The following is a 111,409-nucleotide window of genomic DNA, read 5'->3' on the forward strand; positions in this document are numbered from 1 at the left end:
CGCCGCGGATCAGCGCGCGTTGCTCGTTCGAGCCGCGCTCCATCGCCACCAGAAGCGGCAGGGTCGGTTTGCCTTCGCGCAGGTCGTCGCCCACGTTCTTGCCGAGCTCGGCAGTGTGGCCCTCGTAGTCGAGCAGATCGTCGACCAGTTGGAACGCGGTGCCCAGTGCGCGCCCGTAGTCGGCGCAGGCCTCCTCGACCGCCGGTTCGGCCTTGGCCAGCACCGCGCCCAGGCGCGCACTGGCCTCGAACAGCTTGGCCGTCTTGAAGCGGATCACGCGCAGGTAGTCGGCCACCGCGATGTCGGGGTCGTGCATGTTCATCAACTGCAGAACCTCGCCCTCGGCGATCACGTTAGTCGCGTCGGCCAGCACCGCGAGCACGCGCATGCGGTCGACCGAGACCATCATCTGGAAGGCGCGCGAGTAGAGGAAGTCGCCGACCAGCACGCTGGCAGCGTTGCCGAAACGCGCGTTGGCGGTGTCGCGACCTCTGCGCAGCTGCGACTCATCGACGACGTCATCGTGCAGCAGCGTCGCCGTGTGGATGAACTCCACGGTCGCAGCCAGTTCGAAACGCTCGCGGCCGTGGAAGCCGAGCGCATTGGCGAACAGCAGCACGAGCATCGGCCGGATCCGCTTGCCGCCGGCACCGATGATGTAGTTGGAGATCTGGTCAATCAGCACCACTTCCGAGCGCAGCCGCTCCCGGATCAGCGCGTCCACCTCCGCCATCTCGGGCGCCATCAGCTCGACAGGGGAGAGGGCGGGGTCGGCGGCGGGCAGGACGGCAGGCACGGATGGAATCGAAAAGCGCGGGAGCCCGCGCGAACAGCCAGGATTATAGGGAGCGACCCCCAACGAGCGGCTGGCGTCCTGCGCGTGGGGGCCGCCTCGCCCGCTCTTGCTGCCGGCTCGTGCTACACTCTCAGGCTTCGCGTGTCGAGGTTGATTCGGGTATTCCCGTTGCAGCCTGGGTGCTCGAAGCGGCGTGGGGCACCAGCCCCACACGTTCTAAGTACGAAAGGGCTGATATGTACGCGGTCATAAAAACCGGTGGCAAGCAATACAAGGTTGCAGCCGGCGAGAAAATCAAAGTAGAACAGATTGCTGCGGACGTTGGCCAAGAGATCGTGATCGACCAGGTGCTCGCTGTCGGAGACGGCGCCGAGCTGAAGGTTGGCACGCCCTTGGTAGCCGGCGCCACCGTCACGGCCACGGTCGTGGCTCAAGGCAAGCATGACAAGGTGCGCATCTTCAAGATGCGTCGCCGCAAGCACTACCAGAAGCGCCAGGGTCACCGTCAGACCTACACCGAGCTGGAAATCAGCGCGGTCCAGGCCTGAGCCTTGATTCAACGCAACTGAGAAGGAGCTAGAGATGGCACAGAAAAAGGGCGGCGGTTCCACACGGAACGGCCGCGACTCCCAGCCGAAGATGCTCGGCGTCAAGGCCTTCGGCGGCCAGGCCGTGTCGGCCGGTTCGATCATCGTGCGCCAGCGCGGTACCCAGTTCCATGCCGGCACCAATGTCGGTACGGGCAAGGACCACACGCTGTTCGCGTTGACCGACGGCACCGTGTCCTTCGACGTCAAGGGTCCGCGCAATCGGCGCACCGTGATCATCACGGCCGCTTAAGCGCAGTTGCCTTGCATCCGAAGCCCCGGCTCGCCGGGGCTTCTTCATTTCCGGCCTCCGGATTGCCAGGGCTTCTTCGCTTCCGGCCTTCGCCGCTACCATTGCTCGCGCCATGAAATTCGTAGACGAAGCCACCATCGACGTGACCGCCGGCAACGGCGGCAACGGCTGCGCCAGCTTCAGGCGAGAGAAGTTCATCCCCTTCGGTGGACCCAACGGCGGCGATGGCGGACGCGGCGGCCATGTGTTCGTCGTGGCCGACCGCAACCTGAATACGCTGATCGACTTTCGCTACGCGCGTCGTCACGAGGCCAAGAGCGGCGAGCACGGCCGTGGCTCCGACCAGTACGGCGCGGCCGCCGACGACGTCACGCTGCGGGTGCCGGTCGGCACCATCATCCGCGACTTCGAGACCGGCGCGCTGATCGTCGAGATGCTGGTGCCGGGCGAGAAATTCATGCTCTGCAAGGGCGGCGACGGCGGCTTCGGCAACCTGCACTTCAAGACCAGCACCAATCGCGCGCCGCGCCAGAAGACGCCCGGTTGGCCCGGCGAGCAGAAGAAGCTCAAGCTCGAACTGCGGGTGCTGGCCGACGTCGGCCTGCTCGGCCAGCCCAATGCCGGCAAGTCGACGCTGATCACCGCGATCTCGAACGCGCGGCCCAAGATCGCCGACTATCCCTTCACCACGCTGCACCCGAATCTGGGCGTGGTGCGCGTCGGTCCGAGCCAGAGCTTCGTGGTGGCCGACATCCCGGGTCTGATCGAGGGTGCCGCAGAAGGCGCCGGCCTCGGCCACCAGTTCCTGCGCCACCTGCAGCGCACGCGGCTCTTGCTGCACATCGTCGACATCGCGCCCTTCGACGACGCGGTCGATCCGGTCGCGCAGGCCAAGGCGATCCTGCTCGAGCTCAAGAAGTACGACAAGGCGCTGTTCGACAAGCCGCGCTGGCTGGTGCTCAACAAGCTCGACGTGGTGCCCGAGGACGAGCGCGCCGCGCGCGTCAAGGACTTCGTCAAGCGCCTGCGCTGGAAGGGGCCGGTGTTCGAGATTTCGGCCCTGACCCGCGAGGGTTGCGAGCATCTGGTGCAGGCGATCTGGAAGCATGTGGAGTCCGAGCAGGTGCACGTGGCCGAGCCCGACGTGCGCTTCGAGGACGAGCCGACGAAGCCGCCTCAGCCCGAGTTCCAGCCGGCTGCCGACGATCCACGCTTTCGCTGAGCAGGCCCGCCGATGAACGAGGTCTTGCACGGCGCACGCCGCATCGTCGTCAAGGTCGGCTCGACCCTGGTCACCAATGAAGGCCGCGGCATCGACGTCGCCGCGATCGGCAACTGGTGCCGCCAGCTCGCCGCGCTGGCGCGCAACGGGCGCGAGGTCGTGATGGTTTCCAGCGGCGCGATCGCCGAGGGCATGAAGCGCCTGGGCTGGAGCGTTCGGCCGCGCGAACTGCACGAACTGCAGGCCGCGGCCGCGGTCGGCCAGATGGGCCTGGCCCAGATCTACGAAACGCAGCTGCGCGAGCAGGGCCTGGCCAGCGCGCAGGTGCTGCTCACCCACGCCGACCTCGCCGACCGCGAGCGCTACCTCAACGCGCGCTCGACGCTGCTGACGCTTCTGTCGCTCGGCGTGATCCCTGTGATCAACGAGAATGACACCGTCGTCAACGACGAGATCAAGTTCGGCGACAACGACACCCTCGGAGCGCTCGTCGCCAACCTGATCGAGGCCGACCTGCTGGTGATCCTGACCGACCAGCCGGGGCTCTATTCGGCCGACCCGCGCAAGGTGCCGGATGCCCGCTTCATCGACGAAGCGGTCGCGGGAACACCCGAGCTCGAGCAGATGGCCGGCGGCGCCGGGTCCAGCCTCGGCAAGGGCGGCATGATCACGAAGGTGCTGGCCGCCAGGCGCGCGGCGCAGGGCGGTGCCAGCACCGTGATCGCCTGGGGCCGCGAGCAGGACGTGCTGCTGCGACTGGCCAGCGGCGAACGCATCGGCACGCTGCTGGTGGCCGGCACCGCCAAGCTGGCCGCGCGCAAGCAATGGATGGTCGGCCACCTGCAGTTGCGCGGCGCGGTCACGATCGACGATGGCGCGGTCGCCAAGCTGCGCGATGCCGGCAAGAGCCTGCTGCCGATCGGCGTGGTCGAGGTCCAGGGCGAATTCGTGCGTGGCGACGTGGTCGCCGTGCGCGATGCCCGCGGCACCGAACTCGCGCGCGGTCTGGCCAACTACGCCGCCAGCGAGGCCCGCCTGATCGCGCGCAAACCCTCCTCGCAGATCGAGGGCCTGCTCGGCTACGCCAACGAGCCCGAGCTGATCCACCGCGACAACCTCGTGCTCACCGCGTGAAGAACCGGCTCGACGCGACAGCGGTCGCCGCGTTGCTGCTGTGCTGCCTGCTCTGGGGCCTGAACCAGGTCGCGATCAAGGCCGCGCTGCCGGAAGTACCGCCGCTGATCCAGCTCTCGCTGCGCAGCGTCGGCGCGGCGGTGCTACTGCTGACCTGGATGCGCATGCGCGGCATCCGTTTTTCGCTCGATGACGGCACGCTCTGGCCCGGGCTGCTGGCCGGGGCGCTGTTTGCCGTCGAGTTCGCCTGCATCTTCATCGGCCTGCAGCACACCACCGCGGCGCGCTCGACGGTGTTCATCAACACATCGCCGCTGATCGTGGCGGCGGTGCTGGCGGCCTTCGTGCCGGCCGAACGGCTGCGGCCGCGCCAGGTCGCCGGTCTGCTGATCGCCTTTGGCGCCGTCGCGCTGGCCTTTGCCGAAGGCTTCGGCGAGGGCGGCGCGCTGCTCGGCGATGCGCTGGCGCTTGCCGCCGCGGTGCTGTGGGGGCTGACCACGGTGACGATCCGCATGACGGTGCTGCGCCGCGCCCCGGCCGAGCTGACGCTGGCCTACCAACTGCTGGTGGCGGCGATCCTGGCGCCGCTGGCGGCCTGGGTCGTCGGCGAGCGCTGGCCCGCTGACTGGAGCGCGCTGGCCCTCGGCTCGGTCTTCTACCAGACCGTGATCGTCACCTTCGCCAGCTACCTGCTGTGGTTCTGGCTGCTGACGCGCTACCCGGCCACGCGCGTGCAGTCCTTCGCGTTCCTGACCCCGGTGTCGGGCCTGCTGTTCGCCGTGTTGCTGCTCGGCGAGCCACTCGGCTGGCGGCTGGTCCTGGCCCTGGTCGGCGTGATCGCCGGCATCACGCTGGTGAACCGACGCGCCAGCTGATCAGCCGGCCGGTGCCTCGGGCGAGGTGTCGCCCGCGGCGAACCCCGGCCGGAGCGGCTCGATCGGCTCCAACTCGTGCCGGTGCGGCCGCATGCCGCTGCGCAGGTAGCGGTTGTGCGGATGCCCGTGCGGCAGGTAGCGCGCCAGCTCGGTCAGCGCCATCTGGTAGACGTCGCGCTTGAACTCGATCACCACATCCAGCGGCACCCAGTATTCGTTCCAGCGCCAGGCGTCGAACTCCGGGTGGTCGGTAGCACGCAGGTTCATGTCGTTGTCGCGGCCGGTCAGCTGCAACAGGAACCAGATCTGCTTCTGGCCGCGGTAGTGGCCGCGCGCGTCGCGGCGGATGAAGTGGTCCGGCACCTCGTAGCGAAGCCAGTCGCGGGTGCGCGCGAGGATGCGCACATGCTCCGGATGCAGCCCGACTTCTTCGTGCAACTCGCGGAACATCGCCTGCTCGGGCGTCTCGCCGTACTTGATGCCACCCTGCGGAAACTGCCAGGAGTGGGTGCGAATGCGCTTGCCCCAGAAAACCTGGTTGCGCTGATTGAGCAGGACGATGCCGACGTTGGGGCGAAAGCCCTCTCGGTCGAGCATAATGAAACCTCGAATTCAGTGATTGAATTCATTATTGCAGCGGACCCTCGCCGCGCAACCCCGCGCAACCCCGAGGCCCCGACGGCATCATGCTGGTCGGCGCGATGCCGCTCGCAGCCCCACGCACCCGCCTGCGCCTCATGAAAGCCTCCCAGTTCCTCGTCTCGACCCTCAAGGAAGCACCCGCCGACGCCGAGGTCGCCAGCCACAAGCTGATGATGCGCGCCGGCATGATCAAGCGGCTCGGCGCCGGCATCTACAACTACATGCCGATGGGCCTGCGCGTGATCCGCAAGGTCGAAGCCATCATCCGCGAGGAGATGGTGCGCGCCGGCGCGATCGAGCTGCTGATGCCGGTGGTGCAGCCGGCCGAGCTTTGGCAGGAGTCGGGCCGCTTCCAGGCCTACGGTCCCGAACTGCTGCGCGTGAAGGACCGCCACGACCGCGACTTCATCATCCAGCCGACCAGCGAAGAGGTCGTCACCGACATCGCGCGCCAGGAACTGCGCAGCTACAAGCAGCTGCCGAAGAACTTCTTCCACATCCAGACCAAGTTCCGCGACGAACGCCGGCCGCGCTTCGGCATCATGCGCGGGCGCGAGTTCACGATGAAGGACGCCTACTCCTTCGACCGTGACAAGGCCGCCGCGCTGAAGAGCTACGACACGATGTACGCGGCCTACTGCCGCATCTTCGATCGCTTCGGCCTGCAGTACCGCGCGGTGGCGGCCGACACCGGCGCCATCGGCGGTGACGCCTCGCATGAATTCCAGGTCATCGCCGACACCGGCGAAGACGCGCTGGTGTACTGCCCGAGCAGCGACTACGCCGCCAACATCGAGCTGGCCGAGGCGCTGCCGCTGATCGCGCGGCGCGGCGCGCCCGCCCAGGCGATGGCGAAGACGCCGACCCCGGGCAAGAGCACCTGCGCCGACGTCGCCACCTTGCTCGGCCTGCCGCTGGCGCGCACCGTCAAGTCGCTGGTGCTCGCCACCGACGAGATCGGCGAGTCGGGCGACGTGCTCAAGACCACCGTCTGGCTGCTGCTGGTGCGCGGCGACCACGACCTCAACGAGATCAAGGCCGGCAAGGTCGAGGGGCTCAAGTCGGGCTTCCGCTTCGCGACCGGCGCCGAGATCGAGAGCCATTTCGGCTGCAAGCCGGGCTACCTGGGACCGATCGGTCTGAAGCTGCCGGTCAAGATCGTCGCCGACCGCACCGTCGCCAACATGAGCGACTTCGTCTGCGGCGCCAACGAGATCGACTTCCACTTCACCGGCGTCAACTGGGGCCGCGACCTGCCCGAGCCCGACCTGATCGAAGACATCCGCAACGTGGTCGAAGGCGACCCGAGCCCGGATGGCAAGGGCGTGCTCGCGATCCAGCGCGGCATCGAGGTCGGCCATGTGTTCTACCTCGGCACCAAGTACAGCGAGGCGATGAACGCCAACTACCTGGACGAGACCGGCAAGCCGCGGCTGATGGAGATGGGCTGCTACGGCATCGGCGTCACGCGCATCCTGGGCGCGGCGATCGAGCAGAACAACGACGCTCGCGGGATCATCTGGCCGGCCGCGATCGCGCCGTTCGCGGTGGTCATCTGCCCGATCGGCTACGACCGCAGCGCCGAGGTCAAGGCCAGTGCCGATGCGCTCTATGCCGAACTTCAGTCGCTCGGCATCGACGCGCTCCTCGACGACCGCGGCGAGCGCCCCGGCGCGATGTTCGCCGACTGGGAACTGATCGGCGTTCCGCAGCGAGTCGTGATCTCGGATCGCGGTCTCAAGGAAGGCCAGGTCGAGTTGCAGGGTCGGCGCGAGGCCGAGGCCGCCTCGGTGGCCCGTGCCGACGTGGTGGCCCGGCTCAGGGATCGGCTCGGCCTGTGAGCATGCTGGGCCGGCGCTCGCTGATCGTCGCCGGTGGCGCGGGGCTCGCGCTGGCCGGCTTGCCGCGCCTGGCACTGGCCGGCGGCCAGGTCGAGGAGCCGCTGGCCGACTCGGTGCGCGGTGCGCTGCGGATGGCGGTGGCCAACGGCGCACCGCCGCGGCCCGAGTTCGCGAGCACTGAAGAGCGCCTGGTCTACCTGCGCTGGCTGACGGCCAGCAGCGAGAAGCTCGCGCGCCGCAAGCCGGATTTCGACACCCGGCGCGAGTTCCTGAACACCCTCTGGTACGAGAGCAAGCGCGCCGGCCTCGAGCCCAACCTGGTGCTGGGACTGGTCCAGGTCGAGAGCGGCTTTCGCAAGTTCGCCATCAGCAGCGTCGGCGCACGCGGCTACATGCAGATCATGCCGTTCTGGAGCCGGCTGATCGGCGATGGCGATGCCAGCCGGCTGTTCCACATGCAGACCAACCTGCGCTTCGGCTGCGTGATCCTGCGCCACTACCTCGACCGCGAGCGCGGCGACCTGTTCCTCGCGCTCGGCCGCTACAACGGTAGCCGCGGCCGGGCGGAGTATCCGAACGCGGTGTTTGCGTCGCGCAAGCAGTGGGAGAGCGGCGCGCGCGCCTGAGCCGGCGTCAGCGCCACGCGTACTTCACGCCCAAGGTCCAGGTGCGCCCCAGCGGGCTCGCGTAGAGCGGGTCATAGCCGAGCTGGAAGTTTGCCCCCGAGTTGGTGAATGGCGGATCGCGGTCGAGCAGGTTCTGCACCCCGAGCGTGAGGGTCAGCGCCGGGGTCGGCGCGTAGCCCAACTGGGCATCCCAGTTGACGTACGAGCTGACGCGCCGGGTCGATCCGTCCGGCAGCGGTCTCTCATCGCGATAGCCGCGCCGGTAGCGCTGCGAGAGCGTGCCCTTCCAAGCTCCGAGGTCCAGCCCCATGCTCAGCACATGCTGCCAGCGCGGCACGACGCGGCCGATCAGGTCGATCACCTGGCCGGCGACGATCTCCTGCCGCGCCCGTCGCACATAGCTGCCGTCGAACTGCGCTGATGCGCGGCCGAGTGGCGTCGACACCGGCGCGCTGGCCAGATGCAGATCGGTGCCCTCCACGCGCCAGGTGCCCAGGTTCTGGTTGATCAGCAGGACCTGCTCGATCGGCCCCGGCAGCGCCGGGAACGCCGGGTCCACCGGACCGCGCACCACGTTGCTGCCCTCGTAGCCCGGGATGTTGTAGATCACGTCCTCCTCGGTGAGCGTGCCGATGATGTCGCTGATGCGGATCGACCAGATGTCGAGCGACGCCTGCCAGCCGGGTGAAGGCTCGAGGACGATGCCGAGGTTGGTCTGCGTGGAGCGCTGTGGCTGCAGCGCCGGATTGCCGCCGCCCACCACCCGCCACTCGGGCTGACAGTCGGCGGGCTGGCCAGTGACCGGGCAGCGCACCGGGTCGGTCACCGGCGGTTCGGCGAAAAAGTAGTCGTTGAGGCTGGAAGTCTGTTCGGTGTACAACTCGGGCAGCGACGGGGCGCGAAAACCCCGCCCCGCCGAGGCGCGCAGCAGGCCCCAGGCCGCCGGCTGCCAGCGCAGCGCCAGCTTCGGGCTGAAGTTGGAGCCGAAATCTGAGTAGTGGTCCAGCCGCGCCGCGGCCTGAAGCTCGAGGCCGGTCAACACCGGCGCTAGCAGTTCGGCATAGAGCGCCTGCACGTTGCGCGAGCCGCTCTTCTCGCCCGACGGCCCCCCGCTGCCGGCCACCTCGTCGGTAATGACCGGCCGGCGATCGGTGAGCGTCTCGCGGCGCGCCTCGACACCGGTGGCCAGCGCGAGCATGCCGCCCGGCAGCGCCAGCAGCTCGCCGCTGGCGCGCAGGTCAGCCTCGACGCTGCGGCCACGCGCTTCGCGCGCCAGCCCCGTCAGCTCGGTACCGGCCAGCAGCGCGTCGCCTTCGGGTCCCGAGGCGCCGAAGGGGTTGACGAGCCCGGTCGCCAGTGCGGCCGACAACCGGCCGGCATCAACGAAGCCGCTCGCGTAGTGCTCCTGCGCGCGGCTCTGCTTGAACGAGAGCGCGCCGTCGAAGTCCCAGCCACCGCGGCGGCCGCGCGCCCCGACCAGCGCCCGCAGATTTTCCGAGTCCACCTCGTTGGTGCGCGAGCCCAGCGGCAGCGTGCGGTAGGCCAGTGGCAGGTTGCCCTGGAGGCCGAGTTCGGTGGGGTAGTAGGGGCTGCTGGCCGGCAGGAAGAAGCGCGAGCCGGTGCCCGATAGGTTAGCTATCGCCGACGACGGCGACGAGACAAAGCGCACCTCGCTGTCGGACCACAGCAGTTCGGTGTAGAGCTCTGCGCCGGAGCCCAGCGCGACGCTGGCACTGGCCAGCAGGTTGGCCTGGCGCGATGGCGCCACGAGGTTGAGCGTTTTCACGAAGTCGAAGCCGCAGGTGTCGGCCACCCCATTGCCATCGCTGTCGAAGGGCACGGTCAGGCTGGTACAGCCCGGTGCGGCGGGGTTGACGAGCGTTTGCCCGCCGCCGGGGGTGAACTGGCGAATGTTGGCCGGCCATGAATTGCCACTCAGCTGCACCAGGCCGAGCTCTGGTCGGTTGCCTGTGCTGGCGAAGGGGCGGTCGATGGCGGCGAGCCCGCGGGTGCGCTGCAGGTCGACGATCGCGAACGCGTTGTAGCCATCGGCGCCCAGGTCCCCGCGCCCGAAGGCCAGCGTCGCGCGGCCGCGCTCTGCGCCGCCGGCCTCCGGTGCGCGCGCGCTGAGGCCCAGCTCGGCGCCGGAGAAGTCCTTGCGGGTGACGAAGTTGATGACGCCACCGATCGCATCGCTGCCATAGAGCGCCGAGGCGCCGTCCTTGAGCACCTCGACACGCTCGATCGCCGCGAGCGGGATCACGTGCAGGTCGACGCCGGGGCCGCTGATGCTGGTGAAGGCGTAGTTCGCCAGCCGCCGACCGTTGAGCAGCACCAGCGTCTCGCCGGTGCCCAGGCCGCGCAGCGAGGCGCTCGAGAGCCCCGGCGTGTCGGCTTCGCCGAGCCCGAGCGCCTCGGGGTGGCCGCCAGCGTTGGCCACGATGCGCTGCAGCAGTTCCTCGGCGTTCTGCGCGCCGCTGCGCTCGATCTGCTCGCGGCGGATGATCTGCACCGGCAGCGCGGTCTCGGCGTCGATGCGCGGCAGGCGCGAGCCAACCACCTCCACGCGCTCGAACTGGACCGGCTCCTGCGCGATGGCGCCGGTCGCGAGCAGGGCGAGGGCAAGCGGGTGGGGCCGCATCGCGTGGCCCTACATCTGGCGGAAGCGGTAGGCAAAGGGCTCGCTGACGGCGAGCGTCTCCTTGCGCTGCTTCAACTTCAACTCGAACTGGCCGCCGAGCTTGCGATGGGCCAGTGCGATCGCGTTGACGTTGACCACCACGCCGCGGTGCACGGGCCAGAACACCTCCGGGTCGAGCTCGTCCATCAACTCCTTGATCGATCTGCGGATCAGCGCCTCGGCGTCCGCCGTGACGACCAGCGTGTACTTGCTGTCGGCCTTGAAGTAGCAGACCTCGTCGGTGGTGATCAGGCGCACGTTCTGGCCGCTCGAGGCGTTGATCCAGCGCAGGAAGCCGCGCTTGGGCGCCTGCTCGCGCAGCACCTCGAGCAGGCCGTCCAGCTTGGCCGGAGCCGCATCGAGCCGCTCGCGCACCCGCGCAATGGCCGCGGCCAGGCGTGCCGCGCTGAAGGGCTTCATCACGTAGTCGACCGCACCCTGCTCGAAGGCCGCAACCGCATGCTGGTTGTAGGCGGTGACGAAAACGATGTGGCAGCGCCCGCTGGCAGCGCGCGCGACCTCCAGCCCCGAGAGCCCGGGCATCTCGATGTCGAGGAACATCACCTGCGGCTTGCAGCGGCCGAGCGCGTCGAGCGCCTCGACGCCGTCTTCGGCCTCGGCGACGATGCGCAGGCCCGGCCACAGCCTGGTCAGGCTGTCCTTCAACTCGCCGCGCAGGAGCGGTTCGTCCTCGGCGATGACGGCATCGGTCATGGTGCGTCTCCTTGCGGGTCATCGTCGGCGCTTGCGCGCAGAAGCGGCAGCTCGATCGCGGCCCGGCTGCCGGCCGGCTGCGCCGGCCCGGCTTCGAACCGGGCCTGTTCGCCATAGAGCACGCGCAACCGCTCGTCGATCTGCTCCAGCAGCGCCACACCGGCGATGCCGGCGCCAAAGGCATCGTTGCCCGACAGCAGTTCGATGTGCAGCCGCGCGCCGGAGGCAGTCACGCCGATGCGCAGCCGCGGCCCGTTGGTGCCCGGCCGTGCCACCGCGTGCTGCACCAGCGGCAGCAGCACCAGCGCCGGCAGGCGCGCGCCCTGCGCCGCGGGCGCGGCGTCGATCTCGAAGCGCAGGCCGGGCAGCGAGCGGCCCATGATGTCGAGCCAGGCGCGCACCAGCTTCAGTTCCTGCCCGAGTTCCGAGGTCGACTCGCGCAGGTGCGGCAGCGCGGCGCGCAGGTACTCGATCAGGTCCTCCAGCATCGCGCCGGCCGCGCGCGCGTCGCTGCGATACAGGCCGCGGATGTGCGCCAGCGTGCCGAACAGGAACATCGGCTCGACGCGCGCCTGCAGTGCCTGCAGCTGCGACTCGAGGGTGCGCCGGCCGGCGACGGCGCGGGCGCGCTCGGCCTCCTGCTGGCGTCGGCGCGCCGCCAGCGCGGTGCGGCGCGTGACGTGGACGAAGGTGGCCAGCCCGCCGACCAGGATGCCGATGGCCATCTGACACAAGCGATAAAACTCTGGGTGGTGGGCTGGAAGCACGACCTTGCTGCCCGGGAGCTCGAACGGCAAGCCCAGCGCCTCGCGCAACTCCCAGCCGAGCAACGCGCCGCCGATCGCCCCGAGCACCACCGCCATCGCATAGTTCGGCAGGCGCGGCGCGCCGCGGTCGACCGCCTCGTCGGCGATTACCACCGCGACCAGGATGACCAGGCCCATCACCGCGGTGGTAGTGAGAATGGCCACCTTGGCGGTCGGCGACGCGCCCAAGGCCCCCCCGAAGCCCAGGCCGCCGATGAATACGAGCGGGGCCAGCATCGGCAGGGCAAAGGCCAGCGTGCGCGGGCTCAACCGTCGCGCGACCGCGGCCGGGAAGTCCAGCGCGGTGGAGGCGTTCATGGTGGCGTGGTCCCGGCCAGCGCCGGCAGACGGATCGTCGCCAGCAGGCCGTGCGGCTCGCGCGCGGCGAGCGTGAACTCGGCCGCGCTGCCGAACATCGCGGCCAGGCGGGCGCGGATGTTGGCCAGCCCGGTGCCGCCGCCGGCGGTGTCGTCACCGAAGCCGCGCCCGGTATCGGCCACCTCTAGCCGCAGCTTTCCGCCCTCCAGACGCGCGCCGACCTCGACCCGTCCGCCCTCGCGCTGCGGCGCCAGGCCATGCTTGATCGAGTTCTCGACCAGGGTCAGCAGCATCATCGGCGGCACCTCGAACTGCCGCAGCGCGGGCGCGATGTCGACCGAGTAGGTCAGCCGCCGCCCCATGCGCACCTGCTGCAGCTCAAAATAGGCCTCGAGCAGCTCGGCCTCGCGCGCCAGCGTCGAGTGCTCGTCGCGCATCGACGGCAATGCGATCTGCAGGTAGTGCGTCAGGCGGTCGAGCATGCGCTCGCCGGCGGCGGCATCGGTCTCGTAGAGGCGCCGCACGTTGGCCAGCGTGTTGAACAGGAAATGCGGCTCGATCTGCGCCTCGAGCGTCTTGAGCCGCGCCTGCAGCGTCTGTTGCTCGAGTGTCGCGCGGTCGGCTTCGGCGGCGCGCATGGCCTCGAGGCTGCGCACTTGGGCGCGGTAGAACTCGCCCGCCGGCACCAGCAGCGCGGCGAGCAGGCCGTAGCGCAGGAACATGCCCCTGAATCCGTACGGCCAGAGCTCGTCGAGCGAATAGTCGTCGAATGCAACAAGGTAGAGGATGCGGCTCGCGGCCGCGGCGGCCGCGGCCAGCGCCACCGCCGCGACCAGCACCATGACGCGCCGCATGCCGGAGTCCGGTCCGAGGCGGCGCACCGGCTCGATGATCGCCAGCATCAGCAGCACGTGCATCAACTGGGCCCAAAAGTCACCCCAGGCCATGTCGGCCAACTCATGCAGCGGCGCTACTGCCTCGTCCAGGGAGGATTCCCGCAGGCGGCGGAACAGCACCCACAGGGCCACCACCGCCACCACGAAGCCCAAAGTCGGCGCCAGGTCGCGGGCGAGGGCGAGCGACCGCTGCCTGGATCTGGCGGCCCAGGAAGCCGCGCTTTCGGTGATGGTGGCGATGGTCATGCCGGGGCCTCCAGGGTTGGCGCCGCCAGCGGCTGCTCGCGCGGCAGGCTCAGGCGAACCATGCCGTCGGCCGCACCCTGCTCGACATCGAGCGTGGCCGCCTCGCCGTGGATCGCGCGCAGCCGATCATGGATCTGAGCGATCACCTGGCCGGCCTCAGCCGATGCGAAGGCAGGCCGACTCGCGCAAAGCTCCAGTACCAGCCTGCCGTCCGACGCAAAGGCACGCAAGCGCAGCACCCGCTGCTCGGCATTGCCGCCGCCGCCAACCGCGCACTGCACCAGCGGCAGCAGCACCAGCGCCGGCAGCGCCGCCGCGCGCACCGACGCGTCGACCTCCGACTCGAGCCGCCACGGCCGGTCGTCGCGGCCGACGATGTCGAGCCAGGCAGCGGCGAGCTTGAGCTCGCGCTCGACGACCGAGCTCGACTCGCGCAGATGCGGCAGCGCCGCCCTCAGGTAGTCGATCAGGTCGTCGATCATCCGGCTGGCCGCGGCGGTGTCGCGCAGGTACAGCCCACGAATGCGCTCGAGCGTGCCGAACAGGAACACCGGCTCGATCCGCGCCTGCAGCGCCTGCAGTTCCGATTCGAGCGTCACCCGCTGCGCCAATGCGCGCGCCTGTTCGGCGCGCTGCTGGCGCAGCCGGGCTCGTATCGCGTCGCGGCGGCTGACGTGGACGTAGGTCGCGAGGCCACCGACCAGGATGCCGATGACCATGATGTCGAGCCGGCGCGACAGACCGAAGAGGAACGACTCGACATCGATCTCCCCCCCACCGGAATACTCGAAACCGAGCGCGGCGCGCACATGCCACCCGAGCAGCCCGCCCGCCACCGCCGCCCCGACCACCGCGGCCGCATAGGTCCGCAAGCGCGGCCAGCCGCGGTCGACCGCCGCGTCGGCCGCGACGACGGCCACGCACATCAGAAGCGCCGCCACCGCGGTATGGACGAGGCGCGAAATCTTGGTCGGCAGCGGTGCGTACCAGATGATCTGGTTCAGGCCAAAGGTGGCGACGCCGACCAACACCGTCAGTAGCACCAGCGTCAGAATGAGCTTTCGCAGGTCGAAGCGCCGCCACGGCGCCTTGGCCAGGCCGGTTGGCGGCTGCAAGGCGGCATTCATGAAACGCTGACCGGCAGCTTGATGGTCGCCACCAGGCCGCGTGGCTCGCGGGCCTGCAGCGACAGTTCGCCGCGCGGGCCGAACATCGCGGCCAGCCGGGCCCGGATGTTGGCCAGCCCGGTGCCGCCGCCGGCCGTGTCGCCGCCGAAGCCGCGGCCGGTGTCGGCCACCTGCAGCCGCAATCGGGTGCCCTCCAGCCGGGCGCCGACCTCGATCCGGCCACCCTCGCGCATCGGTGCCAGACCATGCTTGATCGCGTTCTCGACCAGCGTCAGCAGCATCATCGGCGGCACTGCGATCGCGCCGAGTGCGGCCGGAACATTGATGCTGAAGTCGAGCCGGCGCCCCATGCGCACGCGCTGCAACTCAAGGTAGGCCTCGATCATCCGCGCCTCGCGGTCGAGCGTCGGCGACTCGTCGCGCATCGACGGCAGCGCGAAGCGCAGGTAGTCGATCAGACGCGCCAGCATGGCGTCACCGGCGGTCGGGTCGGTGTCGTAGAGCCGGCGCACATTGGCCAGCGTGTTGAACAGGAAGTGCGGCTCGATCTGGGCCTCGAGCGTGCGCAGCCGCGCCTGCAGCGACGCGCGCTCGAGCGATTCGCGGTCGGCCTCGGCGGCGCGCATCGCTTCGAGGCTGCGGAGCTGCCGTCGGTGGTACTCCGCCACCACCAGCAGCATCAGGGCCGGCACGGCAAAGCGGATCGCCGTCTGGCTCCAGAGCGGCCAGAACTCCGGGCGCTCTATACCACCTTCGTGCAGCAGAAAGACACATCGCGCAAGTGCCGCCAGTGCGGCCGCGATGGCCAATGCGGCGCCCAGCGCCAGCCAGCGCCTTCGGCCCTCATCAGGACCCAGCCGCCGTGCCGTCTGGACGATCGCCAGCATCGGCAGCGCGAAGTGAATGTGGGACAACAGGTCGCCCCACCAGCCGATCAGGAACTCGTGGCCATCGAACGTGGGCTGGAAGCCGATCCTCGCGGTCGAACGGAACAGCGCCAACATGCCGACCACCGCGACGACCACGAGCAGCGCGCGCAACTCCTCGCGCGCGATCTGCTGCCAGCGCCCGGTTTGCCATGCATCCCTGCTGTTGGATCTGCCGTCGACCATGCCGGCCTCCACGCTGCGCACGATCATGCTGAGTCGGGATGCGCTGTCAACGCCGCGACCGTGCGTTCGCCGCGTAGTTCTTCGCCCCCGCACAGCGCATTGATGAAGATGAACCGCGGCCAGCGACCGCGGCGGGCCGGCGGGCGTCGACCTGGGAGGGAGCCTAGGGAGCGCGTCGGTCGCGGGCGAGGCGCGTGCGACGAGTGGGGGAAAATCGAGTGCGAGTGCCGCCGACGGAGTGACGAGTCCGTCCGCAGTTCATGCCGCTCGCGTCCTTCGTTCCGTCCATGGCCGAATTTTTGGCCTCGAAGCCGCGGGCCTCAGAGCCCGGTCCAGGCCCGCGGCGCTGCGCCGGATACACCGAGCAGCGCCAGCACCCGCTCGACCGTGTCGTCGACCATCGCCTCGATCGATTCCGGCCGGTGATAGAAGGCCGGCAGCGGCGGGAAGATCACGCCGCCCATCTCCGTCACGGCGGTCATGTTGCGCAGGTGCGCCAGGTTGAACGGCGTCTCGCGCACCATCAGCAGCAGGCGGCGCCGCTCCTTGAGCGTGACGTCGGCGGCGCGCGTGAGCAGGTTGTCGCCGAAGCCGTGGGCAATGGCCGCGAGCGTCTTCATCGAGCAGGGCGCGACGACCATCGCCGCGGCGTCGAAGCTGCCGCTGGCGATGCAGGCGCCGATGTCGCCCGGCGCGTGGCAGTGGTCGGCCAGCGCCTCGAGCGCCTTGCGGTCGAGGCCTAGTTCATGGTGCACGTTGAGCACGCCGGCCGGCGTGGCCACCAGATGGGTCTCGACACCGAGCGCGCGGGCCCGTGCCAGCAGCCGCGTGCCGTAGACGGCGCCCGAGGCGCCGGTGATGCCGACGATGAGTCGCTGGCGGTTCACGCCTTCGCGAACAGCGGCTGCAGTTCGCCCGCCTGGTACATCTCCATCATGATGTCCGAGCCGCCGACGAACTCGCCGCCGACGTAGAGCTGGGGAATGGTTGGCCAGTTGGCGTAGTCCTTGATGCCCTGGCGGATCTCTTCGTCGTCGAGCACGTTGACCGTCTTGAAGTCGGTCACGCCGCAGGCCTTGAGGATCTGCACCGCACGGCCCGAGAAGCCGCACATCGGAAATTGGGCGTTGCCCTTCATGAACAGCACGACCGGGTGGGACTTGACCAGCGCGTCAATGCGCTGCTGAACGTCGCTCATCGCGAAACTCCAAATGAAATGCGCGGCCAGCAATGGCCGCGTGACCAGCGTTTATACGTCAGGTGCAGGCGAGGCGGGTCGCGGCGGCCGAAGCCCCCGCGCTAGAAGGCGTAGGACACGCCCAGGTGCAGCATCGGGTTGAGCTGCAGGTCCCGCACCAGATCGCCCGCGCTCTGCTGGCCGCCGAGCACGTTGCCCAGGCGCACCGCCGAGGCCGGGCTCAGCGACATCATGCCGAGGTCGGCGCTGAAGCCCCAGCCCACGCCGGTCAGCGGCCGCTTGCCGAACAGCCCGGTGTAGCCGATGCCCACGTAGGGCAGCGCCGCCGAGTCGTTGCCGTCGGGGTCGAGCGGCAGCCCGGTCAGGCTGTAGCGGTTGTAGTCGCGATGCTCGGCGCTGAGGCCTGGCGCGAGTTGGGTGCCGCCGAGCGCGCCCGACCACAGCGGATTGCGGGTGCCGAGCAGCAGGCCGCCGGTGGCGCGAAAGCCGCCGCCGCGACTGAAGGCGCTCCGGCTGAAGTAGTAGTCGCCCATCAGGCTGGCACCCAGGAGCCGGTTGGCGCTGTCGCCGACCGTCCACGGCGCGTCTTCGGGAGCACGGGTGGCGAGACCGAAGCGGCCCTGCCACTGTGGCAAGGGGCTGCCTTCCTGCGCCAGGTCCTGTGGCTTCCAGCGCAGTCCCTGGTCACCGGCCAGTGCGTCAACGGAGCCGACTGCCAGCCCGACGGCCAGCATGGCTGCGGCCAGCAGCGAGCTGCGGGGAACGGGGGGCAAGGTCGGCGTCGACATGGCAACCACTCCTGCGTCGGCCGGAACACGAAGTGCGCGTCCGGGAGTCGATGCTACGCCGCCTCGGCGCCGCGTGAACCACGTGTTTCGAGGCGTGTCGGCCTTGTGGCCGGCCGGCGACAGTCGACCGGCTTCAGCCGCCGGGCCAGCGGCCCCCGCTGACGCGTGGGTTGCCGGCCAGGTCGGCACGGCTGCCGACGGCTTCGAAGCCGGCCGCCCGCAGCAGGGCGCACACGGCCGCGGCCTGGAGATGACCATGCTCCAGCAACAACCAGGCCTTGGCTTCCAGCCGCGCCGGTGCCTCGACAACGATCGCGCGGATCGAGTCCAGGCCATCTGGTCCGGAAGTGAGCGCCTGCAATGGTTCGAACCGTAGCGCGTGCAGATGCTCGTCACCCTCTTCGATGTAGGGCGGGTTGCTGAGCACCAGACCGAAGCGGCGACCGGCCAGGGGCTCCCACCAATTGCCCTGCAGCCATTCGACCGCCAGGCCGAGGCGCTCGCCGTTGGCGCGCGCCACTGCCAGCGCGGCCGGGCTGGCGTCGACCGCGCAGACCGAGGCCAGAGGCCGAGCCCGCTTGATCGCCAGCGCGATCGCGCCGCTGCCGGTGCCGAGATCGGCGACCGCAGTCGTGCCGTCGGCCGGCAGCAGTTCCAGCGCCCAGTCGACCAGCGTCTCGGTGTCCGGGCGGGGAATCAGCACGTCGGGGCCTACCGCCAGCGACAGGCCGTGGAACTCGCGCTCGCCGAGCAGGTAGGCCAGCGGTTCGCCCCCGGCGCGCCGCGCCAGCAGGGTCTCGATGCGGGCCTGGTCCTCGGTTCCGAGCGGCGCGTCGTCATGCGCGATCAGCCAGGTGCGCGGGCGGCCGGTCACATGTTCGAGCAGCGCCGTCGCGTCGAGCCGCTCGACGCCCTGCGCGCGCGCCGCCTGCAGCAGCGAGGCGACCGTGGCCATCAGCGGTCGCCGATCTCGAGCTCGGCCAGTTGCTCGGCCTCGCGCGCCGCGACCAGCGCGTCGATCACCGGCTGCAACTCGCCATTCATGATCGCGCCAAGCTGGTAGAGCGTGAGGTTGATGCGGTGGTCGGTGAGCCGGCCCTGCGGGAAGTTGTAGGTGCGGATGCGGTCGCTGCGGTCGCCGCTGCCGATCAGGTTCTTGCGCTCGGCCGCCTCGCGCGCCTGGCGCTCGAGCCGCTCGCGGTCGCGCAGTCGCGCCGCCAGCACCGCCAGCGCCTTGGCCTTGTTGCGATGTTGCGAGCGGTCGTCCTGGCATTCGGCCACGAGGCCGGTCGGCAGGTGCGTGACGCGCACCGCCGAGTCGGTCTTGTTGATGTGCTGGCCGCCGGCGCCGCTGGCGCGGTAGGTGTCGATGCGCAGATCGGCCGGGTTGAGCGTCACTTCTTCTGCCTCGTCCGGCTCGGCCAGGACCGCCACCGTGCAGGCACTGGTGTGGATCCGGCCTTGCGTTTCGGTGGCCGGCACGCGCTGCACGCGATGGCCGCCCGATTCGAAGCGCAACTGGCCGTAGACGCCGCCGCCCTCGACCCGCAGCACCGCTTCCTTGTAGCCGCCGAGCTCGCTTTCGCTGGCGCTCATCAGCTCGAGCTTCCAGCCGCGCGCCTCGGCATAGCGGCTGTACATGCGCAGCAGGTCGCCGGCGAACAGCGCCGATTCGTCGCCGCCGGTGCCGGCGCGGATCTCGAGGAAGGCGTTGCGCGCGTCGTCAGGGTCGCGCGGCAGCAGCAGGCGCTGCAGTTCGGCTTCCAGCCGCTGCAACTCGGCTTCGGCGGCCGGGATCTCCTCCTGCGCCATCTCGACCAGCTCGGCATCACCGCTGGCCAGCCAGTCGCGTGCGGCGGCCAGGTCGGCCTCGCGCTGGCGATGGCGCTCGGCGCGCTCGACCAGTCCGGCGACCTCGGTGTGCTCGCGGCTGAGCGCACGAAAGCCGCCGCCGTCCTTCATCACGGCCGGGTCGGCCAGCAGCGAGTCGAGCTCGGCCAGTCGTTCGCGGTAGCGCTCGAGTTGCTGGCGCAGGGCGGGTTTCATGGGGAAGTGGACAAGTGAAGGTCACGGCCGCGCAAAGGCGCGGCCGAAGCAGGAAGGGTCGCTAGCGCTCGCTGCCGACGTCGTCGTCGGCCGCGGAGTTCGGCGTCGAAGCCGGCGGCACGGCGCCGCGCAGGAACAGCCGCGAGACGGTGCCGGCGAGCTGCTCGCGCCGCACCGGGTCGGCCGCATGCAGCTCGGCATAGGCGCCGTGCAGCAGCTTCTGAGTGAGGCCGCGCGACAGCGCCTCGAGCACGGCCTCGATGTCCTCGCCGCGCGCGAGCTGGCGGCGGGCGCGCGCGATCTCGATCTCGCGCCAGTTGTCGGCCTGCGCCTGCACCGCCTGGATCAGCGGCACGCTGGAGCGCTGGCCGAGCCAGTGGACGAAGCTCTGGACCCCGGTCTCGATGATGACCTCGGCCTGCGCCACCGCCGACTGGCGCTTCTCGCCTGCGCTCTGGACCAGCGCCGAAAGATCGTCGACGGTGTAGAGATAGACGTCGTCGAGCCGCGCGACCTCGGGCTCGATGTCGCGTGGCACCGCCAGGTCGACCATGAACATCGGCCGGTGGCGGCGCGCCTTGAGCGCGCGCTCGACCGCGCCGAGGCCGATCAGCGGCAGCGAACTCGCGGTGCAGGAAATCACCGCGTCGAACTCGTGCAGCCGGCCCGGCAGGTCGGCCAGGCGCATCACCTCGGCGCCGAAGCGCGATGCCAGCTTCTCGCCGCGGTCGAGCGTGCGGTTGGCAATGACGATCTGCCGGGGCGCGCGCGCCGCAAAGTGCGTGGCGGCCAGTTCGATCATCTCGCCGGCGCCGACGAACAGCACGTTGATGTCGCGCAGGTCCTCGAACAGCTGTTCCGCCAGCCGCACCGAGGCGGCGGCCATGCTGATCGAATGGGAGCCGATCTCGGTCGAGCTGCGCACTTCCTTGGCCACCGAGAAGCTGCGCTGGAAGAGCTGGTGCAAGGTGCTGCCGAGGGTGCCGGCCGAGTCGGCCTCGCGCACCGCCTGCTTCATCTGGCCCAAGATCTGAGGCTCGCCCAGCACCATCGAGTCGAGCCCGGAGGCGACCCGAAAGGCGTGCCGCGCCGCCTCGCCCTGCTCGAGCACATAGGTGTGGTGGCTCAGCGTCGTGCTGGCGACCCCGCCGACCTCGGCCAGCCAGTCCAGCGCCGGCCGCACCAGCGCCGGATCGGCCGAGCAGTACAGCTCGGTGCGATTGCAGGTCGAGATGATCGCCGCCTCGGGGCCGGCGCCGTTGCCGGCCGCCGCGACACGGCCGCGAAAGGCCTGTAGCGTGGGTGTCAACTGCTCGAGCGAAAACGCGAAACGACCGCGCAGGTCGACCGGCGCGGTCGTGTGGTTCAGGCCAAGGGCAAACACGCTCACGGCGAGATTATAAAATTTGAGGCTGCCTCTCGGTGGTGACCGCCCCCGACGACCCCAGCCGACCCCTTTTCGGGACGCCCGGCACCGCACCGGCGCCGGCCAAACTGGCGCCCGAACCCATGACTGCACTCCAGGCTTTCTTCCATGCGCTCAACCTGCTGCTGCCCGGCCTGCTGCTCGGCCTGATCGCGGCCGGACTGGCCAAGCTGCTGTGGCGCCAGGCGCTGCGCGGCGTGGCGCTGGCCCGGCTTGCGGCGTGGGGCGCCGGTGCCGCGGTGCTGGCCTCGCTGGCCGGCCTCGTGCTGGTCGGGCGCGATGGTGCGATGCTTACCTACTTGGCCATGGTCCTGGCCTGCGCCGCGGCACTGCTGGTGGCCGGCTTTGGCGGCCGGCGTGAGGCCTGAAAGTGAATCGATGAGCCCACTGCCCGGCCGCCCGAAAGTGGGCTCGCTCCCCCTTGGGGGGACGGACGCGCAGCGGCCTTGGGGGTACCAATGAGCTACAGCGTCAAGGAAGTCTTCTACACCCTGCAGGGCGAGGGTCACCACGCGGGCCGACCCGCGGTGTTCTGCCGCTTTGCCGGCTGCAACCTGTGGAGCGGGCGTGAGGTCGATCGCGCCACCGCCGTTTGCCGCTTCTGCGATACCGAGTTCGTCGGCACAGACGGCAGCGGCGGCGGCAAGTTCACCAGCGGCGCCGATCTGGCGGCCCACGTGGCCTCGTTCTGGCCGCTGGCCGCGCACGCCGGCCGCTTCGTCGTGCTGACCGGCGGCGAGCCTTTGCTGCAGGTGGACCCCGAGTTGATCGACGCGCTGCACGAGCAGGGCTTCGAGATCGCGGTCGAGACCAACGGCACCATCGCGGCGCCGGCCGGGCTCGACTGGATCTGCGTCAGTCCCAAGGCCGGCGCGCCGCTGGTGCAGCGCTCGGGCGACGAGCTCAAGGTGGTGGTGCCGCAGGTTGGCATCGACCTCGCCGAGTTGGAGGGCCTGGCCTTCGCCCATCGCCGCGTGCAGCCGATGGATGGGCCCGATCGCGTCGCGACCACCGCCTACGCGGTGCAGTGGTGCCTCGATCACCCGGGCTGGCACCTGAGCGTGCAGACCCACAAGGTGATCGGCATCCGCTGAGGACGCAGGGCCGACAATCGACGCGCGATGTTCGAACTCAGCCAATCCTTCTACTTCGAGGCTGCGCACACCCTGCGCCGCAATGTCGACGACGCCACCGAGGCCGCCGGCAGCCGCCGCATCCACGGTCACACCTACCAGGCCGAGGTCACGGTCTGCGGCCAGCGCGACCCGGCCACCGGCATGGTGCTCGACCTGGCACTGCTGCGCGCCGTGGTGGCGCGCGTGCGGACCACGCTCGACCACCATTTCCTCGACGAGATCGAGGGCCTGGGCGTGCCGACGCTGGAGAACCTCTGCCTCTACATCCACCGCTCGCTGGCGGCCGCGGTGCCCGGCGTGACGCAGGTCAGCGTGTGGCGCGAGAGCAGCGGCGACCGCTGCACCTACCGGCCGGACCGCTCCAGTACCGCCGGCGGACCGCGGTGAGCGACGCTCTCTCGCTGGCTCAACGCAGCCGGCGCGCGAAAGATGACTTGGCCGCGCGCAGCAAGCGCGCGGTCTGGCATCCCTGCACCCAGATGCAGCGGCTCGAGGCCGAGCCGGCGTTGCCGATCGCGCGCGCCGAAGGCCCCTGGCTGTTCGACGCCGAGGGTCGCAAGTACCTCGATGCGGTGAGCTCCTGGTGGGTCAATCTCTTCGGCCACAACCACCCGGCGCTGCGCGCGGCGCTGCTCGAGCAGTTCCAGACCGTCGACCACGTGATGCTGGCCGGGCTGACGCACGAGCCGGTGGTCGAACTCTCCGAGCGTCTCGGCGCGGCAACCGGCCTCGGCCATGCCTTCTACGGCAGCGACGGCGCCTCGGCCACCGAGATCGCGCTGAAGATGAGCGCGCACAGCTGGCGCAACCTGGGCCGGCCGCAGAAATGCGAGTTCATCGGCCTGGCCGGCGGCTACCACGGCGAGACGGTCGGTGCGCTCTCGGTGACCGACATCGCGCTGTTCCGCGAGGCCTACGCACCGCTGGTAAGACTGAGCGCGGTGATGCCGTCGCCGGACGCGCGGCTGGCGGCCGACGGCGAGGACGCACGCGCCGTGGCCCTGCGCTGCGCTGCTGCGCTCGAGGCGCATCTCGAACAGCACCACGAGCGCATCGCTGCCTTCATCGTCGAGCCGCTGATCCAGTGCGCGACCGGCTTTGCCTTTCACGACGCCGAGTACCTGCGGCGCGCACGCGAACTCTGCGATCGCTACCAGGTGCACCTGATCTGCGACGAGATCGCGGTCGGTTTCGGCCGCACCGGCACGCTGTTCGCGCACCAGCAGGCGGGCATCCGGCCCGACTTCATCTGCCTGTCCAAGGGCCTGACCGGCGGCACGCTGCCCTTGTCGGTGGTGCTGACGACCGACGCGGTCTACCAGAGCTTCTACGACGAGCGCGCCTCGCGCGGTTTTCTGCATTCGCATTCCTACACCGGCAACCCGCTGGCCTGCCGCATGGCGCTGACGGTGCTCGAGCTGTTCGAGCAGCAGGACGTGCTGGCCCGAAACCGCGTTGCCGGCGACCGGCTCGAGGCGCTGCTGCGTCCGCTGCGCGAGCACCGCGCGGTGCGCCACCCACGCCGGCGCGGCATGATCTGGGCCTTCGACATCGCCGGCGCGCCGCCCGGTTTCTCGGGTACCTACCACCTGGCCGCGCGTGAGCGCGGGCTGTTGCTGCGGCCGATAGCCGACACGCTGTACCTCATGCCGCCCTACGTGCTGGACGACACCGAGTTGCAGCATCTGGCGGACGGCTCGCTGGCGGCGCTCGACGCGGTGCTCGGGAGATGAGGCAGGCCTTCTTCATCACCGGCACCGACACTGGCGTCGGCAAGTCGCGCGCCAGCGCTGCGCTGTTGCACGCGCTGGCACGCAGCGGCCTGCGCGCGGTCGGCATGAAGCCGGTCGCCGCCGGCGCCGCGCCCGATGTCGACGGCGTTCTGCAGAACGAGGACGCGCTTGCGCTGCGCGCGGCGAGCAATGTGCGCGTGCCGCCCGAACTCGACAACCCGGTCTGCCTGGTCGACGCCACCTCGCCGCATATCGCGGCGCGCAATGCCGGCGTGCGGATCGACATCGAACCGATTGCCGCGCGCTTCAAGGAACTGCAAACGCTCGCCGACGCGGTGGTGGTCGAGGGCGCCGGCGGCTTCCTGGTGCCGCTGAATGAATCGCAGACCGGCGCCGACCTTGCCGTCGCCTTGCAGCTACCGGTCATCCTGGTCGTCGGCCTGCGCCTCGGTTGCCTCAACCACGCGCTGCTGACGCGCGATGCGATTGCCGCTCGCGGCCTGGCGCTGGCCGGCTGGATCTGCAACCGGCTCGATCCGGCGATGCCCGAACAGGCCGCCAACCTCGACTATCTGCAAGCGCAACTCGGCGCGCCGCTGCTGGGCGACTGGGCCTTCGATCCGCAGGCGCGGCCCGCGGACCTGAAGATCGAACTGCCAAGGGTCTAGGCGATGCCCGATCCGATCGAAGACTTCGAGACCGCGCTCGGCGAACTCGACGCGCGGCAACTGCTGCGTCGTCGCCGCGCTGTCATGCCAATCGATGGCGCGCGCGTGATGGTCGATGGCGTCGAGCGCCTGGCCTTCTGCAGCAACGACTACCTCGGCCTTGCGCAGCATCCGGCGCTGATCGAGGCCGCGCGCGAGGCGGCGCTGCGCTACGGCGTCGGCGCCGGCGCCTCGCCGCTGGTCAGCGGTCACAGCCCTGAGCACGAGTCGCTCGAAGCCGAACTCGCGGCCTTCGTCGGCCTGCCGCGCGCGCTCTACTTCTACGCCGGCTACGCCGCCAACAGCGGCTGCATTCCGGCGCTGGTGGGCAAGGGCGACGCGCTGATCGCCGACGCGCTGAACCACGCCTGCCTGATCGACGGCGCGCGACTCTCGGGGGCCGAGCGCCACGTCTACCCGCACAACGACCTGGCCGCGCTCGAGCGGGCTTTGGTCGAGACCCGAGGTGCGCGCCGCCGGCTGGTGGTCGCCGATGCCGTGTTCAGCATGGACGGCGATCTCGCGCCGCTGCCCGAGATGCTCGCGCTCTGCGAACGGCACGACGCGCTGCTGATGGTCGACGACGCGCATGGCTTTGGCGTGCTGGGCGAGGGCGGTCGCGGCACGCTCTCGCACTTCGGGCTGCACGCGGGCGCCATGCCGTCGCGGCTGATCTACATGGCCACGCTCGGCAAGGCGGCCGGGGTCTCGGGCGCCTTCGTTGCCGGCGCCGGGCCGGTGATCGAATGGCTGCTGCAGAAGGCGCGCACCTACATGTTCGCCACCGCTGCACCGGCGATGGGGGCGGCGGCGCTGCGCGCCAGCCTGCGCGTGATCGAGGCCGATGACTGGCGGCGTGAGCGTTTGAGCGCGCTGCACGCGCAACTGGCCGCGGGCTTGGCCACGCTGCCGTGGCCGGCGCCGACAACGCCGAGCGCGATCCAGCCGCTGATGCTGGGCGACAACGCGAGCGCGCTGGCGGTGATGGCCGCGCTCGACGAGCGCGGCCTCTGGGTGCCGGCGATCCGGCCGCCGACCGTGCCGGCCGGCACCGCGCGGCTGCGCATCACGCTGTCGGCGGCGCACGAGGCGGGCGATGTGGAGCGGCTGCTGGCCGCGCTGAGGGCCGTCGCCGGCTGAGTCGCGGGCTCAGGCCGGCGATGCGAGCTCGCCGGCGGCGTCGGTCGCCAGCAGGGTCTCGAGGCACTGCTCCTGCACCCCGTAGAAGCGCTTGATCTCCTGCACCTGCGCCTGCAGATCCGCGCGTCGCTCGGCCGTCGCGCCGCGCTTGAGTGCCAGGATCATCTTGTTCTTACTGGTGTGCTCGAGCGAGGTGAACTCGAAGACCTGGGTCTCGTAGCCCTCGGCCTCGAGCAACAGCGCGCGCAGGCCGTCGGTCAGCATCTCAGCCTCCTGGCCGAGGTGGATGCCGTGGCGCAGCAGCGGCAGCAGCAGCAGCGGGCTGCGCATCTGCGGCCGCAGTTGCTTGTGGCAGCAGGGCGAGCACATGATGATGCTGGCGCCCGAGCGGATGCCCATGTGGATCGCGTAGTCGGTCGCCACGTCGCAGGCGTGCAGCGCGATCATGATGTCGACGCCGTGCTGCGCGTAGTCGCGCACGTCGCCGTGCTCGAAGCGCAGTCCCTCGAGCCCGAGCTTGGCGGCGGCCTCGTTGCCGAGCTTGACCATGTCGTCCTTGAGGTCGACACCCGTCACCTGCAGCTGGCGGCCGAGCGTCGCGCCCAGGTAGTCGTGCACGGCGAAGGTGAGATAGCCCTTGCCGGCGCCGAAGTCGAGCACCCGCAGCGGCGCATCGGCCGGCAGCGCGGCGCTGTCGACGGCATGCGCCAGCACCTCGACGAACTTGTTGATCTGCTTCCACTTGCGCGCCATCGCCGGCACCAGCCGCTGCTGGGCATCGGTGACGCCGAGCTCGACCAGGAAGGGCTTGCCGATCGCGACGAAGCGGTGCTTCTGGCGGTCGAGTTCGGTCAGTGCAGCCGGCGCGGCCGCGGCTGCGGGGCCGCGCCGGGCGCCATCGGCCGGCGGCGGCAGACGGCCCCGCTGCAGGCGGGCCCGGTGTTTGCGGTTGACCACGTACTGGATGTCCTCGGTCGACGTCTGCAGATGCGCGTGGTCGAAGCCACCGGCGAGCAACTCGGCCAGCAGCGCCAGTGCGGGCGCCTGCGGCAGGTTCTTCGTGATGTCGCGAGTCTTGTAGCGGTAAAGCAGGCTCAGGTGAAGTTCACCGCGCAGCGTCACGGCGCGGATCAGCAGCTTCTGCAGATCCGGTTCCGGCCCGCGGTACTGGCCCAGTTGCAAGCGGTGCAACGCCCGGCCGTCGATCGCCGCGCGCACGGCATCGACGAACTGCGCCCGCACCGGCGCGTTGGCGTCGGCGGCCTCGGGCGCGGCGCTCGCGGGCTGTGGTGGCGTCGGAACATTCACGCCCCGATTTTGCGGCCTTGGCGCGGGTCGCCGCTGGCGGCCACGGAGCGCGCCCGATAATCGATGACCATGAGGCTTCGCTTCACCAAGATGCAGGGCGCCGGCAACGACTTCGTCGTGCTCGACGCGACGCGTGCGCCGCTCGATCTGAGCCCGGCGCAGTACCGCTTCCTGGCCGATCGGCGCTTCGGCGTCGGCGCCGACCAGATCCTGATCGTCGGCCCGGCGCCCACACCCGATGTCGATTTCGGCTACCGCATCGTCAACGCCGACGGCGGCGAGGTCGAGCATTGCGGCAATGGCGCGCGCTGCTTCGTGCGCTACGTGCAGGACGCGGGGTTGACGACGAAGAACGTGGTGCGGGTCGCGGTGGCGGGTGGCGTGCTCGAACTGCGCGCGCTGGACGACGGCCGCGTCACGGTCGACATGGGCGCCCCGATCATCGAGCCGGCGCAGGTGCCGTTCGACGCCAGCGGGTTGCGGGCCCGTGAGCTGAATGGCGGCGCGCTGTGGACCATCGACGTCGCGGATTCTGCAAATGAGCGTCCGGTCGAGCTCGCGGTGGTGTCGATGGGCAATCCGCACGCCGTGATGAACATCGCCCAGTTCGACACGCAGGACGTCGATGCTGCGCCGGTGGCCGAGCTCGGCCCGAAGGTCGAGGCGCATCCGCGCTTTCCGCGTCGCGTCAACGCGGGCTTCATGCAGATCGTGTCGCCGGCCGAGATCCGCCTGCGCGTCTACGAGCGCGGCGTCGGCGAAACGCTGGCCTGCGGCACCGGTGCCTGTGCCGCGGTCGTGGCCGGCGTGCGACTGGGCTGGCTGCGGGCCGGTGCCCAGATCGGCGTGCACACGCGCGGCGGCCTGCTGACGATCGAGTGGGGCGGCGGCGCGAGCGATCCCGTGCTGATGACCGGTCCCGCCACGCGCGTTTTTGAAGGCGAGATCGAGCTTCCGGCCACGATCTGAGTACAACGATTCACGACCAAGGGAGAGTCATGGGCATCGAAGGCATCACCGAAGACGACATCGCCAACTTCCTGCTTCACACGCCGGGCTTCTTCGAGCGCCATGCCGAGGTGCTGCACCAGATCCAGCTGACCAGCCCGCACGGCAACCGCGCTGTCTCGCTGCAGGAGCGGCAGATGGAGATGCTGCGCGAGAAGCATCGCGGTCTCGAGGCCAAGATCGTCGAGATGATCCGCCACGGCCAGGAGAACATGGCGATCGCCGACCGGCTGCATCGCTGGATCCGCGCCATCATGCTCACGGGCAATGCCGGCGAACTGCCCGGCGTGCTGGTCGCCGAACTGAAGCACCAGTTCATGATTCCGCAGGGCGCGATCCGCGTCTGGGGAGCGGCCGACGCCTTCGACGCGCTGCCCTTCGCCAAGCCGGTCAGCGAGGACCTGAAGAGCTTTGCCACCAGCTTGGCGCTGCCCTACTGCGGCATCAACTCGGGCTTCGAGGCGGCCGGCTGGCTCGACGACGCCAAGACGGTGCAATCGATCGCGCTGGTGCCGCTGCGCGACGGCGCGGGCGGCAACCACGGCACCTTCGGCCTGCTGGTACTCGGCTCGCCTGACCCGACCCGCTACAGCGCCGACATGGGCACCGAGTTCCTGCAGCGCATCGGCGAGATCGCCAGCGCCGGCCTGCACCGGATCCTTCCGATCGCGTGATGAGTGCAGTGGCCGTCGGCGAGGCGTCCAACCCGACGGCGGCGCTGCCGCTGCCGCAGGCCATCGAACGGCATCTCACGCATCTGCGCGTCGAGCGCCGGCTGGCCGAGACCTCGCTCAAGGCCTACCGCGATGCGTTCGTCCGGCTGGCCGCGGCGATGGAGCGCGACGCGATCGCGCTCGACGCAGTGCAGCCGCACCACGCGCGGCGCTGGATGGCGCAGCTGCATGCCGGCGGCCTCGGCCCGCACAGCCTCGCGCAGCTGCTCTCGGCCTGGCGCGGGCTCTACCGCTGGCTCGGCCAGCAGGGCGTGGTCAGCCTCAATCCGGTCGACGGCCTGCGTGCGCCGCGCGCGCCACGGCCCTTGCCGAAAGCACTGAGCGTGGACCAGGCGATGGCGTTGGCCGATCACCACGCCGATCCCGCGCCGACGCGCGGCGATCCCGAGCTGGCGGTGCGGCTCGAGCTGCGCGATCGCTGCATCGTAGAGCTCCTCTACGGCTGCGGCCTGCGGGTCTCGGAGCTGTCGGGTCTGGACCTGATCGCCGGCACCGCGGCCCGCGGCTGGATCGACGCCCAGGCCGGCGAGGCGCAGGTGCTCGGCAAGGGCAGCAAGCGGCGCGGGGTGCCGGTCGGCACGGCCGCGCTGGCGGCGCTCGCGGCCTGGTTGCCGGCGCGTGCCGCGCTCGCGGCGGCCGACGAGCCCGCGCTGTTCGTCACCCGTGGTGGCACCCGGCTCACGCCCTCGCAGATCCGCTCGCGGCTCAAGGACCGCGCCATCGCCGCCGGCCTGCCGACCCACGTGCATCCGCACATGCTGCGCCACAGCTTTGCCTCGCACCTGCTGCAGTCCAGCAGCGACCTGCGCGCGGTGCAGGAACTGCTGGGACACGCCAACATCACGACCACGCAGATCTACACCAAGCTCGACTTCCAGCACCTGGCCAAGACCTACGACGCGGCGCATCCGAGGGCGAAGCGGCGCGGCTGAGCGTGGCGCGGCGCCACAATCGCCGCCATGAAAGTCATCAAGCTGCGGCCCGGCCGCGAGCGCTCGCTGCTGCGCCGTCATCCGTGGATCTTCGAAGGCGCGATCGCGCGCGGCAAGGCCGATGCCGGCGAGACGGTGCGGGTCGAGGGCGACGACGGCGCCTTCCTGGCTTGGGCCGCGTTCAGCCCGAGCTCGCAGATCCGTGCCCGCGCCTGGAGCTTCGAGGCGAGCGAGCGCATCGACGGAGATCTCTTCGCGCGTCGCATCCGCGCCGCGGTGGCGGTGCGCCGACGTCTTGCGATCGACAGCGACGCGCAGCGCCTGGTGCATGGCGAGGCCGACGGCCTGCCGGGGCTGATCGTCGATCGCTACGGCGCCGACACCCTGTGCGCGCAGTTTCTTGCCGCCGGCAGCGAGCGCTGGAAGAACGAGATCGCCGACGCGCTGCTTGCCGCCACCGGCTGCAGCCGGCTTTACGAGCGCTCGGACGCCAGCGTGCGCGCGATCGAGGGCATGGAGCAGAGCGCCGGCTGGCTGCGCGGCGATGGTCCGACCGAGGTCACCATCCGCGAGCATGGCTGGCGGCTCAAGATCGACGTCGCCCATGGCCACAAGACTGGCTACTACCTCGATCAGCGCGACAACCGCGCGCTGTTTGCCCGCCTGGTGCGCCAGTTCGGCTGCCAGCGCGTGCTCAACTGCTACAGCTACACCGGCGGCTTCTCGGTGGCGGCGCTGGCCGGCGGCGCGCGGCAGGTGACCAGCGTCGATTCCTCGGCGCCGGCGCTGGCGCTGGCCTCGGAGCACGTGGTGCTCAACGGCTTCGACGCCGCGCGCCACCGCGCGCTCGACGCCGACGTCAACGCGCAGCTGCGCCAGTTCATCGCCGAAGGCGCGAGCTTCGACGCGATCGTGCTCGACCCGCCCAAGTTCGCGCCCACCGCGGCCCATGCCGAGCGCGCCGCACGTGCCTACAAGGACATCAATCGCCTCGCCTTCAAGCTGCTGGCGCCGGGCGGGCTGCTGCTTACCTTCAGCTGCTCGGGCGGCATCAGCGCCGACCTGTTCCACAAGATCGTGGCTGGGGCCGGGCTCGACGCCGGCATCGACGGCCACCTGCTGCAGCGGCTCGAGGCCGCACCCGACCACCCGACCAGCGTGACCTTTCCCGAGGGCGAATACCTCAAGGGACTGGCGATCCTCAAGCACCAGGAGTAGCCCGATGCTCGAGCGCAGGCCGATGTTCGTGTTCGCTGCGGCGACGCTGCTGGCCGCCACCGGCGCCTGCACCGCGCCGACGCCGGTGGCCGCGCCGGCGACGATCGGCGTCGATGGCCAGGTCGTGCAGCGCAGCCGCAACGCGCTGCCGCCGGGCACCGTGGTCAGCGTGCGCCTGCTCGACGTCTCGCGCGCCGATGCGCCCTCGGTGACGCTCGACGAGCAGCAGATCCGGCTCGAGGGTGCCCAACTGCCCAAGCCCTTCGCACTCAAGGTGGCGGCCGAGCGGGTCGATCCGCGCATGAGCTACGCGGTGGCCGCCGATGCGCGCCTGGACGGCAAGCTGCTGATGATCTCGACCACCCGCCACAGCGTGCTGACACGCGGTGCGCCGAGCAGCGGGGTCGAGGTCGTGCTGGAGCCCGTCGCGCGGCCCTGACTACTCCCTCCAGTGGCGCTCCATTTCCAGATAGAGAAACGAGGCCGACCACGCGATCAGCAGCAGGCCGTTGAGCGCCTCGACGCCGGCCAGCAGCCGCATCGGACCGACCGGTGCGACATCGCCGAGGCCCAGCGAGGTGTAGGTCTCGGCCGAGAAGTAGAGCGCGGTGTCGATGCCGGTGGTGCCCAGCCCGAGCCCGCCATGTCCGGCCCAGCTGGCCAGCAGCACGTAGCTCAGACCGTACAGCGTGATCTCGAGTGCATGGGCCACGAACAGGCCGAGCAGCCCCGCGAGCACGAGGGCCCGGCGCGGCAGATGCAGGGTGGGCAGCCGGCGCGACAGCAGCGTCAGCATTTCGTAGTGGATCAGGCTGGTCGCTGCCAGCAGCATGAGGCACAGCAGGACGACGGCGATCATGGCGTCGTGCCGTCGCCGCGTTCAGCGATAAGGATCGGCAAAGCCGAGCGCCAGCATCAGTTCGCTCTCGCGCGCCTCCATCGCCGCCGCCTCGTCCTCGGCCTCGTGGTCGTAGCCCTGCGCGTGCAGCGTGCCGTGCACCAACAGGTGCGCGTAGTGCGCCTCGAGGCTGCGACCCTGCTCGGCGGCCTCGCGTTCGACCACCGGGGCGCACAGCACCAGGTCGGCCACCACCACCGGCTCGTGCTCGTAGTCGAAGGTCAGCACGTTGGTCGCGTAGTCCTTGGCGCGGTAGTCGCGGTTGAGTGCGCGGCCTTCGTCGACGTCGACGATGCGCACCGTAATCTGCGCCGGTGCCTCGAGCGCGGCACGCATCCAGCGCTGCACGCGGTGGCGTGGCAGGTGCGCGCGGTGGCTGGCGTCTGCAAATTGCAGCGACAGGCTCAGCCCCGGCTTGCTGGCCATCGCCGCTACTCGCGCGCGTCCGCCGGCGGCACGATGCCGTCGGCCTGCGCCGCGTCGTAGGCCTCGACGATGCGCGCCACCAGCGGGTGGCGCACCACGTCGGCCGAGGTGAAGCGGGTGAAGGCGATGCCGCGCACCCGCGCGAGCACGCGCTCGGCCTCGACCAGGCCGCTGCGCATGCCGCGCGGCAGGTCGATCTGGCTGACGTCGCCGGTCACCACCGCCTTGGCGCCGAAGCCGATGCGCGTGAGGAACATCTTCATCTGCTCGGAGGTCGTGTTCTGCGCCTCGTCGAGGATCACGAAGGCGTGGTTCAGCGTGCGCCCGCGCATGAAGGCCAGCGGTGCGATCTCGAGCGTGCCCTTCTCGAAGGCGCGCGTCACGCGGTCGAAGCCCATCAGGTCGTAGAGCGCGTCGTAGAGCGGGCGCAGGTAGGGGTCGACCTTCTGCGTCAGGTCGCCGGGCAGGAAGCCCAGGCGCTCGCCGGCCTCGACCGCCGGCCGCGTCAGCACGATGCGCTGGACCTGGCTGCGCTCGAGCGCGTCGACCGCGCAGGCCACCGCGAGGAAGGTCTTGCCGGTGCCGGCCGGGCCGATGCCGAAGCTGATGTCGTGGCCCAGGATCTGGCGCAGGTACTGGACCTGGTTGGGCGTGCGGCCCTGCAGGTCGGCGCGGCGGGTGCGCAGCTGCAACTCGTCGTCGGCCGGGTCGTCGGGGCTGACCAGGCGCACGGTGCGCAGGTCGGCGCCGCGCTGCAGTTCGACCAGCGCCAGCTGCAGCTCTTCCGGCTCGATCGGCCGGCGCGCGCGCTCGTAGAGCGCCTGCAGCAGCCCGGCCGCGCGCTCGGCATCGGCCTTGGCGCCGTCGATGCGAAAGCTCTCGTTGCGGCGCGAGATGCTCACGTCGAGCGCGGCCTCGATGGTGCGCAGGTGCTCGTCGAGCACCCCGCACAGGTTGGCCAGGCGCTGGTTGTCGAGCGGGATGAAGGCGTGGCGAAGGATCACGCCGCAATTGTCGCCGCCATCGGCCGGCTGTTGCGCGCAAGCCCGCGTGGCCGCTCGCGGGGTGCCGCGGCGCGAAGTGCTCTTGCACAATCGCCGGCCATGACGCGCCCTGGCCGGAGACTGATCGCATGCCTGGCGGCTGCCGTCGTGCTGGGCTTCTGGCTGGCGTCGTGGTTGCTGCTGCCGGCGCAGGCGCAGTCGACCGCGACGGCCGCCACGCCGGTGCTTGCGCTGCGCGCGGCCGAGTCGCTGGCGCTGCCGCATGCGGTGCTGGGCCCGCCTCCGAGCAGGGCCATCGGCGCCGACCGCGGCGGCTGGCGCGTGGTTGCGCTGCCCGACGATTGGGCGCGCACCCGCCCCGGCCACGAGGGCGCGGTCTGGTACCGCATCGAGTTCCAGCCGCCCCCGGTGCCGGCCGGCGAGTTGCTCGCGCTGCTGATCCCGCGCAGTTGCCAGAACGCCGAGGTCTGGCTCAACGGATCGCGGCTCGATCGCGACGGCCGCATCACGCCACCCTACACGCGCAACTGCTACCAGTCCCAACTGGTTGTGCTGCCGACCGGACTGCTCTCCGCGCGAGACAACCTGCTCGAGATCCAGTTGGTCGGCCATCCGCTGAACCGGGTCGCCGCGCGCCAGCGCGCGGCCGGGCTGTCGGAAATGGTGATCGGCCCGCAGTCGCTGCTGCGCCCGGTCCATGCCCGGCAGCTTTTCTGGAACCTGACCGCGGCCCAGATCGTGGCGGTGCTGCTGGCCCTGATCGGCGTCTTCATGGCCGGCATGGGCTGGGTGCGCAGCGCGGCCGAGCTGCAGCTGTTCGGCTTTACCGCGCTCGGTTGGTCGATCCTGAGCGCGCGCGTCTGGTGGCGCGAGATCCCGCTGCCCAACGCCCTGGTCGAGGCCCTGGCCTGCCTGGGTTTCGTGCCGGTGGGCGTGTGCTGTGTGCTGTTTCTGCTGCGCTACTCCGGGCGGCCGCGCTCGCGGCGCGAGTTGCTGCTGTGGAGCCAGTGCCTGCTGGCGCCGCTGGCGATGTGGCTGGCCGGGCCCGAGCACCTGTTCAGCGTGGCCAGCGCGATCTACACGATGCTCGCCGCCGAACTGCTGGCCGCGGTGGCGCTCTACCTCTGGACGGTCTGGAGCGAGCCGCACGGCGAGCGCTGGCTGATGAGCGCGGTGCTGACGCTGGTGGTCCTGGCGGTCGCGGCCGAGGTCGCAGTGCAGGTGCACCTCCTGCCGCTGCCGCAGGTGCACCTGATCCATTTCGCGATGCCCTTCCTGTTCTGCGCGCTGGCGTTCAGGCTCACGCAGGTCTACGTGCTGGCGCTGCGCCGCGCCGAGCAGTCGCATGTCGGCCTCGACCACCGGCTCGAGGCGATGCGCCACGAGATGGAGCGCTCCTATGCGCTGCTGTCGGAGCAGCGCGCCGAGCAGACCGCCGAGAAGGAGCGCAAGCGCATCGCGGCCGACCTGCACGACGACCTTGGCGCCAAGCTGCTGACCATCGTCCATACCAGCACCGACGACCACATTTCCACGCTGGCGCGCGAGGCGCTCGAGGAGATGCGGCTGTCGGTGCGCGGCCTGACCGGGCGCCCGGTGCAGCTGGCCGATGCGCTGGCCGACTGGCGCGCCGAGACGGTCTCGCGACTCGGTGCGGCCGGCATCGGCGTCGAGTGGAACAGCGACGAGCTGCTGGCGCCGCGCATGCTCTCGGCGCGCGGCTTCGTGCAGACGACGCGCATCCTGCGCGAGGCGGTCAGTAACATGATCAAGCACAGCGGCGCCTCGCAGTGCAATGTGCGCTGCGCGGTCGACGCCGACCTGCAACTGGTGATCCGCGACAACGGCCGCGGCGTGCCGATGCAGCTCGACGGCAAGCTCGACCGTGGCCACGGCATGTACAGCATGAAGCACCGCGCCAAGCAGTTGCAGGGTCAATGCCTGGTGGAGTCGGGCCCCGGCTACGGAACCGTGATCCGTCTCACGATTCCACTCTGAGCGTGTTGTCCATCCCCCCTGTTCGGGCAACCCGGCTCGCGGGCCCGCTGCTAGCATGAAATCGTGAACACCGCCAACCGCATCCTCCTGCTCGAAGACCTGCCCGAGATTCGCTCTTGGCTCAAGGCGCTCGTCGCCCAGGTCTTCCCCGCCGCCGAGATCTCCGAGGCCGCCCGCGTGCACGACGCCCGCGCGCTGATCACCGCCCAGCGTTTCGACCTGGCGTTGATCGACCTCGGCCTGCCCGACGGCAGCGGGGTCGATGTGGTCGAGGCGCTGCGCACCGCGCAGCCCGAGGCGCAGAGCGTGGTCGTCACCATCCACGACGACGACGAGCATCTGTTCCCCGCACTGCAGGCCGGCGCCTTTGGCTACATCCTCAAGGAGCAGCCGCGCGAACTGATCGCCGAGCAGCTGCAGCGCATCAGCCAAGGCGAGCCGCCGCTGTCACCGTCGATCGCACGACGCGTGATCCAGTACTTCGCGGCGCAGGCCAAGAACGCCTTCTCGCAGGCCGCCAATCCGATGCCCGGCGTCTCGCTGACCGAGCGCGAGAGCGAGGTGCTGCTGCGCGTGGCCAAGGGCTTCACGCTGCCCGAGATCGGCGTGCAGCTCGGCCTCTCCCGGCACACGATCGCCGACTACGTGAAGCAGATCTACCGCAAGCTCAACGTGAGCTCGCGCGCCGAGGCCGCACTCGAGGCGCAACGGCTGGGGTTGTTCCGCCGCTGATCGTGCGTTTGGCGCCACGGTGCGCCCTCGATAATTCGCGACCATGATCGGTCGCCTCACCGGAACGCTCGCCGAAAAGAGCCCGCCCCAGATCCTGCTCGACGTGCAGGGTGTCGGCTACGAGGTCGACGTGCCGATGAGCAGCTTCTACAACCTGCCGGCGCTCGGCGAGCGGGTCACGCTGCTGACCCACTTCGTGGTGCGCGAGGACGCGCAGCTGCTGTTCGGCTTCCTGACCGTGCCCGAGCGCGATACCTTTCGCCAGCTCATCAAGATCAGCGGCATCGGCCCGCGCATGGCGCTGTCGATCCTCTCCGGCTTGAGCGTGGCCGAGCTCGCGCAGACCATCACCGCGCAGAACACCGGCCGCCTGGTCAAGGTGCCCGGCATCGGCAAGAAGACCGCCGAGCGACTGCTGCTGGAGCTGAAGGGCAAGCTCGGCGCCGACCTCGGCCTGCCCGCCGGCAGCGCGCCGGTGAGCGACGCGCAGGCCGACATCCTGCAGGCGCTGGTCGCGCTGGGCTACAGCGAGCGCGAGGCACAGGCGGCGGTCAAGGCGCTGCCGGCCGAGGTGCCGGTGAGCGAGGGCATCAAGCAGGCGTTGAAGGCCTTGGCGAGATAGGGCAGGCCGGCCACCGGCGCCGCAGCCTCGCGACAGGGCCTGAATCGACCGATCCGGATCACGAGGAGCGCGCCCATGATCGCTGCAACTTGCCACTGCGGAGCCGTCCGGGTCGAAGTGCCGCGCAAGCCGCGCAGCCTGACCAACTGCAACTGCTCGATCTGCCGCCGCTACGGCACCTTGTGGGCCTACTACAAGGCATCCGAGGTGCGCGTCAGCGCCGCGCCCGGAGCGACCAGCGACTATGCCTGGGGTGACAGGAGGCTGAGGTTCGTCAGGTGCAACATCTGCGCCTGCATCACGCACTGGGAGCACATCCTGCCGGCGGCGAGCAGCCGGGTCGGTGTCAACGCACGCAATTTCGAGCCGGAGTCGTTGGGGCCGGTCCGAATCCGTCTGCTCGACGGCGCGTCCACCTGGAAGTACCTCGGCTGATCGAGGCCCGAGCAAGCCGGCACCGCCAGATGCGCGTTCTCAAGGCAGGCGCCAGCTACTTCGGCCTCGTGTTCGGTGCGGGCTTCGCGCTCGGCTCGGTGCGCGTGCCGTTCCTGGTGCCGCGCCTTGGCGAGCGGGCCGCCGAACTCATCGAGATGCCGCTGATGCTGGTGGCGATCGTTCTCGCCGCACGCTGCGTCGTGCGCCGTTTCGCGCTGCCGCCGACGCTCGGTGTCCGGCTCTCGGTTGGCTTCCTCGCCCTGGCGCTGCTGCTCGCCGCAGAGCTTGGTCTGGCGCTGCTGCTCGGGAATCGGTCGCTCGCCCAGTACATCGCCAGCCGGGATCCGGTTTCGGGCGCCGTCTATCTGGTGATGCTCGGGATCTTTGCGCTGATGCCGGTCATGGTGGCGCGCCGTGCGCGCTCCTGATCGGTGGCGGTCTTCGGGTGAAGCAGTTCTGCCCTGGTCTGCGGCCAATGCGTCCGAGCTTGCAAGCGGTCACTGCCTTGTCGCACCGTCTGCCGGCAGCCGCCGGATGACGAGATCCGCCATCGGCGACGGCGTCCTCCCGCGCAAGGTCACCACGCCCATGCTCGAAAACAGCGGCGGTAGACCCGAGACGGTGAGCGGGCGCAGCGTCCGCGATGCGAGCTCGGCCGCGACCGCGGCATGCGGTGCGGCCAGCACCGTGTCGCAGGCGAGCGCAACCGCCTTCAGCACGTCCACGTCGTCGCACTCCAGGGCCAAACGCAACTCGGACGGCGAGCCCGCCTCGAGCAACCGAGCCAGCACGGCTCGTACGCCCTGCGGCAGGCGCACCGTCGCGACCCCGTACTCCCACACCTGCCGCAGCGTGACCGCCTTGCGTGCAGCCAGCGGGTGCCCGGCGCGCACGTAGGTGCCACCGGGCTCCTTGCGCAAGGGGCGCACGTCGATCCGGGGATCGGCTGGCAGGTCGCGCGTTTCGGCAACGAAGAACTCGATGTCTTCCTCGCGCAAGCGTGTCAGCAACAGTTGCCAGTTGCTGACCTCGACGCGCAGGTTGACGCCGGGAAAGTCGCGCCGCAGACCGGCCAGCAGCGAGGGCAGGAAGGTCGCCGCCGGGAACGGGCCGACGCCGAAGGCCGTGTCGCCCAGGGTGCGGTTGAGGTAGAGCTCCACGTCGCGTTCGAGGCAACGGCTGTTGAAGATGAGTTGGCGCGCACGCGTGATCACGAACTCCCCGGCCGCCGTCGGCAAGACCTCCTGCGTGCCGCGGTCGAACAGGCGCAGCCCCAGTTCGGCCTCGGCCGCCTGGATGCTGCGGGTCAGTGCCGGCTGGCTGATGTGGACCTGCTCGGCGGCGCGCGCAAAGCTGCGCCGGTCGGCGACCGCGATGACGTGAGTCCAGCGCTTGAGATCCATGCAGACTCCCTTCGACGTGCGTTGCAGTCGGTGCATTGATTCTGATTTGAATATGCATTGGACTCAATGCCGGTGCGTCACAACAATGCGCAACGGTCTCGCGTTCCGTCCCGCTCTCGGGGCTTGCCGATGAAGCCGGTCAAGAGGAGACATCGGAGTGAACCCCGTACAGAACATCGTGCTCGTCACGATCATCCTGAGCTTCGCGCTGCTGGAGATCTTCTCCGGGCGCCACAGGAACTTTCGCGCCACGCGCGACGACACCAAGCTCGAACTGTTCATGTTCGTGGCGCTGATCGCGGTCTCGCAACCGCTGATCTTTGCCGTCACCGGCAAGCTCGGCTCGCTGCTGATGCCGGAGCAGCGCGGCGCCTGGGCCCACCTGCCATGGTGGGCCATGACGGCGATCCTGCTGGTCGGCGACGACATGACGCAGTACTGGTGGCATCGGGCCTCGCACACGCCGCTGCTATGGCCCTTGCACCGCGCGCACCACACGGCTCACTACATGAGCATCCGCATCACCTACAGAAACAACTTCTTCTACTACCTGATGATGCCGGGGCTGTGGATCTCGGGCGTGCTGATCTACCTTGGCTTCGGCACCGTCTACCTGGTCTACATCGTGGTCAAGCTGACGGTGATCCTTGGGGCGCACAGCGCCGTGCGCTGGGACGAACCCCTGTACCGCTACAGGTGGCTGCATCCGCTGGCCTGGGTGGTCGAGCGAACCTTCTCGACGCCCGCCACCCACTGGGCCCACCATGCCCTGACCAACGACGACGGCATCGGCCACTACAAGGGCAACTTCGGCAACCTGCTGTTCGTCTGGGACATGCTGTTCGGCACCGCCAAGATCACCCGCCGCTATCCGGCGCAGGTCGGGCTGCAGGACGATCTGGTCTACGGCAAGGAGCGCTGGTTCGTCGAGATGTTCTACCCGCTCTTGCGGTCAAGGCGAACGCATTCGGCACTGGCGCCCGGCGGCCGCGCCGTGGCGCAGGAGGAGGTCGATGGCGACCTGGCGCGCGGCCTTCGCTAGTGCCGGCAGACCCTAGACGAGAAGCTTGCGCAGCGGAGCCGGCAACGCGATCGCGCGTAGCGCCTCGGTGCCGACCCACTGGCCGCCGCCGAGTACGGCCGCCAGCCGCGTGGCGTCCGCGCGGTCGTTCAGCGGCACCCGTCGCGGATGCAGTGTCCAGTCGAAGTGCGTCAAGACATGGCGCACGACCGGCTGCGGTTCGCAGGCCTGATGCACGCCGAGTGCCGTCAGCGCATCAAGCAACGCATCCTCGCTGTCGAACAGCGGCAGCGTCCACAAGCCGGCCCACACGCCCTTGGCTGGCCGCTGCTGCAACCAGACCGCGCCGTCCGGCGCCACCAGCCACAGCCACCACTGCTCGCGCGCGCCGCGCTTGAGCTTCCGGGTCTTCACCGGATAGGCCTCGGGTCGGCCCTCGCCGCGCGCGATGCAGATCTCGCTCAGCGGGCACAGCAGGCAGTCCGGCTTGCGCGTGCTGCAGACGGTGGCGCCGAGATCCATCAGCCCCTGGGTGTAGGCCGGCATGTCGGTCGCCGAGGGTGGCAGCAGCGCCTGTGCGCGATCCCATAGTGCGCGCTCGTTGGTGGCACTGGCGAGGTCGTCGCCAAAGCCGAGCGCACGCGTCAGCACCCGCTTGACGTTGCCGTCGAGGATCGCGGCGCGCTCATCGAAACAGAAGGCGGCGATGGCAGCGGCGGTCGAGCGGCCGATGCCGGGCAGGGTTTCGAGCTCGGCGGCGTTGTTGGGAAAGCGTCCGCCGTGGTGGCTCATCACTGCCTGCGCGCAGGCGTGCAGGTTGCGCGCGCGACTGTAGTAGCCGAGGCCGGCCCAGGCCGACAGCACCTCGTCGAGCGGCGCCGCGGCGAGCGCGGCGATGTCGGGGAAGCGTTCGAGAAAGCGCGCGTAGTAGGCACGGACCGTCGTGACCTGGGTCTGCTGCAGCATGATCTCCGACAGCCAGACGCGGTAGGGGTCGCGTGTCTGTTGCCAGGGCAACTCGTGCCGCCCGTGCTGGCGTTGCCAGGCGACGACGCGAGCCGAGAGTTCGGCCGGGGCACCCGGCCTTCCCAGTTCAGGCACGCAGGGCGCCGACGCTCGGTTCGTCCTCGCCAATCGGCAGGTCGATCAGGCTCACCGGCGTGGTGTCGGCAAAGCCCTTGTCCATCGCCACCACGGTGCCGGGCCGGGCGTTGGCCTGGGCCTTGGCGGCGGCGACGAGTTCGCCGAGGCGCCTTTGCTGCAACTGCAGCCGCATGTCCTGCGATTCGAGCTCGGCCAGCCGCGACTCGAGCTCGCCGGCGGCGCCCTGGATGCGCTCGAGCGCCTCGCGCCGGCGCTTGAAGCCGCGCCGGCGGTCGCGCAGCTGCGAGTCGATCTGGGCCGAGGCGGTCTTGTTCCACAACTCGAGTTCCCCGGCGGCGCTCTCGAAGACCACGCGCAGGCGCGAGATCAGCATGCGCCGGAACTGCTCGAACTGGCGCAGCTGCGTGAGCTTGAGCGCCTGGCCGAGGCCGAGGTACTGCACGTAGTTGCGCTCGATCAGGTCGAGGTCGCGCATGAAGCGCGACAGGTCGGCGCCCTTGCTCACCGCGAGGCTGAAGCCGTACTCGGCGTTGAGCTTGGCGAACGAGGCTTCCAGCATCTGGTGGATCTCGTCGCCGCGCACCTGCGCCTGCGCCAGGCGTTCGCGCAGCTGCGCGCAGAGCTTGGCAAAGGCCTTGCGCGAGCCGATCTGCAGCACGGTGCTGCGCATCACCTCCTCGAAGCCGTCGATGTCGGCACGCAGGCGGTCCGAGCCGAGGTCGAGCAGCGCGTCCTTGAGCATGCGCGAGTGCACCGCGCGCATCGCCTGCAGGCGGGCGATGCACTGCTCGAACTCGCTGGTCTCGGCCTCGATGCGGTTGAGCATCAGGCGCACCTTGGCGCTGTTCTTGCCACGCAGGCCGCGCAACTCGAGCAACTGCTCGGAGAGCTGGCGCCGACGGTCGGTGAGGCGCCGCTGAACCTGCGCGTTGATCTCGCCAAAGCCCTCGGTGCCCTGGTGTGCCAGCAGCTCGCGGCGCGCCGGCAGCAACTGCTCGGCGAGTGCGTGCTCCAGCACCGGCAGGCGGCTTCGTTCGAGCCCGGCGGCATCGCCCTCGACGCGCGCGGCCAGGGCCTGGCGCGCCGAGACCGGGTAGACCGCATGGATCGGCAGTTCGAGCGTGCGCGCGACGTCCTCGCACTGGCGCAGGATCTGCGCCTCGTTGACCTCGGGCGGGCTGAGCGGGTCGGCCAGCGCGTCGATCTTGTTGAGCGCCACGAAGCGTGCGATGCCGGCGCCGTCGAGGTGGTCGCGCCAGATCGCGAGGTCGGAGCGCGTGACGCCGGTGTCGGCGCCGAGCACGAAGAGCGTGGCGTGGGCGCTCGGCAGCAGGCCGAGCGTGAGCTCGGGTTCGGCGCCGATCGCGTTGAGCCCCGGTGTGTCGATCACGACCAGTCCGCGCTTGAGCAGCGGATGCGGCAGGTTGATCAGCGCGTGGCGCCAGGCCGGCACCTCGACGCGGCCGTCGGCGGCGCGTTGCGGGTTGTCGTCGGGACGATCGTCGTCCCAGAAGCCGAGCGCCTGCGCCTCGTCGAGCGTGACGTAGCGGGTGCGCGTGACCTCCTGCATCGCCTCGGCCAGGCCGTCGGCATTGCTCGGATCGAGCGGCAGGCGGGTCCAGGCGCGCGGCTGGGTGCGCAACTCGCCGAGCGTGCTCTTGCCCAGCCGCGTCTCGACCGGCAGCAACGCCAGACTCGGCGGTTCCTCGGCGTCCCAGGCCAGCTCGACCGGGCACATCGTGGTGCGGCCGGCCGCGGCCGGCAGGATGCGGCGGCCGCTGTCGGCAAAGAAGATCGCGTTGATCAGTTCGGACTTGCCGCGCGAGAACTCGGCGACGAAGGCGACCACCAGCTTGTCGTCGGAAAAGCGGGCGCGCAGCGACTCGAGCTGGTCGGCGATCGGGCCGTCGAGCAGGTCGTGCTCGCGCAGGAAGCGGGCCACCTCGCGCACGCGCGACTCGAGGCTGGAGCGCCAGCCGCCGAGGGCGTCGAAGCTGCGGGCAAACGAGGCGGTCATGGTGTGCGCGAGGCCGGCGCGGGCCGGGGAATCAGGTTCATCGGTCATCGTAGCCCAGCGCGTCGCGCGCGAGCGCTCGCTAGAGGCGCGGGGCGCACCGACTGTGGGTTGGGCGTGACAGGTTGCCCACCGTGCGGACTCTCAACGGTGCTGGCATCGTGAGCAGAAGTAAGTGGCACGCTGGCCTTGCAGCAAACGCTTCACCGTGCCCGGGCAGCGCCGGCATGCTTCGCCGGCCCGGCCGTAGACCTTGGCCTCGAGTTGGAAGGCGCCGTCCATGCCATGCGCGTCGCGAAAGTCGCGCAGCGTGCTGCCGCCGAGCGCGAGCGCGCGCGCCAGCACGCTTCGGATCGCGCCGGCCAGCCGTTCGCAGCGCGCCAGGCTCAGGCGTCGGGCCGGCGCGCGCGGGTCGATCGCGGCGGCGAACAGCGCCTCGCTGGCGTAGATGTTGCCGACGCCGACCACCACGTCGCCGGCCAGCAGCACGGTCTTGATCGGCGCGCTGCGGCGCTGGAGTTGCGCGTGCAGGAAGCGGCCGTCGAAGCCGGCGTCGAAGGGCTCGATGCCGAGCGTGGCCAGCAGCTTGCCGGCGGCGCCCTCATGCATCGACGGCGACCACAGCACGGCACCGAAGCGACGCGGGTCCGACAGGCGCAGCAGGCCGCGGTCGGTGTCGAGTTCGAAGTGGTCCCAGGGTCCGGGTGGTGGCGCCGGCAGCGGGCGCCAGGCCAGCGAGCCCGACATGCCCAGGTGCATCAGCAGTCCGTCGTGGGCCTGCGCCGCGCCGCCGGCGGCGGGCGAGAGCGAGAACCAGAGGTACTTGCCGCGCCGGCTGACATCGGTGATCGCGCGCCCGACCAGCGCCTGTGGCTCGCAACCGAGCGGCCAGCGCAGCGGCTTGCCGAGGCGCACGCCGCGGATGCGCGCGCCGCGGCTGCGTTCGACCAGACTCAGGCGCGTGACTTCGACCTCGGGCAGTTCGGGCATCAAGGTCATTATCGAGCGCTGCATAGAATGGACCTGACCACGCCTTGTCCGATCTGGAGCCCCGATGCCGCTGTCGCGCCCGTTGATGTTGATGCTGCTGGCCGCCGGCCTTTTGTACGGCGCCGCAGCGGTCGCGCAGACGCGGGCCGAGGCACCGGCCGCGCCGGTGCCGCCGCCGGTCGACAACTCGCGCATCGACGCACCGCTGTTCTACGAGCTGCTGATCGGTGAGATGGAGCTGCGCGACGGCGACGGCGGCACCGCCTACGAGATCTACCTCGACGCCGCACGCCGGCTGCGCGACGAGAACCTGTTCCAGCGCGCCACCGATATCGCGATCCAGGCGCGCGCCGGCGAGCAGGCGCTTGCCGCGGCGCGGGCCTGGTCGCAGACGCTGCCCAAGTCGCTCGACGCTGGTCGCTACGAGGTGCAGATCCTCGCCGGCATGGGGCGAGTGCGGGAGGCGGTCGAGCCGCTCAAGCGTGTGATCTCGCTGGTGCCGCCGGCCGACCGGGTCGGCGCGATCGCCGCGCTGCCGCGCTACTTCGCGCGCAACACGGACGCCAAGGAATCGCTGGCCGTGGTCGAGCAGGTGCTGCAGCCCTACACCTCCGGGCGGATCGCCGACGAGCCGGCCTCGACGGTGGCGGCCTGGGCGGCGCTCGGCCGCATGCGTCTGGCCGCCGGCGACGCGGCCGGCTCGCTCGATGCCTTGCAGCGGGCCCAGGCGCTCGACCCGCGCTCCGAATCGGCGGCGGTGCTGGCGGTCGAACTGATGCCCAAGGAGCCGCGCGCCGAGGACGCGATCAAGCGCTTCCTGGCCGCGGAACCACCTGCCACGGCGGCGGTTCGGCAGGCGCTGCGCCTCATGTATGCGCGTGCGCTCGCCGGCCAGCAGCGCTACGCCGATGCGGTGCCGCTGCTGGAGCAGATCACGCGCGAGACCCCGGAGCTGGCCGATGCCTGGCTTGCGCTCGGCGCGCTGCGGCTCGAGCTCAAGCAGCCGCAGGCCGCGGAGCTGGCGCTGAAGACCTACCTCGAGCGCATCGACGCCACCGGCAATACCGACGAGGAAGCCGAGGACGGCGCGACACCGACGCAGCGGCGTGCCCAAGCCTACCTGCTACTGGCCCAGGCGGCCGAGCAGCGGCGCGATTTCGCGGCCGCCGACGCCTGGCTGTCGCGCGTCGAGGACCCCGACCAACTGGCGGTGCAGGCGCGCCGCGCCTCGCTGCTGGCGCGCCAGGGCAAGCTCGAGCAGGCGCGCGCTCTGCTGCGCCAGATTCCCGAGCGCTCGCCCGAGGTGGCGCGCGCCAAGCTGCTGGCCGAGACCCAGCTGCTGCGCGAGGCGCAACAGTGGACGGCCGCGCGCGAGGTGCTGGTGCAGGCCAACGCGAAGTTTCCCGACGACGTCGACCTGCTGTACGAGCAGGCGATGCTCGACGAGAAGCTCGGCCGGGTCGACGAGATGGAGGTTCTGCTGCGGCGCGTGATCGCGCTCAAGCCGAGCTACCACCATGCCTACAACGCGCTCGGCTACTCGCTGGCCGATCGCAATCTGCGGCTGCCGGAGGCGCGCGAGCTGATCCGCAAGGCGCTCGAGCTGGCGCCGGGCGACCCCTTCCTGGTCGACAGCCTCGGCTGGGTCGAGTACCGGATGGGCAATCGCGACGAGGCGATCAAGTGGCTGCGCCAGGCCTTCCAGGCGCGGCCCGACCCCGAGATCGCGGCCCACCTCGGCGAGGTGCTGTGGGTGGCCGGCCAGCGCGACGAAGCACGGCGCGTGCTGCGCGAGGCGCGCAACCGCGATGCCGCCAACGAGGTCCTCAAGGAAACGCTGGCGCGCCTGAAGGTCGACCTGTGAAGCTGCCGTGGCGCCCGGTCGCGATCCTGCTCGCGGCGGCGCTGGCCGGCTGCGCGACGCCACCTCCCGAGCCGGTGCAGCAGCAGAGCCTGAGTGGCCGCCTGAGCCTGCGGGTCGAGCGGCCGGGCGAAGCGCCGCGCAGCATGGCCGCCAACTTCGAACTCGAGGGCGATGCGCAACGCGGCCGTCTGCTGCTCGACACGCCGATCGGCACCCGCGTCGCCGAGGCGCGCTGGGCGCCGGACGGCGCCTGGCTCAAGAGCGAACGCGGGACCGAGTCCTTCGCCGACCTGGACGCGCTGGCGACCGGCACCCTGGGCGAGCCGGTACCGCTGGCGGCGCTGCCCGACTGGTTGCGCGGCCGCCCCTGGGCTGGCGCGCCGGTGGCGACGGGCGCGACCGAAAGCCTTTTCGTGCAGCGCCACGGCCAGCAGGACTGGCAGGTCTCGCTGCTCGAACGCGCGGCCGGCTGGGTGCTGATCACGCGTGTCCCGCCGCCGGCGGTGAGCCTGCGCATCAAGCTCGACGAGCACTGAGCCGATCGCAGATGGCCATCCTGTCCCTGACCGAACTGCCGGCGCCGGCCAAGCTGAACCTGTTCCTGCACGTGGTCGGCCGGCGCGAGGACGGCTACCACCTGCTGCAGTCGGTCTTCGCGCTGATCGACTGGTGCGACACGCTGCACCTCGAGCGCCGCAGCGACGGGCGGCTGGCACGGCACGACCTCGGCCCCGCACTGCCGGCCGATGACCTGTGCCTGCGCGCCGCGCGCGCCTTGCAGCAGGCCAGCGGCAGCGCCCTCGGCGCCGACATCTCGATCGACAAGCGCGTGCCCTGGGGCGCCGGGCTCGGCGGCGGCAGTTCCGATGCCGCCACCGTGCTGCTGGCGCTGAACCGCCTGTGGGACCTGCACTGGCCGCGTGCGCGCCTGGCGGCGCTGGCGTTGACGCTTGGCGCCGACGTGCCGTTCTTCGTGGGCGGGCATAACGCTTGGGTCGAGGGTGTCGGCGAGCAGTTGACGCCGATCGAACTGCCGCCGCTGCGCTTTGCAGTCCTTAAACCGGCCGTCGCGATCCCCACCCAGGCGATTTTCGGCAGCTCACTCTTGGCCCGCGACACGCCGCGTGCTAAACTCGCGGTCTTTCTTGCAAGCCTCAGGATTCCCGGAAACGGGGAGCTTGCAGGGTTCGGTCGGAACGATCTGCAGCCGCCAGCGATGGCGCACAGCGGAGAGGTCGGCCAGGCCCTGGAGCTGCTGAAGGCCCGCTACGGCAACAGCCGCATGTCGGGCTCGGGCAGCGCGGTGTTTGCGGAAACCGGCGTCGGCGATTCATTCGACCAGGCGCCGCCGGAGGCGAGTGACATCGGTCGTGAGCTGCCGGCGGGCTGGGTGTTTCGCCTGTGCCGGGGCCTGGAGCGGCATCCGCTGGCCGACTGGCTCGATCCCTGATCGAGTTCGTCACCGCGCAGAAGCCGCCCCGAGCCGGCGACAGTTTTTGGGTGAGCGCGCAAGCGCTGACCTGTGTAGGGGGTTCGCCAAGTTGGTAAGGCATCGGATTTTGATTCCGACATGCGGGGGTTCGAGTCCCTCACCCCCTGCCAAATCTTTGGTCTCAGCGTTGATTGAGTAGATTTCGCGCGGCGCCCCGAGGGGCGCCGTGTCGTTGCAGCGGGTGTCCCGCGCGGCGCGGCGACGCGCTCGGCGGCGGAGCGCCTTCCGCGAAAGGCGCGCCATGCTCTCGTCCACCGTCCTGTTTACCGGCAACGCGAATCCCGCCCTCGCGCAGGAGATCGCCAACCATCTCGGCATCTCGCTCGGCCGCGCCCAGGTGGGTCGCTTCTCCGATGGCGAGGTGACGGTCGAGATCCAGCAGAACGTTCGTGCGCGCGACGTCTTCGTCGTGCAGCCGACCGGTGCGCCGACGAACGAGAACCTGATGGAGCTCTTCATCATGGTCGATGCGCTCAAGCGGGCTTCCGCCGGCCGCATCACCGCGGTGATTCCGTACTTCGGCTATGCGCGCCAGGATCGCCGTCCGCGCTCGACGCGGGTGCCGATCTCGGCCAAGGTGGTCGCCAACATGCTCGAGGCGGTTGGCGTCAATCGCCTGCTGACCATGGACCTGCATGCCGACCAGATCCAGGGCTTCTTCGACATTCCGGTCGACAACATCTACGCCTCGCCGGTGCTGCTGGCCGACCTCAAAAGCAAGAACTACGAAAACCTGATCGTGGTTTCGCCCGACGTCGGTGGCGTGGTGCGGGCCCGCGCGCTGGCCAAGCAGCTTGACTGCGACCTGGCGATCATCGACAAGCGGCGTCCGGCTGCCAACGTCTCCGAAGTGATGCACGTCATCGGCGAGATCGACGGCCGCAACTGCGTGATCATGGACGACATGATCGACACCGCCGGCACCCTGGTGAAGGCGGCCGACGTGCTCAAGGAGCGCGGCGCCAAGAGCGTCTACGCCTACTGCACGCACCCGATCTTCTCCGGCCCGGCAATCGAGCGCATCAAGGCCTCGTCGCTCGACGAAGTGGTGATCACCAACACGATTCCGCTGGGCGCCGAGGGCAAGACCACGCCCAAGATTCGCCAGCTCAGCGTGGCCTTCCTGTTCGCCGAGACCATCCGCCGCATCTCGGACGGCGAGTCGGTCACTTCCCTCTTCTCGGAACAGAACAACAACTTCTGATCCGCGCAGCCCCGCCGGCACGGTGTCGGCGGGTTCACCCGGAAAGCCTGGTCGCGGGCCTTCCAACTTTTGGAGATTCAACATGAAATTCGTCGCCTACACGCGCGAACTGCAGGGGACCGGAGCGAGCCGCCGCCTGCGCATCTCGGGCAAGGTGCCCGGCATCGTCTTCGGCGCCAAGGAGCCGCAGATGATCGAGATCGATCACAACGCGCTGTTCCATGCGCTCAAGAAGGAATCCTTCCATTCGTCGATCCTGGACATGGAACTGGCCGGTGCGGTCGAGCAGGTCATCCTGCGCGACGTGCAGATGCACCCCTTCAAGCAACTCGTGCTACACGTGGACTTCCAGCGCGTCGACGCCACCACCAGGATCCGCAAGAAGGTGCCGCTGCACTTCGTCGGCGAAGAGAACTCGCAGGCGGTCAAGCTCGACGGTTGCCTGATCAACCACGTGATCACCGAGCTCGAGATCGAGTGCCTGGCGCAGAAGCTGCCCGAGTTCCTGAACGTGGACGTGTCGGGTCTGGCCAAGGGCCAGTCGCTGCATGTCGACGACCTCCAGCTCGGCGCCGGCGTCAAGGTCGTGCTGCACGGCAAGAAGAACCCGGTCGTCGCCACGGTCGTGGCGCCGGTGGTCGAAGAGGTGGTCGTGGCCGCCCCGGCGCCCGCCGCTGCCGCCCCGGCCAAGGGCAAGGGCAAGAAGTAATCGCTTCGCGCCTCGCCAAGAAGCCCCGGTTCGCCGGGGCTTTTTTGTTGGCGGACCGTCTGGATAATCGCGCTCATGATTCGATTGTTCGTAGGCCTCGGCAACCCCGGCCCCGAGTACGAGGCCACCCGCCACAACGCGGGCTTCTGGTGGCTCGACGATGTGGCGCGCGAGTTCAAGACCTCGCTGCTGCCCGAGCGCAGCTACTTCGGCCTCGCCGCGCGCGTGAGCCGGCCGCTGCCGGGCATCGACGGCCCGGTCTGGCTGCTGGCGCCGCAGACCTACATGAATCTCTCCGGCAAGTCGGTCGCGGCGCTGGTGCGCTTCTTCAAGATTGCGCCGAACGAGGTGCTCGTGGCGCACGACGAGCTCGACCTGCCGCCGGGCGAACTCAAGCTCAAGCAGGGTGGCGGTCACGCCGGCCACAACGGGCTGCGCGATATCCATGCCCAGCTCGGCAGCGCCGACTATTGGCGGCTGCGCATCGGCATCGGCCATCCGGGCGTCAAGACCGAGGTCGCGAACTACGTGCTCGGCAAGCCGAGTCCCACCCACCGCGAGGCCATCGAGGCCAGCCTCGTGCGCTCGCTGGCGGCGCTGCCGCATCTGCTGTCCGGCGACATGACCAAGGCGACGCAGTTGCTGCACACCAGCAAGCCGCCGCGCCCCAAGCCGCCGCGGCCGCCGGCGCTGGTCGAGGACGTGCTGCCATGAGGCGCGCGTCGCTGCTCGCGGCACTTCTGCTGGCGGCGGCGCCAGCGATCGCCCAGAAGATCTACCGCTGCGGACCCGACGCGAGCACCTACTCGCAGCAGCCTTGCGCCGATGGCAAGGCGCTCGACCTGAGCGACCCGCGCTCGGCCGCGCAGCGGCGCGAGGCGCAGAAGGCGGCGACGCAGAACGCGAAACTGGCCGACGCGATGGAGCGCGAGCGCGAGCAGGCCGAACGCCGCATCAAGCCCGCGACGGCCGGCAGCCTGAGCGCGGAGCCCGAGCCACCCGCCCAGGTCGCCAAGGCGCCGAAGGCCGCGGCCTCCAAGCCGACGATCTACCGCGAACCGGTCAAGCCGAAGACTTCGCCTCAGTGAGCAGCCTGAACTTTGTCCACAGCTGATCCCTGCTCTCGCGGTGCTGCGGATTGATCGGGATGCACGCCACCGGGCAGACCTGCACGCACTGCGGCTCGTCGAAGTGGCCCACGCATTCGGTGCACTTGCCCGGCTCGATCACGTAGAACTCCGGGCCCATCGAGATCGCCTGGTTGGGGCACTCGGGCTCGCAGACATCGCAGTTGATGCACTCGTCCGTGATCATGAGGGCCATCGCAAGCCTCCTCAGGTCGACTGCGTGCCGTTGCCGTCGCGCCGCTCCTGCAGCCGTCGCAGCACCGAGGGTGCGACGAACTTGCTGACATCGCCGCCGAGCATCGCGATCTCGCGCACGAAGGTGCCGCTGACGAACTGGTACTGATCGCTCGGCGTCAGGAACACGGTCTCGACATCGGGCATCAACTGGCGGTTCATGCCGGCCATCTGGAACTCGTACTCGAAGTCGCTGACCGCGCGCAGCCCGCGCACGACGACCTTGCCGCCATGCTCGACGACGAAGTCGCGCAGCAGCCCGCGAAAGGCGATCACCTCGACGTTCTCGTAGCGCCCCGCCAGTTCCTGCGCGATCTCGAGGCGCTCGGCGATCGTGAACAGCGTGCGCTTGTGGTGACCGGCCGCGACCGCCAGGATCAGCCGGTCGAACAGCCGGCCGGCACGGCGCATCAGGTCCTCGTGCCCGAGCGTCATCGGGTCGAAGGTGCCGGGATAGACGGCGGTGAGCAGGCTGCGGCCAGGCAAGGCGGATCCTTGGAGTTGAGGCTGCAAGTTTAGGCGTCGGCCGCCGCCCGCCGCAGAAGGTGGGCATGGACCGCGCCGGCGCGGGTGTGGCGCCAGGCTTCGAGGCCAAGCGTCTCGAGCACGGGATCGGCCTCGAAGCTGCGGTCGGCCTCGAGGTAGATCAGGCCCTGCGCCGCCACCAGCGGCACGGCTAGCTTGAGCGCGTCGGCAAAGCGATCGGCGCCAAAGGGCGGATCGAGCAGCACGAGGTCGAAGCCTGCGCCCGGCGCTCGCGCCATCCAGGCCCAGGCATCGGCGCGTTCGATGCGGATCTCGCTGGCGCCGAGCGTCTGCCTGGCCTGGGTCAGCGTGCGCGCCAGGCCAGCGTCCGACTCGAGCAGCAGCACCTCGGTGGCGCCGCGCGAGGCGGCCTCGAAGCCGAGTGCGCCGCTGCCGGCAAAGGCATCGAGCACGCGCCAGCCGGCGAGGTCCTGGCCGAGCCAGTTGAACAGCGTCTCGCGGACCCGCTCGGGCGTCGGCCGCAGCCCTGGCGCGTCGGCCACCGGCAGCTTGCGGCGCCGGTAGCGACCGGCGATCAGGCGCACTTCACCTGGTCGGCTCGGGGCAGCGGGGCGGGCAGGGGCCGACATGGGCGCCATTCTAGGAAGGCGCATCGACCGGGAGCGATGACCGGGGCGGCTATCCTCGGCCCATGTTCAGTTTCTTCAAGAAGAAGGTCGCCGAGCCGGCGCCGCCCGCCGCGCCGGATCTGCGATCGCTGGTGCCGATCGCGGCGGCCGAGGACCTGCCCGCGCCGGCTGCGGTTGTCGCGCCCGCGCGCATCGAAGCGGCAGTGGTGGTGGCGCCGGAGATCGTCGCCGAGGCCGAGAGCCCGGTCGAGCGCGCCTCGTGGGTGCACCGCCTGCGACAGGGCTTGCGGCGCACCGGCTCGAGCATCGCGACGGTGTTCACCGGCACCCGCATCGACGACGCGCTCTACGAGGACCTGGAGGCCGCGCTGCTGATGGCCGATGCCGGCGTCGGTGCGACCCGCTTCCTGCTCGAGGACCTCAAGCGCCGCGTCAAGGAGGCGCGCGTCACCGATCCGGCCGCCGTCAAGGGGCTGCTCGCCGAAGCCGTGGCCGAGTTGCTGCAACCGCTGCAGCAGCCGCTGGTGATCGGGCGACAGACGCCGACGGTGGTCATGGTGGTCGGCGTCAACGGCGCCGGCAAGACCACGACGATCGGCAAGCTCACGCGCCATCTGGCCGTGGGTGGCCACGGCGTGCTGCTGGCCGCGGCCGACACCTTCCGCGCCGCGGCGCGCGAGCAGCTCGGCGTCTGGGCCGACCGCACCCAGGTCGAGATCGTCAGCCAGCAGGGCGGCGATCCGGCCGCCGTCTGCTTCGACGCGGTCAAGGCCGGCCAGGCGCGCGGCATCGAGGTCGTGATCGCCGACACCGCCGGCCGCCTGCCGACCCAGTTGCACCTGATGGAGGAGCTGAAGAAGGTCCGGCGCACGCTCGACAAGGCGATGCCCGGCGCGCCGCACGAGGTGCTGCTGGTGGTCGACGGCAACACCGGCCAGAACGCGCTGGCGCAGGTGCAGGCCTTCGATGGCGCGCTCGGCCTGAGCGGCCTGGTGCTGACCAAGCTCGACGGCACCGCCAAGGGCGGCGTGCTGGCGGCGATCGCGCTGTGGTCGCGCCAGCGCAGCGATGGCCGCGCGCTGCCGGTCTACTTCATCGGGGTCGGCGAGAAGCTCGAGGATCTCGAGCGATTCGACGCACGCGAGTTCGCGCAGGCGCTGCTGGGCTAGGGCCGGCGCCGCGGCTGCGATCCGGGCGGTGGCGCCGGCACGGTCGGCGCGTCGAGCGGCACCGGGTTGGAGTCGAAGTCGTCGAACCAGGTCGAGGTCGGCGGCTCGGCGTCCTCGTCGACACCGGGAATCGTCTCGTGTTCCATGCGGTCGACGATCTCGCGCGGATCGGCGGCCCGGGTGCTGATCGTCTCGCCGCCTTCGCGCCCCGCGAGCTCCATGCCGGCTCGGCCGAGCACCAGCTCGCGCACCCGCTCCTTGGGCGGCAGGTTCTCTTCGTACCAGGTCAGCACGCGCACGCCGGCGGCGCGCAGCACGCGGTCCATGCGGCCGTGACGCTTGGCTGCTCGCTCGCTCGGCGTCGAGCCCAGGCGGCGGATGTCGACCACCGCAATGACCTGGGTGTTGCCGTCGCAGATCACGAGGTCGGCGCACAGCTGGCCCGCGCGACGCATCCACTCGGTATACGAATGTCGCGTCGGCACGCGCAGGAAGCGCGACAGCGGCACCTGAGCCAGCACCAGGTATTCGGGCAGTTCGTCGCGCAGCACCTGGAACACGCGGCGCTCGACCGCGGTCAGCACGCGCGTTGGCTCCGGCGGCCAGGCGATCACGGTGTCGAGCGCCTCGACGCCGCGGCCGGTCCGGCCATTGCCCATCTCGGCCCTGGAGGCGCGGGCACGCAGGACCAGTCCGCCCAGCACCAGCACGGCAAGGGCGCCGGCAACCCAGTAGAAGATCGGCTCAATCATCGTCGTGCTCCCTTGTTCGCAGCTCGGCGACCGGCCGCAGACGGGATCCCGTTCAACGCGGCAGGCCCTTGAGCCCGCCGGCTCCACCCATGCGGCGCATCATCTTCATCATGCCGCCGCCCTTCATCTTCTTCATCATGCCCTGCATCTGCTCGAATTGGTTCAGCAGCCGATTCACTTCTTGCACCTGGACACCAGCTCCCGCCGCAATGCGGCGTTTGCGCGACGCCTTGAGCAGTTCCGGCTTGCGCCGTTCGAGCGGCGTCATCGAACGGATGATGCCTTCCATGCGACGCATGTCACGTTCGGCGCGGTCCATGTTGGCCTGACCGACATTGGCTGCCTTGCCGCCCATCATCTGGGTCGGCAGCTTGTCGATCAGGCCGCCGAGGCCGCCCATCTTCTTCATCTGGCCGAGCTGGGCCAGGAAGTCCTCGAGGTCGAAGCCGTCGCCGGACTTGAGCTTGCCCGCGAGCTTCTGCGCTGCCTCGACGTCGATGCCCTTGGTGACCTCCTCGACCAGCGCGACGATGTCGCCCATGCCGAGCACGCGGCCGGCGTGGCGCTCGGCGTCGAAGACCTCGAGCCCGTCGAGCTTCTCGGAGGTGCCGGCAAACTTGATCGGCACGCCGGTGATGGCCCGCACCGACAGCGCGGCGCCGCCGCGCGAGTCGCCGTCGAGCTTGGTCAGCACGATGCCGGTCAGCGGCAGCGCGGCGCCGAAGGCCTTGGCGGTGTTGACCGCGTCCTGGCCCTGCATCGCGTCGACCACGAACAGCGTCTCGATCGGATTGACCGCCGCGTGCAGCGCCGCGATCTCGGCCATCAGCGCCTCGTCGATGCCCAGGCGTCCGGCGGTGTCCAGGATCAGCACGTCGAAGTAATGCTTCTTCGCGTAATCGAGCGCGGCCAGCGCGATCTCGACCGGCTTGTCACTGGCGCTCGACGGGAACCACTCGGCGCCGGCCTGCGCCGTCACGGTCTTGAGCTGCTCGATCGCCGCCGGCCGGTAGATGTCGGCCGAGACCGTGAGCACCTTCTTGCGGCGCTTCTCGATCAGGTGCCGGGCCAGCTTGGCACTGGTGGTGGTCTTGCCGGCGCCCTGCAGGCCGGCCATCAGGATCACCGCGGGCGGCTGGGTGGCGAGGTTGATCTCGCTGGCGCCGGCCTTGAGCTTGCCGTCGGCATCGACCTCGCCCATCGTCGCGGCGAGCTCCTTCTGCACCACCGACACCAGCACCTGGCCCGGCGTCAGCGAGCCGACGACCTCCTGGCCGAGCGCCTTGAGCTTGACGCGGGCGATGAAGTCGCGCACCACCGGCAGCGCGACGTCGGCCTCGAGCAACGCCATGCGCACCTCGCGCAGCATGTCCTGCACGTTGTCTTCGGTGATGCGGGCCTGGCCCCGCATCGTCTTGACGATGCGACCCAGGCGATCGGAGAGGGCAGAAGCCATTGGTGCGAAGGTTCTCGGCCCCGGCGTGGGCCCTGTCTCGATTGACGCTGCTGCATGCGGCGCTGCGGCCACACTCGCGAAGCAGCATCAGGGATGCGTCGCGGAGCCTCGGGAGGCGCTCGGTACACTTGAAGCCCATGATTGTATTGCCGAGGTTCTCGTGAGCACGGGCTCGCTGGTGGCGAGCGCCGGCTGGCCGATGACCGTGGCCAGCGTGGTCGCCTTGCTGGCCTATGCGGCGACCGCCGTGCGCGCGCAAGTGATTGCCGGGGCGGCCGCGTTGCCGGCCTCGGCACCGACTGCCGCGGCTCCGCGTGGCCTCGAGGGCGGCCTGCTGATGCTGGGCTGGCTGGCGCAGGGCGTGGCGATCGCTGTCCATGCCGCCGGACTCGACCTCGATCCGCCCGGCACCCGCTTCGGCTTCGCGCCGGCGCTGTCGCTGACGGTGTGGCTGGTGCTGGCGGTCTACGCGATCGAGAGCCGGGTCCTGCCGCTGCCGGCGCTGCAGCGCGTGCTGGCGCTGCTCGGCGGCGCCTCGGTGGCGCTGGCGCTGGCCTTTCCGGGCGAGTTGCGGGCGCATGCCGGCTCGCCCTGGGCGCCGATCCACTGGGTGCTCGGCATCGCCTCCTACGGCTTGTTCGGCGTTGCGGTGCTGCATGCGGCGCTGCTGCGCAAGGCCGAGCAGCGGCTGCGACTGAAGCCCGGCGCCGGCGCGCGCGCGCTGCCGCCGCAGAACGCGCATGGCGTGTTCGGCCTGCCGCTGCTGCGACTCGAGAAGCTGACCTTCCGCTTCGTCGAGGCCGGCTTCGTCGTGCTGTCGGCCACGATCGTGCTCGGCTGGTGGTTCGCCACGCCCTGGCGCTGGGACCACAAGGCCATCTTCTCCCTGCTGTCGTGGGCCGTGTTCGCCGGGCTGCTGGTGGGCCGCCACAGCCGTGGCTGGCGCGGGCGGCAGGCGACCCGCTGGCTCTATGTCGGCGCCGGCCTGCTGCTGCTGGCCTATGTCGGCTCGCGTTTCGTGCTCGAGGTGCTGCTGCAACGCAGTGCGCTCGGCTGAGGTGACCGGATGGTCGTGCGTCTGTTGTTGATCCTGGTACTGGTGCTGGTCGTGCTCGGCTGGCTGCGCAGCCGCAAGGCGTCGCGAGCGTCGGCCAAGCCGAAGGCCGCCGAGCGCGCGGCCGCGCCGACCGACGCCGCGGCGGCGCAGCCGGTGCTGCCCTGCGCGTTCTGTGGCGCCTATCTCCCGCGCGCCGATGCGCTGCCGGGCCGCGGTGGGGCGCTCTACTGCAGTGAAGCGCATCGCCGCGAAGCGGGCGATGTCTAGGTGAACACCAGCACGAGCCGCGCCCAGGGTACCGAATCGACCTGGTTCGGCACCATCGACGGCGTCACGGACGACGACGGCAGTTCGCGCCTGGATCGCGGCGAGTGGCGCGCCAGCGACGCGCCGGATTCGCGCTTCCTGTCGCGCCAGGCGCGTCGCATCGCCGCCAGCGGGCCGAGTGCCTTCGTGCGGCTGTACCGGGTCTTCATCAACGCGCGCGCGCTGCTGGGCGTGGTGCTGCTGGGTGCGGTGCTGCTGATCTCGGCACTGGCGCCGAGCGCGCAGACCAGCCTCGTCTTCCTGTGCGCGGTCTACGCCGGCGTGGCGCTGGCAGTGGCCCTGTTCCCGCGCTGGCTCGGCGCGCCGGTCGGCAACCGGCTCGGACGCCGGCAGTGGCTCGGCACGATCGGCGTCGATGTCGCCGCCTTCGGCCTGCTGCACCTGCTGAGCGCCGACTTCGGCCTGAACGGCGCGGCGCTGCTGGTGATGCCGGTGCTGATGGCCGGTGTGCTGACGCCACGCGTTCACGCGCTGGGCCTGGCGGCTGCGGTTGCCTTGCTGCTGCTGGTGCAATCGCTGGCCAGTCTCGCCGCCGGCGAGGAGCCCTATCTGAAGCTGACGCAGGCCGGCCTCGCCGGCGCCGGGCTGTTCCTGGTGACGGTGCTCGCCAATGAACTGGCCGGCCGGCTGGCACGCGAGGAACTCACCGCGCGCGGCAGCCTCGAGTTGGCACGCCAGCAGGCACGCCTGAATCGTCTGGTACTCGAGGAGATGCAGGAAGGCGTGCTGGTGGTGGACCGTCGCACGCGCCTGCGTGCGGCCAACCCGGCGGCGCGCGCGCTGCTCGGGGTCAGCGGACCGATCGGGGAGTCGAGCACGCTCGACGCCAAGGCGGGCTGGCAGCCGCTGGCGCAGGCGGTCGGCCAGGCCTACGCGCAGCGCGACTGGCCGGCCGATGGTCGCGACATCACGCTGACCACGCCCGACGGCCATCCGCGCCACCTGCATACGCGGCTGCGCTTCACGCAGGGGCAGGCGGGTGGCAGTGAGCTCGCGCTGGAGGACTACGCGGTGCTGTTCATTGAGGACCTGCGCACGGTGCAGGCGCGCGTGCGCCAGGAGAAGCTGGCCGCGATGGGGCGGGTGTCGGCCGGCATCGCGCACGAGATCCGCAACCCGCTGACGGCGATCATGCAGGCCAATGCGCTGCTGGCCGAAGACATCGAGCTGCCGGCCCAGCGCCTGCTGGTGCGCATGGTCGACGACAACGCGCAGCGCCTCAAGCGCATCGTCGACGACGTGCTCGAGGTGGCGCCAGGCGAGACCTCGGCGCCGGCGCCGCTCGATGCCAGCGCCTTCGTCGCCGCGGCCTGCAGCGAATGGGCTCGCACGGCGCAGCTGCAGCTGGGCGAAGGCAGCCCCTTGCGGGTCGATCTGCCCGCCGAGGCGCTCGGTGTCGAGTTCGATGCCGACCATCTGCGCCGCGTGCTGGTGAACCTGCTCGACAACGCATTGCGCCACGGCACCAGCCAGCCCGGTGCGGTCTGGGTGCGCCTGGCCGGCGATGGCGACGGCCTGGTGCGGCTGCTGGTGGCCAGTGACGGCGCGCCGATCCCGCCCGAGGTCGAACGCCATCTCTTCGAACCCTTCTTCTCGAGCCGCAGCCGCGGCACCGGACTCGGCTTGTATATTTGTCGCGAGCTCTGCGAGCGCTACGGAGCGAGCATCGAGTACCAGCAGCGGCCCGGCACCAGCCGCCACCGCAACGCCTTCTGGGTCACGATGAGGCGCGTGACCCTGCCCAGCCCCGAGCCGCGCCTGCACGCCTGATCTGCACGCCTGATGAGCACCCCTTCGCCCCTGGTTCCCGGCGCCGCGCCGGCCTCGCACTACAGCCTGCTGGTGGTCGACGACGAGCCCGATCTGCGCACGCTCTACGAGCTGACGCTGCTGCGCGAGGGCTACGACATCGAGACCGCGGGCTCGGTCGAGGATGCCTGGCAGCTGCTGGCCGGTCGCACCTACAGCGCGGTGATCACCGACATGCGGCTGCCCGACGGCACCGGCCTGGAGCTTCTGCAGCGCATCGAGGCCGCCGGCCGACGCGAGAAGACCATCGTCATCACCGCCTACGGCTCGGCCGACAACGCGGTCGAGGCGCTCAAGGCCGGCGCCTACGACTACCTGACCAAGCCGGTCGACCTCAAGCAGTTCCGCAGCGTGGTGGCGTCGGCGCTCGGTCGCTCGGCCGGCCTGCCGACGGTGCAGCCCGAGCGACTACCGGGCGGCAAGAGTCCGGGGGCGCGTGCGACGCCGCCGGCCGCAACGACGATCGCGCCCGGCGCGACGGTGACACCGAAGGTGGTGGCGGTGCCGCGCGGCCGCGCCGCCGAGCGCAGTGCGATGGCACGCATGATCGGTTCCTCGGCACCGATGCAGCAGGTGCGGGCGCTGATCGAGAAGGTCGCGCGCAGCATGGCGCCGGTGCTGGTGCAGGGCGAGTCGGGCACCGGCAAGGAACTGGTGGCGCGCTCGATCCACGAGGTCAGCGCGCGCGCCGCGCAGCCCTTCATCGCGGTCAATTGCGGCGCGATTCCAGAGAACCTGCTCGAGGCCGAGTTCTTCGGCTATCGCAAGGGCGCGTTCACCGGTGCCCAGGAAGACCGCGACGGCTTCTTCCAGGCCGCGCGCGGCGGCACGCTGTTCCTCGACGAGATCGGCGACCTGCCGCTGTCGATGCAGAGCAAGCTGCTGCGCTCGATCCAGGAGCGCAGCGTGCGCGCGGTCGGTGCCACGGCGGAGGTGCCGGTCGACGTGCGCATCGTCAGCGCCACCCACAAGAACCTCGGCGCCGAGGTCCAGGCCGGACGCTTCCGCCAGGACCTCTACTACCGGCTCAACGTGATCCAGATCCGGATCCCGGCGCTGCGCGAACGGCTCGAGGACCTGCCGACGATCTGCGAGCGCGTGCTCGAGCGCATCGCCGCCGAAGCCGGCGTGAGCCCGGCACCGCAGCTCAGCCGCGAGGCGCTCGCGTTGCTGCTGCGCTATGCCTTCCCGGGCAACGTGCGCGAGCTCGAGAACCTGCTGCATCGCGCGGTGGCGCTGGCCGGCACCGACGTGATCGGCATCGTCGACCTCGACCTGCCCGATGACGCCTTCGAGGACAGCGGCCCCGGCGACTGGGTCGAGCCGGTGTTGCCCGAGGTGGTGGCCGCGCCCGCGGTGGCGGCCTCGCCGGCGCCGCTGCCGAGCGACCTCGCGCTGCATCTGGACGAGATCGAGCGCGACATCCTCGTGCGTGCGCTCGAGCAGCATCGCTGCAACCGCACCGCGGCCGGCGCCAGCCTCGGGTTGACACTGCGCCAGATGCGCTACCGCATGGCGCGGCTCGGCATCCAGGTGGCCGAGCACGGCACGATGACCGTCGGCGCGGGCGAGGTGCCGGCCGAGGACGGCGCGGACTCCTTCGGTGTCGACGACCCGCCGCACGGCGCGCAGCGCTGACGAAAACGCGATGAAGAGCTTGCCCGCGCGCGCGCGATGGCCGCTGGGCTGGTGCCCACAGGCGCGACGCGTCGAGTCACCGAACTTCGGCCCGCGGCCGAGTGGCACCGAGGTCACGCTGGCGGTGATCCACTCGATCAGCCTGCCGCCCGGCGAGTACGGCGGCGATGCGATCGAGCGCCTGTTCACCAATCGCCTCGACTGGGAGGCGCATCCTTACTTCGGCCAGATCCGCGGCGCCGAGGTCTCGGCGCATTTCCTGATCCGGCGCGACGGCGAACTCGTGCAGTTCGTCTCGGTCGACGAGCGTGCGTGGCACGCAGGGCGATCGAGCTGGTGCGGGCGAGAAAACGTGAACGACTACTCGATCGGCATCGAGCTCGAGGGCCTCGAAGGCGAGCGCTTCGAGGCCGTGCAATACGAGTGCCTGTCCACGCTGCTCGAGGCGGTCCGCGACACGCTGCCGCAACTGGCCGAAGTGGTCGGCCACGAGCATGTGGCGCCGGGTCGCAAGCAGGACCCTGGAGAGGGCTTCGACTGGGCCCTTCTGGGCCGGCGACTGGCCGCTAGTGGCCTCGGTATTTTCCCTTCGCCCACCGGGGTGGGCAGCGCCTGAGCGACGTCGTCGGCATCGCCGCGGTTCAGCATTCATGCGCCCTGGCGGCGTGTTCGTCCCCCGGCAGCAAGCAACGGCGCGGCACCTCGCCGAGCGGCACTGTATCCATGCGCAACAGCGGCGCGCGTCGTCTTGCGCGCCACTTCCCAGCGGTTGTCGGACTGCGGCTCGAACACTACATCTAGTGCTTGTGATGGGTATGGGCGCTAGATATAGTGTGCTCGTGCTATCCTTCGCCCTGCCAACGATGACCCGCCGGTCTTGCCCCGCAGCTCCTGCAGCGCGGCTCGCAGGCCGCACGCAAGCGCAGGTTCATCGGTCGCAGCACGGGTCGTCGAACGCACAGTTCGCTGGCCCGTCGGTTTCTGCGGCGCGCAACTTGCGAAAGCTTTCAATCAGCACGCCGACCGGTGTGCCCGAACTCCACGCGGAGCGGGCGCACGGGACGCCCATTCGCTGAAGGCTTTCGCACGCTGCGGCCGCACGCGCCTGGTTCACACGTCACGACAACATCAAGAGGAAGTTCATGCAAGCCGCCATCACCAGCGCTTCCGCCACCACGCCCACGCCTGCCGCCGGTGCCGCCACGCCGGCCCCCGCTTCGGCCTACGCCGGTTTCCAGATCATCCGCCGCAATGGCGCGGTGGTCGCCTTCGAGCCGCACAAGATCGCGGTGGCGCTGATGAAGGCCTTCCTTGCGGTGCATGGCGCGCAGGGCGCGGCCTCGGCCAGCGTGCGCGAGACGGTCGACCAGCTGACCGAGTCGGTGGTGCGCGCGCTGTTGCGCTCGCGTCCGGGCGGCGGCACCTTCCACATCGAGGACATCCAGGACGCGGTCGAGCTCGGCCTGATGCGCGGCGGTCACCATGAAGTGGCGCGCGCCTATGTTCTGTACCGCGAACGCCGTGCCCAGGAACGCCTGGCCAAGGGTCAGCCGCCGGTGGCGGCGGCATCCATGCTGCACGTGATCGACCGCGGCCAGCGCGTGCCGCTCGACATGGCGGCGCTGACGGCACTGCTCGAGTCCTCGTGCGTCAACCTCGGCAGCGAGGTCAAGGCGGCACCGATCCTGGCCGAGACCCAGCGCAACCTTTACGACGGCGTGCCGATCGACGAGGTCTACAAGGCCGCCATCCTGGCCGCGCGCACGCTGATCGAGAAGGACCCGGCCTACACCCGCGCCACCGCGCGCCTGCTGCTGCACACGATCCGTCGCGAGATCCTCGGCGGCGAGGTCACGCAGGAGCAGATGCACCTGCGCTATGCCGACTACTTCCCCGGCTTCATCCGCAAGGGCGTGCAGGCCGAGTTGCTCGACGAGAAGCTGCTGAGCTTCGACCTCGTGCGCCTGGGCGCCGCACTGAAGGCCGAGCGCGACCTGCAATTCGACTACCTCGGCCTGCAGACGCTCTACGACCGCTACTTCCTGCACGTGAAGAAGCAGCGCATCGAGATGCCGCAGGCCTTCTTCATGCGCGTGGCGATGGGCCTGGCGCTCAACGAGACCGACCGCGAGGGGCGCGCGATCGAGTTCTACGAAGTGCTGTCGAGCTTCGACTTCATGTCGAGCACGCCGACGCTGTTCAACGCCGGCACGCTGCGCTCGCAGCTCTCGAGCTGCTACCTGACCACGGTGGCCGACGACCTCGACGGCATCTACGAGGCGATCAAGGAGAACGCGCTGCTCTCCAAGTTCGCCGGCGGCCTCGGCAACGACTGGACGCCGGTGCGCGCCTTGGGCTCGCACATCAAGGGCACCAACGGCGAGAGCCAGGGCGTGGTGCCGTTCCTGAAGGTGGTCAACGACACCGCGATCGCGGTCAACCAGGGCGGCAAGCGCAAGGGCGCGGTCTGCGCCTACCTCGAGAGCTGGCACCTCGACATCGAGGAGTTCCTCGAGCTGCGCAAGAACACCGGCGACGACCGCCGCCGCACGCACGACATGAACACCGCGAACTGGGTGCCCGACCTGTTCATGCGGCGCGTGATGGAAGGCGGCGAGTGGACGCTGTTCTCGCCCTCGACCTGCCCCGACCTGCACGACAAGTTCGGCCTCGAGTTCGAGCGCGCCTACAGCGCCTACGAGGCCAAGACGCGCAGCGGCGAGATCAAGCTCTTCAAGCGCATGCCGGCCAAGGACCTGTGGCGCAAGATGCTCTCGATGCTGTTCGAGACCGGCCACCCGTGGATCACCTTCAAGGATCCGTGCAACGTGCGCTCGCCGCAGCAGCACGTGGGCGTGGTGCATTCGAGCAACCTGTGCACCGAGATCACGCTCAACACCAACGACAGCGAGATCGCGGTCTGCAACCTCGGCTCGGTCAACCTGGCGCAGCACGTCAAGGACGGCAAGATCGACCAGGTCAAGCTGAAGAAGACGGTGTCGACCGCGATGCGCATGCTCGACAACGTGATCGACATCAACTACTACGCCGTCAAGAAGGCCAAGGACTCCAACCTCAAGCATCGCCCGGTGGGCCTGGGCCTGATGGGCTTCCAGGACGCGCTGTACCAGCTGCGCATTCCCTACGCCAGCGATGCCGCGGTGGAGTTTGCCGACCGCTCGACCGAGGCGCTGTGCTACTACGCCTACTGGGCCTCGACCGAACTCGCCGCCGAGCGCGGCAGCTACAGCAGCTACACCGGTTCGCTGTGGGACCGCGGCATCCTGCCCTGCGACACGCTCGACCTGCTGGCGCACGAACGTGGCGGCTATGTCGAAGTCGACCGCTCGAGCTCGCTCGACTGGGCCGCGCTGCGTGGCCAGATCCGGGCCCGTGGCATGCGCAACAGCAACTGCGTGGCGATCGCGCCGACCGCGACCATCAGCAACATCATCGGCGTCGACGCGTCGATCGAGCCCTCGTTCAGCAACCTCTCGGTCAAGAACAACCTCTCGGGCGACTTCACCGTCATCAACGAGTACCTGGTGCGCGACCTGAAGAAGCTCGGCCTGTGGGACGACGTGATGGTGATGGACCTCAAGCACTTCGACGGCTCGCTGCGCAAGATCGATCGCGTGCCCGAGGACCTGAAGAACCTCTACGCGACCGCCTTCGAGGTCGAGACCCAGTGGCTGGTCGAGGCTGCGGCGCGTCGCCAGAAGTGGATCGACCAGGCACAGAGCCTCAACATCTACATGGCCGGTGCATCGGGCAAGAAGCTCGACGAGACCTACAAGCTCGCGTGGCTGCGTGGCCTCAAGACCACCTACTACCTGCGCACGATGGGTGCGACGCATGCCGAGAAGAGCACTGTCACCAGCGGCCAGCTCAACGCGGTGTCGTCGCAGAGCGGCGGTGGTGCCGGCATGAGTGCAGGCGCGGCGCACGCGGTGCCTGTGGTGACGCCCGCGATCGATGCAGCACTGCCCGCGACCGACATGAAGTTCTGCTCGATCGACAACCCGGACTGCGAAGCCTGTCAGTAATTTCTTCATGCGTGCACGACGTGTGATCGACGCATCGATCACACGTCGAAGCACACGATCTCGTTGCTCTCTCGCGATGCATGAGGGCAACAACCGCGAGCTCGCGATGTCAACATTTGCTTGGTGTTGGCACGCAACACTCCGATAATTCATTTCATAGGAAGTCCCCGTCATGCTGGTCTGGGAAGACGACATCAGGTCCACCTCGCAAGCGAGTCATCTCTCCTCGCAGCCTTCGCCTCGCGAAGTGCCGCAGGCGCCAGCGTCACCCCTGTTGTCGAACCTGAGCGCGGCTTCGTTCGACGCTCCGTTGCCGACGCCGACCGCACCGAGCACAGCGGTTAACGCAAGCACGCAGCGCCGCGTCAACGCGGCTGACAAGCGCATCATCAACGGCCAGACCGATGTCAATCAGCTGGTGCCGTTCAAGTACAAATGGGCCTGGGAGAAGTACCTCGCCACCTGTGCCAATCACTGGATGCCGCAGGAAGTGAGCATGGCGCGCGACATCGCGCTGTGGCGCGATCCGAACGGACTCTCCGACGACGAGCGCCGCATCATCAAGCGCAACCTCGGCTTCTTCGTGACCGCCGACTCGCTCGCCGCCAACAACATCGTGCTCGGCACCTATCGCCACATCACGGCGCCCGAGTGCAGGCAGTTCCTGTTGCGCCAGGCCTTCGAAGAGGCGATCCACACGCACGCCTACCAGTACATCGTCGAGTCGCTCGGCATCGACGAGAGCGAGATCTTCAACGCCTATCACGAGGTCAAGTCGATCCGCGACAAGGACGAGTTCCTGATCCCCTTCATCGAGGCGATCATGGATCCGAACTTCAAGACCGGTACGCACGAGGCCGACCAGACGCTGCTAAAGAGCCTGATCGTCTTTGCCTGTCTGATGGAAGGCCTGTTCTTCTACGTCGGCTTCACGCAGATCCTCGCCCTTGGTCGGCAGAACAAGATGACCGGCGCGTCGACGCAGTACCAGTACATCCTGCGCGACGAGTCGATGCACTGCAACTTCGGCATCGACCTGATCAACCAGCTCAAGGCCGAGAACCCGCATCTGTGGACGACGGAGTTCAAGGCCGAGATCAAGGCCCTGTTCCAGAAAGCCGTCGAGCTGGAGTACCGCTACGCCGAAGACACCATGCCGCGTGGCGTGCTGGGCATGAACGCGAGCATGTTCAAGGGCTATCTGCGCTACATCGCGAACCGGCGCGCGGTGCAGATCGGCCTTGGGGATCTCTTCCCGAACGAGGAGAACCCGTTTCCGTGGATGAGTGAAATGATCGACCTGAAGAAGGAAACCAACTTCTTCGAGGGTCGCGTCACCGAGTACCAATCGGGTGGCGCGCTCTCGTGGGATTGAGGACTTCCCGTGGCGCCTTCGACGCTGCAGGTCATGACGAGACAGACGGGATCGAGATTCGCGGCTTGATGGTCGGCAACACAGAAGTGCCGCCGTCGAGTCGCCACTGAATTCACTGCACCGGAGCGTCTCTCCAGGCAGCCCCATGGGCAGTGAATCGCCGAGTTGCTCGAGCAGCTCGGTGTTTTTGCAACTTGATCAAGGAGAATCGAAATGGCAACTGCGAAAAAGGCTGCGGCAAAGAAGGCCCCGGCGAAGAAGGCTGCGGTGAAGAAGGCCGTCGGCAAGAAGATCGTCAAGGCCGCCGTGAAGAAGGCTGTGGCCAAGAAGATCATCAAGAAGGCCGTCGTGAAGAAGGCCGTGGCCAAGAAGGTCGCCAAGCCGGCGGTGAAGAAGGCTGTCGCCAAGAAGGTCGCCAAGCCGGCGGCGAAGAAGGCTGTCGCCAAGAAGGTCGCCAAGGCCGCTGTGAAGAAGGCTGTGGTGAAGAAGGTCGCAAAGGCCGCGGTGAAGAAGGCTGTGGTCAAGAAGGCCGCCGCCAAGAAGCCGGCTGCGAAGAAGGCCGCTGCCAAGCCTGCTGCCAAGAAGCCTGCTGCCAAGAAGCCGGCTGCGAAGAAGGCCGCTGCGCCTGCCAAGCCTGCTGCACCTGCCGCGAAGACCACGCTCAGCCCCCAGGCTGCCTGGCCCTTCCCGACCGGCGTGAAGCCCTGATCGAGAAGCTCGCTTCTCTTTCGAAGCCCGGCTCCGGCCGGGCTTTTTGTTTTCCCGATGCGCCGTGCGACGCGGCGATGCGGCCTTTGAGCTCTGCCGAAGGCGCGATGCCTTAGTGCACGTGCGGCATTATCGGCTGGGTGTCGGCGAAGGCTGCAATCTCGCGCGTGCGGCTGTCTCCGGCGATGAGGCCGGCCTCGAGTGCGACACGCTGAGCCGCCGCTTCGGCGCTCGCGTCGCGCTCCTCGCGCTGCTCGTTGCTCAGCGGCGGGCGCCTGGCCAGTTCTTCCTGCAGCTGGCCGACCTGGCGTCGCGCCTGCTTCAGGCGAATCGTCGCCTGCTCCTTGGTGCGCTCGACCTTGCCTTGCAGCGCCAGCAGCTGGCGCATGTACCAGCGACTGGTGCTCCACCAGGCCAGCACCGCGGCCGCCATCGCGGTGAACACGGGCAACAGCCAGAACAGCAGGTTGGTCATCGGGTTCTCCTCGCTTTGTGTTGGTGCGGCCTGCCCATCCGTCGATCGAGGTGGCGCCGTTTCAAATTGACACAACCATAACGTCGCCGGCGCGACAAGGCGCGTGCATTCGGCACGCCGTCACACGCTCCTGCGGGGGATGAAGGGCCGCGCAGTGTGCAGTTGCTAACGCTGCACGGGCGCTCGCAAGTTCAGGCGCTGGTGTCGAGCCCGAGCGCGACCGGATCGAGCCGGTGGTTCTGCACACCGGCGGTCGCGATCTTGATGGCGCCGACGCGGTTGCCGAGCGCGGCGCAGCGCGCCAGGTCCCAACCGCGTTCGAGGCCGTAGAGCAACGCGCCGCGGAAGGCGTCGCCGCAGCCGGTCGGGTCGACCACCTCGGCGGCAGGCACGCCCGGCACGCGCTGCGATTGGCCGTCGATCCACAGTTCGCAGCCCTCGGCGCCGAGCGTGACGACGACGCCGCGGATGTTGGGACGGCGCGAGATCTCGGCCGCCGACAGCCCGGTGCGATCCTGCAGCATGCGGCCTTCGTAGTCGTTGACGGCGACCCAGCTCGCCTGGTCGACGAAGCGCAGCAGGTCGGCGCCGTCGAACATCGGCAGGCCCTGGCCCGGATCGAAGACGAAGGGAATCTTCGCCGCAGCCAGCTGTTCGGCGTGCGAGATCATTGCCTCGCGCCCATCGGGGGCGACGATCGCCAGCGCGATGTCGGCCCGCGGCCGCACCGGCGTCAGGTGCGCCGACTGCATCGCACCCGGGTGGAAGGCGGTGATCTGGTTGCTGTCTCGGTCGGTGATGATGATTGCCTGCGCGGTATGGCTGTCGCTCACCGAACGCACGAAGCTGGTGTCGATGCCAAGGCCGTTCATGCGCTCCAGGTAGCCGCCGCCGTCGGTGCCGACCGCCGCCATCACCACCGGTTCGCCGCCGAGCGCCTTCAGCGTGTAGGCGATGTTGCCGGCACAGCCGCCGAACTCGCGCCGCAGCGTCGGCACGAGGAAGGATGTGTTCAGGATGTGGATCTGCTCGGGCAGGATCTGGTCGGCAAAGCGGCCGGGGAAGACCGTGATCGTGTCGAAGGCGAGCGAACCGCAAATGAGGGCGGACATGGTGTTCGGTGATGAGGTGGGAGTGAACCCCGGGCGCGGTGCTCAGGGGTAGAAGAGTTCGATGCTGTAGCCGGCCACGCGGATGCCGTTGCTGGTACTGAAGACCAGTTCGAGCGGCAGTTCGCGGCCGGGTTCGAGCACCGCCGGCGGCAAGGCCCGGGCCGCACTCCTGCGTGCCGCAGCACCGTCTCCGGCCGCGTCGGCCAACGAGACCCGGAAGCTCTCGGGCGGCAGCACGCGACGCACGACGGTGGCGCCGCTGCTGTCGGTCAGTTGCAGGTCGACCGCTGGCAACGCCACTGGCAGTTCGTCGCGGTTGCGCAGCGAGATCTCGAGCCGGTAGCCGCTGCCATCGGCGGCGCGATTGAGCGCACTGCCGTCGACCACCACCGACTGGATGCGTCGCAGTGGCTCGATGCTGCAGCCCAGCGGCTCGCACAGCGCGACGAGCGCCGGTCCGGCCTGCGGCCAGCGTGCCACGATCGGATCGCGAAAGTGCAGGCCGAGCTGCAGGACCAGCCCCAGCAGCAGCAGCAGCACGCCGCCGGCCAGCGCGACCTGCACGCCCGGGCGCTGCCAGCGCGCGGCGCGGTCGGCCTCGCGCACGAAGGCCGGGGTCAGCTCGTCGGCGGCGTGGATCGTTGGCGCGCCTTCGTCGTGCCGCGGGTCGAAGGCCTCGGCCTCGAAGCGTGCCGCGGCCGCGGCATGCGCGGCATTGGCATCGTCGGCGACCTCGGTCGGAAACTCGCTTGGGAAGCGCGCGTCGACGAAGTCGTCGTGACTGCCGCGTCGCGCATCGATGGCCGCCTCGAACAGCGCATCGATCGGCGGCGGCTCGTGGGCGACGCTGGAGACGAACTCGTCTTCCTGCGCCGCCTGGCGTGGCGTCTGGGCCGCCGTGTCGTCGACGGCTTCCTCGGCCGGCGGCGGGATGCGGCTGGCGACGAACTCGCCGGCGCCCGGCTGCAGGCGCGGGTCGCCGATCCTGGCGGCGGCCGCCGGCGTCAGGCGCGGCGGGCTCTCGCGTCCAAGGTCGAAGAGCCCGTCCAGCGCGTTGAAGACCTCGCTGCAGCGGCCGCAGCGCACCCAGCCCTCGGAGACCTTGAGCTGATCCTGCACGACGCGAAAGATCGTGCCGCAGGCGGTGCAGCGGGTGGCCAGGCTCATCGCATCCCGGCGCTAGTGGCGGCGCCGCCCGGTCATCAGGATCCAGCCGTCTTCCTGGTCGGCGACATCGATCTCGAGCCCGGTCGCGGCGTAGCAGTCGCGCAGTTCCTGCGCCTGGCGCTCGAGGATGCCGGCCATCACGAGCCGGCCGCCGGGCGCCACGTGCGCCACCAGCAGCGGCGCCAGCAGCTTGAGCGGCGTGGCCAGGATGTTGGCCAGCACCAGCGGGTAGGCGCCGGCCGGCGAGCCTGCGAGTTCGGGCAGGCCGCTGTTGAGCACGACGCCGTTGGCGGCTGCGTTGGCCTCGGTCGAGGTCACCGCGGCCGGGTCGATGTCGACCGCATCGATTGCTCCGGCACCGAACTTGGCGGCGCCGACCGCGAGGATGCCGGAGCCGCAGCCGTAGTCGAGCACGCGCGCACCGCGCACCGCCTCCGGGTGGGTCGCAATCCAGCGCAGGCACATGCGCGTGGTCGGGTGGGTGCCGGTGCCGAAGGCCAGGCCCGGATCGAGCCGGATCAGCGTGCTGGCGGCGGCGGGCGGCTCATGCCAGCTCGGTACGATCCAGAAGCTCGGCGTGACCTCCACCGGCGCGAACTGCGACTGCGTCAGCCGTACCCAGTCCTCGTCGGGCACCGGCTGCAGTGCCTGCACATGCACCTCGGTCGCCCAGTCCTGGGCCAGCAGCACGGTGGCGGCCTCGGTGGCGGTGGCCTCGTCTGGGAACAGCGCCTTGATGACCGAATGCGCCCAGCCGGCGCGTGGCGCCGGCATGCCGGGCTCGCCGAAGAGGGCCTGCTCGACATCGGTGTCCGCGTCGGCGTCCTCGACGCTGACGGCCAGCGCCTCGAGCTCCATCAGCGCGTCGCTGACGATCTCGACCTGCGACTCGTCGGCGAGCAGCACCAACTCGATCATCGCGCGGCCAGCCGGGCGCCGGGCCGCTCCCAAGCCCGGCTGCGCCCCAAGGGCCACGCAGGGGCCCCTTCGGGTCCCTGGGGGCAGCGAACGAAGTGAGCGTGGGGGCGCACGTTCATCTCTTGTGTTGCTGCATCCAACCTTCGAGGTAGTGGATGCTGGTGCCGCCCTCGATGAACTTGGCGTCGACCATCAGCTCGCGGTGCAGCGGAATGTTGGTCGAGATGCCCTCGATCACAGTTTCCGACAAGGCGGTGCGCATGCGCGCCAGCGCCTGCTCGCGGGTGTCGCCGTGGACGATGATCTTGCCGATCATCGAGTCGTAGTTCGGCGGCACAAAGTAGTTGGTGTAGGCGTGCGAGTCCACCCGCACCCCAGGGCCACCCGGCGGATGCCACATCGTGATGCGACCCGGCGAGGGCATGAAGGTGTAGGCGTCCTCGGCGTTGATGCGGCACTCGATCGCATGGCCGCGCAGCTCGACATGGCGCTGCGCGAACGGCAGCTTCTCGCCGGCGGCGATGCGGATCTGCATCTGCACGATGTCGATCCCGGTCACCAGCTCCGTCACCGGGTGCTCCACCTGCACCCGCGTGTTCATCTCGATGAAATAGAACTCGCCGTTCTCGTAGAGGAACTCGAAGGTGCCGGCGCCGCGGTAGCCGATCTTCTTGCAGGCCGCGGTGCAGCGCTCGCCGATGCGCTCGATCGTGCGGCGCGGAATGCCGGGCGCCGGCGCTTCCTCGATGATCTTCTGGTGGCGGCGCTGCATCGAGCAGTCGCGCTCGCCGAGCCATACCGCGGTGCGGTGGGTGTCGGCCAGGATCTGGATCTCGATGTGGCGCGGCGTCTGCAGGAACTTCTCCATGTAGACCGCCGGGTTGCCGAAGGCCGCACCGGCCTCGGCGCGCGTGGTCTGCACCGCGTGCAGCAGCGCCGCCTCGGTGTGCACCACCCGCATGCCACGCCCGCCGCCACCGCCGGCGGCCTTGATGATGACCGGGTAGCCGATGGTGCGGGCGATGCGAACCACTTCCTTCGGATCCTCGGGCAACTCGCCCTCGGAGCCCGGCACGCAGGGCACGCCGGCCTTGATCATGGCCTGCTTGGCCGAGACCTTGTCGCCCATGATGCGGATCGACGCCGGGGTCGGTCCGATGAAGGTGAAGCCGCTCTGCTCGACACGCTCGGCGAAGTCGGCGTTCTCGCTGAGGAAGCCGTAGCCGGGGTGGATCGCCTCGGCGTCGGTGACCTCGGCGGCGGCGATGATCGCCGGCATGCTGAGGTAGCTCAGCGCCGAGGGCGGCGGGCCGATGCAGACCGCCTCGTCGGCCAGCTTGACGTACTTGGCGTCGCGGTCGGCCTCGGAATAGACGATCACCGAGCGCACGCCGAGCTCGCGGCAGGCTCTCTGGATGCGAAGTGCGATTTCGCCGCGATTGGCAATGAGAATCTTCTTGAACATCTGGTCTCCGCGGCTCAATCGCCCTGCACGCTGCGCGTGCGCGCAATCTGGTGATCACTGCACATGCGCAGGCGCATGTGAGTGCTCCCCCGCGCTGCCGCGCGAACGCCTCTATTGGCGATCAGGATTTTCTTGAACATCGAGGTCGCCCCAACTTCACTCGATCTCGAACAGCGGCTGCCCGTACTCGACCGCCTGGCCGTTCTCGCAGAAGATCCTGGCGATACGGCCGGACTTGTCGGCCTCGATCTCGTTCATGATCTTCATCGCCTCGATGATGCAGATCGGCTGGCCTTCCTTGATCTCGTCGCCGACCTCGGCAAAGGACTTGGCGCCGGGGCTCGACGAGCGATAGAAGGTGCCGACCATCGGCGACTTGACGACATGGCCGGTGGGTTCGGGAGCGACGGCGGGCGCCGCCACCGGCGCGGCGGTGGGTGCCGCCGCGAGCGCGGGCGCAGCGGTCGCCACCGTCGGTGCGGCGGCGTAGACCACCTGGGCCGCCGGGCTGCTCTTGACGATGCGCACCTTGCCGTCGGCCTCGGTGATCTCGAGTTCCGAGACGTTCGATTCCGACACCAGGTCGATCAGCGTCTTGAGTTTGCGCAGGTCCATGGCTTCGTTTCTCCAGTACTTATTGCTTGTATCGGGCCGTTCGTCGGCTGGCGTGATCGCCATGCCGCGACGGCTTCCCTCGTCCCAACAACGAAGTTCGACTGCGTTCAGCGGGCGGGCTTGATGCCGCCGTCGAGCAGATGGGTCAGTGCGAGCCGGTAACCGGCAGCGCCAAGACCGACGATCACCCCCTCGGCCAGATCCGAGAAATAGGAATGATGCCGGAACGGCTCCCTGCGGTGCACATTGCTCAGATGCACCTCGATGAACGGGATCGCCACGCCCGCCAGCGCGTCGCGCAGCGCCACGCTGGTGTGGGTGAAGGCGCCCGGATTGATGATGATGAAGCGGGTGCCGTCATCGCGCGCGGCATGCACGCGGTCGATCAGCGCCCCTTCGTGGTTGCTCTGGAAGCTGTCGAGCACGGCGCCGCGAGCGCCGGCCATCTGGCGCAACTCGGCATCGATCTGCGCCAGCGTCTGGGCGCCGTAGACGGCCGGCTCGCGGCTGCCCAGCAGATTCAGATTGGGTCCGTTCAGGACAAGTATTTGCATCAGATCGACTCGGATCGCTGCAAGTTGGCGTTGAAAGCCATTTTGCGACGGAAGCTCGGACTTTACACGGCGCGCCGCCGCCAGTCGATCACGGCGAACCCGCGGCGACCGCTACGCGCCTGCCGCCCGGGCCCAGCCGGCCAGTTCGTCGAAGCTGGTTTCGCCGAGCTTTCGCTGCAGAACCCGGCCTTCGGCATCCAGAACCACGGTGAACGGCAGCCCGCCGCGCTCGTTGCCGAGTTGCTTCGCAAGTTCGGTGCCCGAGAGCCCGGCCAGGCCGATCGCGAAGCTGACCGGGAGCTTTTGCAGGAACTCGCGCACCGGCGTCGGGCCGTCGATCGCCAGGCCCACGGTCTGCCAGCCCTTGGGCCCGAACTCGCGGTGAAAGCGCTCCAGTTGCGGGAATTCGCGCACGCAGGGTGCGCACCAAGTGGCCCAGAAGTTGAGCACCAGCGGCTTGCCGCGCCAGTCTGCGGCGTGCAGCACGCCGCCCTGGGGCGTGTCGAAGGACTGCGACCAGAGCACCGCGGCAGCGTCCGCGCTCGCCGTGGTGGTGCCGGGGCGCCGTTGCAGCGCAAACCAGGCGCCGGCCGCGGTGGCCAGCAGTGCGGCGCCGCCGAACAGCGCCACCCGGCGCAGCGGCGAGGGCGGGGCGGAGGGGATCGGATCGCTGGAACTCATGGCTTGGGCGATTCTGATTCGATGTCGGGTTCGGCCAGCCGCCGGCGCAGGGCCTCGGCGTCGCCGCGCTCGGTGCGGCCGCGTGCGTCGACCTTGAGGCCGCCACGCAGGTCGTCATGGTCGAGGATTCTGAGGTGCACGCCGATCTCCTCGCCCAGCGCCGGGCAAGGGGAGGACAGGCTCAGCACGTCGATCGCCTCGCCGCGTGGGCCGTTGGCGGACTGCACCTCGTAGTCGGCGCCGGCGTTGATCAGCGCGATCTCGGCCGACTTCGAGTCGTCGCAGTAGAGCTCGAGGTGGATGTCGTTGCGGCGCGTGGCGGTGCCGCGCCAGACCGCGCCGCCCAGGTGCGGCCGGAACTCGGCTAGGCGCTCCATCCAGACCAGCGCTAGCTCGCGCAGCGCACGCAGCTCGGCGGGGTGGGTGTCGGCGCAGAACAGCGCGAGGTAGTCGCGCACCTCGTCCTCGACCGCGTCGTTGTCGGGCAGCAGCGGCGCCGGGCCGCCGCGCTGTTGCAGCATGCGCGCCGCGCGGCGCTTGGCCGGGCCGTACTCGAGCCCTTCCTCGACCACCAGGCGCGCGGCGGTGGCGGCGATCTCGGCAGTGGCGCGCTTCATCGGCGCTTCGGCTTGGTCATGGTCATCAGGGCAGCTCGACCGCGCCCATGCGCGCGACGATGGTGGCCGCGCGCCCGGCCACGTAGGGCGAGGCGGGCCGCTTCTCGAAGCGCTTGGGTGCCGGCAGCATCACCGCCAGCCGCGCCGACTGCATCGGCGCGAGCTGCGCTGCATCGGTGCGGAAATAATGCTCGGCGGCCGCCTGCGCGCCGAACACGCCCTCGCCCCATTCCACGTGGTTGAGATAGAGCTCGAGGATGCGCTGCTTGTCGAGCAGCGTCTCGAGCATGACGCTCAGCACGAACTCCTGGCCCTTGCGCGGCAGGCTGCGCTCGCCGGAAAGGAACAGGTTCTTGGCGAGCTGCTGGGTGATGGTCGAGCCGCCGACGACCTTGGGCGCGACCGACGGCGCCGGGCGCGACGCTGCGGAGGGCTTGCGCGACGCCGCACGTCGCTCGCGCTCCTCGTTGAGCTTGTCGACCCGGGCCTGCGCGCGCTCGTTGCGCTCCCAGGCCTTCTCGATCGCGTCCCAGTCGACGCCGCCATGGTCGGTGAAGCCGGCGTCCTCGGAGGCGATCACGGCGCGCTTGAGCGAGGCCGGCAGCCGGGCGTAGGGCGTCCATTCCTGCGACCAGCGCACCTCGCCCCTGGTCGATGCCAGGCGCCAGATCTCGGTGCGCTGGAAGGTGGTCGAAGCGGGGTCGATCCAGCGCATCAGCGCGATGCGCAGCGCAAACATCAGCTGCAGCGCCGCGGCGCACAGCAGCACCAGCAGCGCGTAGCGCCACAGCAGGCCGGCGAGCCGCCTCACCGTGCCGACTCCGCATCGACCTCGGCCCGCAGCGCGGCCAGAACCGGGGCGGTATCGGGTCGCACGCCACGCCAGAACTCGAAGGCCTCGGCGGCCTGCTCGACCAGCATGCCAAGTCCGTCGCGGCCATGCGCGTCGTGCTCGCGAGCCCAGTCGAGGAAGGGCCGGGCGGCCGGGCCGTACATCAGGTCGAGCGCCAGCGCGCCGCGCGCCAGCACCGCGGCGTCGACCGGCACGCCCTGGCCGCCGAGGCTGGCGGCGGTGGCGTTGAGCACGATGTCGAAGCCGCGCCCGCAGGCGTCGAGCGGCGCCGCGCCAAGGCTCACGCCCTGTGCCTGCGCCAGCGCCGCGTGGCTTTGGACCAGCGCCCGCGCCCGTTCGGGCGAGCGGTTGGCGATGACGATGCGCGCCGGTCGCGCCTCGAGCACCGGCCCGAGCACGCCGGCCGCGGCGCCGCCGGCGCCGAGCAGCAGGACCGAGCGGCCGGCGATCGCGACGCCGGCATTGCGCGTGATGTCGCGCACCAGGCCGACGCCGTCGGTGTTGTCGCCGGCCCAGCCACCGGCATCGAAGCGCAGCGTGTTGACCGCGCCGGCCAGCCGCGCCCGCGTGCTCAGCGTGGCGGCCAGTGCCGGCGCCTCGAACTTGAACGGCACCGTGACGTTGCAGCCGCGCGCCGGGCCGAGTTCGCTGGTGCTGTCGGCAAAGCCGCGCAGCGTCGCCGCGAAGGCGTCGGGCGCGCACGGCAGCCGGCCGTAGTGCAGGCGCTCGCCGGTCTGCTCGGCGAAGCGCGCATGGATGAAGGGCGAGCGGCTGTGCTCGACCGGATGGCCGATCACGACATAGCGATCGACGGCGGCCGCCGGCGCCTGCTGCCGCGACGGCATGCTCACTCCATGCCCTGCGGCGCCAGCATGCGCGCCGACATGCCCTCTTCACGCGTGAAGGTGAAGCGCGAGACGACCACGATCTGGTCGGCCTGGGCCCGCATCTCGGGGCTGAACAGGCCGAAGCTCGGCGCCGCGCGCACGATCGCCTGGGCCCGCTTGTCGAGCGACTTCTTGCCCGAGCTCTGCACGATCTCGGTGTCGAGCACGCGGCCGAGCGCGTCGACGGTGATGATCATCGTCAGCGCGCCGTAGAGCTTGCGGCCGGCTTCCTCGGGGAAGTTGCGCGTGCCACGCTCCTCGATCTTGCGGCGCAGCCGGTCGTAGTAAACCGCGTACGAGGCCTCGGCCGTGGCCGGGCTGATGTAGCGCTTGCGCGGCCGGGCGTTCTCGGCGTTGATGCGCTTCTCGATCTCGGCCAGCATGTTCAGCAACTGGCGCTGCGTCTCCTCGTGCTGCTTGGACTGCGGCTGGCCGTCGTCGCGCTTGGGCTCGGGCGGCGGCAGGCGCGCCATCTCGCGCCGCACCTGGGCCAGCAACAGCGCCTGCTGCTCCTGCAACTCGTCGATCTGGCGGCGCGCGGTGTCCATCGCGTCACCCATCTCGATCCGGGCCGAGGGCGGCAGCGGCGAGGTCGCGCGGCCGGCGGCCGCCTCGCCGCCGCCGGCGAGCGCGGCCTGGGCGATCGCCTGCGCCTTGAGCGGCGCCTCGGTCGAGCGCGCGTTGACCAGGATCACCTCGAGCGGCGTGTCCTGGAACACGCGGTTGAAGCCCTCCGGATCGACGATGCGCACGCCCAGCAGCGCGGCATGCACGCCCACCGATGCCAGCAATGCCAGCTGCAGCGCGCTGAGCTGGCGCAGGCGCTGCATGAACTTCTTGGCGTGGGTCGAGGCGCTCTGGCGCATGGATCGGGGCGGCTTCGGAACGGGGCTTCGGTTGTCTCAGGCGGCCGCGGGGGAGTCGCTGCCGGTGGCGCCCTGGGTGCCATTGTCGGCATCCTGGAGGTCGATGGCGAGCGCCAGTGGCGCCGCCGCATCGGCGGCTTCCTCGACTTCTTCGGCGTCGACATCGGCATCGTCGGCGGTGCTGCCGGCGTCGTCGATGCGCGTCAGCAGGCTGGCGTGCAGGTCGAGCGTCAGCAGGTCGCTGCCGGTGATGCGCACCCGCACCCGGGCTCCTCGCGGCAGGCTCTCGCAGCCGAGCGCGCGGAACACCAGGGGCAGGCTGTCGGCACGCACCAGGCCGTCCTTGAGCACGGCGGCGTCGAGTTCGGTGATGCCGGCCTGCTCAAGATGACGCAGTGTCCACCAGCGCTCGAGCGAATTCTGGAACCCGTTGTAAGCCGAGTAAGCAGCATCGAAACCCGAGATCACCGAGAACAATGCCGCATCCTTGGGCTTGAACGGGGCCGCCAGCGCGGCGGTCTTGCCATGGCGCGCGCAGGCCACGATCTGCCACTGGTTGGCGAGGTCCACGTAGCGCCGCAGCGGCGAGGTGGACCAGGCGTACTGCGCCACGCCCATGCCGGCATGCGGCTGCGGCTTGACGCCCATGCGCACCTTGATGCCGGGCAACAGGCTGGCCTGGCTGCGATAGATGCCGGGCACGCCGCACTCGGCGAGCCAGCCGCCCCAGCGGCTGTTGGCCAGGATCATCGCCTCGGCCACGATCAGGTCGAGCGGGGCGCCGCGCTTGCGCTCGCCGATCAGCACCGTCTCTCTGCCGTCGGGCTCGGCGCCGGCCATGCCCTCGAGCTTGAAGCTGTAGTCGGGCCGGTTGAAGTTCTCCGGCTTGCCGCGAATCACTTCGCGCTGCGCCTTCAGATGGCGCGCCAGGCGGAAGAGAAAGGCGAGTTCGGTGGCGAAGGGATAGTCGGCCGCCGCCTCGCCCGTCAGCGAGGCCTCGGTGATCACCGCGTCGAGCTGGTCGTGACGCAGGTTGGCGACGATCGGCACCCGTTCGAGCCGGGTCTCGAAGGAGCGCAGCTCGAGGCTCGCCTCGTCGATGCTGAAGTAGATGCTGACTGCCGGGCAGTCGCGGCCCTCGCTCAGCGTGTAGGCCTGCACGACGTCGTCGGGCAGCATCGTGATCTTGTGGCCCGGCATGTAGACCGTGGACCAGCGCGTGCGCGCCACCTGGTCGAGCGGCGAGCCGGGCGCGATCGCCAGCGCGGGCGCCGCGATGTGGACGCCGAAGCTCACGCTGCCGCTGCCCAGGCCGCGCACCGACAGCGCATCGTCGATCTCCGTGGTCGCCGAGTCGTCGATCGAGAAGGCGCGCACGCCCTCGTCGGCCAAGGGCAGCTCGTCCTTTATCGCCGGCGCAGACAAGGGCGGGAACGCGGTGCCCTTGGGGAAGAAGTCGAACAGGAAGCGCTTCCAGTGGAACTGGTACGGGCTCGTGATCGCGCCGGCCGCCTTCAGCAGGTCGAGTGGCGCGCGATGCCTGCGCCTGGCGGCCTCGACCACCGCCTTGTACTCAGGCGCGTTCTTGTCGGGCTTGAACAGGATCTTGTAGAGCTGCTCGGCGATCGGCGCCGGGCAGCGGTCGTGCACCAGCTCGTCGGCCCAGGCCTCGATCTGAGCGGCGACCTGCTGCTTGCGCTCGATCGCGACCAGCGCCTGCTTGAGGATGTCTTCCGGCGCCTTGCGAAAGCGGCCCTTGCCGCGGCGATGAAAGTAGTGCGGCGCATCGAACAGGCGCAGCAGCATCGCGGCGCGCTGGCTCGAGTCGGCGCCGGCGCCGAAGTACTCGAGCGCGAGCTCGTCGAAGCCGAAGTCCTCCTCGGGCGCGGTCTCCCAGACCAGGTCGAGGTCGATCTCTGCGCTGGCCGCGGCCGCGCCTGCCATCAGCTCGGCGGGCGCCGGCTTGGCAAAGCGCAGCAGCAGATTGGCGGACTTGACCTTGACCCGTTTGCCGGAGTCGAGCTCCACCTGGGCGGAACTCTCGGCCTCGGACATCAGCCGGCCGGCGAGGAACTTGCCGGCCTCATCGAAAAGTACATAGCTCACCGAGCGGATTGTCCCATCCGGGAGTGGCTGGCTTTCGAGGGCTCAATCCAGACCGAGAAAGTCCATCACGAACGGCAGGTGGCGCTCGCCGAAATCGCTGATCGCATGGTCATTGCCCTCGAGCAGGCGAATGTGTGCGCCGGGATAGCGGCCGACCATCTCGCGCCAGTCCAGCACCTCGTCGCCCTTGGCGATCACCGCCGCGTAGCGTTGCGGGCTGCTGACCGTCGCCGGCGCCAGTGCGCGCAGTTCCGCGACATGGGCCGCAGTGAAGCTGAACTTCAGCTCGGGCTCGTGCCAGGCGCTCAACTCGCCGATCTGGCCGGCCAGGTCGCGCGCCGGATTGACGGCCGGGTTGAGCAGCACGGCGCGGATCGCCGGGCGCCGCTGCGCCAGCACCGTCGCGTAGAAGCCGCCGAGCGAGCTGCCGATCACGGCCATGCGCCCGTCGCGCGGCCAGTCATCGGTGAGGCGCTCGACCAAGCCCATCGCCTCGGCCGGCGAGGGTGGCAGTTGCGGGCAACACCACTCGATGGTGCGGCCGGCGGCCTGCAGGGCTTGCACCGCGGTGGCGACCTGCTGCGCCTTGGCCGAGCCGGGCGAGGAGCGGAAGCCGTGGAGGTAGAGGAGATGGGTGACGGGGCTCTGGTTCATCACGCAAGTTCCGGCGCTTCGATGAGGTCGATCACTTGGCAGCGGCCGCGCGTGCACATCAACCCCGCGCCGCCAAGCCCTCCAGCAACTTCGCGTGAATGCCGCCGAAGCCCCCATTGCTCATGCACAGCAGGTGGTCGCCCGGCCTGGCCGCCTGCAGCACGCGCTTGACGAGGCCGTCGATCGAGTCGCTGACCACCGCCTTGTCGCCGAGCGGTGCCAGGCTCTCCGATGGATCCCAGTCGAGGCCGCCGCCATGGCAGAAGGCGAGGTCGGCCTCTTCGAGTGCCCAGGGCAGCTGGGCCTTCATCGTGCCCAGCTTCATGGTGTTGGAGCGCGGCTCGAAGATCGCGAGGATGCGCTCCAGCCCCACGCGCCGGCGCAGCCCGTCGACGGTGGTGCGGATCGCGGTCGGGTGGTGTGCGAAGTCGTCGTAGACCTTGATGCCGGCGGCCTCGCCGCGCAGCTCGAGCCGGCGTCGCACGTTCTGGAAGCTGGCCAGTGCGCGCGCCGCGTCGGCCAGTGCCACCCCCACATGCTCGGCGGCGGCCATCGCGGCCAGCGCGTTGAGCTGGTTGTGCTCGCCGATCAGGCTCCACTCGACGCGCGCCACCTTGACGCCGCTCTTGAGCACGTCGAAGGCATGCGGCTCGCCGCGTGCACGCAGGCCCGGTGCATCGCTCTTGACGCCGAAGCGCTCGACCTCGCTCCAGCAGCCGCGTGCCAGCACGCGCACCAGCGCCTCCTCGCGCGCGTTGATCACCAGCAGGCCGCTGGCCGGAACCGTGCGCACCAGGTGGTGGAACTGGGTCTCGATCGCCTGCAGGTCGGGGAAGATGTCGGCGTGGTCGTACTCGAGGTTGTTGAGCACCGCGGTGCGCGGCCGGTAGTGCACGAACTTGCTGCGCTTGTCGAAGAAGGCGGTGTCGTACTCGTCGGCCTCGATCACGAAGGGCGTGCGCTCGCCCGCCGCCACGCGCCCGAGCCGCGCTGAGACGCCAAAGTTCAGTGGCACGCCGCCCACCAGAAAGCCCGGCTGCAGCCCGGCGACCTCCAGGATCCAGGCCAGCATCGAGGTGGTCGTGGTCTTGCCGTGGGTGCCCGCGACCGCCAGCACGTGGCGACCGGCCAGCACCTGCTCGGCCAGCCACTGCGGGCCGCTGGTGTAGGGGACGCCGGCGTCGAGGATCGCCTCCATCAGCGGGAAGGCCTCGGCCCTGGCGCGCGAGACGACGTTACCGATCACGAAGACATCGGGCTTCAGCGCGAGCTGCTCGGCGCCGTAGCCCTCGATCAGCTCGACGCCGAGCGCGCGCAGCTGGTCGCTCATCGGCGGGTAGACGTTGGCGTCGCAGCCGGTCACGCGGTGGCCGGCCTCGCGCGCCAGGGCCGCGAGCCCGCCCATGAAGCTGCCGCAGATGCCGAGGATGTGGATGTGCATTCCTTCATTCTAGAAAGCCCGTCGCGGCGCGCGCCGGGCATGGCGGTTCCTAGAATGTGTGACCCGTTACCAGTCGCCACCGCGCCCTTGCCACGAGCAGGCGCGACCATGGCGGCGAGCCGATCTCCCTCGCGATGAACACCACGACCAATCCGCTGCTGAGCTCCTGGACCACGCCGCACGGCCTGCCGCCCTTCGACCGCATCGAGGCCTCGCACTTCGAGCCGGCCTTCGCGGCGACCTGGGCCGCGCACCGCGCCGAGCTCGATGCGATCGCCGCGCAGTCGGCGCCGCCCAGCTTCGAGAACACGCTGGCCGCCTTCGACCGTGCCGGCGCCGCACTGCAGCGCGTCGAGCTGGTGTTCCACAACCTCACTGCATCGCACAGCACGCCCGCGTTGCAGGCCGCCGAACTGGCGCTGGCCGGCCCGCGCGCCGCGCACGAGAGCTGGGTGCTGCAGCACGCCGAGCTGTTTGCGCGCATCGACGCGCTGCATCGCGAGCGTGCCGCGCTCGGCCTGCAGCCCGAGCAATTGCGCCTGCTCGAGCGCGTCCATCTCGATTTCGTGCTCGCCGGCGCCGCGCTGGCGCCGGCCGCGCGCGAGCGCGCCGCTGCCATCGCCCAGCGCCTGGCCGATCTCTACACCCGCTTCAACCAGAACCTGCTCGCCGACGAGAGCGAGTGGGCGCTGCCGCTGGCGGCCGAGGCCGATCTTGACGGTCTGCCCGCCACGCTCGTGGCCGCGGCGCGCGAGGCCGGTGCCCAGCGCGGCTCGAGCGTGCCGGTGGTGGCGCTGAGCCGCTCGCTGGCGCTGCCCTTCCTGACCCACTCGACGCGGCGCGAACTGCGCGAGCGCGTCTGGCGCGCCTGGGTGGCGCGCGGCGAGGGTGCATTCGAAGGCGGCGCCGGCCGTGACAACCGGCCGCTGGCGGCGGAGATCCTGCAGCTGCGCATCGAACTGGCCGGCCTGCACGGCTTCGAGAATTTCGCCGACTACGCGCTGCGCGACCGCATGGCCGGCACGCCGGCCGCGGTCAACGAGCTGCTGCAGCGCGCCTGGCAGCCGGCACGCGCCAAGGCCGCGGTCGAGCAGCGCGAGCTGGCGGCACTCGGTGCCGAGCTGGGCATCGCCTCGAGCGACGCTTCGGTGCAGCCCTGGGACTGGCGCTTCCTCGAGGAGCAGCAACGCCAGCGCCGCGCGCGCGCGGCGGGCGATGCCGAGCTCAAGGATCACTTTGCACTCGAGGCGATGATCGGCGCGATGTTCGACTGCGCCGGCCGGCTGTTCGGCCTGCGCTTTGCAGAGAAGCGCGATTGCGCGCTCTACCACCCCGACGTGCGGCTGTGGGAGGTCTACGACGAGCGGAACGGCGGCGCGCTGCTCGGCATCTTCCTCGGCGACAACTTCGCGCGCCCCGGCAAGCGCGGCGGTGCCTGGATGAGCGTCTACCGCAGCCAGCAGCGCAATGGCGGCGCGCAGATTCCGATCGTCGTCAACAACAACAACTTCGCCAAGGCGCCGGCAGGCGAGCCGACGCTGCTGTCGACCGACGACGTGCGCACGCTGTTCCACGAGTTCGGCCATGGCCTGCACGGGCTGCTGTCGAACGTGCACTACCGGCGCCTGGCCGGCACCCAGGTGCTGCAGGACTTCGTCGAGCTGCCCTCGCAGCTCTTCGAGCACTGGGCCTTCGAGCCCGAGATCCTCGCCAGGCACGCGTTGCACGCGCAGACCGGCGCGGCGCTGACGCCTGCGCAGATCGAGGCGCTGCGCGCCAGCGGCGCCGGCAGCCGCAGCACGCTCGACAGCGTGCAGTACATCGCCGCGGCGCTGGTCGACATGGCGCTGCACGAGCAGGCGCAGCTGCAGGGCTTCGACCTCGGCGCCTTCGAGGCCGCCACCCGCGAGCGGATCGGCGTGCCCGCCGGATGCGGCCTGATGCACCGCCCGCCGCAGTTCCGCCACCTTTTTGCCGGCGACAGCTACGCCGCCGGCTACTACGTCTACATCTGGGCCGAGGTGCTCGATGCCGACGCGGCCGAGGCCTTCCGCGAGGCCGGCGACGCTTTCGACGGCGCCACCGCGGCGCGCCTGCTCAAGCATGTGTACAGCGCCGGCAACACGGTCGAGCCGCGCGCCACCTATCGCGCCTTCCGCGGGCGCGACGCGGTGGTGGAGCCGATGCTGAAGAAGCGCGGCCTGATCGCGGCCTGAGCGGCGCTCAGCGCGCGCTTGCCGCCGGCTCGGCGCCGCCGGCCTGGCGCACGTGGCCCTTGCTGCTGGTCGTGTACTTGCGCGCAACGCGGCGGCTGACGAGCGTCACCAGCTTGTCGGCGGCGCGGCTGGCAGCGGCCTCCATACCGGGTGCCGCGTGGTGAACCTTGAGCGGGCGCTTGCCGGCGGCGCGCGCCTCGAGCCCGCAGCGCACGTCGCGGCCGGTGTGGTCGGCCGGATCACCGGGGTGGAAGTGCACCTCGATGCGGGTGAAGCTTTCGCCAAAGCGGGACAGCCGTTCGCGCAGCATCGCGTCGACGCTGCTCCTGACCTCGGCCGGCACGTTCAGGCCGTTGCTGCTGTTGAGTTGCACTCGCATGTCGATCGCCTCCTGGCTGCGCTCGCGAACATCCCGAGCACGCGTCGATTAAGCGCCTCGCTCCGGCCCGGCACAAGCCCGTCGACGGCCTCAGGGCACGGCGCCCGGCACGCCGCGCCGGATCGCGGCCGAGAAGTCCGCTTCGGCGGCGGCTTGCTGCGCGCGCAGCGTGATGCGGCCGCCGCCGCGCAACTGCTCGAGCGTGTAGCCGGGCTCGAGGGCGTCCAGGCCATAGACATACTCAGGCAGCAGGCCGGCCAGCAGCAGGCGGATGTCCAGCGGCAGGCCGGGCGTGAGCCGGCGCACCATCTCGAACACCAGCGTCGAGCAGTTGGCGGTCACGGTGTTGTACCAGCGCGGCTCGCGCGCCAGGCCGTTGGCCTTGTCGACGTATTCGATGAACAGCGAGCGCATCGACTCCCTGGGCATCTGCAGCCGGTAGAGGAACACGTCTTCGCCGCGGATGTTGCTGCGCACGCCCAGCACGTCGCGCTCCTCGGCCGCGACCAGGCTCAGCTCGAACTGCTTGAAGAAGCCGCCGACCGTCGAGAAGCTCTCGCCATGCTCGCGCCGGATCTCGACCGAGAAGCTCAGGTACCGGCCGTTGTCGAAGCCGAAGCTCATCATCACGTGGGCGATGGCCGGGATGCCCCAGTACGACAGCGCCATGTCGACCGAGCGCAGCCCGTCGAGGTCGTAGCTGCGGTCTTCCCAGCGCGCGCCGTAGTCGTCGCGGCTGCGCCAGTCGAAATTGCGCACGTCCTTGAGGTGCACCATGCTGCCCTCGACGCGACCGCTCAGCGTGCGTCGCACGTCGGAGGCCCAGTGCCGGTCCTGCTTCGGCTCGATGCTGGTCCACCAGAGCAGCAGCAGCCCGAACAGCAGCGCAAACACCAACAGCGGTTGCAGGCCACGATGGCGCCAGGATCGGACGATCAGCGCCAGTGCCAGCAATGCCCACAGTGCGGCCATCGCACCGCGCAGGGCCGGCCCACCGGGGGCCTGAAACCAGAGTGCCGCTGCGCCCCAGGCGGCGAGCAGGGCAAGCACCAGGGACTGCACACTGAGAAAGAAGGTTCGCATGAGTGAGGTCGGGCCGGCGATCGATGCCAGGGGCAGGGCGGGATCGGCGGCATTGTCGGTGCGACGAGCGCTCCGGCAAGCAGCGACGTACCCCCGAGGCAGAGGCGCGAGCCGCAGTGCGGTCGCCGCGGCGACCCAACGCAAGATGGGACGCGGCCGCAGCCTGCGCTAAGCCGCGTCCCGCGGGTGCGCCTGCAACTCGGCGAGCGCCTGGCGGGCGAGTTCCACCACATCGGCCGCCGAGCCGGGGAGGGCCAGGATGGCAGCGAAATCCGCCGCCGCGCCGGCCGGGTCGCCGACCGTCTGCCTGGTGGCGCCACGGTTGTAGTGCGCCTTGACCAGCAGGCTCGGCGGGGCCCCGTCCAAGCCGATCAGCGCGTCGAAGGCGGACATCGCTCCCGCAAAGTCGCGGCGCCGGCCCTTCTCCCAGCCACAGTTGTAGAGCGCCTTGGCGACCTCGTCGGGTGGGGCCTCCGCCAGCAAGATCACCGCCTCGCAGTCAGCCAGCCCGCCGTCATCGTCGCCATGCTGAAACTTGGCGATGGCACGGTTGTTCAGTGCCAGGGCCACCTGGCTCGGCGATGCTCCGGCCAGCGCGACGATGGCATCGAAGTCGGCCATGGCGCCGTCGAGGTCTTCGCGGCTGTACCTCGCGTTGCCCCTGTCGATGAGCGCCCGAGCCAGCAGATCCACCGGCGCCCCGACCAGCGCGATCACCGCGTCGAACTCGGCGATCGCCCCGCCGATATCGCCGCGCTTGTCCTTGGCGAAGCCGAGGTGGTAGCGCGCCGCGGCCACCACGTCGGCTTCTGCGCCGGCCAGACCGATCGCCGCCTCGAAGTCGGCCATCGCCGCGACAAGCTCGTTGCGCTTGCCGTGCGCGACGCCGCGAAAGACGAGCGCTCTCGCAACCAAGTCCACGGGCGCCCCGACCAGCCCGATCAACTCGCCGTGGTCTGCCATCGCCGCCTCGATGTCGCCGCGCTCGTTCCTGGCGACGCCACGGTTGTAGAGCGCCTTGGCCAACAGCGCGATCGGGGTGCCGGCCAGATCGATCACCGCGCCGTAGTCGGCCAGCGCCCCGGCGACGTCGCCTCGCTCGTGCTTGACCGCGCCGCGGTTGTTCAGAGCATTCGCAATCAGCGGTGCGGCTCGAGGACTCCGCGCCAGCAGCTTCGGAAAGCTCTGATCGAAGGCTGGATCCAAGGAGGGCTCATGGACCCTGAATCCCGAGTGCGCAGCATCGATCGCGCAGCGTACCGTTCGATCGGTGCCGATGGCCTCCGCGATCGCCGCGCATCCGACCAGCGCCTCGCAGTACGGGCGACTGCGCGAATCGAAGCCGGTGATGCTGCAGGCGATCGATTCAATCAGCCGCTCGGCGTGGCGCCGCATCAGCGGCAAGCGCGACTCGATGAACCAGCGCCGGACCGCCGCGTGCCGTGTGTCGTGCCCAAAGCTCGGATGTCGCTCGTCGATCAGGAGCCGTCGGTCCGTCAGCAGGTCGATCGCGGTCTGGTCCAGCGCGCCGGCGAGCGAGGGCTCGCGCAGGGCCTCCCACAGCTCGGCGTCCAAGCGCGGCAGGAAGGCCAGCCGCGCCGCCGTCGCCAGGGGCGCATCATCGAGCGCTGCCAGCAGCGGAGCCAGCTCCGAGTAGCGCAGTTCGTGCGCATCTTCGGCCTGGTTGCGCAGCTGATCGGCGCCGGTAATCGCGAGCCGTTGGGCTTCGGTGGTCCAGAAGTTCAGCACGCCCGGGTAGCCGTCGAGCCAGCCAAGCAGGGTCTCGGCGCTCTGCTCGCGCGTCGCCGGCAGCGCCGAGCGCAGGTGTTCGAGCAGCCGCGTCTGCTCGGCCGGTTCGTCCAGGTCCATCGCTTGCATGCGGTAGATCTGTGCCGCCGGACTGAGCCGATCGAGGCTCTTCGCCTGTTGCAGCGCTTCGTCGCTCGGCTTGGCGGCCTCCAGTTCGGGATCCCTCACCGCCAGCAGCAGGTGCACGTCGGGCCAGTCGTCCAGGTGCTTGAGAAAGGCTTCCAACGTGCCCACTTCGTGACGGACCGATGGCGACTTCTCCCAGGCGTCGAGGATCAGCACGACCCGCCGGTCACTCACACGGGCGACCAGTTCGGTCAGCGACTGCGCCTGGTCGTAGGCCAGCGGCGCGAGTTGCAGGCCGCCCGACAGCAAGTCTTTTTGCGCCTCGGCCAGGCCGTCGAAGGCGCTGCGCACCACGGCGCCGATGCCTGCGGGCAGTTGCGGACCGGCCAGCTTCTCGAACAGCAGGCCGACCATCTGCCCGACCTTGGGCACCAGCCCACTGCGGTGGCGTTGCCACAGGCTGAGCGCCTGCTCGCGCAGGCCGCTGTCGGCGAGCCAGCGCGTGTAGAGGTCGGCGACCGTGTACAGCAGGTGACTGCTCTCGGCACCCTTGGACTCGTGGTAGCCGACCAGGAAGTCGCCTTCCTCGACCAGTCGCCGAGCCACCTCCTGCAGCACCCAGGTCTTGCCCATCATTGGCCGTGCGACGACGAAGCTGAGGCCGGGGGCGCGGGCCCGCTCCTGCAGAAAGCGAATGTCGCGCTCACGTCCGAACAGACGATCACGCCGATCCGGGAAGGCTTCGATCACGCCATCTCCTCTCGCGCCGCCGGGTTGCAGGGTGTGAGGTCGAACCCGCGCGCAATCCTAGATCCCGCTGCCTACGCTACCGCGCCCGAAGCTCGGCGCCAGGCTGCCTATGCCAGCGCCGGCCCGACGCGCAGCGCGCGGCCGCCATCGACGATCAGCGCCGCCGGCCCGCCGGCGGCGGCCTCCGCCAGCGCCTGCGCAGCGCGGCGCAGGGTGGTGGCGACGGGGATCGATGCCACGCTCGCGAAGCTCAGCATGACCGCGGCCGGTGCTCGCTCGAGGCGCGCGCCGACGCAGTAGCCGGGCGGCTCGCCGTCCTGCGGATCGGCCGCCATCACCAGCGCCACCACGATCGCGATGTCGATGCGTTCGCTCGCCAGCGCGTCCAGCGCGGCGTCGAACGCCGCCAGCAGCGCGTCGGCCTGCCCGAGCACGCTGAGGTTGGGTCCGGTGACGCCGAAGCGCCGTGCCAGCGCGCCGCAGGGCGCGTTGGCCAGGCACCAGGGGAACAGCTCGGGGTTGGCCAGCGCGAGCCCGGTGCGCCGGGCCTCGGACCAGAAGCGCAGCGAGGTGGCGGCGCCGGCGTCCGAGGTGGCGAGGTACAGGCCGCTGCGGTGCGCGGGTGCGCCTTCGCGCTCGAACAGCGGCGCGAGCGCCGGCGCGATGGCCTCGATGGCCTCGCGCTCGAGCGGCGCGTCGAAGTGCGACGTGGCATGCGCCTGCAATCCGGCGGCGAAGCTCACTCAGTCCTCCCAGGCGCGCAGCAGCAGCGCCGAGTTGAGACCGCCGAAGGCGAAGGCGTTGTTCATGACCCAGCGCAGGCGGCGTGGCAGCGGCGCTTTGGTGCAGGCGATGCCGGCCTCGGCGTCGGGCACCTCGTGCCCCGCGGTCGGCGGCACCGTCTGCGCGCGCAGGCCCTCGACGCAGATCGCCAGCTCGAGCGCCGAGGCCGCGCCCAGCGCGTGGCCGAGCGCGCCCTTGCTGCCGCTGACCGGTGGCAACGCCGCGCCGGCATCGCCGAACAGGCCGAGCAGGGCGCGCGCCTCGGCCGCGTCGGAGGCGCGCGTGCCGCTGCCGTGGGCGTTGACCCAATCGATCTCGTGCGGCGTGATGCCCGCCACTGCCAGCGCGGTCGCCATCGCCGCGCGCATGCCGGAGCCGTCGGCCAGCGGCGCGGTCGGATGATGGGCGTCGCAGCCCAAGCCGAGCGCCACCACCTCGGCCAGCGGCTGCGCACCGCGAGCGAGCGCGGCGTCGGCGCGCTCCAGCACGAAGAGCGCCGCGCCCTCGCCGAGCAGCATGCCGCTGCGCGCCGCGTCGAAGGGCCGGCAGCCGTTGCTGGCCATCGCACGGGCGCGGCTGAAGCCGACCATCGACAGCCGCGAGAAGGGCTCGACGCCGCCGGCCAACGCCACCTCGCAGCGGCCGTGTCGCAGCGTCTCGAGCGCGGCGCCGACCGCGTAGTTGCCGGCGGCGCAGGCGGTGGCGAGCGAGGCGCGCGGGCCGGCCAGGCCGAAGCGCGCGCGCACGCCCTCGGTGAAGGAGGGAATCAGGTATTGCGACAGCTCGATCGGCTTGCCCTCGGCGGCTTGCTCGAAGGCCGCGCTCTCGCCGAGCGTGCTGCCGATGTAGACGCCGGTGCCGGCAGGCAGCGTGATCGCAGCGCTGCTTACCGCCTGCTCGGCGGCGGCGATGGCAAGCGCGCGCCCGCGGCGCAGCGGCTCGGCCTCGAAGTCCGCGATGCGGCAGGCCTGCGCGCAGCGGTGGCCCTCGGCGGCGAGCTCGGGCCAGTCGCGCGCCGCGCTTGCGCCGGCGAGCAGTTGCTGCCACAGCGACGCCGGGTCGTGGCCCAGCGGCGAGACGAGCCCGACGCCGGTGATGACGACGCGCGGGGCCAGACTCATGCCGACACCCGTTCGACGATGTAGGCGTGCAGCGCCTCGAGGCTGGTGAAGCCGGGCAGGTCGGCGTCGGGAATCATCAGCTCGTAGCGCTGCTCGATGCGGGCGACCAGTTCGACCAGGTCGAGCGAGTCGAGGTTGAGGTCCTGCTTGAAATGCGCCGCCAGCGGCCAGTCGCGCGGCAGCGCCGGCTTGATCGAGCGCAACTCCTCGCGCAGGAACTCGATGATCTGCTCGTCGGCTTCCACCGTGGCCCCCGTTCAGCCAAAGGTCGGCACCGCGCCGGCCCGTGCCAGCGCCGCGCTCTCGGCGGCCAGCGGTGCCATCGGGTCGCCGATCAGCCGGTAGGACGCACAGGCCGCGGGCGAGGCCGGTGCGCCGCGCGCGACCAGTTCACCGATGCTGCGCGCGCCGGCGAGCAGCGCGTCGCACAGGCCGACCGCCCAGCGCGTGTTGTCGGTGTGCAGCGTGTCGCCGATCGCGCCCAGGCTCGCGGCGGCGATGCCGAGCAGCGGCACCTGCTCGGCATAGGACAGCCCGACCCGGCGCCGGCTCGCGGTGCGGCAGCACAGCGACAGCAGCGCACCGAGCGGTTCGGCCGCGCTGCCGTCCGGCTGCTGCCGCTCCGGCTCGAAGTGGCGCCCGCGCACGCCGTGGTAGCCGACCCAGCCCATCGGTCGGCCGTGGCCCACGTAGAGCCCGAGGCCGAGCCCGGTCGCCAGCGCCGGCACCAGCGCGTCGCGGGTGATCGTCTCGCCGGTCCAGCGCAGCAGGCGCAGGCGATCGGCGAGCAGCGCCTCGATGCGGTCGGCCACGTGCAGGTACTGCGGATGCCACTGGCCGAGCAGCGCCACCGAGACCTGTTGCGCAGCGCGGCGCTGCACGCGCGCCGCGGTGGCGGCAAAGCGCCGGTTGGCGTCGCGGCCCCTCAGCGGCAGCCAGGCGGCCGGTATCCGCCGGCCGGTGCGATCGCGCAGCCAGGGCCCGGGCAGCGCACTCGAAGGCGCGTAGCGGCCCGAACCGGCGAGCAGCAAGGCGTCGACCGGCGCATCGGCCTGCTGCAGCAACGCCTGCGGCTCGGGCAGGCCCGCATCGCAGGCCACGATCTCGACCTCGATGCCACGCTCGCGCCAGGCCGCAAGCAGCTCGCCGAAGTCGGGCTGCTGTTCGCGCGGCACCGCGAACAGCAGATGCCGGGGGGCCTCAGGCAACTTGCGGATTGCTCTGGACGAAGGTGGCGAACTTCTGCCACGGCTCGAGCGTCGGGCCGCTCTGGTTGAGCAGCACCTTGCGCACGAAGTACTGCATCATGATCTGGCCCTGCTGCTCGGGGTTGAAGTCGAAGAAGTCGTTGGTGGCGTTGAGCTCGTCCTGGCCTCCTTCGCCGGTGATGAAGCCGATCGGCTCGTCCTCCGAGCCACCGTTGTAGTTGGCATTCAACAGCGTGATACCGGTGTCGGCGCTGTCGTAGCCGTAGTTGTAGGCGGCGTCGCCCTGCGCGATCTGGCTGAAGACCGCGTGGCCCATGTAGATCGGGCCGACGTTCTGGTTCTGCCAGACATGGGTCATCTCGTGGATGAACTGGTAGCGCTTGATCGGCACCTCGTCGGCATCGAAGTTGATCAGGTTGCCGGTGACGAAGGCGCGCGACTCCGGGTTGCCGTTGAAGAAGTCCTGGATGCCGAAGATGATCGAGTTGGTCGGCGAATCGGTGGCGATCCACGCGTTGTCCAGATCGACCGAGTCGGCGAACACCAGCTCCGCATCGGCACGCTCGGCCGCGGTGAGGTTGCGGAAGCCGTTGAGGAAGATCATCAGCTGGAAGATCACCGTGTCGAGCAGACCGACCGCCACCTCGAGCACCGCGACCAGCATGTCCTTGATGTTCTCGCCGATCGCGACCATCGTTCGCACGAACTCGTCGACGAACTCCTCGCCGGCCTGCTTGAAGGCGTCGACCACGCTGTTCAGCGTCTGGCCGAGCTGGCGCGCGGCGCGCACCAGGTTGTCCATCGCCTGGTCCGGATGCTGGATGGTCTCGATCACCAGCTGGGCCAGCGTGATGCCGGCCTCGAGGGCGCCACGCACGACCTCGAGCGCGACCTCGAAGGCCTTGCCAACGGTCCAGACGACCAGCTTGGCCAGCTCGAAGCCGGCCGCCAGCGCGCCCTTCACGAACTTGGCGATGCCGGGCAAGAAGTCCTTCTCGAGGTAGTTCAGCGCGTACTGGATCGAGTTGCCGACGCGCTCCCACAGGCCGCCGAGCACGTCGAGCGCATCGGCGCCACGCGCGATGGCCCAGTCGATCACCTCGGTGATCGCGGCGCCGACGTCCTCGCAGAGCTGGACGATGCGCTCGAGCACCGCCTGGGTCTGGGCCGCGGCCCAGTCGAGCATCTCGGAGACGCTCTTCTTGACGAAGCGGATCGCCAGCACCGCCTCGCGCCACAGGGCCGAGGTGAGTGCCTCGCCACGATCGAGCAGCCAGCCGAGCACGTCGCCGACCGGACCAAGCGCCTGCAGCACCGCGTTGACGATCTTGCGGAACACGAAGTAGCTGGCGCTGGCCACGGCCTCGAGGATCTCGAGCGCCTTGGCGCCGGCCGCCAGCGCGGCCTCGACCAACCGCGCCGCGGTGCGGTAGGTGAACTCGACCATCTGCTTGGTGAACTCGACGATGGTCTTGCCGAGCTCGAAGGCGGCCTTGACCACCGCCTTGAGCAGGTTCATCGCCAGCGACAGCGTTTCCTTGAGCAGCGTCAGCAGCGTGCGGCCAAGCTCGAAGAAGGCCTGCACCGCCTTCTTGATGGCCTGCACCGCGTGGGTGGCCAGCGTCGCGACGATGTCGACGAAGAGCTTGCCGGCCTCGAGCAGGCCCTGCACCACCTTCTTGACGATGCTGGCGGCGGCGTTGGCGATGATCTTGGTGAGCTCGACCAGCGCCTCGCCGGCCTTGATCGCGGCGCGCACGATGTCCTTGACCAGGTCGAGCCCGGCGTTGACGGCCTCGGTGATCAGCGTCGCCACCGCGCGGCCGATCGCGAGCAGCCCCGAGACCACCGCGTCGAACAGCTCCCAGGGCCGCGCGATCAGCTGCGTGAAGATCTTGGCGACGGTCTCGCCGAGCTCGACGAAGGCCTTGACGAAGTCGCGCACCAGCTGCGCGCCGGCGACCAGCGCCTGCGCCAGCACGTTGCCGATGGTCTTGCCGATCGCCAGCAGCGCCTCGGCACCGCGCTTGATGATGTCGAAGCTCTTGTTGGCGAGGTAGCTCAGCAGCTCGCCGAGCTGGCGGCCGAGGTTGTCGATCGCCTTGAGCACCGTGATCAGCGCGTCCTTGGCGAGGTTGAAGGCGGCATCCAGCACGTTGAAGAGGCCGGTGCCGATCGCGTTGAGCCCGGCGACGATCTTCTTTACCAGCTCGTAGCCGCTCTCGAGCGCCGCCTGCAGCAGGTTCAGCACCGTCTTGCCGGCGGCGATCAGCGCCTTGACGAGGTTGGCCACGTCGTTGGCGACCCAGCTCGCGATGTCGGCCAGGGCCTGGCCCAGGGTCTTGACGGCATCGACCACCGCGTCGACGACCGAGTTGATCGCGTTGACGATGTCGTCGGCGACATCCTCGAAGAAGTCGACCACCGCGGCGTCGGTGTCGGGCGGCGCCGGCGGACGGCCCTCCTGCAGGCGGCCGATCTCGGCGCCGGCGTCGCGCAGCCACAGCAGCACGTCCTGCAGGCCGGCGTGGTCGACCTTCTTGTCCTCGCGCAGCACCAGCTCGCGCATCAGCGTGCGGCCCTGGGCGCGCGGCAGCTGGCCGATGGCGTGCACCACGCCGCGCGCGTGGCCGGCGCGGCGATAGCCGTTGATCAGCGTGCGGCGCTCGGCCGGCTCCATGCTCGCGGCCTGCTGGAACAGCTCGCGGTGATGCAGCGGATCGCTGATCGAGGTGGCGTAGGCCTGGGCCAGGCGCGAGGCACCGCTGCGGTTGCGCTGGAAGACCTGGTGGAAGGTCGGCGCCAGCTCGACCGCCTTGTGCGGCACGCGCTTGACGATGGCGTTCAGGGCCGTGGAGTTCTGCAGCGAGGCGCCTTCGACCGCACGCAGCAGCCGGTTCTCGCCGGCCACCAGCCGCGGCATCGGCGCGTTGCGCGGCGCGACGCGTGCGCTCTTGCCGGCCGCCGCGGTCTTGCGGGAGGCCTTGGCGGCCGGAGGAGGCGGCGTCGGCTTCGTGCGCCGCGGTGCCGGCGGCGCGGCGGACGCGCGCGCCGTACGACGACCCGGCGGCTTGGCGGACTTGCTCGTGACCATGGCGGCCTCCGGCGTGCTTGTTGTTGCAAGCGCGGCCGCGCTCTTGCACGCTGGGGAGACGATGGCCGCGTCAGAAGGTGTTAGGCCCGCCGACGCGCAAAAGCAATCCCGAGCAGCGCGTTGCCCGCCGTCGAGTGGCGCCGGTGGACAGCCCGAACTGCTTGACTTGCATAGCCGAGCGCGAAGGGTGAAAGTTCGTCGGATCTCGCCGGGATGCTCGCAAACGCCCGGACACACAATTGGGTCCGTCGCGGCGCGCTGCGCCCGTCGACGCCTGATAGCCTTCAGCTCTCAGCTGCCATGTTCGACCGCTTCAAACCCGTCCCCTTCGAACCCTACGGGCGCCGCCGCTCGCGCTGGCGCCTGCCGCGCTGGCTGGTGCTGCTGCTGCTTGGCATCGCGGCCGGCGCGGCCGCCGTCATCTACGTGCAGGAGCGCCACCTGCCGCCGCGGCTGTCGGCCGGCGAGTCGACGCGACTCAAGGCCGCCTACGAGCAGGCCGACGCGCAGCGCAACCAACTGCGCGCCCAGCTCGACGAGACGAGCAAGCGCCTGGACACCGCGCTGGCCGAGAGCCAGCGCGCCACCACCGAACTCGAGTCCAGCCGCGCGCTCGTCACGCGGCTGCGCAACGATGTGGGCGCGGCCGTGGCGGCGATGCCACCCGACCCGCGCGGCGGCAACGTGGAAGTGCGCTCCGGGCAGTTCAGCGTCAACGGCGGCGCGCTCGCGTACCAGGTCGTGCTGTCGCGGGCCCAGGGCACGGGCAAGGCGCTGGACGGCACGATGCAACTCGTGGTGTCCGCCGACCCGGGCGGCGGCGCGGGCGCGACGCTCAAGCCGGTCGAGTTCTCGATCGGCGCGCACGAGATCGTGCGCGGCAGCGTGTCGCTGCCCGACGGCCTCAAGCCACGCCAGGTGACGATCCGGTTGCAGGAGCGAAACAGCGGACGCCCGCTGGGCATGCGGGTGATGCTGGTGCAGTGATCCCGGGTGCGCCGGCCATGCGGTCCGGCGACGCTGCCCGGGAAGGACCCGGCTAAGGGATCCAGCCGGGCGCCGCGGCAGCCTGCTTCACCCAGGCGGTGATCTGCGCTTCGTCGAGCGGGTCGCCTTCGCGGATGTCGATCCAGCGCGCGTCCTTGCTGCGCTCCGTGCCGCCGGGCGGAAGCGGCCGCAGCGAGGCGCCGCGGAAGAAGCTCAGCTTGACGTAGTGGGTGAAGACATGGAACGAGAGGAACCAGCCCTGGCCCTCGATGCCATAGAACGGCGAGTTCCACTTCACGGCCTTCTGCACGCCGGGCACGTTGCGCACGATGAGCGCGTCGAGGCGCTGGCCGAGGTCGCGCTTCCAGCCCGGCATTGCCGCGATGTAGGCCTGCACCGGAGCGTCGCCATCCGCCTTGGCGATCTGCGGATTGCCGCCCGCAAGGAGCTTCACCGGCCCGGCCTCGCCGGCTCCCGCTGTCTTGGCCTTCTTGGCCGGCCGGCCCTTCGGCACCACCGCGGCCTTCGCTGGCGCCTTGAACGCTTCGGTGTCGACCGTCTCCTCTTCGTGGGCGGCGCTCGTCGCCTTCGGTTCTGCGGCCATGGTTCGTTCTCCGGCTTGTCGTGATGCCCGGCAGGAGCCGTCGCGCCTGCAGCGAATGCTCAGGCGCCGGCGCGGCCCGACGCCCAGGCCAGCAGTGTGCAGGCAATGCCCGCGACGAACAGCATCCCGAAGATCAGCTTGTTGTGCTTCGCCAGCCACAGCGGCAGGTAGATGTCGAAGTTTTCCTGCCGATCGGTGGTGTAGCGCGCGGCAATGTCGGTCAGGGGGCAGCGCATGCGGTTGAGGCCCAGCACAAGGACCTCGACGAGCACGAAGCCGATCAGCCAGGCCGAGACCCTGAGACGACCCTGGGCGGCGAGGACGGGGATGGCCAGGATGCAGCCGGCGAACACGGCCCACACCAGGGTGTGCACGAGCTTCACGAGGCGAAGCTTTGTTTCGGTTTGCATCGGTGTCTCGCGCCGTCGCTCCCCCTTGGCCGGACGCCTCATTCGGCTGCCCGCAGCCTTGCCAGGATGTCCCGATACGCCGCGTCGACCAGCGCCTCGAGCGACGAGCCGTCGAGCGCCAGGCCGGGTCTGAGCTTCACATGACGCATGTGCTTGCCGCTCCCCTCCAGCAGGCCCGCCGGGTCGGGCAGCGCCGCACCGTGGAAGAAGCCGACATTGACGTGGGCCCCAAAGGCGCCGACATAGGCGAACGGCGCGTCTCCCACGCACACGGTGGGGTAGCCGTCGTGCAGCAGCTCGCGAACCTCGGCGCCACAGTGGCGCATCAGCGCGAACCAGGTCCGCGCGATCGATCCCAGCTCGTTCGGCCGTGCGTCGAACCACTGCTCAATGGCGGGGTCTCGTTCGACCGCTCCGGAGAAGGTGAGAAGTGCGGGCACGGCGCCAGGCTCCCTGAAGATGCGTCGCGATCGGGCGAGGTCGAAGCTTCGCAAGGCCTGGGTTCTGCCGGAGCGCCGGCAGCGATCACTCCACCGTCACGCTCTTCGCCAGATTGCGCGGCTTGTCGACATCGGTGCCGCGCGCCACCGCCGTGTGATAGGCCAGCAGCTGCAGCGGCAGCGTGTGCAGGATTGGGCTCAGCTCTCCGTAGTGCTCGGGCATGCGGATCACGTGCAGGCCCTCGCCGGGCTCGATGCTGGTGTCGGCGTCGGCAAAGACGAACAGCTCGCCGCCGCGTGCCCGCACCTCCTGCAGGTTGCTCTTGAGCTTCTCGAGCAGCGCGTCGTTGGGCGCCACCGTCACCACCGGCATCGCGCTCGTCACCAGCGCCAGCGGGCCATGCTTGAGCTCGCCGGCCGGGTAGGCCTCGGCATGGATGTAGCTGATCTCCTTGAGCTTGAGCGCGCCCTCCAGCGCCACCGGATAGTGCAGACCACGGCCGAGGAACAGCGCGTTCTCCTTGCTGGCAAAGGCCTGGGCCCAGGCGATGACCTGTGGCTCCAGCGCAAGCACGGACTGCAGCGCCACCGGCAGGTGACGCAACGCGCGCAGGTGGTCGGCCTCGGCTTGCGCATCGAGCCGGCCGCGCAGCTTGGCCAGCGTCAGCGTCAGCAGGAAGAGTCCGGCGAGCTGGGTCGTGAAGGCCTTGGTCGAGGCGACGCCGATCTCGACGCCGGCGCGCGTGATGTAGGCCAGCTCGCACTCGCGCACCATCGCGCTGGTGGCGACGTTGCAGACGGTCAGGGTGTGCGGCATGCCGAGCGAGCGCGCGTGGCGCAGCGCCGCCAGCGTGTCGGCGGTCTCGCCGCTCTGGGTGATGGTGACGACCAGGCTGTTCGGGTTGGGCACGCTCTCGCGGTAGCGGTATTCGCTGGCGACCTCGACCTGGGTCGGGATGCCGGCGATCGCCTCCAGCCAGTACTTGGCGGTGCAGCCGGCGTAGTAGCTGGTGCCGCAGGCGAGGATCAGCACCGCGTCGATCCGGCGCAGCACGGCCGCGGCACCGCTGCCGAACAGATCGGCGTCGAAGCCTTCCACGCCTTGCAGCGTGTCGGCCAGCGCGCGCGGCTGCTCGAAGATCTCCTTCTGCATGTAATGGCGGTAGGGGCCGAGCTCGGCGGCGCCGGTATGGGCCTGCACGGTGCGCACCTCGCGCTCGACGCGCCGGAAGCGCCCACTCGCGCGGTCGAGCGCGACGACCCAGTGCTTGCCGATCTGCAGGTCGACCACGTCGCCTTCCTCGAGGTAGACGATCTGGTCGGTCACGCCGGCCAGGGCCATCGCGTCGGAGGCAAGGAACATCTCGCCGGCACGCTCGCCGGTGCCGATGCCCATCACCAGCGGCGAGCCCTCGCGGGCGCCGACCACGCGATGCGGCTCGTCGCGCGCGAACACCGCGATCGCGTAGGCACCCTGCAACCGCGTCACGGCCTGCTGGACCGCCTCGAACAGGTCGCCGTCGTAGAGCGAGTCGACCAGGTGCGCGATGACCTCGGTATCGGTCTGGCTGGTGAACAGGTAGCCGCGCGCCTTGAGCTCCTCGCGCAGTGCCTCGAAGTTCTCGATGATGCCGTTGTGGACCAGCGCGATGCGGGCCGGCCGGGCCGCGGCATCGGCCCCCGGGCCATGCGAGAAGTGCGGATGGGCGTTGCTCACCACCGGCGCGCCGTGCGTGGCCCAGCGCGTGTGGGCGATGCCGGTGACGCCGGCCACGCCGTCGGCCTCGATCAGCGACGCCAGTTCGGCCACGCGCTCGGTGCTGCGGCTGCGGCGCAGTTCGCCGCCCTGGTGCACGGCCACGCCGCAGGAGTCATAGCCGCGGTACTCGAGCCGCCGCAGGCCCTCGACCAGGACCGGAACGATGTTGCGCGAGCCGACCGCGCCGACGATGCCACACATGATTGAAATGCTCCTCAGCCAATGCCCGGCCGTTCTGGCGGCTCGATGCGATGGCCGGATGCTAGGTGGCTCGATGAGAAATGAGCTTGCAAGTTATTGAGAATTTCGGAAGCAAAGACCGATCTATATAGTAAAAGGGTGATTCTTGCTTGAACGGTAGCTGGGTGCATGATAATTGCATCATGCCCGAGCTTGATTCGATCGACCTGCGGCTGCTGGCCGCGCTGCAATCCGACGCTGGCCGCTCCAACCAGGCCCTGGCCGAGGTGCTGAAGGTGTCGCCGGCCACCGCACACCGGCGCCTGCGGCGCCTGCAGGCCGAGGGCTTCATCGAGAAGATCGTGGCGCTGCTGTCGCCGCGACGGCTCAAGGCGGCGGGCGTGCCGGCCTTGCAGGCGGTGGTCGAGCTCACGCTCGACCAGCAGGCGGCCGAGCGGCTCGACGCCTTCGAGGCGCGCGCGCTGGCCGAGCCGGCTGTGCAGCAGTGCTACCGCGTCTCGCCGGGGCCCGACTTCGTGCTGGTGGTGGCCGTTGCCGACATGGAGGCCTACGCCGCCCTCGGCCGCCGACTCTTCGCCAGCGACGCCAACGTGCGCAACGTGCGCGCCTTCTTCGTCGTCGAGCGCGGCCGCTTTGGCAGCGAACTGCCGTTGCCGCTGTCGGCGTGAAGCGGGGTCATGCGGTCGCAGTCCGGTGCCGACGAAGCGGTGCGCCGCAGGACCGGCGCACGGGCACAATCGGCCGCCGCTGAACGCCACCCTCGATGCTCGCCTACCTGTTGCGCCGCCTCGCCCAGGCCGCCGCCGTGATGCTCGCGGTCGCGTTCATCGCCTTCATGCTGTTCCAGTACGTCGGCGACCCGGTCAACAACTTGTTGGGGCAGGACGCCACCCCGCAGCAGCGCGAGCAGCTGCGTGCCGATCTCGGCCTCGACCGACCGTTCCCTGTGCAGTTCGCGCGCTTCGTCGGCAATGCGCTGCGTGGCGAGTTCGGGCTGAGCCTCAAGCAGGGGCGCAAGGTCTCGACGCTGATCGCCGAGCGCCTGCCGGCCACGCTGGAGCTGGCCGGCATCGCGGCGCTGATCGCGCTCCTGCTCGGTATTCCGATGGGCGTGCTCGCGGCGCTGCGACGCGGCGGCATCGGCGCACAGCTGCTGATGGGGCTTTCGCTGCTCGGGGTCTCGCTGCCGACCTTCCTGATCGGCATCCTGCTGATCCTGGTGTTCTCGGTGAACCTGCAGTGGCTGCCCAGCTATGGGCGCGGCGAGGTGGTGCAACTCGGCTTCTGGTCGACCGGCCTGCTGACGGCCGACGGCTGGAAGCACCTGGTGCTGCCCTCGGTCACGCTGGCGGCGTTCCAGCTGGCGTTGATCCAGCGCCTGGTGCGCGCTGAGATGCTCGAGGTGCTGCGCACCGACTACATCAAGTTCGCGCGGGCGCGCGGCCTGAGCCAGCGCAGCGTGCATTTCCGCCATGCGCTGAAGAACACGCTGGTGCCGGTGATCACCGTCACCGGCCTGCAGCTGGGCTCGCTGATCGCCTTTGCCATCATCACCGAGTCCGTGTTCCAGTGGCCGGGCATGGGGCTGCTGTTCATCCAGGCGGTCAGCTTTGCCGACGTGCCGGTGATGGCCGCCTACCTGTGCCTGATCGCGCTGATCTTCGTGCTGATCAACCTCGCGGTCGACCTGCTCTACGCCATGGTCGACCCGCGCCTGCGGGTCGGCCGCAGCGCCGCGGGCCACTGAGCGGCGTGGCCGCCCGAGCTGCATGAGCCTGCGATCGACACTCGCCCGCTGGCGCGACAGCGATCTGTTGCACAGCTTCCTGGAATCGCCGGTGGCGATGGGCGCGGCGCTGGTTGCACTGGTGCTGGTCGGTGGCGCGCTGTTCGCCGAGTTCGTGACGCCGCACCGGCCCTTCGACCTGGCGACGCTGAGCCTGGCCGACGCCCGCCTGCCGCCGATGTGGATGGAGGGCGGCAGCCGCAGCTTCCCGCTCGGCACCGATGACCAGGGCCGCGACATCCTCTCGGCCCTGTTCTTCGGCGCCCGCATCTCGCTGATCGTCGGTGTGCTCGCGGTGCTGCTGTCGATGGCCATCGGCGTCAGCCTCGGCCTTGCGGCCGGCTTCGTCGGCGGCCACGTCGATGCCTTCCTGATGCGTGTCTGCGACGTGATGCTGTCGTTCCCGTCGATCCTGGTGGCGCTGCTGATCGACGGCGTCGGCCGCGCGCTGTTTCCGGACGCGCACGACTCGGTGGCCTTCCTGGTGCTGGTGCTGGCGATCGCGCTGACCGGCTGGGTGCCCTACGCGCGCACGGTGCGCGGCTCGACGATGGTCGAGCGCCAGAAGGACTACGTCAGCGCCGCGCGCGTGATGGGCGTGGCGCCGCTGGCGATCATGCGCCGCCACGTGCTGCCCAACGTGCTCAGCCCGGTGCTCGTGCTGGCGACGATCCAGGTCGCGACGGCGATCATCACGGAGGCGACCCTGTCCTTCCTCGGTGTCGGCGTGCCGCCGACCTCGCCCTCGCTGGGCACGCTGATCCGCATCGGCAACGACCTGCTGTTCAGCGGCGAGTGGTGGATCACGGTCTTTCCCGGCGCTATGCTCGTATTGATCGCGCTGTCGGTGAACCTGCTCGGCGACTGGTTGCGCGATGCGCTGAATCCGAAGCTGCGTTGAGGCGATGCTTCGTCCTTGCTCAGGAGGCAACACCATGCACATCCAACGAACGCTCATGACGCTGGCACTCGCGGTATCGGGGGTGCTGCTCGCCGGTTGCGCCGGCAGCTTCCACTACTCCGAGCTGAAGGGCGAGCGCTTCAACCGGACCAACATCGACACCTCGTCGGTGACGATCACCCAGGTCGACGGCCGCAGCATTCCCATGTGGAGCCGGGTCTGGGTGGAACCTGGCCTGCGCCAGATCACGGTCGTCGGTCCGACCGGCGGCGCCGGGCGCTCCGATCGGCTGAGCACCGAGCTGCAGGTCGGCGTCTGCATGCGCTACTGGCTGGTCGCCGTTCGCAGCAACCGCCTGAACAGCGACTTCGAGCTGGTCGTCGACCACCAGGAACCGATGCCTGGCTGCACGCCGCGGCCCGGTGCCTGAGGCACCGATCCGGATCGGTCTAATCCCCTTCTCCTTCAGAGGAATCTCCATGATCGTCCTTGCGCAGATCAGGAAGCTCGTCGCCGCGACTCTCGGTTGCGCTGCCCTGCTCGGCGGCTGCGCCAGCGGCTATCACTACTCGGAACTGGTCGGCACCCGCTACGACCGCACCACGCTCGACTCCTACCCTCTGATCGTCAGCAAGGTCGACGGCAAGAGCGCGCCATTGCAGGCCGGCAAGGTGCTGGTCGACCCGGGCCTGCGTCGGCTGGTGCTGCAGGGCCCACCGGGCGGTTCGGGCCGTGTCGAGGAGCTGACCGCCGATCTCGACGTGAAGCCCTGCACCCGCTACTACCTGGTGGCGGTCAAGAGCAACCGGCTCGAGTCTTCCTTCGACGTCAAGATCGACCACGAGGAGCCGGTCGGGGGTTGCACGCCACCACCGGCCAAGTGAGCGACGCTCGCGAGCTCCGGGGCACAGCGCCCCTGCTCGAGGTGCGCGGGCTCGAGGTCGAGTTCAGCTCTCGCCGCGGCCGCGTGCTGGCACTCGACCGGGTCAGCCTGTCGATCGCGCGCGGCGAGGTGCTGGGCGTGGTCGGCGAGTCGGGCGCCGGCAAGTCGCTCACCGGTGCCGCGGTGATCGGCCTGCTCGAACCGCCCGGGCGCATCAGTGGCGGCGAGATCCGGCTCGACGGCGAACGCATCGACCACCTGCCCGAGCCGGCGCTGCGCCGCATCCGCGGCAAGCGCATCGGGGCGATCTTCCAGGATCCGCTGACCGCGCTGAACCCGCTGTTCACCATCGGCCAGCAGCTGGTCGAGACCATCCGGACCCATCTCGATCTCGATGCCGAGGCCGCCCGCGAGCGCGCGGTCGCCCTGCTGCGCGACACCGGCATCCCGGCGCCCGAGCGCCGCGTCGACCAGTACCCGCACCAGTTCTCGGGCGGCATGCGCCAGCGCGCGGTGATCGCGCTGGCGCTCGCGGCCGAGCCCGAGCTGCTGATCGCCGACGAGCCGACCACCGCGCTCGACGTCTCGATCCAGGCCCAGGTCATCGAGCTGCTGAAGCGGCTCACACGCGAGCGCGGCGTCGCGGTGATGCTGATCACGCACGACATGGGCGTGATCGCCGAGACCTGCGACCGGGTGGCGGTGATGTACGCCGGCCATGTGGTCGAGAGCGGTCCGGTGCGCGAGGTGATCCACCATCCGGCGCATCCCTACACCGCCGGCCTGATGGCCTCGATCCCGCGGCTCGACGCGGCGCACGCCACGCTGGCGCAGATCGCCGGCTCGATGCCGCGCCCCGGCGACTGGCCAGCCGGCTGTGCCTTTCATCCGCGCTGCCCGCATGCCCAGGATGTTTGCCGGCGTGACGCGCGGCCACTGTTGCGCAGCGTCGGCGCCACCGAGGCGGCCTGCTGGCTGGCGCCGATCGCGGCGCTGCGGGCCGAGCCGCGTGTGACGGCATGAACCTGCAGGCCAAGTCCACCGCGACAGATGCCACCACTGGGTCGGTGCCGCTGGTGCAGGTCGAGCAGCTCGAGCGTCGCTTCGACGTCTCGGCGCCCTGGCTCGAGCGGCTGATCGAACGCCGCGGGCGCGAGATCGTCCATGCGGTCGACGGCATCGACTTCTCGATCGAGCGCGGCACGACGCTGGCGCTCGTCGGCGAGTCGGGTTGCGGCAAGAGCACGGTGGCGCGGCTGCTGGTCGGCCTTCTGGCTCCGAGTGCCGGGCGGGTACTGATAGCCGGTGCCGACCTGCAGGCCACGCTGGCCGATCGCGACCGTGCGCGCCTGCTGCGGCGGCGGCTGCAGATGATCTTCCAGGATCCCTACGCCAGCCTCAATCCGCGCTGGACGGTGCGCCAGATCGTCGGCGAGCCCCTGCGCGTGCATCGCATCGGGGGCGCCCCGGCCGAGCAGGACGCGCGCGTGGCGGCGCTGCTCGAGCAGGTCGGGCTGCGCGCCGCCGACGGCGACAAGTACCCGCACCAGTTCTCGGGCGGCCAGCGCCAGCGCATCTCGATCGCGCGCGCGCTGGCCAGCGAGCCCGAGATCCTGGTCCTCGACGAGCCGACCTCGGCGCTCGATGTCTCGGTCCAGGCCCAGGTGCTCAACCTGATGCGCGAGCTGCAGCGCAAGCGCGGCCTGAGCTACCTGTTCATCTCGCACAACCTGGCGGTGGTGCGCCACGTCAGCGACAGCGTCGGCGTGATGTACCTGGGCCGCATCGTCGAGCTGGCGCCGAAGCCAAGGCTGTTCGCGGCGCCGCGCCACCCCTACACGCGGATGCTGCTCGACGCCGTGCCCGATCTAGAGATGAGCGGTCGCGCACGTGCCGTGGCGCAGGGCGAGGTGCCCAATCCGCTGCAGCCGCCGGGCGGATGCAGCTTCCATCCGCGCTGCCCGCATGCCAACGCGCGCTGCAGGAGCGAGCGCCCGGTTCTGCTGGCCGCGGGCGAGGGCACGCGCGTGGCGTGCCACGCGGTGCAGGAAGGGCGACTCAGCTGAGCAGGTGCTCGCCGGCGAACAGGCCGGCGGCCGACTCGCGCTCGCGCACCAGGTGCGCCTGCGCGCCGTCGACCAGCACCTCGGCGGCGCGGCCGCGGCTGTTGTAGTTGCTGGCCATCGACATGCCGTAGGCGCCCGCGCTCAGCACCGCGATGACGTCGCCCTGACGCACCGCGAGTGCGCGATCGCGGCCGAGCCAGTCGCCGGACTCGCAGACCGGCCCGACCACGTCGTAGACCCGCGGCGGCTCGTCGCGCAGCGTGGTGGCGACGATGCCCATCGTCGCCTGGTACATCGCCGGGCGCATCAGGTCGTTCATCGCGGCGTCGACCACGCAGAAGCTCTTGCCGCCGTCGACGCCGGGCTTGAGATACAGCACCTCGCTGAGCAGCACGCCGGCGTTGCCGACCAGCGAGCGACCCGGCTCGAACAGCAACTCACGGTGACCGTGGCCGCGCGCGTCGATGCGTGCCAGCAACTGGGCCAGCAGCACGTCGGCCGCTGGCGGCGCCTCGTCGGTGTAGGTGATGCCGAGGCCGCCGCCCAGATCGACGTGGCGTAGGCGCAGCCCGGCGGCCTCAATCGCCTCGACCAGGTCGAGCACCCGCTCAAGCGCGTCGAGGTAGGGCGCGATCTCGGTGATCTGCGAGCCGATGTGGCAGTCGATGCCGACCACCTCGAGCCCCGGCAACTCGGCGGCGCGGCGGTAGGTCGCCAGCGCTCGCTCGTGGGCGATGCCGAACTTGTTGTCCTTGAGCCCGGTCGAGATGTAGGGGTGCGTCTTCGCGTCGACGTCCGGGTTGACGCGCAGGCTCACCGGCGCGCGTCGTCCGAGGCCATGCGCGACCTCGCTCAGCACCTCGAGCTCGGCCTCGCTCTCGACGTTGAAGCAGCGCACGCCAACCTGCAGCGCGCGCGCCATCTCGGTGCGTGTCTTGCCGAGGCCCGAGAACACGATCTTGCGCGGGTCGGCGCCGACGGCCAGCACGCGCTCGAGCTCGCCGCCGGAGACGATGTCGAAGCCGCAACCGGCCTGCGCGAAGAGCTGGAGCACCGCGAGGTTGCTGTTGGCCTTCATCGCGTAGCACAGCAGGTGCGCGCGGCCGCGCAGTGCGCGCTGCCACGGCGCCAGCGCATCGAGCATCGATTGCTTCGAGTACACGTAGAGCGGGGTACCGAAGCGCTGCGCCAGTTCACGCGCGCCGAGTTGCTCGACCTGGAGTTCGGTGCCGCGGTAGCCGACGTGCGGATGACCGGGCAAGTTCATGCCTGCCCCCACACTTGCGGCTGCGCCGCTGCGTTGCCCCCCGAGGGGGCGGAGCGCGGCTTGGGGCGGCCCGGCGCCGCGCTCATTGGCTGGCTCCGCTGGCCGCCGCGGCGGGCGCCGAAGCCGCCGTCGCCGGCAGGTAGAGCGGACCCTTCTGGCCGCAGGCCGCGAGCGCGCCGAGCAGCAAAGCCATCACCGTGAACAAGGCGCTGGCCCGAACGGCCGTGCCTGACTGCAGAATCGAAGCTGAATGCATTGATGGATTCTAAGGATGAGCCCGAGCACGACCCCGCCCGCCGCTGCCGCGCCGAACGCTTCCGGCCTCAGCGACCTTGAGTACCGCGCGCTGACCAACGCCCTGCTGGCCGCGATCGAGGCCCAGACCGACCGCTGGCTGCAGGACGACGTGGTCGACATCGACGGCGCGCGCACCGGCGGCCTGCTCGAGCTGAGCCTGCCGGGCGGCAGCAAGCTGATCGTCAACACGCAGCCGCCGTTGCACGAGGTGTGGCTGGCGGCACGCCGCGGCGGCTTCCATTTCCGCCACGTCGCCGGCCGCTGGCTCGACACCAAGAGCGGCGAGGAGTTCTGGGCGCTGCTGTCGGCCTGCGCGAGCGAGCAGGCCGGCGTGCAATTGCGCTTCGCGCCGGGCTGACTACTGCTTGAACAGATCGAGGATGCTCTTCTTCTCGTCCTCGGTCGGCGGTGGCGCCACCGGCTTGTCGTCGAGCCCCAGGCTCGTGATCGCCTGGTCGGGGCCGAATTCCTCGAAGTACCACTCGCCGCCGACGTTGATCAGGCCTTCGGGTGCCGACCGCTCCTGCACCGCCACGCCCTTGAGCGCGGTCTGCATGTATTCGATCCAGACTGGCAGCGCCAGGCCGCCACCGGTTTCGCGGTCGCCGAGCTTGCGCGGCTGGTCGTAGCCGATCCACGTGACCGCCACGACGCCCGGGCCCCAACCGGCGAACCAGGCGTCGAGCGAGTCGTTGGTGGTGCCGGTCTTGCCGTAGATGTCGGGCCGCTTCAGCGTGGCCTGGGCGCGGGCCGCGGTGCCGCTGCGCGTGACCTCCTGCAGCAGGCTGCTCATGACGAAGGCATTGCGGGCATCGATGCTGCGCTGCGCCTCCTCGGGGCCGGCCGGCGTGCGCTGCACGAGCACGCGGCCCTTGTTGTCGGTGACCCGGGTCACCAGCAGCGGATCGATGCGATAGCCGGAGTTGGCAAACACCGCATAGGCATCCGCCATCTGCAGCGGCGTGACCGAGCCGGTGCCCAGCGCCATCGGCAGGTAGGCCGGGTGCTTGTCGGCCTCGAAGCCGAAGCGCGTGATCCACTGCTGGGCGAAGCCCGGCGTGATCGCCTCGAGGATGCGGATCGACACCATGTTCTTCGACTTCGCGAGGCCACGGCGCATCGTCATCGGCCCGTCGAAGCTGCCGTCGTAGTTCTTCGGCTCCCACGGCTGGCTGCCGGTGGTGGCGGCGTCGAAGAACAGCGGCGCGTCGTTGATCACGGTCGAGGGCATGAAGCCCTTCTCGAGCGAGGCCGAGTAGATGAAGGGCTTGAAGCTCGAGCCCGGCTGGCGCCAAGCCTGGGTCGCGTGGTTGAACTTGTTCTTCGCGAAGTCGAAGCCGCCGACCAGCGCGCGGATCGCGCCGGTCACCGGATCCATCGCGACCAGCGCGCCTTCCACCTCGGGCAACTGGGTAATCGACCACAGTTCGTTGCCGGCCTTGTCCTTGCCGATGACCAGGACACGGATGACCGAGCCGCGCCGCACCTGCTTCTTGGGTTCGGCCTTCGGCGACAGCCCGGAGGTGGCCGGCTTGAGCCCCTCGCCGGTGATGGTGATCGTCTCGCTGTTCTGCAACACCGCGATGACCTTCTGCGGGCTGGCCTCGAGCACCACCGCCGCCTTCAGCTCGTCGTTGGCCGGGTGGTCTTCGAGTGCCTCGGCGATGCGGGTGTCGAGCGAGCCGGCGTCACGCGGCAGATCGACCCAGGCTTCCGGGCCGCGATAGACCTGCCGGCGCTCGAAGTCCATGATGCCGCGCCGCAGCGCACGGTAGGCCGCTTCCTGCTCGGCGGCGCTCACGGTCGTGTAGACGTTGAGGCCGCGGGTGTAGGTTTCCTCGCCGTACTGGGCGAAGACCAGCTGCCGCGCCGCCTCGGCCACGTACTCGCCATGCACCGCGACCGGGGTCGCGACGCGGTATTTCAGCGGCTGGACCCGCGCCGCCTCGGCCTGCTCCTCGGTGATGTAGCCGTTCTCGTACATCCGGTCGATGATGTAGAGCTGGCGCTGGCGGGCGCGCTTGGGGTTGACGATCGGGTTGAAGGTCGACGGCGCCTTGGGCAGCCCGGCCAGCATCGCCGCCTCGGCCACGTTCAGTTCGGCCAGCGGCCGGCCGAAGTAGATCTCGGCGGCGGCGGCAAAGCCGTAGGCGCGCTGGCCGAGGTAGATCTGGTTCATGTACAGCTCGAGGATCTGGTCCTTGGTCAGCTGGCGCTCGATCTTCAGTGCGAGCAGGATCTCGTAGATCTTGCGGGTGAAGGTCTTCTCGGTCGACAGGTAGAAATTGCGCGCCACCTGCATCGTGATGGTCGAGGCGCCCTGGCTGCGCGAATCGCCGACGTTGGCCAGGCCAGCGCGCAGTACGCCGACATAGTCGACGCCGCCGTGCTGGTAGAAGCGCGCGTCCTCGATGGCCAGCACCGCTTCCTGCATCAGCTTCGGGATCTGGGCGATCGGCACGAACTGCCGGCGTTCCTCGCCGAACTCGCCCAGCAGCATCTCGTCGGCCGAGAAGATGCGCAGTGGCAGCTTCGGGCGGTAGTCGTCGAGGCCGCGGATCTCGGGCAGGTTGGGATAGGCCACGGCAAGTGCCAGCCCGGCCAGCAACGCACCGGCGGCGACCGCCGCCAGCGCGAGGCCGAGCAGGCCGCCAAAAAGCAACACGGGCCAGCGCACCAAGGCGGGCAGGCCGGAAAACCAGCCTGAACGGGACGATGCGTTGGGGGGGCGAGGGGGGGCGGACGGGCCGCTGCGATCGGGTGCGCTCATGAGCCTCCAGCAATGGCCGCGGATTATAGGAAGGGGGTCCGGGCCTGCCGCAAAGGCTTTTGGAGGCCGATTCGCGTCGCTTCAAAGCGCCGTTACAACGGCTTTCGAGGTGCCTCGCCCACGTGTGAGTTTTGCAACGAGCGGCCTGTGGCGCCGAGGCGAAACGCTATGGTCCACAAGACCTTTACTGCTAGCATTCAAGTAACTTATTAACAGTCGCACAGCGGCGTTCGGGGGAATCCTTGAGCTTTCTTGACGGGTTGTTCGGCCGCAAACAGGCAGCGCTGGTCGGCTTGGATATCAGCTCGTCGAGCGTCAAGCTGGTCGAGCTCGGTCAGGCTGCTTCCGGCGAATACGTGCTCGAGCGCTTCGCGACGGAGAGCTTCGAGAAGGGCTGGATCCAGGACGGCCAGATCGAGAAGTTCGACGAGGTTGCCGACGCCGTGCGTCGTGTTGTCGCCAAGAGCGGCACCAAAAGTAAGCGGGTCGCGATGGCGATGCCGCAGTCGGCCGTGATCACCAAGAAGATCATGCTGCCGGCCGGCCTGCGCGACGAGGAGTTGGAACTCCAGGTCGAGTCCGAGGCCAATCAATACATTCCCTTCTCGCTCGACGAAGTGAGTCTGGACTTCTGTGTCGTTGGCCCGAGCCCGACCTCGGTCGGCGACGTCGAGGTATTGATCGCGGCCTCGCGCAAGGATCGTGTGCAGGACCGTCAGGGTCTGGCCGAGGCGGCCGGCCTGAAGCCGGTGGTGCTCGACGTGGAGTCGCATGCCTCGCGTCTGGCCATGAGCCGCGTGATTGCGGGCCTGCCCAACGGCGGTGCCGATGCGCTGGTGGCGCTCTTCGAGATCGGCGCTGAAACCACGAGTTTGAAGGTTTTGCGCGACGAAGAGATGCTCTACGACCGCGATCAGGCCTTCGGCGGTTCACAGCTCACGCAGCTGATCTCGCGCCAGTACGGCTTCTCGTTCGAGGAGGCCGAGCAGAAGAAGCTCGCCAACGACCTGCCCGAAGACTACGAGCCTTCGCTGCTGGTGCCCTTCGTCGACAGCCTGTCGCAGGAGATCGGTCGGGCCCTGCAGTATTTCTTTACCAGCACGCCGCACCACAAGGTGCACTACGTGATGCTGGGTGGCGGCACGGCGACCTTGCCGGGTCTGAAGGAGCGGGTCACCGAGCTGACCGGCTTCGCGTCGATGGTGGTCAACCCCTTCGACGGCATGAAACTGGGCTCCGCGGTGCGTGAAAGCAAGTTGAGGCGCGAGGCGCCGGCCTACCTGACGGCCTGTGGCCTGGCGATGCGGAGGTTCCTGCAATGATTCTGATCAACCTGCTGCCGCATCGCGAAGAGCGGCGGCAGCGGCGCAAGCAGGCGTTCTTCGCCGGCCTCGGAGCCGCCGCCGTCATCGGTCTGGTCATCGTCGCGCTGTGGTACCTCGTGCTGCAGCAGATGATCGCCAACCAGCAGGAGCGCAATGCGTACCTGACGTCCGAGATCAAGAAGCTCGAGGAGCAGATCAAGGACATCGCGACGCTGAAGGCCGAGATCGAGGCCCTCAAGGCGCGCCAGAAGGCGGTCGAGGACCTGCAGACCGACCGCAACATGCCGGTGCACCTGCTCAACGAACTGGTGAAGCAGACGCCGGAAGGTATCTACCTCACGTCGATCAAGCAGGACGGGCAGTCGGTGCTCGTGACCGGCATCGCGCAGACCAACGAGCGCGTCTCGGAGTTCCTGCGCAACACGACCTACAACTCCGAGTGGCTCGAGAAGCCGCAGCTCATCGAGATCAAGGCGGCCAACGTGACGACCGCCGGTCGCGAGCAACGGCGACTGAATGATTTCTCGGTCAGGTTTGGCCTGAAGCGCCCGCTGAGCAAGGAAGCGCAGGAGGCTGCTGGTGCCGCCTCGGCTCCGGCCGCGCAGCCTGTGAAGTCCTGAGGAATCCAAGATGGCCAGCGCCCAGAAGCTCAACATCGATCTCAATTCGGTCCTGGTTCAGGTCCAGCAGCAGTTCAGCGGGCTCAACCCCAACGAGCCGGGTCAATGGCCCACGTTGCCCAAGATCGCGACCTTTGCCGCCCTTGCTGGTGCCGTGGTGGTGGCGGGGTGGTTTCTGCTGCTGTCGGGCACCAACGAAGAGTTGGAGGCCGAGCGTGGCCGTGAACCGGCCTTGCGACAGGACTACCGCGCCAAGCTCGCCCAGGCGGTCAATCTCGACGAACTGCGCAAGCAGAAGGTACAGGTGCAGGAGTACGTGACCCAGCTCGAGAAGCAGCTGCCCGGCAAGGCCGAGATGGATGCGCTGCTGTCCGACATCAACCAGGCGGGTCTCGGTCGCGGCTTGCAGTTCGAGCTGTTCAAGCCGGGCCAGGTCGCGGTCAAGGACTACTACGCCGAGTTGCCGATCAACATCAAGGTCAGCGGCAAGTACCACGACATCGGCGCGTTCACGGCCGACATCGCCAACCTGTCGCGGATCGTGACGCTGCACAACATGACGCTGAACGCGGGCCAGCCAGGGGCACCTGCGACCGGTGGTGCAGGCACCGGCATGCTGACGATGGATGCGATGGCGCGCACCTACCGCTATCTGGACCCGACCGAGGTCGAGGCACAGCGCCAGGCCAAGGCGGACGCGGCCAAGAAGCAGGGAGCGAAAAAGTGACGGCGGCCCTTTCGATTGTGAGATCGCGCTGGCCGCTGGCCGCGCCTCTGGTGCTGGCCGCAGTTTTCGGATTGAGCGGCTGCAGCGGTGACGAGCAGGAACTCGACGCCTGGATGGCGCAGCAGAAGCGAGAGGTGCGCCCGAGCGTGCCGCCGCTGGTGCCGCCCAAGCGTTTTGACCCGCAGCCCTATATGGAGGTCTCAGCGGTCGAGCCCTTCAGCGCCCAGAAGCTGACGGTCGCGCTCAAGCAGGAGCAGCGCCAGCCGAACTCGATGCTCGCCAGCGAGATGAACCGCCGCAAGGAGCCGCTCGAGGCCTATCCGCTCGATTCGATGCGGATGGTCGGCAGCGTCACGCGCCTGGGTCGCCCGTCCGCGCTGCTCAAGGTGGACAACCTCATCTACCAGGTGAAGTCCGGCGATTACCTCGGCCACAACTACGGCAAGGTCGTCGGCATCAGCGAGACCGAAGTCACTTTGCGAGAAATCGTGCAGGACGCGGCGGGCGAGTGGATCGAGCGCCCGACAGCCCTTCAGCTCCAGGAGAAGGGCCGATGAAGAACGTTCAGGAGAGACAGATCATGAATTACTTGCGGGCACCCGCCGTCGCGCTCGCGCTGTTCTGTGCCGCCGTTGGCGCATGGGCGCAGAACTCGATCATTGCGGTCAACAGCAGCCAGCAGGGCGGCGTCGACGTCGTTCGCATCGAGCTCAGCGAACCGCTGACCGTCGTGCCGCAGGGTTTTGCGGTGCAGACCCCGCCGCGGATCGCGATCGATCTGCCGGGCGTCGCCAATGGCCTCGGTCGCAACAGCGTCGATCTCAACCAGGGCGTGCTGCGCGCGGTCAACGTGGCGCAGGGCGGAGACCGGACCCGGCTCGTTCTGAACCTGAAGACGGCCTCCAGCTACCAGGCGCAGCTGCAGGGCAAGACCCTGCTGCTGTTCGTCCAGCCCTCGGGCGCCGTGCCCGCAGCGTTGCCGGCGACGGCGGCTGCAGCCGGGGCCGTGGTTCCCGCAGCGAGCAAGACGACCCAGTTTGCCGACAGCCTCAACAGCGCGCCGCAGTCGCTCAAGGGCATCGATTTCCGCCGCGGCAACGATGGCGCGGGTCGGGTTGTCGTCGACCTGCCGAGCAACCAGATCGGCGTCGACATCCGCCAGCAGGGTCAGTCCCTGGTGGTCGAGTTCAAGAAGTCGACCGTGCCGGCCAGCATGGCGCGCAAGCTCGACGTGACCGACTTCGGCACGCCGGTCAAGACCGTCTCGACCTTCCAGACCGGCGAGAACATCCAGATGGTGGTCGAGCCGACCGGTGTCTGGGAGCACAGCGCCTACCAGACCGACACGCAGTTCGTGCTCGAGGTGCGTCCCCAGAAGGCCGATCCCAACAAGCTCACGCAAGGCCCGGGCTACGCGGGTGAGAAGCTCTCGCTGAACTTCCAGAGCATCGAGGTCCGGGCGCTGCTG

General features: G+C 69.8%; 112 protein-coding genes and 1 tRNA gene (2 of these 113 only partly in view). 56 read left to right on the forward strand and 57 right to left on the reverse strand.

Annotated features, from left to right (window positions below; translation table 11 throughout):
• Positions 1-745: the 5' portion of an octaprenyl diphosphate synthase gene (gene ispB / locus EV670_RS13750; RefSeq protein ID WP_130433782.1), read on the reverse strand. It extends 197 nt beyond the left edge of the window; only the first 745 of its 942 coding nucleotides appear in the window; its start codon is at positions 743-745; the stop codon falls past the left edge of the window.
• 287 nt (positions 746-1,032) lie between these two features.
• Here ispB and rplU point away from each other — a divergent pair, with 287 nt between their 5' ends.
• The 5 genes from rplU to EV670_RS13775 all read left to right on the forward strand — a co-directional run bounded on the left by rplU (position 1,033) and on the right by EV670_RS13775 (position 4,867).
• Positions 1,033-1,344 carry a 50S ribosomal protein L21 gene (gene rplU / locus EV670_RS13755; protein WP_130433066.1) on the forward strand — a complete coding sequence of 104 codons (312 nt, stop codon included), beginning with the start codon at positions 1,033-1,035 and terminating at the stop codon, positions 1,342-1,344.
• Positions 1,345-1,378: 34 nt separating this feature from the next.
• A complete protein-coding gene (rpmA, locus tag EV670_RS13760; RefSeq protein WP_130433068.1) occupies positions 1,379-1,636 on the forward strand; it encodes a 50S ribosomal protein L27 in 258 nt (85 codons plus the stop codon).
• Between the two features lie 112 nt (positions 1,637-1,748).
• The gene (gene obgE, locus EV670_RS13765) at positions 1,749-2,858 is read left to right on the forward strand and encodes an Obg family GTPase CgtA (RefSeq protein ID WP_130433070.1); all 1,110 of its coding nucleotides are present in this window, start codon (positions 1,749-1,751) and stop codon (positions 2,856-2,858) included.
• Between the two features lie 12 nt (positions 2,859-2,870).
• Positions 2,871-3,992, forward strand: a complete 1,122-nt coding sequence (proB, locus tag EV670_RS13770; RefSeq protein ID WP_130433072.1) for a glutamate 5-kinase — start codon at positions 2,871-2,873, stop codon at positions 3,990-3,992.
• Positions 3,989-4,867 (forward strand): DMT family transporter, encoded by an 879-nt coding sequence (locus EV670_RS13775; protein ID WP_130433074.1) that lies wholly within the window; start codon positions 3,989-3,991, stop codon positions 4,865-4,867. The genes proB and EV670_RS13775 overlap by 4 nt, the downstream gene beginning before the upstream one ends.
• On the opposite strand, the gene EV670_RS13780 is transcribed toward EV670_RS13775, so the two are convergent.
• Positions 4,868-5,464 (reverse strand): RNA pyrophosphohydrolase, encoded by a 597-nt coding sequence (locus EV670_RS13780; protein WP_242616973.1) that lies wholly within the window; start codon positions 5,462-5,464, stop codon positions 4,868-4,870. It lies immediately after the preceding gene.
• A 140-nt stretch (positions 5,465-5,604) separates the two neighbouring features.
• On the opposite strand from EV670_RS13780, the gene EV670_RS13785 reads away from it, so the two are divergent.
• Positions 5,605-7,350: a proline--tRNA ligase gene (locus EV670_RS13785; protein WP_130433076.1), complete on the forward strand. Its 1,746-nt coding sequence runs from the start codon at positions 5,605-5,607 to the stop codon at positions 7,348-7,350.
• A gap of 2 nt (positions 7,351-7,352) precedes the next feature.
• Positions 7,353-7,976: a lytic transglycosylase domain-containing protein gene (locus EV670_RS13790; RefSeq protein WP_130433784.1), complete on the forward strand. Its 624-nt coding sequence runs from the start codon at positions 7,353-7,355 to the stop codon at positions 7,974-7,976.
• Between the two features lie 7 nt (positions 7,977-7,983).
• Here EV670_RS13790 and EV670_RS13795 read toward each other — a convergent pair whose 3' ends face one another.
• The 12 genes from EV670_RS13795 to hemA all read right to left on the reverse strand — a co-directional run bounded on the left by EV670_RS13795 (position 7,984) and on the right by hemA (position 21,297).
• Positions 7,984-10,617 carry a TonB-dependent receptor plug domain-containing protein gene (locus EV670_RS13795; protein ID WP_130433078.1) on the reverse strand — a complete coding sequence of 878 codons (2,634 nt, stop codon included), beginning with the start codon at positions 10,615-10,617 and terminating at the stop codon, positions 7,984-7,986.
• 9 nt (positions 10,618-10,626) lie between these two features.
• Positions 10,627-11,370, reverse strand: coding sequence for a LytR/AlgR family response regulator transcription factor (locus EV670_RS13800; RefSeq protein ID WP_130433080.1), 744 nt, complete (start codon positions 11,368-11,370; stop codon positions 10,627-10,629).
• Entirely contained in the window at positions 11,367-12,494 is a 1,128-nt protein-coding gene (locus tag EV670_RS13805) for a histidine kinase (RefSeq protein WP_130433082.1), read from the reverse strand. The genes EV670_RS13800 and EV670_RS13805 overlap by 4 nt, the downstream gene beginning before the upstream one ends.
• Positions 12,491-13,636, reverse strand: a complete 1,146-nt coding sequence (locus tag EV670_RS13810) for a sensor histidine kinase (protein WP_130433084.1) — start codon at positions 13,634-13,636, stop codon at positions 12,491-12,493. The genes EV670_RS13805 and EV670_RS13810 overlap by 4 nt, the downstream gene beginning before the upstream one ends.
• Entirely contained in the window at positions 13,633-14,763 is a 1,131-nt protein-coding gene (locus tag EV670_RS13815) for a sensor histidine kinase (protein ID WP_130433086.1), read from the reverse strand. Before EV670_RS13815 ends, EV670_RS13810 begins: the two co-directional genes overlap by 4 nt.
• Positions 14,760-15,902, reverse strand: coding sequence for a sensor histidine kinase (locus EV670_RS13820; RefSeq protein ID WP_130433088.1), 1,143 nt, complete (start codon positions 15,900-15,902; stop codon positions 14,760-14,762). Before EV670_RS13820 ends, EV670_RS13815 begins: the two co-directional genes overlap by 4 nt.
• A 293-nt stretch (positions 15,903-16,195) precedes the next feature.
• Positions 16,196-16,762: a UbiX family flavin prenyltransferase gene (locus tag EV670_RS13825; protein ID WP_130433090.1), complete on the reverse strand. Its 567-nt coding sequence runs from the start codon at positions 16,760-16,762 to the stop codon at positions 16,196-16,198.
• Positions 16,759-17,073, reverse strand: a complete 315-nt coding sequence (gene grxD / locus EV670_RS13830) for a Grx4 family monothiol glutaredoxin (RefSeq protein ID WP_130433092.1) — start codon at positions 17,071-17,073, stop codon at positions 16,759-16,761. The genes EV670_RS13825 and grxD overlap by 4 nt, the downstream gene beginning before the upstream one ends.
• A gap of 101 nt (positions 17,074-17,174) precedes the next feature.
• Positions 17,175-17,861 (reverse strand): hypothetical protein, encoded by a 687-nt coding sequence (locus EV670_RS13835; protein ID WP_130433094.1) that lies wholly within the window; start codon positions 17,859-17,861, stop codon positions 17,175-17,177.
• Between the two features lie 133 nt (positions 17,862-17,994).
• Positions 17,995-18,816, reverse strand: coding sequence for a peptide chain release factor N(5)-glutamine methyltransferase (gene prmC, locus EV670_RS13840; RefSeq protein WP_130433096.1), 822 nt, complete (start codon positions 18,814-18,816; stop codon positions 17,995-17,997).
• Positions 18,816-19,907, reverse strand: a complete 1,092-nt coding sequence (gene prfA / locus EV670_RS13845) for a peptide chain release factor 1 (RefSeq protein WP_130433098.1) — start codon at positions 19,905-19,907, stop codon at positions 18,816-18,818. Before prfA ends, prmC begins: the two co-directional genes overlap by 1 nt.
• A gap of 61 nt (positions 19,908-19,968) precedes the next feature.
• Positions 19,969-21,297 carry a glutamyl-tRNA reductase gene (gene hemA / locus EV670_RS13850; RefSeq protein WP_130433100.1) on the reverse strand — a complete coding sequence of 443 codons (1,329 nt, stop codon included), beginning with the start codon at positions 21,295-21,297 and terminating at the stop codon, positions 19,969-19,971.
• Between the two features lie 119 nt (positions 21,298-21,416).
• Here hemA and EV670_RS13855 point away from each other — a divergent pair, with 119 nt between their 5' ends.
• From EV670_RS13855 to bioF, 6 genes are all read left to right on the forward strand, one after another.
• Positions 21,417-21,701, forward strand: a complete 285-nt coding sequence (locus EV670_RS13855; RefSeq protein WP_130433102.1) for a hypothetical protein — start codon at positions 21,417-21,419, stop codon at positions 21,699-21,701.
• A 90-nt stretch (positions 21,702-21,791) separates the two neighbouring features.
• Positions 21,792-22,427 carry a 7-carboxy-7-deazaguanine synthase gene (queE, locus tag EV670_RS13860; RefSeq protein WP_130433104.1) on the forward strand — a complete coding sequence of 212 codons (636 nt, stop codon included), beginning with the start codon at positions 21,792-21,794 and terminating at the stop codon, positions 22,425-22,427.
• Positions 22,428-22,454: 27 nt separating this feature from the next.
• Positions 22,455-22,856 (forward strand): 6-pyruvoyl trahydropterin synthase family protein, encoded by a 402-nt coding sequence (locus EV670_RS13865; RefSeq protein WP_130433106.1) that lies wholly within the window; start codon positions 22,455-22,457, stop codon positions 22,854-22,856.
• 47 nt (positions 22,857-22,903) lie between these two features.
• Positions 22,904-24,202, forward strand: coding sequence for an adenosylmethionine--8-amino-7-oxononanoate transaminase (gene bioA, locus EV670_RS13870; RefSeq protein ID WP_479725211.1), 1,299 nt, complete (start codon positions 22,904-22,906; stop codon positions 24,200-24,202).
• Positions 24,199-24,870: a dethiobiotin synthase gene (gene bioD / locus EV670_RS13875; protein WP_130433108.1), complete on the forward strand. Its 672-nt coding sequence runs from the start codon at positions 24,199-24,201 to the stop codon at positions 24,868-24,870. Before bioA ends, bioD begins: the two co-directional genes overlap by 4 nt.
• Before the next feature lie 3 nt (positions 24,871-24,873).
• Positions 24,874-26,049 carry an 8-amino-7-oxononanoate synthase gene (gene bioF, locus EV670_RS13880; RefSeq protein ID WP_130433110.1) on the forward strand — a complete coding sequence of 392 codons (1,176 nt, stop codon included), beginning with the start codon at positions 24,874-24,876 and terminating at the stop codon, positions 26,047-26,049.
• A gap of 9 nt (positions 26,050-26,058) precedes the next feature.
• Here the strand turns inward: bioF and EV670_RS13885 are convergent, their stop codons facing one another.
• A complete protein-coding gene (locus EV670_RS13885; protein WP_130433112.1) occupies positions 26,059-27,357 on the reverse strand; it encodes a class I SAM-dependent methyltransferase in 1,299 nt (432 codons plus the stop codon).
• A 69-nt stretch (positions 27,358-27,426) separates the two neighbouring features.
• On the opposite strand from EV670_RS13885, the gene dapF reads away from it, so the two are divergent.
• From dapF to EV670_RS13910, 5 genes are read left to right on the forward strand one after another with little or no spacing between them, the layout of a single operon-like run.
• Positions 27,427-28,326, forward strand: coding sequence for a diaminopimelate epimerase (dapF, locus tag EV670_RS13890; RefSeq protein WP_130433114.1), 900 nt, complete (start codon positions 27,427-27,429; stop codon positions 28,324-28,326).
• A 29-nt stretch (positions 28,327-28,355) separates the two neighbouring features.
• Positions 28,356-29,039 (forward strand): DUF484 family protein, encoded by a 684-nt coding sequence (locus EV670_RS13895; protein WP_130433116.1) that lies wholly within the window; start codon positions 28,356-28,358, stop codon positions 29,037-29,039.
• The gene (locus tag EV670_RS13900; protein WP_130433118.1) at positions 29,039-30,031 is read left to right on the forward strand and encodes a tyrosine recombinase XerC; all 993 of its coding nucleotides are present in this window, start codon (positions 29,039-29,041) and stop codon (positions 30,029-30,031) included. The genes EV670_RS13895 and EV670_RS13900 overlap by 1 nt, the downstream gene beginning before the upstream one ends.
• Positions 30,032-30,058: 27 nt before the next feature.
• Positions 30,059-31,249 (forward strand): class I SAM-dependent rRNA methyltransferase, encoded by a 1,191-nt coding sequence (locus tag EV670_RS13905; protein WP_130433120.1) that lies wholly within the window; start codon positions 30,059-30,061, stop codon positions 31,247-31,249.
• Between the two features lie 4 nt (positions 31,250-31,253).
• Positions 31,254-31,688: a YbaY family lipoprotein gene (locus tag EV670_RS13910; protein ID WP_207225078.1), complete on the forward strand. Its 435-nt coding sequence runs from the start codon at positions 31,254-31,256 to the stop codon at positions 31,686-31,688.
• Here the strand turns inward: EV670_RS13910 and EV670_RS13915 are convergent, their stop codons facing one another.
• From EV670_RS13915 to EV670_RS13925, 3 genes are read right to left on the reverse strand one after another with little or no spacing between them, the layout of a single operon-like run.
• The gene (locus EV670_RS13915) at positions 31,689-32,108 is read right to left on the reverse strand and encodes a potassium channel family protein (protein ID WP_130433122.1); all 420 of its coding nucleotides are present in this window, start codon (positions 32,106-32,108) and stop codon (positions 31,689-31,691) included.
• A 21-nt stretch (positions 32,109-32,129) separates the two neighbouring features.
• On the reverse strand, positions 32,130-32,573 hold the full coding sequence (ybeY, locus tag EV670_RS13920) for an rRNA maturation RNase YbeY (RefSeq protein ID WP_130433124.1): 444 nt from the start codon (positions 32,571-32,573) through the stop codon (positions 32,130-32,132).
• A gap of 5 nt (positions 32,574-32,578) precedes the next feature.
• Positions 32,579-33,577 (reverse strand): PhoH family protein, encoded by a 999-nt coding sequence (locus tag EV670_RS13925; protein ID WP_130433126.1) that lies wholly within the window; start codon positions 33,575-33,577, stop codon positions 32,579-32,581.
• A gap of 99 nt (positions 33,578-33,676) precedes the next feature.
• Between EV670_RS13925 and EV670_RS13930 the strand changes: the two genes are divergently transcribed.
• From EV670_RS13930 to EV670_RS13950, 5 genes are all read left to right on the forward strand, one after another.
• Positions 33,677-35,575 carry a sensor histidine kinase gene (locus tag EV670_RS13930; protein WP_130433128.1) on the forward strand — a complete coding sequence of 633 codons (1,899 nt, stop codon included), beginning with the start codon at positions 33,677-33,679 and terminating at the stop codon, positions 35,573-35,575.
• A 63-nt stretch (positions 35,576-35,638) separates the two neighbouring features.
• Positions 35,639-36,307, forward strand: coding sequence for a response regulator (locus EV670_RS13935; protein WP_242616974.1), 669 nt, complete (start codon positions 35,639-35,641; stop codon positions 36,305-36,307).
• Positions 36,308-36,350: 43 nt separating this feature from the next.
• Entirely contained in the window at positions 36,351-36,929 is a 579-nt protein-coding gene (ruvA, locus tag EV670_RS13940) for a Holliday junction branch migration protein RuvA (protein WP_130433130.1), read from the forward strand.
• 75 nt (positions 36,930-37,004) lie between these two features.
• Complete coding sequence (locus EV670_RS13945) at positions 37,005-37,364, forward strand: GFA family protein (RefSeq protein ID WP_130433132.1); 360 nt, start codon at positions 37,005-37,007, stop codon at positions 37,362-37,364.
• Positions 37,365-37,432: 68 nt separating this feature from the next.
• Positions 37,433-37,792, forward strand: a complete 360-nt coding sequence (locus EV670_RS13950; RefSeq protein ID WP_242616975.1) for a hypothetical protein — start codon at positions 37,433-37,435, stop codon at positions 37,790-37,792.
• 69 nt (positions 37,793-37,861) lie between these two features.
• On the opposite strand, the gene EV670_RS13955 is transcribed toward EV670_RS13950, so the two are convergent.
• The gene (locus tag EV670_RS13955; protein ID WP_130433136.1) at positions 37,862-38,767 is read right to left on the reverse strand and encodes a LysR family transcriptional regulator; all 906 of its coding nucleotides are present in this window, start codon (positions 38,765-38,767) and stop codon (positions 37,862-37,864) included.
• A gap of 151 nt (positions 38,768-38,918) precedes the next feature.
• On the opposite strand from EV670_RS13955, the gene EV670_RS13960 reads away from it, so the two are divergent.
• The gene (locus EV670_RS13960; RefSeq protein ID WP_423213588.1) at positions 38,919-39,809 is read left to right on the forward strand and encodes a sterol desaturase family protein; all 891 of its coding nucleotides are present in this window, start codon (positions 38,919-38,921) and stop codon (positions 39,807-39,809) included.
• A gap of 12 nt (positions 39,810-39,821) precedes the next feature.
• On the opposite strand, the gene mutY is transcribed toward EV670_RS13960, so the two are convergent.
• The 3 genes from mutY to mutM form a co-directional block, all read right to left on the reverse strand.
• On the reverse strand, positions 39,822-40,889 hold the full coding sequence (gene mutY / locus EV670_RS13965; RefSeq protein ID WP_130433140.1) for an A/G-specific adenine glycosylase: 1,068 nt from the start codon (positions 40,887-40,889) through the stop codon (positions 39,822-39,824).
• Positions 40,882-42,909: a dynamin family protein gene (locus EV670_RS13970; protein ID WP_130433142.1), complete on the reverse strand. Its 2,028-nt coding sequence runs from the start codon at positions 42,907-42,909 to the stop codon at positions 40,882-40,884. The genes mutY and EV670_RS13970 overlap by 8 nt, the downstream gene beginning before the upstream one ends.
• 141 nt (positions 42,910-43,050) lie before the next feature.
• On the reverse strand, positions 43,051-43,896 hold the full coding sequence (gene mutM / locus EV670_RS13975) for a bifunctional DNA-formamidopyrimidine glycosylase/DNA-(apurinic or apyrimidinic site) lyase (RefSeq protein WP_130433144.1): 846 nt from the start codon (positions 43,894-43,896) through the stop codon (positions 43,051-43,053).
• 64 nt (positions 43,897-43,960) lie between these two features.
• Here mutM and EV670_RS13980 point away from each other — a divergent pair, with 64 nt between their 5' ends.
• From EV670_RS13980 to EV670_RS14015, 8 genes are all read left to right on the forward strand, one after another.
• A complete protein-coding gene (locus EV670_RS13980) occupies positions 43,961-45,760 on the forward strand; it encodes a tetratricopeptide repeat protein (protein WP_130433146.1) in 1,800 nt (599 codons plus the stop codon).
• Positions 45,757-46,296 carry a lipoprotein insertase outer membrane protein LolB gene (locus EV670_RS13985; protein ID WP_242616976.1) on the forward strand — a complete coding sequence of 180 codons (540 nt, stop codon included), beginning with the start codon at positions 45,757-45,759 and terminating at the stop codon, positions 46,294-46,296. The genes EV670_RS13980 and EV670_RS13985 overlap by 4 nt, the downstream gene beginning before the upstream one ends.
• 11 nt (positions 46,297-46,307) lie before the next feature.
• Positions 46,308-47,210, forward strand: coding sequence for a 4-(cytidine 5'-diphospho)-2-C-methyl-D-erythritol kinase (ispE, locus tag EV670_RS13990; RefSeq protein WP_130433148.1), 903 nt, complete (start codon positions 46,308-46,310; stop codon positions 47,208-47,210).
• 76 nt (positions 47,211-47,286) lie between these two features.
• A tRNA-Gln gene (locus tag EV670_RS13995) sits at positions 47,287-47,362 on the forward strand.
• Between the two features lie 131 nt (positions 47,363-47,493).
• On the forward strand, positions 47,494-48,456 hold the full coding sequence (locus EV670_RS14000; protein WP_130433150.1) for a ribose-phosphate pyrophosphokinase: 963 nt from the start codon (positions 47,494-47,496) through the stop codon (positions 48,454-48,456).
• A gap of 82 nt (positions 48,457-48,538) precedes the next feature.
• A complete protein-coding gene (locus tag EV670_RS14005) occupies positions 48,539-49,165 on the forward strand; it encodes a 50S ribosomal protein L25/general stress protein Ctc (protein ID WP_130433152.1) in 627 nt (208 codons plus the stop codon).
• 75 nt (positions 49,166-49,240) lie between these two features.
• Complete coding sequence (pth, locus tag EV670_RS14010; RefSeq protein WP_130433154.1) at positions 49,241-49,879, forward strand: aminoacyl-tRNA hydrolase; 639 nt, start codon at positions 49,241-49,243, stop codon at positions 49,877-49,879.
• Complete coding sequence (locus tag EV670_RS14015) at positions 49,876-50,253, forward strand: hypothetical protein (RefSeq protein WP_130433156.1); 378 nt, start codon at positions 49,876-49,878, stop codon at positions 50,251-50,253. The genes pth and EV670_RS14015 overlap by 4 nt, the downstream gene beginning before the upstream one ends.
• On the opposite strand, the gene EV670_RS14020 is transcribed toward EV670_RS14015, so the two are convergent.
• From EV670_RS14020 to rsmD, 3 genes are read right to left on the reverse strand one after another with little or no spacing between them, the layout of a single operon-like run.
• On the reverse strand, positions 50,228-50,488 hold the full coding sequence (locus EV670_RS14020) for a YfhL family 4Fe-4S dicluster ferredoxin (protein WP_130433158.1): 261 nt from the start codon (positions 50,486-50,488) through the stop codon (positions 50,228-50,230). The two genes, EV670_RS14015 and EV670_RS14020, sit on opposite strands and share 26 nt — an antisense overlap.
• An 11-nt stretch (positions 50,489-50,499) precedes the next feature.
• A complete protein-coding gene (gene coaD, locus EV670_RS14025; RefSeq protein ID WP_130433794.1) occupies positions 50,500-50,997 on the reverse strand; it encodes a pantetheine-phosphate adenylyltransferase in 498 nt (165 codons plus the stop codon).
• Positions 50,998-51,041: 44 nt separating this feature from the next.
• On the reverse strand, positions 51,042-51,641 hold the full coding sequence (rsmD, locus tag EV670_RS14030; RefSeq protein WP_242616977.1) for a 16S rRNA (guanine(966)-N(2))-methyltransferase RsmD: 600 nt from the start codon (positions 51,639-51,641) through the stop codon (positions 51,042-51,044).
• 62 nt (positions 51,642-51,703) lie between these two features.
• On the opposite strand from rsmD, the gene ftsY reads away from it, so the two are divergent.
• Positions 51,704-52,810: a signal recognition particle-docking protein FtsY gene (gene ftsY, locus EV670_RS14035; RefSeq protein WP_130433163.1), complete on the forward strand. Its 1,107-nt coding sequence runs from the start codon at positions 51,704-51,706 to the stop codon at positions 52,808-52,810.
• Here ftsY and EV670_RS14040 read toward each other — a convergent pair.
• Positions 52,807-53,562 carry a DUF2726 domain-containing protein gene (locus tag EV670_RS14040; protein ID WP_130433165.1) on the reverse strand — a complete coding sequence of 252 codons (756 nt, stop codon included), beginning with the start codon at positions 53,560-53,562 and terminating at the stop codon, positions 52,807-52,809. The genes ftsY and EV670_RS14040 overlap by 4 nt on opposite strands.
• Before the next feature lie 52 nt (positions 53,563-53,614).
• Positions 53,615-55,018 (reverse strand): signal recognition particle protein, encoded by a 1,404-nt coding sequence (gene ffh, locus EV670_RS14045; RefSeq protein ID WP_130433167.1) that lies wholly within the window; start codon positions 55,016-55,018, stop codon positions 53,615-53,617.
• A 199-nt stretch (positions 55,019-55,217) separates the two neighbouring features.
• Between ffh and EV670_RS14050 the strand changes: the two genes are divergently transcribed.
• The 8 genes from EV670_RS14050 to EV670_RS14085 all read left to right on the forward strand — a co-directional run bounded on the left by EV670_RS14050 (position 55,218) and on the right by EV670_RS14085 (position 65,978).
• Positions 55,218-56,075 carry a cytochrome C assembly family protein gene (locus EV670_RS14050; protein ID WP_130433796.1) on the forward strand — a complete coding sequence of 286 codons (858 nt, stop codon included), beginning with the start codon at positions 55,218-55,220 and terminating at the stop codon, positions 56,073-56,075.
• A 9-nt stretch (positions 56,076-56,084) separates the two neighbouring features.
• Complete coding sequence (locus EV670_RS14055; protein ID WP_130433169.1) at positions 56,085-56,342, forward strand: PP0621 family protein; 258 nt, start codon at positions 56,085-56,087, stop codon at positions 56,340-56,342.
• A complete protein-coding gene (locus EV670_RS14060) occupies positions 56,343-58,172 on the forward strand; it encodes a sensor histidine kinase (RefSeq protein ID WP_130433171.1) in 1,830 nt (609 codons plus the stop codon).
• Positions 58,173-58,184: 12 nt separating this feature from the next.
• On the forward strand, positions 58,185-59,849 hold the full coding sequence (locus EV670_RS14065; protein ID WP_130433173.1) for a sigma-54-dependent transcriptional regulator: 1,665 nt from the start codon (positions 58,185-58,187) through the stop codon (positions 59,847-59,849).
• A 10-nt stretch (positions 59,850-59,859) separates the two neighbouring features.
• On the forward strand, positions 59,860-60,465 hold the full coding sequence (ampD, locus tag EV670_RS14070; RefSeq protein ID WP_130433175.1) for a 1,6-anhydro-N-acetylmuramyl-L-alanine amidase AmpD: 606 nt from the start codon (positions 59,860-59,862) through the stop codon (positions 60,463-60,465).
• Between the two features lie 526 nt (positions 60,466-60,991).
• On the forward strand, positions 60,992-63,895 hold the full coding sequence (locus tag EV670_RS14075; protein WP_130433177.1) for a ribonucleoside-diphosphate reductase subunit alpha: 2,904 nt from the start codon (positions 60,992-60,994) through the stop codon (positions 63,893-63,895).
• Between the two features lie 172 nt (positions 63,896-64,067).
• Positions 64,068-65,270: a ribonucleotide-diphosphate reductase subunit beta gene (locus tag EV670_RS14080; RefSeq protein WP_130433179.1), complete on the forward strand. Its 1,203-nt coding sequence runs from the start codon at positions 64,068-64,070 to the stop codon at positions 65,268-65,270.
• A gap of 213 nt (positions 65,271-65,483) precedes the next feature.
• Positions 65,484-65,978 carry a histone H1-like repetitive region-containing protein gene (locus EV670_RS14085; protein ID WP_130433181.1) on the forward strand — a complete coding sequence of 165 codons (495 nt, stop codon included), beginning with the start codon at positions 65,484-65,486 and terminating at the stop codon, positions 65,976-65,978.
• 112 nt (positions 65,979-66,090) lie between these two features.
• Here EV670_RS14085 and EV670_RS14090 read toward each other — a convergent pair whose 3' ends face one another.
• The 15 genes from EV670_RS14090 to mpl form a co-directional block, all read right to left on the reverse strand.
• Positions 66,091-66,453 carry a hypothetical protein gene (locus EV670_RS14090; RefSeq protein WP_130433183.1) on the reverse strand — a complete coding sequence of 121 codons (363 nt, stop codon included), beginning with the start codon at positions 66,451-66,453 and terminating at the stop codon, positions 66,091-66,093.
• 191 nt (positions 66,454-66,644) lie between these two features.
• Positions 66,645-67,565, reverse strand: coding sequence for a carbohydrate kinase family protein (locus tag EV670_RS14095; RefSeq protein ID WP_130433185.1), 921 nt, complete (start codon positions 67,563-67,565; stop codon positions 66,645-66,647).
• A 42-nt stretch (positions 67,566-67,607) separates the two neighbouring features.
• Positions 67,608-68,732, reverse strand: coding sequence for a zinc-ribbon and DUF3426 domain-containing protein (locus tag EV670_RS18870; protein WP_242616979.1), 1,125 nt, complete (start codon positions 68,730-68,732; stop codon positions 67,608-67,610).
• A 12-nt stretch (positions 68,733-68,744) separates the two neighbouring features.
• A complete protein-coding gene (gene prmA / locus EV670_RS14105; RefSeq protein ID WP_130433187.1) occupies positions 68,745-69,650 on the reverse strand; it encodes a 50S ribosomal protein L11 methyltransferase in 906 nt (301 codons plus the stop codon).
• A gap of 115 nt (positions 69,651-69,765) precedes the next feature.
• Positions 69,766-71,115 (reverse strand): acetyl-CoA carboxylase biotin carboxylase subunit, encoded by a 1,350-nt coding sequence (gene accC / locus EV670_RS14110; protein ID WP_130433189.1) that lies wholly within the window; start codon positions 71,113-71,115, stop codon positions 69,766-69,768.
• A 156-nt stretch (positions 71,116-71,271) separates the two neighbouring features.
• A complete protein-coding gene (accB, locus tag EV670_RS14115; protein WP_130433191.1) occupies positions 71,272-71,730 on the reverse strand; it encodes an acetyl-CoA carboxylase biotin carboxyl carrier protein in 459 nt (152 codons plus the stop codon).
• Positions 71,731-71,837: 107 nt separating this feature from the next.
• The gene (gene aroQ, locus EV670_RS14120) at positions 71,838-72,284 is read right to left on the reverse strand and encodes a type II 3-dehydroquinate dehydratase (RefSeq protein WP_165393326.1); all 447 of its coding nucleotides are present in this window, start codon (positions 72,282-72,284) and stop codon (positions 71,838-71,840) included.
• A 111-nt stretch (positions 72,285-72,395) separates the two neighbouring features.
• Positions 72,396-72,965, reverse strand: a complete 570-nt coding sequence (locus tag EV670_RS14125; RefSeq protein ID WP_130433195.1) for a TlpA disulfide reductase family protein — start codon at positions 72,963-72,965, stop codon at positions 72,396-72,398.
• Positions 72,962-73,582 carry a hypothetical protein gene (locus EV670_RS14130; RefSeq protein ID WP_130433197.1) on the reverse strand — a complete coding sequence of 207 codons (621 nt, stop codon included), beginning with the start codon at positions 73,580-73,582 and terminating at the stop codon, positions 72,962-72,964. The genes EV670_RS14125 and EV670_RS14130 overlap by 4 nt, the downstream gene beginning before the upstream one ends.
• 25 nt (positions 73,583-73,607) lie before the next feature.
• Entirely contained in the window at positions 73,608-74,321 is a 714-nt protein-coding gene (locus EV670_RS14135) for a transglycosylase domain-containing protein (protein ID WP_130433799.1), read from the reverse strand.
• A gap of 68 nt (positions 74,322-74,389) precedes the next feature.
• Entirely contained in the window at positions 74,390-75,280 is an 891-nt protein-coding gene (gene aroE / locus EV670_RS14140; protein WP_130433199.1) for a shikimate dehydrogenase, read from the reverse strand.
• Between the two features lie 2 nt (positions 75,281-75,282).
• Positions 75,283-76,188 carry an energy transducer TonB gene (locus EV670_RS14145; RefSeq protein WP_242616980.1) on the reverse strand — a complete coding sequence of 302 codons (906 nt, stop codon included), beginning with the start codon at positions 76,186-76,188 and terminating at the stop codon, positions 75,283-75,285.
• A 36-nt stretch (positions 76,189-76,224) separates the two neighbouring features.
• Positions 76,225-78,243, reverse strand: a complete 2,019-nt coding sequence (locus EV670_RS14150) for a ribonuclease catalytic domain-containing protein (RefSeq protein ID WP_130433803.1) — start codon at positions 78,241-78,243, stop codon at positions 76,225-76,227.
• A gap of 93 nt (positions 78,244-78,336) precedes the next feature.
• Positions 78,337-78,948 (reverse strand): YqiA/YcfP family alpha/beta fold hydrolase, encoded by a 612-nt coding sequence (locus tag EV670_RS14155; protein ID WP_130433201.1) that lies wholly within the window; start codon positions 78,946-78,948, stop codon positions 78,337-78,339.
• A gap of 58 nt (positions 78,949-79,006) precedes the next feature.
• On the reverse strand, positions 79,007-80,389 hold the full coding sequence (gene mpl / locus EV670_RS14160) for a UDP-N-acetylmuramate:L-alanyl-gamma-D-glutamyl-meso-diaminopimelate ligase (RefSeq protein WP_130433203.1): 1,383 nt from the start codon (positions 80,387-80,389) through the stop codon (positions 79,007-79,009).
• A 134-nt stretch (positions 80,390-80,523) separates the two neighbouring features.
• Between mpl and EV670_RS14165 the strand changes: the two genes are divergently transcribed.
• Entirely contained in the window at positions 80,524-82,605 is a 2,082-nt protein-coding gene (locus tag EV670_RS14165) for a M3 family metallopeptidase (RefSeq protein WP_130433205.1), read from the forward strand.
• Positions 82,606-82,612: 7 nt separating this feature from the next.
• Here EV670_RS14165 and EV670_RS14170 read toward each other — a convergent pair whose 3' ends face one another.
• From EV670_RS14170 to EV670_RS18700, 8 genes are all read right to left on the reverse strand, one after another.
• Positions 82,613-82,984, reverse strand: coding sequence for an HPF/RaiA family ribosome-associated protein (locus EV670_RS14170; RefSeq protein WP_130433207.1), 372 nt, complete (start codon positions 82,982-82,984; stop codon positions 82,613-82,615).
• Positions 82,985-83,074: 90 nt separating this feature from the next.
• Complete coding sequence (locus EV670_RS14175; protein ID WP_130433209.1) at positions 83,075-84,067, reverse strand: Lnb N-terminal periplasmic domain-containing protein; 993 nt, start codon at positions 84,065-84,067, stop codon at positions 83,075-83,077.
• A gap of 168 nt (positions 84,068-84,235) precedes the next feature.
• Positions 84,236-86,356 (reverse strand): tetratricopeptide repeat protein, encoded by a 2,121-nt coding sequence (locus EV670_RS14180; protein ID WP_130433212.1) that lies wholly within the window; start codon positions 86,354-86,356, stop codon positions 84,236-84,238.
• Positions 86,357-86,799: 443 nt separating this feature from the next.
• On the reverse strand, positions 86,800-87,435 hold the full coding sequence (locus EV670_RS14185; protein WP_130433214.1) for a beta-ketoacyl synthase N-terminal-like domain-containing protein: 636 nt from the start codon (positions 87,433-87,435) through the stop codon (positions 86,800-86,802).
• Complete coding sequence (locus EV670_RS14190; RefSeq protein ID WP_130433216.1) at positions 87,436-88,596, reverse strand: beta-ketoacyl-[acyl-carrier-protein] synthase family protein; 1,161 nt, start codon at positions 88,594-88,596, stop codon at positions 87,436-87,438. It lies immediately after the preceding gene.
• The gene (locus EV670_RS14195; protein WP_130433218.1) at positions 88,593-88,841 is read right to left on the reverse strand and encodes an acyl carrier protein; all 249 of its coding nucleotides are present in this window, start codon (positions 88,839-88,841) and stop codon (positions 88,593-88,595) included. The genes EV670_RS14190 and EV670_RS14195 overlap by 4 nt, the downstream gene beginning before the upstream one ends.
• A 12-nt stretch (positions 88,842-88,853) precedes the next feature.
• Positions 88,854-89,804, reverse strand: coding sequence for a hypothetical protein (locus EV670_RS14200; RefSeq protein WP_130433220.1), 951 nt, complete (start codon positions 89,802-89,804; stop codon positions 88,854-88,856).
• Positions 89,797-92,898: a phage tail family protein gene (locus tag EV670_RS18700; protein WP_165393327.1), complete on the reverse strand. Its 3,102-nt coding sequence runs from the start codon at positions 92,896-92,898 to the stop codon at positions 89,797-89,799. The genes EV670_RS14200 and EV670_RS18700 overlap by 8 nt, the downstream gene beginning before the upstream one ends.
• A 300-nt stretch (positions 92,899-93,198) precedes the next feature.
• Between EV670_RS18700 and EV670_RS14205 the strand changes: the two genes are divergently transcribed.
• Positions 93,199-93,885: a hypothetical protein gene (locus EV670_RS14205; protein ID WP_130433222.1), complete on the forward strand. Its 687-nt coding sequence runs from the start codon at positions 93,199-93,201 to the stop codon at positions 93,883-93,885.
• A gap of 52 nt (positions 93,886-93,937) precedes the next feature.
• On the opposite strand, the gene EV670_RS14210 is transcribed toward EV670_RS14205, so the two are convergent.
• From EV670_RS14210 to glmS, 4 genes are all read right to left on the reverse strand, one after another.
• A complete protein-coding gene (locus tag EV670_RS14210; protein ID WP_130433224.1) occupies positions 93,938-94,489 on the reverse strand; it encodes a DUF1801 domain-containing protein in 552 nt (183 codons plus the stop codon).
• Between the two features lie 59 nt (positions 94,490-94,548).
• Positions 94,549-94,899: a hypothetical protein gene (locus EV670_RS14215; protein WP_130433226.1), complete on the reverse strand. Its 351-nt coding sequence runs from the start codon at positions 94,897-94,899 to the stop codon at positions 94,549-94,551.
• A gap of 38 nt (positions 94,900-94,937) precedes the next feature.
• Positions 94,938-95,339, reverse strand: coding sequence for a DUF1801 domain-containing protein (locus tag EV670_RS14220; protein WP_130433228.1), 402 nt, complete (start codon positions 95,337-95,339; stop codon positions 94,938-94,940).
• A gap of 85 nt (positions 95,340-95,424) precedes the next feature.
• On the reverse strand, positions 95,425-97,299 hold the full coding sequence (gene glmS / locus EV670_RS14225; RefSeq protein WP_130433230.1) for a glutamine--fructose-6-phosphate transaminase (isomerizing): 1,875 nt from the start codon (positions 97,297-97,299) through the stop codon (positions 95,425-95,427).
• A gap of 182 nt (positions 97,300-97,481) precedes the next feature.
• On the opposite strand from glmS, the gene EV670_RS14230 reads away from it, so the two are divergent.
• From EV670_RS14230 to EV670_RS14260, 7 genes are all read left to right on the forward strand, one after another.
• Positions 97,482-97,967 carry an Lrp/AsnC family transcriptional regulator gene (locus EV670_RS14230; RefSeq protein ID WP_130433232.1) on the forward strand — a complete coding sequence of 162 codons (486 nt, stop codon included), beginning with the start codon at positions 97,482-97,484 and terminating at the stop codon, positions 97,965-97,967.
• Between the two features lie 95 nt (positions 97,968-98,062).
• Positions 98,063-99,046: an ABC transporter permease gene (locus EV670_RS14235; RefSeq protein ID WP_130433234.1), complete on the forward strand. Its 984-nt coding sequence runs from the start codon at positions 98,063-98,065 to the stop codon at positions 99,044-99,046.
• 28 nt (positions 99,047-99,074) lie between these two features.
• Positions 99,075-99,986: an ABC transporter permease gene (locus tag EV670_RS14240; RefSeq protein ID WP_130433805.1), complete on the forward strand. Its 912-nt coding sequence runs from the start codon at positions 99,075-99,077 to the stop codon at positions 99,984-99,986.
• Between the two features lie 34 nt (positions 99,987-100,020).
• The gene (locus EV670_RS14245) at positions 100,021-100,416 is read left to right on the forward strand and encodes a hypothetical protein (protein WP_130433236.1); all 396 of its coding nucleotides are present in this window, start codon (positions 100,021-100,023) and stop codon (positions 100,414-100,416) included.
• A gap of 49 nt (positions 100,417-100,465) precedes the next feature.
• On the forward strand, positions 100,466-100,870 hold the full coding sequence (locus EV670_RS14250; protein ID WP_130433238.1) for a hypothetical protein: 405 nt from the start codon (positions 100,466-100,468) through the stop codon (positions 100,868-100,870).
• Positions 100,867-101,892: an ABC transporter ATP-binding protein gene (locus EV670_RS14255; protein ID WP_207225079.1), complete on the forward strand. Its 1,026-nt coding sequence runs from the start codon at positions 100,867-100,869 to the stop codon at positions 101,890-101,892. The genes EV670_RS14250 and EV670_RS14255 overlap by 4 nt, the downstream gene beginning before the upstream one ends.
• Positions 101,889-102,935, forward strand: a complete 1,047-nt coding sequence (locus EV670_RS14260; RefSeq protein ID WP_130433240.1) for an ABC transporter ATP-binding protein — start codon at positions 101,889-101,891, stop codon at positions 102,933-102,935. The genes EV670_RS14255 and EV670_RS14260 overlap by 4 nt, the downstream gene beginning before the upstream one ends.
• Here the strand turns inward: EV670_RS14260 and lysA are convergent.
• A complete protein-coding gene (lysA, locus tag EV670_RS14265) occupies positions 102,928-104,202 on the reverse strand; it encodes a diaminopimelate decarboxylase (RefSeq protein ID WP_130433242.1) in 1,275 nt (424 codons plus the stop codon). The genes EV670_RS14260 and lysA overlap by 8 nt on opposite strands.
• Before the next feature lie 82 nt (positions 104,203-104,284).
• The gene (gene lptM, locus EV670_RS18875; RefSeq protein ID WP_130433244.1) at positions 104,285-104,458 is read right to left on the reverse strand and encodes an LPS translocon maturation chaperone LptM; all 174 of its coding nucleotides are present in this window, start codon (positions 104,456-104,458) and stop codon (positions 104,285-104,287) included.
• A gap of 15 nt (positions 104,459-104,473) precedes the next feature.
• Between lptM and cyaY the strand changes: the two genes are divergently transcribed.
• Positions 104,474-104,857 (forward strand): iron donor protein CyaY, encoded by a 384-nt coding sequence (cyaY, locus tag EV670_RS14275; protein ID WP_130433246.1) that lies wholly within the window; start codon positions 104,474-104,476, stop codon positions 104,855-104,857.
• On the opposite strand, the gene EV670_RS14280 is transcribed toward cyaY, so the two are convergent.
• Positions 104,858-107,269 carry a penicillin-binding protein 1A gene (locus EV670_RS14280; protein WP_130433248.1) on the reverse strand — a complete coding sequence of 804 codons (2,412 nt, stop codon included), beginning with the start codon at positions 107,267-107,269 and terminating at the stop codon, positions 104,858-104,860.
• Positions 107,270-107,511: 242 nt separating this feature from the next.
• Between EV670_RS14280 and EV670_RS14285 the strand changes: the two genes are divergently transcribed.
• The 5 genes in view from EV670_RS14285 to EV670_RS14305 are tightly spaced (at most 47 nt apart) and all read left to right on the forward strand, a layout consistent with a single transcriptional unit that may run on beyond the window.
• Positions 107,512-108,591 (forward strand): pilus assembly protein PilM, encoded by a 1,080-nt coding sequence (locus EV670_RS14285; protein ID WP_130433250.1) that lies wholly within the window; start codon positions 107,512-107,514, stop codon positions 108,589-108,591.
• Positions 108,588-109,214, forward strand: coding sequence for a PilN domain-containing protein (locus EV670_RS14290; RefSeq protein WP_130433252.1), 627 nt, complete (start codon positions 108,588-108,590; stop codon positions 109,212-109,214). Before EV670_RS14285 ends, EV670_RS14290 begins: the two co-directional genes overlap by 4 nt.
• A 10-nt stretch (positions 109,215-109,224) precedes the next feature.
• Positions 109,225-109,941, forward strand: a complete 717-nt coding sequence (locus tag EV670_RS14295; protein ID WP_130433254.1) for a type IV pilus inner membrane component PilO — start codon at positions 109,225-109,227, stop codon at positions 109,939-109,941.
• Positions 109,942-109,988: 47 nt separating this feature from the next.
• On the forward strand, positions 109,989-110,498 hold the full coding sequence (locus tag EV670_RS14300) for a pilus assembly protein PilP (RefSeq protein ID WP_242617002.1): 510 nt from the start codon (positions 109,989-109,991) through the stop codon (positions 110,496-110,498).
• Positions 110,499-110,521: 23 nt separating this feature from the next.
• Positions 110,522-111,409 carry the 5' end (the start) of a type IV pilus secretin PilQ gene (locus EV670_RS14305; protein WP_130433256.1) on the forward strand. Its footprint extends 1,287 nt past the window's final position, so the window shows 888 of its 2,175 coding nt (coding positions 1-888); the start codon lies at positions 110,522-110,524; its stop codon lies beyond the right edge, outside the window.

The organism is Rivibacter subsaxonicus, from assembly GCF_004217215.1.
In the GTDB taxonomy this organism is placed as follows: Bacteria; Pseudomonadota; Gammaproteobacteria; order Burkholderiales; family Burkholderiaceae_C; genus Rivibacter; species Rivibacter subsaxonicus.

Coding starts and splice junctions, on each gene's coding strand:
- rplU (WP_130433066.1), top strand. CDS start 1,033: ATGTACGCGGTCATAAAAACCGGTGGCAAGCAATACAAGGTTGCAGCC.
- rpmA (WP_130433068.1), top strand. CDS start 1,379: ATGGCACAGAAAAAGGGCGGCGGTTCCACACGGAACGGCCGCGACTCC.
- obgE (WP_130433070.1), top strand. CDS start 1,749: ATGAAATTCGTAGACGAAGCCACCATCGACGTGACCGCCGGCAACGGC.
- proB (WP_130433072.1), top strand. CDS start 2,871: ATGAACGAGGTCTTGCACGGCGCACGCCGCATCGTCGTCAAGGTCGGC.
- EV670_RS13780 (WP_242616973.1), bottom strand. CDS start 5,464: ATGCTCGACCGAGAGGGCTTTCGCCCCAACGTCGGCATCGTCCTGCTC.
- EV670_RS13785 (WP_130433076.1), top strand. CDS start 5,605: ATGAAAGCCTCCCAGTTCCTCGTCTCGACCCTCAAGGAAGCACCCGCC.
- EV670_RS13790 (WP_130433784.1), top strand. CDS start 7,353: ATGCTGGGCCGGCGCTCGCTGATCGTCGCCGGTGGCGCGGGGCTCGCG.
- EV670_RS13795 (WP_130433078.1), bottom strand. CDS start 10,617: ATGCGGCCCCACCCGCTTGCCCTCGCCCTGCTCGCGACCGGCGCCATC.
- EV670_RS13800 (WP_130433080.1), bottom strand. CDS start 11,370: ATGACCGATGCCGTCATCGCCGAGGACGAACCGCTCCTGCGCGGCGAG.
- EV670_RS13805 (WP_130433082.1), bottom strand. CDS start 12,494: ATGAACGCCTCCACCGCGCTGGACTTCCCGGCCGCGGTCGCGCGACGG.
- EV670_RS13810 (WP_130433084.1), bottom strand. CDS start 13,636: ATGACCATCGCCACCATCACCGAAAGCGCGGCTTCCTGGGCCGCCAGA.
- EV670_RS13815 (WP_130433086.1), bottom strand. CDS start 14,763: ATGAATGCCGCCTTGCAGCCGCCAACCGGCCTGGCCAAGGCGCCGTGG.
- EV670_RS13820 (WP_130433088.1), bottom strand. CDS start 15,902: ATGATCGTGCGCAGCGTGGAGGCCGGCATGGTCGACGGCAGATCCAAC.
- grxD (WP_130433092.1), bottom strand. CDS start 17,073: ATGAGCGACGTTCAGCAGCGCATTGACGCGCTGGTCAAGTCCCACCCG.
- EV670_RS13835 (WP_130433094.1), bottom strand. CDS start 17,861: ATGTCGACGCCGACCTTGCCCCCCGTTCCCCGCAGCTCGCTGCTGGCC.
- prmC (WP_130433096.1), bottom strand. CDS start 18,816: ATGGCCACGGTCGCCTCGCTGCTGCAGGCGGCGCGCGCGCAGGGCGTC.
- prfA (WP_130433098.1), bottom strand. CDS start 19,907: ATGAAACCCGCCCTGCGCCAGCAACTCGAGCGCTACCGCGAACGACTG.
- EV670_RS13855 (WP_130433102.1), top strand. CDS start 21,417: ATGACTGCACTCCAGGCTTTCTTCCATGCGCTCAACCTGCTGCTGCCC.
- queE (WP_130433104.1), top strand. CDS start 21,792: ATGAGCTACAGCGTCAAGGAAGTCTTCTACACCCTGCAGGGCGAGGGT.
- EV670_RS13865 (WP_130433106.1), top strand. CDS start 22,455: ATGTTCGAACTCAGCCAATCCTTCTACTTCGAGGCTGCGCACACCCTG.
- bioD (WP_130433108.1), top strand. CDS start 24,199: ATGAGGCAGGCCTTCTTCATCACCGGCACCGACACTGGCGTCGGCAAG.
- bioF (WP_130433110.1), top strand. CDS start 24,874: ATGCCCGATCCGATCGAAGACTTCGAGACCGCGCTCGGCGAACTCGAC.
- dapF (WP_130433114.1), top strand. CDS start 27,427: ATGAGGCTTCGCTTCACCAAGATGCAGGGCGCCGGCAACGACTTCGTC.
- EV670_RS13895 (WP_130433116.1), top strand. CDS start 28,356: ATGGGCATCGAAGGCATCACCGAAGACGACATCGCCAACTTCCTGCTT.
- EV670_RS13900 (WP_130433118.1), top strand. CDS start 29,039: ATGAGTGCAGTGGCCGTCGGCGAGGCGTCCAACCCGACGGCGGCGCTG.
- EV670_RS13905 (WP_130433120.1), top strand. CDS start 30,059: ATGAAAGTCATCAAGCTGCGGCCCGGCCGCGAGCGCTCGCTGCTGCGC.
- EV670_RS13910 (WP_207225078.1), top strand. CDS start 31,254: ATGCTCGAGCGCAGGCCGATGTTCGTGTTCGCTGCGGCGACGCTGCTG.
- EV670_RS13915 (WP_130433122.1), bottom strand. CDS start 32,108: ATGATCGCCGTCGTCCTGCTGTGCCTCATGCTGCTGGCAGCGACCAGC.
- ybeY (WP_130433124.1), bottom strand. CDS start 32,573: ATGGCCAGCAAGCCGGGGCTGAGCCTGTCGCTGCAATTTGCAGACGCC.
- EV670_RS13930 (WP_130433128.1), top strand. CDS start 33,677: ATGACGCGCCCTGGCCGGAGACTGATCGCATGCCTGGCGGCTGCCGTC.
- ruvA (WP_130433130.1), top strand. CDS start 36,351: ATGATCGGTCGCCTCACCGGAACGCTCGCCGAAAAGAGCCCGCCCCAG.
- EV670_RS13945 (WP_130433132.1), top strand. CDS start 37,005: ATGATCGCTGCAACTTGCCACTGCGGAGCCGTCCGGGTCGAAGTGCCG.
- EV670_RS13955 (WP_130433136.1), bottom strand. CDS start 38,767: ATGGATCTCAAGCGCTGGACTCACGTCATCGCGGTCGCCGACCGGCGC.
- EV670_RS13970 (WP_130433142.1), bottom strand. CDS start 42,909: ATGACCGCCTCGTTTGCCCGCAGCTTCGACGCCCTCGGCGGCTGGCGC.
- mutM (WP_130433144.1), bottom strand. CDS start 43,896: ATGCCCGAACTGCCCGAGGTCGAAGTCACGCGCCTGAGTCTGGTCGAA.
- EV670_RS13980 (WP_130433146.1), top strand. CDS start 43,961: ATGCCGCTGTCGCGCCCGTTGATGTTGATGCTGCTGGCCGCCGGCCTT.
- ispE (WP_130433148.1), top strand. CDS start 46,308: ATGGCCATCCTGTCCCTGACCGAACTGCCGGCGCCGGCCAAGCTGAAC.
- EV670_RS14000 (WP_130433150.1), top strand. CDS start 47,494: ATGCTCTCGTCCACCGTCCTGTTTACCGGCAACGCGAATCCCGCCCTC.
- EV670_RS14005 (WP_130433152.1), top strand. CDS start 48,539: ATGAAATTCGTCGCCTACACGCGCGAACTGCAGGGGACCGGAGCGAGC.
- pth (WP_130433154.1), top strand. CDS start 49,241: ATGATTCGATTGTTCGTAGGCCTCGGCAACCCCGGCCCCGAGTACGAG.
- EV670_RS14015 (WP_130433156.1), top strand. CDS start 49,876: ATGAGGCGCGCGTCGCTGCTCGCGGCACTTCTGCTGGCGGCGGCGCCA.
- EV670_RS14020 (WP_130433158.1), bottom strand. CDS start 50,488: ATGGCCCTCATGATCACGGACGAGTGCATCAACTGCGATGTCTGCGAG.
- rsmD (WP_242616977.1), bottom strand. CDS start 51,641: ATGTCGGCCCCTGCCCGCCCCGCTGCCCCGAGCCGACCAGGTGAAGTG.
- ftsY (WP_130433163.1), top strand. CDS start 51,704: ATGTTCAGTTTCTTCAAGAAGAAGGTCGCCGAGCCGGCGCCGCCCGCC.
- EV670_RS14040 (WP_130433165.1), bottom strand. CDS start 53,562: ATGATTGAGCCGATCTTCTACTGGGTTGCCGGCGCCCTTGCCGTGCTG.
- ffh (WP_130433167.1), bottom strand. CDS start 55,018: ATGGCTTCTGCCCTCTCCGATCGCCTGGGTCGCATCGTCAAGACGATG.
- EV670_RS14050 (WP_130433796.1), top strand. CDS start 55,218: ATGACCGTGGCCAGCGTGGTCGCCTTGCTGGCCTATGCGGCGACCGCC.
- EV670_RS14055 (WP_130433169.1), top strand. CDS start 56,085: ATGGTCGTGCGTCTGTTGTTGATCCTGGTACTGGTGCTGGTCGTGCTC.
- EV670_RS14065 (WP_130433173.1), top strand. CDS start 58,185: ATGAGCACCCCTTCGCCCCTGGTTCCCGGCGCCGCGCCGGCCTCGCAC.
- ampD (WP_130433175.1), top strand. CDS start 59,860: ATGAAGAGCTTGCCCGCGCGCGCGCGATGGCCGCTGGGCTGGTGCCCA.
- EV670_RS14075 (WP_130433177.1), top strand. CDS start 60,992: ATGCAAGCCGCCATCACCAGCGCTTCCGCCACCACGCCCACGCCTGCC.
- EV670_RS14080 (WP_130433179.1), top strand. CDS start 64,068: ATGCTGGTCTGGGAAGACGACATCAGGTCCACCTCGCAAGCGAGTCAT.
- EV670_RS14085 (WP_130433181.1), top strand. CDS start 65,484: ATGGCAACTGCGAAAAAGGCTGCGGCAAAGAAGGCCCCGGCGAAGAAG.
- EV670_RS14090 (WP_130433183.1), bottom strand. CDS start 66,453: ATGACCAACCTGCTGTTCTGGCTGTTGCCCGTGTTCACCGCGATGGCG.
- EV670_RS14095 (WP_130433185.1), bottom strand. CDS start 67,565: ATGTCCGCCCTCATTTGCGGTTCGCTCGCCTTCGACACGATCACGGTC.
- EV670_RS18870 (WP_242616979.1), bottom strand. CDS start 68,732: ATGAGCCTGGCCACCCGCTGCACCGCCTGCGGCACGATCTTTCGCGTC.
- prmA (WP_130433187.1), bottom strand. CDS start 69,650: ATGATCGAGTTGGTGCTGCTCGCCGACGAGTCGCAGGTCGAGATCGTC.
- accC (WP_130433189.1), bottom strand. CDS start 71,115: ATGTTCAAGAAGATTCTCATTGCCAATCGCGGCGAAATCGCACTTCGC.
- accB (WP_130433191.1), bottom strand. CDS start 71,730: ATGGACCTGCGCAAACTCAAGACGCTGATCGACCTGGTGTCGGAATCG.
- aroQ (WP_165393326.1), bottom strand. CDS start 72,284: ATGCAAATACTTGTCCTGAACGGACCCAATCTGAATCTGCTGGGCAGC.
- EV670_RS14125 (WP_130433195.1), bottom strand. CDS start 72,965: ATGAGTTCCAGCGATCCGATCCCCTCCGCCCCGCCCTCGCCGCTGCGC.
- EV670_RS14130 (WP_130433197.1), bottom strand. CDS start 73,582: ATGAAGCGCGCCACTGCCGAGATCGCCGCCACCGCCGCGCGCCTGGTG.
- EV670_RS14135 (WP_130433799.1), bottom strand. CDS start 74,321: ATGTTTGCGCTGCGCATCGCGCTGATGCGCTGGATCGACCCCGCTTCG.
- aroE (WP_130433199.1), bottom strand. CDS start 75,280: ATGCCGTCGCGGCAGCAGGCGCCGGCGGCCGCCGTCGATCGCTATGTC.
- EV670_RS14145 (WP_242616980.1), bottom strand. CDS start 76,188: ATGCGCCAGAGCGCCTCGACCCACGCCAAGAAGTTCATGCAGCGCCTG.
- EV670_RS14150 (WP_130433803.1), bottom strand. CDS start 78,243: ATGTCCGAGGCCGAGAGTTCCGCCCAGGTGGAGCTCGACTCCGGCAAA.
- EV670_RS14155 (WP_130433201.1), bottom strand. CDS start 78,948: ATGAACCAGAGCCCCGTCACCCATCTCCTCTACCTCCACGGCTTCCGC.
- mpl (WP_130433203.1), bottom strand. CDS start 80,389: ATGCACATCCACATCCTCGGCATCTGCGGCAGCTTCATGGGCGGGCTC.
- EV670_RS14165 (WP_130433205.1), top strand. CDS start 80,524: ATGAACACCACGACCAATCCGCTGCTGAGCTCCTGGACCACGCCGCAC.
- EV670_RS14170 (WP_130433207.1), bottom strand. CDS start 82,984: ATGCGAGTGCAACTCAACAGCAGCAACGGCCTGAACGTGCCGGCCGAG.
- EV670_RS14175 (WP_130433209.1), bottom strand. CDS start 84,067: ATGCGAACCTTCTTTCTCAGTGTGCAGTCCCTGGTGCTTGCCCTGCTC.
- EV670_RS14180 (WP_130433212.1), bottom strand. CDS start 86,356: ATGGTCGGCCTGCTGTTCGAGAAGCTGGCCGGTCCGCAACTGCCCGCA.
- EV670_RS14190 (WP_130433216.1), bottom strand. CDS start 88,596: ATGAGTCTGGCCCCGCGCGTCGTCATCACCGGCGTCGGGCTCGTCTCG.
- EV670_RS18700 (WP_165393327.1), bottom strand. CDS start 92,898: ATGGTCACGAGCAAGTCCGCCAAGCCGCCGGGTCGTCGTACGGCGCGC.
- EV670_RS14205 (WP_130433222.1), top strand. CDS start 93,199: ATGTTCGACCGCTTCAAACCCGTCCCCTTCGAACCCTACGGGCGCCGC.
- EV670_RS14210 (WP_130433224.1), bottom strand. CDS start 94,489: ATGGCCGCAGAACCGAAGGCGACGAGCGCCGCCCACGAAGAGGAGACG.
- EV670_RS14215 (WP_130433226.1), bottom strand. CDS start 94,899: ATGCAAACCGAAACAAAGCTTCGCCTCGTGAAGCTCGTGCACACCCTG.
- glmS (WP_130433230.1), bottom strand. CDS start 97,299: ATGTGTGGCATCGTCGGCGCGGTCGGCTCGCGCAACATCGTTCCGGTC.
- EV670_RS14230 (WP_130433232.1), top strand. CDS start 97,482: ATGCCCGAGCTTGATTCGATCGACCTGCGGCTGCTGGCCGCGCTGCAA.
- EV670_RS14235 (WP_130433234.1), top strand. CDS start 98,063: ATGCTCGCCTACCTGTTGCGCCGCCTCGCCCAGGCCGCCGCCGTGATG.
- EV670_RS14245 (WP_130433236.1), top strand. CDS start 100,021: ATGCACATCCAACGAACGCTCATGACGCTGGCACTCGCGGTATCGGGG.
- EV670_RS14250 (WP_130433238.1), top strand. CDS start 100,466: ATGATCGTCCTTGCGCAGATCAGGAAGCTCGTCGCCGCGACTCTCGGT.
- EV670_RS14260 (WP_130433240.1), top strand. CDS start 101,889: ATGAACCTGCAGGCCAAGTCCACCGCGACAGATGCCACCACTGGGTCG.
- lysA (WP_130433242.1), bottom strand. CDS start 104,202: ATGAACTTGCCCGGTCATCCGCACGTCGGCTACCGCGGCACCGAACTC.
- lptM (WP_130433244.1), bottom strand. CDS start 104,458: ATGCATTCAGCTTCGATTCTGCAGTCAGGCACGGCCGTTCGGGCCAGC.
- cyaY (WP_130433246.1), top strand. CDS start 104,474: ATGAGCCCGAGCACGACCCCGCCCGCCGCTGCCGCGCCGAACGCTTCC.
- EV670_RS14280 (WP_130433248.1), bottom strand. CDS start 107,269: ATGAGCGCACCCGATCGCAGCGGCCCGTCCGCCCCCCCTCGCCCCCCC.
- EV670_RS14290 (WP_130433252.1), top strand. CDS start 108,588: ATGATTCTGATCAACCTGCTGCCGCATCGCGAAGAGCGGCGGCAGCGG.
- EV670_RS14295 (WP_130433254.1), top strand. CDS start 109,225: ATGGCCAGCGCCCAGAAGCTCAACATCGATCTCAATTCGGTCCTGGTT.